Raw genomic sequence first — 112,720 nt, forward strand, 5'->3', positions numbered from 1 at the left:
CCGAATTGAACGGCGAAGTTAGCGATATGGTGGCATCGCCCCTCTGATTGGCGACAAAATGATTCCGACTAGCTTATCTGGGACACCCCTGCAGGCTGAGCTTGCGTTCTGAAATCCTGACCTCCGCTTCTGCGCCTTTGCGATTTTAAAGGGAATGCCTTCCCTGGGCCGCGCCGTGGTCTCGGCCGACCTCTTCTGTGGGGGAGACCCCCAACGCCCCCAAGAGTGAGAGTGCTGACCGGATTTGTCGTGACGGGTTGAGGGCTGGGAGAGAGGCTCCCGGCGCCCGTCGCGGAGAACCGCCATGTCCAGACACCACCGCCATGCTCGCGCCGGCGCCAACCGCGCAAGCCTTTATGAGGAAATCACCGGCAAGGTCATTGCCGAGCTCGAAGCCGGGCGCTTCCCGTGGGTGCAGCCCTGGGGAACGTCGGCAGGGCAAGCACCGGTCGGCCTGCCGAAGAATGCCGGCACCGGCCGTGCCTATAGCGGCATCAACATCCTCATCCTGTGGGGCTCGGTCGTCCAATATGGATTTCCCGGCCAAGGCTGGCTCACATTCCGTCAGGCCCTATCCCTTGGCGGCAATGTCCGCAAGGGCGAGCACGGCACGACCGTGGTCTACGCCGACCGCTTCGTCCCCGAGGACGAAGAGCAGCGTGCCCGCGACACCGGCGAGGAAACACATGCCATTCCATTCCTCAAGCGCTTCACCGTGTTCAACGTCGCGCAATGCGAAGGGCTTCCCCCGGACATCGCCGTCGAGGTGCCGCCGCCTCCGCCGGGCATGATCGAGCCTACCGTCGAGATGCTGATCAAGGCGACCGGTATTGACTTCCGCATCGGCGGCGACCGCGCCTTCTATGTGCCCGCCCACGATTACGTGCGGGTGCCGCCGCCCGCCGCCTATTTCGAGCCGATCAACTGGCATCGCACGGCGCTCCACGAACTCGGCCACGCCACCGGGCACGCCTCGCGGCTCGGCCGCGACCTCAGCGGCTCCTTCGGCACCAAGAAGTATGCCTTCGAGGAACTCGTCGCGGAGATGAACTCGGCCTTCTGCTGCGCCGCGCTCGGCATCGTGCCGACTGTGCGTCATGCCGACTACCTCGGCTCCTGGCTCGAAGTGCTGCGCGAGGACAACCGCGCAGTCGTGCGTGCCGCCTCGCAGGCCAGCAAGGCCGCCGACTGGCTCCTCGGTTTTCTGCCCGACGCCGGCCGCGCGGTTGACGGCGGCGAGAACGGCGAGCCTGAGATCGACAGGAGGGCGGCATGATCCTGCTGACCGACGAACAGCACGAACGCCTGCTGGCCAACGGCCGTGACCGCGGTGCCGACCACGTGCCTGTGGTCAAGTTCTTCAATCCACCGGGCGAGGGCGTCTGGCTCGCCACCGAGCTCGATGCCGACGGCGATACCCTGTTCGGTCTCGCCGATCTTGGCTATCCCGAGCTCGGCAGCTTCTCGCTCGAGGAACTGACGTCCGTTCACCTGCCCTTCGGCATGGGAATCGAACGTGACATCCTTTTTGCCACCCACCTGCCGCTATCGGTCTGGACCGAAGCCACCCGGCAGGCGGGCAGCACCCGTGCGGCAGAAGGCGTCGTCGCCTGGATAGCTCGCGACCGACGCGATGAAATCCTGACACCCCCGTCGTGGGCATTCTGAAACTCGCAAGACCGGCGATTCGGATTTCCGGGTTTCCGGCTTTGCGCTTCTTCGGAAAGCCGGCTTTGCGGCGCCGTCCTCAGAGTGAGAGGGCGGCGCTGCTCTTCGTGACGGGTTGGAGGTCGAGAGGAATTCCCGGCCGCCCGTCGCGGAGAAAAGACCATGGCGACCGCCAAGCAGAAGATCACCCTCCACACCTCGCGCGACCTCCCCTTCAACAAGCTGATCCTCAGCCAGGCCAATGTCCGGCGCATCAAGAACGGGCAGTCGATCGAGGACCTCGCCGCTTCCATTGCACGACGTGGACTCCTCCAGAGTCTCAACGTCCGGCCAGTGCTCGACGGCGAGCGCAACGAGACCGGCATGTTCGAGGTGCCGGCGGGCGGGCGTCGCTATCGCGCCCTCGAACTCCTGGTCAAGCAGAAGCGGATGGTCAAGACCGAAGCGGTGCCCTGCATCGTCTCGGACGCGAACAGTGCGGTGCCGATCGAGGAGGATTCTTTGGCCGAGAACTTCCACCGCGAAGATCTTCATCCTCTCGACATGTTCCGGGCGTTCCAGACCCTCCACGACCAGGGCGCCACACACGAGGAAATCGCAGCGCGCTTCTTCGTCTCGGCCACCTTCGTGCAGCAGCGCCTGCGCCTCGCTAAGGTTTCGTCGAAGCTGCTCGACATCTATGCGCAAGACGGCATGAAGCTCGACGAGCTTATGGCCTTCACCGTCACCGACGATCGACGTCTTGGGGAAATCGAGGAAGCGCTGGAGCGGATCGAGAACAGACCGATGATTTACGATCCGGCGGAGATCCCGCGCGCGGGCGTCTTCGTCAGCATCAACCGCGATGGCGACCTCGTCGTCGATCGCGGCTATGTCCGGTGCGCCTGGCGCCTCGAATTGACTGGCTTCACGGACACGATGCGCGAGCGACTCACCGCCTATGGGCTCTTCCACGAGATCATTTCGTGGAAGCTCAGGATGTTCGTGCCGACCGATACCGCTGGCATCGCGGTGCTCGATCGCGTGCTCGGGCGCTTCCCCATCGAACGCGTCAGCGAGCGGGAGACCGCATGATGACCCGCCGCGATACCGCCGAACTCGCCCACCGTCTCGGCGAACATGCCGAGGCTGTGTGCCGGCACTACCTCTCGAATGGGCGCCGCTCCGGCAATTACTGGCAGGTCGGCGACGTCCGCAATGCGCCGGGCCGCTCGATGTTCGTCCGGCTCAGGAACTCGCCGAAAGGACCGGCGGGGAAGTGGACCGACGCCGCCACCGGTGAGCACGGCGACCTGCTCGACGTCATCCGTGATGCGCTCGGTCTCATCGACTTCAAGGACGTCGCTGACGAGGCACGCAGCTTCTTGGCGATGCCAAGATCGGAACCAGAACCGCGTTCTTCATGCGGCAATACCAATCCTGTTCCAACGGGATCGCCAGAGGCCTCGCGGCGGCTCTTCACCATGTCGCAACTGATCACCGGCACGCTCGCTGAGGCGTATCTGCGCGGACGCGGCATTACGACTTTGCGCGGAACCGGATCGCTCCGGTTCCGTCCGCGCTGCTACTATCGACCCGAGGATCATGGCCCGACCGAGACCTGGCCGGCCATCATCGCCGCGGTCACCGATCTCGGCGGACGACAGACTGGCGCGCACCGCACCTGGCTCGATCCCGGCGGCAACGGCAAGGCGCCCATCGACACGCCGCGACGCGCGATGGGCGATCTCCTCGGTCAGGCCGTCCGGTTCGGCGTGCCGACCAGCGTGATGGCGGCGGGCGAGGGCATCGAGACGACGCTGTCGCTGAGATGCGCCTTGCCCGACATGGCTATGGCGGCGGCACTCTCGGCAGCCCACCTCGGGGCCATCCTGTTCCCGCCGACCTTGCGCCGGCTCTATGTCATCCGCGACAACGACCCCGCCGGCGACGGTGCCCACGACACCCTGGCAGGGCGGGCACGCGAGGCCGGGATCGAGGCAATCGCGCTGTCGCCGGCGTTGGAGGACTTCAACGACGACCTCCGCCATTTCGGTCTCGACGCACTCCGGGCAGTAATTGCAGACCAGCTCATGCATAGGGACCGCCTGCGCTATCTGAAAACGGGCGGCATGATCCGTAGGAGACGGGACGGGATTCGGTCCCGCCGGCGTCTTGATGACGGCCCGCCCGACAAGAGCCGCGACCCGGCCTTCGAGAGGGCGATCGGGCCCACAAACGGGCCGGCCAGGCAATGGCGGCGGCCGACTATTTTCCGGCGGCGCGCGACTGCCGGCGACTGCCAGCGGCCAGGAGCGACGCCTTTCCATCGCCAGACAAAATAGTCGGCCTCTGCCATCCTGCGCTGACGCTCCGCCCCTCCACTTCGCTCCGGGTGCCCGGCGCCCCGCCTGTGGGCTTTCGTCGCCATGAAGGCCGCGAGGGTCGCGGTCCAGGCGACGGGAGATCCCCATGAGCGAGCACGACGACACCGAGCCACACCACGCATCGTCCCCGACCGACCACGTTCTTACCGAACTCCAGCTCTATGGCTGGCGCCCCTTCACGGACGAGCCCGATCCGCGAACGCTGCCCGATGGCGATCATGTGGCCGGAGCGGTGGCCGACATCTTCGATACCCTGATCGCCACCCTGGCCGATACGCGCCTCGAACCCGATCTCGACGACCTGCTCTGGTCCGTTACCAATGTCTTCCATCGCGCGGTGCTGCGGATCGAGCGCCAACTGGACGACAACGAGCAGGCCCAGCGCCGCTTGCAGCGGGAACAGGACGGCACCGAGATCAAGGCGGTCGAGCTCGAGAACCTCACCGCCCAGGGCCAGACCATGCTCGAGCGGCGGGACGCCTTCGAACTCATGCGCGACCAGGCCGCCGATCAATACGAGCAGTACAGCGGTTCGGCCTGGCGGCCGCGCACCGGGTCAATGGTCAACCATCGGCATCTCAACGCCGCGCTGGTCGACAGCCGGGACTTCCTCGCGGCCCGACGCAAGGCCGACACCGAGGTCATGCTGCCAGCCGGTTCGAAGATCGCGCTGACCGGCGGCCTCGACTTCAATGATCATCAGCTGATCTGGGACGTGCTCGACAAAGTCCACGCCAAGCATCCGGACATGGTGCTGATCCACGGCAAGTCGCCGAAGGGCGCCGAGCTGATCGCCGCCAAATGGGCCAGCAATCGCAAGGTTCCCCAAATCGGCTTCGCGCCCGACTGGGAGAAGCACGGGCGCGCCGCACCGTTCAAGCGTAATGACGCGATGCTCGATGTCTTGCCGATCGGGGTCATCATCTTCCCAGGAACGGGCATCCAGGACAATTTCGCCGACAAAGCCAGGAAGCTCGGCATCAAAACGTACGACTTCCGTAAATGGGGCGGCGCGTGAGCGCCGCCTTTCAGCATCACAACCTACTTGCGCCTGGCGCTTGCTGCCATCGTTGCTCTCCGCTGGCCGCATTTTCACGCTTGCGGTCTCGCACTGCCATCATTCGCAGCCGCTACGGTGAGGTTTTGGCTCACGACACGCGCAGCAATCCTCCGCATCATCGTCGATTACAGCCGTCGCGGCCGCAATCTTCCTTTAATTCCAGATTCTCCTTCTCATGCACCCCGCCTGGCTGGAGCTTCTCGTTCTGCTTGTCTTCGTGACACCGTCGCATGTTGCCGGCTTTGATACCATGTTCGGCACCATGAGGCTGGTTAGGCCCGTCTTGAGGCCTTGCCGGAATCTTGTCATTGTCGGCGCGATTTGCAGCCGGCGTCACTGCGTCCATGCGCGTAATGGCACCGCCCGGACGCGCCGGCCACAACCATGCATGTCTCATGACCGTCCGCTGGCTGTCGGGACCGATGGCAGGCGGAATGCCGCATTCGCATCCTGATCACGGCGGTGGCGAGCGGCCGGGCGAGCAGCGAGTCGATCAACGCGGGCTGGCGTGATGCGAGCGCCGACACCCTGATCTGCTTCAGCACTAATCTCTACACGCGCCATGAAGCGACACGGGAGAGGGCGCCCTATCCCTGCTGAGCTGTCCGAGACCATTGGGCAAGCGCCTGGTTCAAATACGAGCATGGCACAACGAAAGCACGAGCAGGCCCTTGGCTGATCGAGATGGCCAGGCTCTCCTGAGGTCCTTTCCGGCTGGTCGATTGCTCCAATACGGCCTCTCTTTTGGCTTGATCTGGCCGAAGATCAGCTTCGCTTCGATCGCCTAAGGCGCAACAGCGCCGTCAAACTATCTTCCCCTTCCGGCCAGAGCCGGAGTTCCTCGCGAGACAAGATAGTTCCTCCTCTGCTGTCCAGGCCCCTTCGGGGTGCGCCCTCGATCGCCTTCGGCCTGCCGATCGCCATCGAGGCCGCAATGGCGCGGGCTCGATCCAGAACCAAGGAGAACCGTCATGGCCACCATCGGCAACTTCAAGCAGTCCGGCAACAACGAGTTCGCTGGCGAGATCGTCACTCTTTCGCTTCAGGCCCAGAACGTCCGCGTTGTTCCAGACAGCCGCGCCAGCGGCGAAAATGCCCCCAGCCACCGGGTTTTCGTGGGCCGAGTCGAGATCGGCGCCGCTTGGGCCAAGAAGTCCAACGAGGGTCGCAACTACCTGAGCCTCAAGCTCGACGATCCGAGCTTCAGCAACCCGATCTACGCCAATCTCGTAGAGGACGAAGAGGGCGAAGGGTTCAGCCTGATCTGGTCTCGCCCGACGCGCCGTAACGGCGACTGAGATATTCCTCTCATCGGCCCGCCCGGTGCGCCGGGCGGGCCTTCTCGTAAAACCCACACTGAGCGCTGCAAGTCGCCGACAGCGAACCCCGCATCCATGCGACGACGTCACCGTCCGCCATGATCTACCGGTAACCGCGATTGCGTTTAGTCCGCTCCAAGCGCAGGAAAGCGAGACCGGCTTGAGCGTCTCCGTCAAAGGTCTCGATCTTTTCGCGGCCCCTCGTTCCAATGCGGCCCCAGGCGCGCACCAACGACGTTCCTCCAAACAGGGTAGGCTGGAGCGCCAGGCTGTAGAAGCGTGCCATGTTCCGTTCGGGATCTACACGCCTTAGACAAATTGGTTTTGTTTTGCCAGCGACCATGCTCGTCATTGTCAGCTGGCGCCCGCCGATCGTCCAATTCATTGATTGAATCGACCGAGCCCCTGGGATTCAATTTATTGATGAAAGCCAGGCTGCAGGGAGTCCCAGCTTTAAGGACTATCAGGAATCTCACCTTCGCCCGAAAGCTCACTGACCAGGGACAGCAGGGAGGCGATAGCCTCGGGCCGCATCCTGGAAACAAGACGCATAAGGGCCATCCTGTTCGCGGCCTCATTGGACGACTTGCCGAACAGATGCGGCGCCGCCGCGTAAATCATCTCGATTGGAGCAAGACCGAAGATCTCACAAAGGTGAACCAGCCGCGTTACATTGAGCTTGGATTCGGATCGTTCATATCGTCCATAGACCTGGCCAGAGATGCCAAGCAGTTCAGCGAGCTGCTCACGATTCAAGCCCTTCTTGCGTCGTGTCGAAGCCAAAAACTCGCTCAACGCCTTGTCCATCTCGTCCAGCGAAACCACGCCGTTGAAACCAGGCTTACGCCACAGCGGGCGCTCAAAATCCGGCTCGCTCGTCTCGACCAGCCCACGCGCCGCGCGGTAGCTTTCGTTGGCCTTACCCGCCATAGAACACCATTTTGCCCCTTGCTGATCGTGACCCGACAATTTCGGTGACGATATACCCACGCTCACCATCCCAGCCTTATAACCTTATATGCAAAGTGATGCCAAGAATACCCCGCCGACGGCATTTGCCGGCATTTTCATAACCAATACGGTAACGCTGGGCCGACAAAACGATGGTCGCGGATCAGAACCCGTTGTCATCAAGAAATTTGCGGATTGCGGTCTCGACCAGAAACTGCATGGACGTCTCCGAGGCGAACGAGGCCAGCTTCAGTCTCTTCTTGGTCTCACGATCGAGATGGACGTTTACGAAGTTCTGAACTCCCTTCATCCGCTCTTGCTTGAGCCGGCGAAGCGCCTTCCGCGCATCGGTCCGCGTCTGCAGGGCGTCATCATCCGCCGCGGGGTTGGATTCTAAACGAACTGGCGCGTCCGGTCCGATATTTTCCAAAGACCGCATTGGCGCAGGTTGGGATTTCCGCGCCGCGGTCAGGAACTCGGCCGCTGCCAACTTTTCATCCCGCTTCAACGGACGAGCCCTCTTCGCCTGAGAGTAGGGAATCAATCTCTTCGACGAGTGCTAATGTTTCTCGTCGTGCTTTGGCGATTGCCGGCGTGACCGCCTGCATCTGCAATGTGCCAAGGCCGCTGTGGATGTCCTTGTAAACGTTGCGTTCATGCACTTCGGTCTTGAACAGGTAAGTCCCGGCGTGTTCGACGATGATTGGTCGAATTTTGCGGTAAAGTTCGGTGTGGCAGACCGGTAGAGTAATGCGTGTCTTCAGCACGCCGTGTCGGCATGCTGCTCCGTACGTCTTGTTGACGCGTCGAACGACCTCCAGGCATTCGATTGCGCCGACGACCTCCCGCTTCGACGGCTGCACTGGCGAGATCACCAGATCGGTGCGCGCGATCACGCCATCTATGATTGAAGTGTCCTCACCGGGCGTGTCGACAAGCACGTAGTCAAAAACGTTTGCCTTGCTCTCGAAGAAGGCCGCGATTGCCTTGCCTGTCTTCGGACCAAAAACGTCTAGGCCTTCGGCTTGATTGCCCTTGTCATGGCAATCGCTCCACCACTTCATAAGATTGCTGCGCGGGTCGATATCGAGCAAGCCGACGCTTCGGCCTCTCAGGGCATATTCGCCTGCTATGTTCATCAGCGCCGTGGTCTTTCCTGCGCCGCCCTTGCCGTTGATGGCGGCGATGACTGCCGGCATGGCCGTTACTCCTTTGTGTGTTTGTAGAGCCATGCAGATCTATGGCGCCACGATCGAACAGACGTGGAGAAATGTAATCATATTGGCTATGGAAATAAAGAGATAGCCGGCCATAAAGCGTATTCGCGTTACCAGATTGCTTGGCAGATTGCTTGGCAGGATACGGAAAAATGTGTTACATTTTTCCTGCAATCGAGGGACAAGCCCTCGATCCGCGGCCTGCGGCCGCAACCGCTATGATCAAGGATGCGTTTGTCGATGGCTCGCAGCCGCTCGGAAGTGTCGAAACGAAGGAATAAGGTGGCGCATTTCCGCTTGTCGCCAGCCGAGTTCGATGCGCTGGAGGCGGCCGCCGGCGCCGCCGGCTTGACCATTTCGGCCTTCATCCGGTCGCTTTCCCTAGAGGGCGCCGGCGTATGGCCGTTCCTCGGAGCGGAGGACCGCGCGGTGCTCGACCTGCTTGCCGACGGAATGCGTGCGATCGGTGCCAACCTCAATAAGATCGCACGGGCCATCAACACCGGCAGGGTGCCGGTTGAGGGAGAAGTCGCCGGCAGCATCAAAGACGCGCATATCATCGCGACGACGGTGGCATCTGAACTTGCAGCGATGACCAGGCGCTCGGCAGCAACCCGGCGTGAAGAGGATTCCTGATGGAGTTCTTCCCTGGCGCCTTCGAGCGCGAGTGGGAGCGCCGGCGCGCCATGCTGATGCATGAGATGCGGCTCGGCCAAGTCGAAAAGGTCGACTGGGATGAGCCGCGAAGGGGAGGGGCGGCGCGGCTTGCTGAAGAGGGTTTTCGTAAGTTCGCCCGCTCGCCCCGGCGGAATGGTGGCAGCCACTTGCGTTGGACGCATGGCGAGGCCGGCTCGAGCGGCCGCTCGATGCGGGCACGGTTTGCAGCGCTGGCACGCGGAAGCCAGCCGGCCGTGGTCAAGCTCGCCTCCTACGGCGGAGGCGCGCGAGCAGCGGCTATGATGAGCTACACGTCACGAGGCGGGGAACTCGCCGTCGAGAACGAGCGCGGCGAGCGCGTGCTCGGCAGGGATGCTGTCGCCAAACAGTGGGCGGAGTGGGATCATCTCTTCGACAATCGTGCCGCCAGCCGCGATGTCGCCGTATTCCATGTCTCGATCAATTCAGCCTCGCTGAGCAGCGACGTCGACCAGGACGACCAGCTGCGCGAGATCTTGCGATCCGGATTTGGCGATCGACAGTTCGTCTACACAGCTCGGAAACGGGATCCGGATGAGCTTTATGTGAGCGGTGTCGTCGTCCTGCGCGACGGGAGCGGTGAGCGGTTGACTGGCGACCGTAAGGCTGCGGAGATCGTTCAGCAGCGCTACGACGACACCGACGCCGGCCGAGACATCGAGGCACGGTTCCGGTTCCACGGCTACGGCAATGGTGTGGAATGGGGCACAGCCCGTATACGCCAGCTGGTCGCGAGAACCAATGGGGAGGTTCGCGATAACACCGGCCGATTGATCGGTGACGCCGCCCTAGCGGGCGATCTGGTGCAGAAGGAATGGCGCAAGGCACTGCACAGCCGCAAGGGCAGGGACGTCATGCACCTGATCAATTCGGCGCGGGCGGGCACGGATGCGTCGGCCTTCGAGGGAGCCGTTCGTGAGTTCCTGGGCGAGCAGTTTGCGGGGCATCGCTATGTGTTTGCGGTTCACGATCCGGCGCGCGATCCCAAGGAGATGGAGGAAGGCGGCAAGCGTCCACACATCCACGCCCATGCGATCGTGACCGTGCGCTCGGAAACCGGAGGGCGCATCGTCACGAGCCCGCAGTTGTTCCGGGAATGGCGCTCCGTGATGGCCGAGAAAGCCCGGGAGCAGGGCATCCACATGGAGCTCACCGACCGCCGCGAGTTTGCCGGCGCTCCGGCCTATACGCGCAACCAAGTGCGCCCTGTCAGCTATCGCGGCCGGACCGAGCACGAAGGCACGAGCCACGCCGCGCAGGCCCGTTATCGCGCAAAGCGGTCGAACCGGATCAACCTCGCAGCCTCGGACCGTAGCAGACAGTACGCGGCGAAAGCGGCCGAGATTTGGAACGAGATCGCCAATGAGGAGCGAGGTACGCGCGAAGGCGCCTTTGCGATGCAGCAAAGGGCACGCTTCGACGGCTTGGCTGAGAACAATCAAGCTGGTCGTGCTTTTGCGGCGAGGGACCGGGAAACGGTCAAGAACGCTATCGGCATGATGGAGTTGGTTGACTTCGTGAAAGGCGAGGATGGAAAAATGCGAGAGATGACGCGTCAAGAGTTCGAGGCCTATGAAAACCGTGTGGAAGCGGTTCTAGCGTCTTTGGGACGGACACTCCATGCAACTGATCGCGCCGAATTCGACAAGATTGCTGCGACGGTCCGCGAGGTGGTGGACATCCGCCGCGAGTTCCTCGAACTGTTGGAGAGGCAGGCTGGGTTCAGCTCCATCGAGACTATTCGCCGGGATCACACTGAAGAGATCCGCACGGGAGATGAGCGGCGACAGTTGCAGGATGCGGACTTCTCCCACATGGCGGAAGGTGACGTAGGTGCTGAAGGAAGCACAAAGGGCAACCGGGATCGGCGGCATATAGGCGGGGAGGGGCACACCGCCCAACAGGATCTGTTCGACAGTGCGGTTGCTCGCCATGGCGAGAGTGCGGTGCGTGAAGGTGGCGAGATCTTGGCCGAGTACGATGCTGCCTTCCAATCGCTCGATCGCGCCGCGACTAGATACTCGAGCGACTATTTTCGCGCCGACATATCTGATGATGAGCGCACAGCCGTTCGCGCTGACTATGCAGCGGCGTCGAATAGATACGACGCCGTACTCCAAAGCTACGCTCGCGAGGCCCTCGACGGGAACACGTATCTTTACGAGCAATCGAAGGGCGAGGAAAACCTGCTGATGGCGCTGAAGGAGGAGGCTACTCATCGAGCGGCTCGTCGGCGCATCGACATGTATGATCCGTCGAGGAACTCCGCTGTCAGGAACAATGACGAGCAGGCGGTTTGCGCTGGCGACGAGTTGTTCGCACGGATCGACAGCGCGAGGATGGAGGCCCATAGTCTTTATGAGCCGGAAACCAGGGATAGCCGTTCAGCGAGTTCGTCCGGTCGTGCCGAGACGGAAGCCGAGCAAGATGCACGGGTCGCGAGGCAGACCGAGGCTGAGAGCAGGCATAGGGATCTGCTACGAGAAGCGGCGAGAGCGGCGCTGGACGGCAACAACTATATCCGCGAGATGGCAACGATCAGACACGACCTGAACAACGAAATCCATCTGGAAAGCCGGCGCCGTGTGGAAGCGGAACAGTCGCGTGACGAAAACGTCGATGGTGTATCCGGACGGTTCGAACTTGGTGACCGTGGAGCACGGTCAAACGAGGAGGATAAGGCGGACGCTCCGCAGCAGCATGTACCACGTCTGCGGCGGATCGAGTTGGAGATCGAGAGACGCCAGGACCGTGGTCGCGACGATCGAGGGAGGTAGGACATGAACAACGACTAGCTCAACATCGAAGATACCAGCGGCGGCCCACCAATCCGACCGACGGACGTCTGCAACAATCGAGACAATGACAGGTGCTTTCTTCAGCGAGTTCGAAGAGTGCCGTCCACAGCTATGACGAGGGCTGTCAGCCTTGAGCGCCTGATTCAGACGGCGGCCGTCATCCGCTAGAGTCGCAAGCCTCCCATCGCGTCTTTCAATGTCTGGGAACCTAGAATGGAGACGGTACGGGAGTGCCGTTTTCTTGCAAATCTGGAAAATCTGGATATTATGGAGATCGATAGAGGAGAGCACTGCCATGCGGCAATTCACGACAGGCGATCTCAACAAGCAAGTTGGCGACGTCACCGACGCCGCTGCCCGCGAACCCGTCGTCCTCACCAAACACCGGAAACCCCGGTTCGTGCTGATGAGCTACGAGCACTACGAGCGGATGCGTGCTGGAGGGGACCCGCGTCGTGTCTATCGCGTTTCTGAGATGCCGGAGGAGCACCGCGATCTTTTCTTGGCGGAGATCGATCGGCTGGCGCGCGGCGAGGGTTACGACGATGAGCAATGATTTCCTGCCTGGTCAAGTCATCGACTACCCCTACCTCTGGGCCTGGCAGCACGAACGCGGCGAGACCGAAGGCCGGAAAGCCCGGCCCACTTGTGTCGTCGTGGTCGTCCGCAGTGCGAATGACGGTCTCAGCCATCTGGCGCTTCTGGCGATCACCACCCAGCCAGCGCAGGCCGATCGCGTCGCGGTGGAGGTTTCCGACATTGAATGCCGGCGAGCAGGACTGAGCGACATCAAGCGGTGCTGGATCGTCGTCGACGAATACAATTACGACATTGCCGAGCGCTCCTGGTATATCGAGCCTCACAGTAAAATCCTCGGCCGTTTCAGCAAGGCGTTCATGATGAAGGTTGCCGCAGCCTTCGTAGAAGCACGGGCATCCGGACGGCGTGTCAGCCGCCTGGATTGACATCCTGATAGCTACAGTCGCCTGCAGAACCTGGCCCGATCGTTTGGAACTCCTCGCTTCCCGACGTGGTGTGCCTGACGGGCACCTGCGGTTCGGGCGGCCGGGCGCGCAAAGTTAAAATGTCCCACTTCTGCAAAGTAGGAATGTCAGCGACCGCATTGCTAGCTGGGGACCGTGCGGCAATACCCCGATAGAGTTGTTCACGACGGATGGTGGCGCAGAACTGGCGAACAGCGGTCTGGAACGCCCGGGATCTTCTGGAGGCCCTTTTCCTGGTTCCACGCTACAGTCGTGCAGGTGGTGCCGGATCTATTTGTCATTCGCCGCTCAACAATCTTCGACAAAACTTCGATACGCCGGAACTCGCGTTCGCTCATCAGAACCAATCCCACCAGCTGTCTCCCTCAAAAACGGCGCCCGGGAGAATGGCATCCAGCAAAGGGGAAGCGACATTCGTACTTTGCAGAAGTGGGACATTTTAACTTTGCGCCTACACGCACGTGTCGCATAACAAACATTATGGAACAGGAAGAAGGCGATCAGAATCAATATGTTAGTTCGTCCAGCGACCGAGGCTCCCAAGCGCGCTCAAGGCGATTAACAGCATGCTCGAGACGGCGATCAGCACCGCGGCGGTGACTGCGATCGTCCGCTTGGGATGCCAGTCTCATACTTGCCGCCGAAGAATGGACAGGAACCAGCCGCGCTTGGAATCTTGCCCGCCGTGGCCGCAACTCGGAATTTCGGCGGCGGAAGCTCGTAGGCGAAACGGTTGGGTTCGAACTCCTTGCGCAGGCGTCGCACTTGTCTTGCGATAAATTTCTCAATTTTTACAAGCTTCACAATTATACCTGGTTCTCTCACTAACTGTTGCAAGTGGCTAACCGCCCTTGCGTCGGCAATACACTGTTTGGCCAGCTTCTTGGCGGCGATTTCGGCCGGATCGCAGCCGGGGCTTCCGCCTTGTGCTCGTAGATCCACCTCCGACGAAGTGCGCGGTCTTCTTTAGGAGGATTTCCGGGTCCTGAGGGCTAGCCGTTTCAGTGCCAGTTGGCTTCATGTCCACGTCAAAACCCACCCTGGAAGATCCCTTTTCAATACCGATTGCGCAAAGGATGCAGGGGTTCGTCCAAAATGCTGTTGGTTCAGAGGCCCATAGCTTCAGCCGCTTGGCTCAAAGGCTGGAACCTGCGTCAGGATGGAAAGTTCTTGAGGATGGCAAATCACCCGATCATCAGCGCACTCACCTCAATCGGCACGTTGACCTCTCGGCCCGCAGCATTCCTGGTCCTGCTGGCTTACGCGGCGCTTTGGTTGGTTTTCGACAGGGAGAGTTTGAATTGGCATGGAGCGGCTACCCTCTTCACCTGGGCTATGACGCTGTTCATTCAGCGGGCAGAGCATCGCGACACTCAGGCCATCCACGCCAAGTTGGACGAGATGCTGCGGTCCAATAGCTCGGCTTCAAACATCACTCGCATCGACGATGAAGAACCTGAGGAAATCGAAAAGCGTCGCAACCGTAAACAGCAGGGCGATTGAGATGTCCCATTGCAATGCGTGGCGCCACCCGCAGGCGCTCGAATGGTGAGTTCTGGTCGAAAGGGTGCGGAGGTTCGTCCCGCACAGTTTCGACGGGGCAGATCCGCAATTCGCAAGAAGCATGAACAGCTATTCCCAGGGGCAGATGTTCGACGCGAACGCCGTGCAAACGCTCGTCAATGGCGACGAGATTTTTCCGGCCATGCTGCAAAGCTCCGCCTTATGGATGCGTACCGATCATTTCAGCAAGGACTTATGTTTGTCGTCAGCCGGCGCCGTGTCTCGCCCCCGAGCCCTCCGCCGGTTAGGCCCGGCGTTTGCTGGCCTACCCCGTCAGCCTGCCGGGCCGCTCTCGTGTTAAAGGGCAGCAGATGGCTGCGGCGTCAGCCTGAAGCTTGGCCGCCTCGTATCGAGCAACCTTGACCTGCTCCGCCTCGGAACTAAGGCCTGTTCGATCCTGCGCTCCAGTTCGGCCTTGGCGGACGTGGAGCCGTCATGCATCCCGCCGTGCGGCAACCGGACAAACCGGAACCAACGCGGAAAATGACGGTTTCCTAATGGAAGGGATGGCAATAGAGGATGCGAGGAATGGTTGAACTTTTGAACTTGGAAATGGCGGCCGCCAGACAACGCGCCAAGCAAGCCGAACTCTCCCTCAAGCAGGCAAAGACTATGCTCGACGACAACCACGGGCTTGCGATCAGTCTTGCACTTTGCAGCCGCATACGAGCCGGGCAAGCGCGAGCGAAAGCAGCCAAGCGGCGGCTGCTGAAAATGGTGCCGCCCACAAGCGCGCATTGAGGAGCCGACACCATGACGATGCTGTTCGAACCGCTCGACTCGCACTACGAAGAGCGCGCCAATCTGCACCGGGCCGCGCGGCTTGAGCTGCTTCACGATAGGTTGGCGAAGCGGCTGGATCGGGTTGACCGCGCTGCCGAAGAGGTTGAGCAGGCGGTGGCCTTATTGGTTGATGTCACCCATGGATCGGCCGTTGAGGCTTTCCGAGGCGCCATTTTCTCCAGAAGCTTATCGACAGCTTTTTTTCAACTGGAAGCAGGCCAGACGCTCGGGCTCTGACTTGGGAGGGTGGGCCCGCCCCTGCGGCTTATGGCGATGGGGAAGCGTCTAGGGCGCAGCCCAGGAAAATACCGCTTTCGTGCAACCGCCGCACTTCCCGCCAAATGTCGCCTCCGAAAAGATCTAGAAACCGGCAGGCGTTAACGTGCGGGAGCTGGGCCAGGATGGTTCGCGCCTCAGCCAGATCTGCGTCATGCTTCAGTTTCCGGCGCTCGGCCTCTTCGTCCTTGGGGGGGTTCCGCAAGCCTCTGCTTTCGTCTCTCCAGAGCTCGCGCCTTTCGGCGAGCGGGCCTGAGTTCGTCCAGCGTCGGCTGCCACCACCCTTTCGATCGTTCCGTTGATCCGGCAGGGCGCCGGGCCGGCCACGTCTTGACCAGTTCAGTCAAAGTCGCCGGCCGCCATCTGGTCCAGACATGGTCGACGGCCGCTCCCGTCAATTGGGGGTAGAACTCTGCTAATTCCGAGACATCAGCGAGCTCGCCTGAAATCTCCGTGAAGACAATAATGCCGTACTGCGCCGTGGCCACAGGGCGGCCGAGCGGAGGAAGCTCTTCGGCTGGAACCGGATAGCGATGGCGCCTGCGTTCGGCATAGCGCAGCTTGGCAGCTTGGTGTTCAGCGGTGTGTCTGGTGGCTTCCCGTCGCCGTTTCCGCTCTTCCGGCTCGGCGCGTTCGGCAGCTCTTTCGATGCTTGGCCACCGGCGCAGCAGCTCCTCATAGGCGCGAAAAGGCACCCTCCAGGCCCGCAACTCGTCATCCCAACTCGCCCATGGAACGGCTCGCAGCTCCTCGAGAACGGTCCTGGAATAGGGCGTGCGGATGCGCAGGTCGTCCCCGACTTCCAGATACGGGCTCGACAGCGGATCGAAGGCAAAGGCATCCCGTCCCTTGCTGTCGTCATGAGCCGCGCGCGAAGCCACCTCTTGCGCCAGCCAGCGCTCGATCCGCCGCGCCGCTGTCTTTCCTGGCACGAACCAGCTCTTGCGCTCGTCGCTCCACCTGGCGCGTGGGAATGCCTGCTGGAACCGCTCAACCGCCGATCGATCGTACGGAAAGCGCGCTTCGGCACCAGGAGCCTTCTGCGGCGCGGTAAGGGCCTCGAATTTATCCATCGGATTGCGACCGGCAGCACTGCTGGCAAAGAACGCTGCACAAGCCGTTTGGGTTCAAGCCACACAGCGGCAGGGCCAACCGAATGCAGATGTCCGAAACCGCCCACGAGCCCAACCAGGGAAACCTTCCCGGCACTCGACGGTTAATCCGGATCCGGAGAGAATCGATTCATGCCGGAACGAGACGAAAAGGAACCTGGGGCCGACCGGCCTAAGAAACCCCGTTCGTGTCCGCTGAAAGGCGAAGAGGCGGAAGTGAACCATATTGTAGAAACGCAAAACATATCGCCGGCACAGGCGCGGGAGCTGGTGCGGCGCTATGGGAACGATTGGCGCAAGATCGAGGAAGCCGCCAAAATCTACAAGGAAGACAGCTAGGCATTGCAAAGGACCCGGAAGACAGTTCGAGATCGTCGGCTGAGATGACCGCATGGTCACAATCGCAACCTTCAACGTAAACGGCGTCAACGGGCGTTTGCCGGTCCTCCTCAAATGGCTGGACGAAACCAGATACGATATCGTCTGCCTGCAGGAGCTCAAGACGTCCGATGAGAGGTTCCCTATCGATGCCATCAGGGAGGTGGGTTACGGCGCCATCTGGCACGGTCAAAAGTCTTACAACGGGGTCGCAATTCTTGCCCGTAACACTCAGCCCCAAGAGCGCAGGCGCGGCTTGCCCGGCGATCCAGACGACACACACAGTCGCTATATAGAGGCCGAGGTCGATGGGCTGGTAATCGGCTGCATCTATCTGCCGAACGGGAACCCGGCCCCAGGCCCGAAATTCGATTACAAGCTCGCCTGGTTCCAGCGTTTGATCGGCTACGCCCGCACGATGCTCAAAGAAGAGACGGTCCTCTGCGGCGATTACAACGTGGTTCCTACGCCGATCGATGCGGTGGCTCCGGCAAGGTGGCTTGGCGATGCCGTGTATTTCCCGCAGAGCCGTCAGGCTTACGCCGATATGCTCAAGATGGGCTGGACGGATGCGGTTCGGCAAATTCACCCGGACAAGGGCGTCTACACTTACTGGAACTTCTCCTACCGAGGCGGTTACGACCGCAGCTCCGGTCTGCGGATGGATCATCTCCTGGTGAGTCCAGCGCTTTCAAACAGGCTTCAGAGCGCGGGCGTCGATGTTTCGGTGCGCGGTTGGGAAAAGCCAAGCGATCATGCCCCCGCCTGGATCGAATTGATTTAGCTCGAGAAGGGCTGATAGCGCTCTTAGTTGAAAGCACTGCTGCTCCGGACGGCCAGCACATACGTTGGTTAACCGGCGGCTCGTGCCGCCGATGTCGAAAGGCCGGTCGATGCCGACAAGCTCACGCTGAACGCGGCTAGAAGTCCCGCCTCATCAAACGAGAGGCTGACCCGACTCACCCTGGAGAACATGCCTTCTAGCAATTGCATGCCGAACCCCTTGCGTTTGACGGCCGCAACGACCGGTCCTCCGCTTTCACGCCATTCAAGCTCTAGCCGGCGATCTGGCCCTTGTTCGATGAGTCCCCAGGAAATGGAAACCGTGCCGGTTGCATTCGACAATGCACCGTACTTGATCGCATTTGTCGTGAGTTCATGGAAGGCGAGCGCAAACGACAGCGCGATATTGGGTTCCACCCAAACCTCGTCGCCGCTCAACTGAAAACGTTCCATCGGAGCGTGGGGCCTAATTGAAGCAGCTATCAGCTCTTCGAGATCGGCACCCCTCCAGTTCTCATGCGTGAGGACGTCATGAGCTTTGGCCAGGGAGACCAGTCGGCTGGACAGGGTCCGCCTAGCCTCGGCAAGGCTAGTGGAATTGCGGATCGTCTGGCTTGCGATTGATTGAACCACGGCAAGGGTATTCTTGACGCGATGGTTTAGCTCGTTGACCAGCAGCTTGCGCTGTTCTTCTGCGCGCTTGCGATCGGAGATGTCGAGGCTGATCTGGACAGCTCCTATGATGCCTCCCTCCGGATCACGGATTGGCCGCGCGCTTGACAACAAGTGGCGCCTCCCACCGGACGGGAGCGTGTAGGAAAACTCTTCATTGTCGGTGAGTTCGCCACGCATTGCCCGGCTCAACGGCCGGTCTTGTCGGCTCACCATACGGCCATCCTTCTCGGCCACCGTGTCTATCACCAGGTCCGGAGCGCCGAAGGCCTTGGGGGTATCCGTCGGTAAGCCCATCAGCTCTGCCGCGAAACGGTTGCGGATAACCTGCAGGGCTTTCGGATCATAGGTGAACCAAACCCCCGCCGGCACCGTCTCGAGCACGGTCTCCAACTCGAATTTGCGCTCCGCAATGGCTCGCTCGGCACTGACGAGCGCATTTGCGATCGTGTCGAATTCCATGACTGTAGTGGTCAGCGGCTCCACCTTGGCGCCTCTGCCGAGGGCGTCAGCTCTCGCGGCCAATTGGGCTGCAGCCCCCGTGAGGCGTTTTCCCACGACGTAGGCCAGGCAGCCGGAGATGAAAAGCGCCACAAGAGCAATTCCAACGATGGCTGCAAGAGAGCGCCAGAGAGGCGATTGGACCGCTGAAAGCGGAATATTGGCCATATAGAACCAGTCCGAATATTGGGAGCGGTAGTATCCTACCAGTTGCGTCAAGCCCTGGTCGTTGCGAAACGTGAAGGTGCCGGAGCGGCCCACAATCTTTTCCGGATACTCCGGGAGACCCGGCTTTCCGCTCATTTCTTCATGCGAGGTGGATCGCGCCACATAATTGCCGTCGCGGTCGCCGACCCCTACGGTCCAACCCTCGGGCACGGCCCGCATCATGACATCGCGAATACGCGAGGTGGGGATGGTAATCGAAAGAAGCAGGTCGTCGCGTGCTGGGATCCGCACTCGCTCACTGATGGCGAGACGATAATCTTTTCCATCGCTGCCGGCGAAAACATTGCTGACGACAAACCTGGCCGCTCCGAGCTGGCGGCGCTCCCATTCTGAAAGTGGCGCGACAGGCGGCAAGCTTGCGCCTTGCGGGGCGGTCGTATTCAGCAATTGACTGCGGCTGAAATCGCGAAGGAGAATGATGCGGTCCGAACCCTGTGCCCGGCTGAGCGCCTCGGTGCGAAATGCCTGCAGATCGCCAGTGGCAAGTGCAGTCGATTTCGACAGCCCGTCAACAATCGTCTGGAGATTGTTGAGCTCTCCCTCGACGATCAGCGACGCCTGCCGGGCTGTTTGCTGGGCGTCCTGCTCGAAGCGAGACCGCTCGTGCACTGCGTATTGAATGAGCAAATACGTCGCGAAGAGCCAGACGGGAACCACGGCCGCAGCTATCAGACCCCACAAATGCGAACGAGCCGATCGAAGAGGCAATCCTGGCACTCCCCCTCAGTTGGCAGCTACCATAATGCCAAGACCACGAGGAGCAAGCACCCCGTTCAATCGCCGCTCGTAGGCGGTAAACGAGCATGCGTACATCGCCCAAATTCGCCTACGCAATTGGCACGCCTGACCTTGCTGAGTGACCTACGCCGCCTTTCTCCCTGCCGCCCGGAAAGGGTGATCCATGGTGAATGCGTCCGGCCGAATGTTTCGCTCGACTTGCGCCCAGGTGACAGGGCGCGCGATGGGGAAGCCGGGCCGCGCCCGAGGCGAGTACGCGCCGACCGCCGTGTTGCCGCGGCCATTGCGCAGATAGTCAAGGAAGATACGACCTCGTCGGGCTCTTGGATCTGCCGACAGCAGGTAGCGATCGGGATCAGTGTCGACGAGGCACTGGGCAAGCGACTTGGCCAGCTGCCGGGCGCCATCGTGAGTGATCTTCACTGCCAGCGGCGCCATCAGATGGATGCCCTTGCCGCCCGTGACCTTCGGCCGGCTTTCCAGACCTGCCGCAGACATGATGTCGCGCAGCGCCAGCGCGGTTTCGGTTACTTCCGCCCATTCCACGCCCTCGCCCGGGTCGAGGTCGAGGACGAGCCGGTCAGCATGTTCGATGTCGTCGACCGTGGCGTTCCAGGGATGCAGCTCAACTGCATCCATTTCGACAAGCCCGAGCAAGCCGGCCAAATCGTCGACCCACACCCGGGTGCCCTCCCCGCCTTCCCGCTTCTTGATGCGCAGCTGATGCACCGCGGCCGGGATCTCGGGCAGCATCCCCTTATGATAGAAGGTTGTGCCGAAGGTATGGCGGACGATCTTCAGCGGCCGCCGGCCAAGATGCACCAGCGCCTGATCGGCAACATGCTGCCAGTAGCGAATAAGCTCATCTTTGGAAGGCGAGACCGCGTCGGGCAGGAGTTGCAGGATGTTTTCGCGCGGGACGCGGTGGTCCTTGCCTGACGCCCGTCGCTGCGAGGGCGCAGACGGTTTTGCCGGGATCGCCACCAGGTCCTCGCGCAGGCCCTTGAAAACGGCCTCGCGCAAGACGCCGCGATCGGTCACGCCGCTGAACTGCACCTCGGCCAGGACTTCCGGCCTTACCCACGTGGCTTTCGGCTTATCGACGTCAACCGACAATGGCGATTTGTCGATGACCAGCGGATCAAGCCGCTCGCGAACGCGCCGCGCCACCTCAAGCGTGTAACCGCTCTGAGCCTTCCCTGCATACAGCAGCCGATCATCCTCCCGCCTGCCGATGTAGAGCGATGCGATCCGGCGCGGCTCAGCGCCGAGCTTCTCGACGAAAGCCACGATCGGAAAGGTGTCGCTCTTGATGCATTTGACCTTTACCCAGCTCGTCTGCACGCCGGAGCGGTAGGGTGCGTCCGCCCGCTTCGAGACAATCCCCTCCAGGCCCATCCGGCAGGCATGGTCGAACATCTCCCTTCCGCTTACCTCCAGATGTTCGGCATAGGTCAACGTCGGCGCCTTGTCCTTCAGCAGCTTCTCCAGCGCTGCCTTCCGTTCGACCAGCGGCCGGTGCCGCAGATCGCGGCCGTTGAGGTACAGCAAATCGAAGGCATACAAGATCAGCCTCGCGGAGTTTGGCCTGCCCAACTCGCGCTCCAGCGCCTGGTAGTCAGGCAAGCCAGTGTCACCGAGAACGACAGCCTCGCCATCAATAATCGCAGATTTCACCGGCAAGCCTGCCGCCGCCTGGACGATCCTCCTGTAGCGATGCGACCAGTCATAGCCGCGGCGCGTGAAGGCTCTTGCCATTCCGTCTTCCACGATGAGCTGGGTCCGGTAGCCGTCGTATTTGATCTCGTGCAGCCAGTCGCCGTCTTCGGGGGCCTTCGCGACAAGCGTTGGCGATTGGAACTCGATGAAGGAAAGCCGGTCTTTGCCGCTGCTCATGCACGCGCGCCTCGAGGACCATGACTCAAGCCCTGGGGCTGCTGCCGGTTCCAGGAATTTTAGCGAAATTGTATATATGCAGAGCGCGGCGCTTTTTTCCATGTTGCTGCCACGGGCAATCGGTTTGGTTGCCCGATTGTCGCCTGTGCCGAGAGGTACCAGCTTTCAGGTGATTCATAACGCACAAAATAGCATACGCTCAGCGCAGCTTCTGGCTGTCGGTTCAGGATCAACCCTCTTTTCCCTGGTACCCTTCCCTGTCACTGCGACCGAAGATGCGGCGCGAAGCGGCCTCGCGTGATTGGGCCCCATTCGAGTTTCGGCGCTCCCAGCAACACGTCCCGCTGACGGTAGGTTCTCGTCTTGATCGGATTCCCGCCGCGTCAAACGACTGCGGACGGTCCAATCTTGCTTCGACGAACGCGTCGATTCGTCGAATATCCAAGGCGTATCCTGGTGTGAATTCCGGGCGTGTTGGTGAAAAGGCACGAAAGTATGGGACCGTTATTCCGATTCCCAAGAGCAATATCAGGCGATGATTCCAAGCCTAAACTGAGGAGGGGAATCACGGGCAGACTTCTCACCGTTTCGGCCTCTCGGCGCATAGAATTGTGTCTTGTCGTGGATGACCGGGAAGAAGAGGTCAGCGTTCGAGACTTCAGGCTCCGCCCATATACGAGACTTCAGGCTCCGCCCATATAAATGTCCATGATCTGACGGTCGTCGCGCACGTCTTGCGGGCTGCCCTCGAAGCGTTTCGAGCCGGCGGCCAAGATGTAGAGCTTGTCTGCGATCGGCATGGCTTCGCGGATGTTCTGCTCGACCATCAATATGCCGATGCCTTGTTTCGTCAGCGTCGTGATGCGCTCCAGCGTCTCGATCACCATGGCCGGCGACAGGCCGGCGGAAGGCTCATCGAGCAAGATAAAGCGTGGCTCCGAAACCAGCGCGCGGGCCAGCGACAGCATCGCCTGCTCGCCGCCCGACAACGCGCCGGCCGCCGTTTTGCGCCGCCTGGCCAGCGACGGATACTGGTCGATCAATGTCTCAATGCGCCTTTCCACCAGCCGCTTGTCGGCGATAGCGTAACCACCCATGCGCAGGTTCTCCATCACCGTCAGGCGCGGGAACACGCCACCGCCCTGCGGCATCAGCACCAGCCCCTGCCGTACCACCTCGTGCACTGGCAGATTGGACAGCACGGTTTCGCCAAGGCGGGCGGCACCATTCCACACCGGTAGCGCCCCGGCGATCGCCTTTAGCAAGGTGGATTTGCCGCAGCCGTTCGGCCCGAAGATGCAAGTGATCTTCCCGACCTCGGCCGTCAGCGAGATGCCATGGACGATCTCCTGCTTGCCGTAGCCGGTGACGATGTTCTCGGAGGCCAGCGTGCTCATTGCGGGCGCCCCAGGTAGGTCTGCATGACTTCAGAATTGCGCACGATGTCCTCGAAGGCGCCGCTTGTTACCACCCGTCCCGAATCCATGACGATGATTCGGTCACAGACGTTGCGCACCATCTCCATGTCATGTTCGATGACGAGGAAGGACACGCCCTGTTCGCGTAGCCGGGCAATCGCTTCCAGGATAATCTTGCGGATGTTGGGGTGGACTCCTGCCGTTACCTCGTCGAGCAGGATCAGCGATGCCTGCCGCATGACTGCGCGACCAAATTCCAGCAGCTTCTGCTGACCGCCGGACAGGTCCGAGGCGCGGTTGTCGGCGACATGCTCGAGCCTGAGGAGGGAAAGCGTCTCGGCCGCGCGCTCGTGGGCGCCCTGCCAGTGACCTTCCGCCGCCGCCGCAAGAAGGTTCTCGGTCACCGTCATATTGTCGAACAGGGCCGGGATCTGGAAGGTACGGGCGAGGCCGAGCCGGGCGATTCTGTGCGCGCTCATTCCGGCGACTGCACGGCCGTCGAAGCGGATCTCGCCCTTGTCCGGCATCACGGCTCCGGAGACGAGGCTGAACAGCGTCGATTTTCCGCAGCCGTTGGGGCCGATGAGTCCGGCGATCTCGCGCCGCCCGACTGCCAGTTCGACGCCGTTGGCGGCCTTGATGCCGCCGAAATGCTTGAAGAGCCCGCGCACGCTCAGGATCGGATCGGCTTCCGACTGTATCCCGCCGCTCATGAGTGCCCTCCCTCACCGCTGCCGACCAGCTTGTCCAGGGCCTTATCCAGCGTGTCGTTCTTGCGCCTTGCGAACAGGCCGGCGATGCCGTTGGGCAGAAATAGCACCACCAAGACGATAGCGGTGCCGAGGATGGCGATGTAGAAGGCGGTGTCGCCCCAATACATCCAAATGAGTCGGTTGACGACGAACAACGCGACGCCGCCGATGGCCGGTCCCCACAGCGTGCCCAGGCCGCCCAGCAGCACCATCACCACCATCTGGTCGGTGATGTCGCCGCCGAAAACGGACTTCGGATTGATGAAGGTGACCCAGTAAGCGAAGATGGCGCCGAAGACGGACGCCGTGACAGCGCTGAGCACGAAAGTCTGCAGCTTGACCAGGGCCGTATTGATGCCCATCGCCTCTGCCGCTGGCTCGTGGTCGCGTAGCGCCTTCACCTTCAGCCCGAAGCGGGAACGCTCGAAGAGCGCCCAGGTGAGGAAGTACGTCAGCGCGGCGGTACCGAACATGGCGAAATAGAAGAAGCGTTCGTTGAGATACGGCGGCAGTCCGATACCACCGATGCCGCCGGTGAAGTCCATCGCCGAAGCGAACTGGATCAGCACCTCGGCAAAGGCCCAGGTGGCGATGGCGAAGTAGGCGCCGCGCAGCCTCAGCGTCGGTGCGCCGATGATGAGCGCGAACACTGCGGTCACCACCATGCCGGCGGGAATCGTGGCCGGGAAAGGCAAGCCGAACGGATCGCCCATCAGGAACGCGGTCACATAGGCGCCGAGGCCGAAAAAGGCTGACTGGCCGAAATTGATGTAGCCGGCATATCCGCCCAGCATGTTCCACGAGCAAGCGAGCCCCGCCCACATCAGCGCGCCTGTGGCGATGCGCAGCCAGTAATTGTTCACCGTCCAGGGCAGGACGCCTAGCATGACGATGATGACGGCGAGGAGAACGAGGCCTAGCCATCGCGGCTTGGTCGGTAGCAGCGCCATATCAGAGCCCCCGCCGCAGGATCCCACGCGGGGATACCAAAAGCACTAAAAACAGCGTGGTGAAGATCGCCAGCAGCGAATAGCTGGCACCGACATAGGTCGAGACGAAAGCTTCGATGACCCCTAGCAGAAGCGCCGCCACCAGCGCTCCCTCGACAGAACCCAGACCGGCAAGCACGGCTACGAAGAAGGCAAACAGTGTGTAGCGCAGGCCGACCTCCGGATTGACCGAATAGATCGCCGCCATCAGGACACCGGCCATTGCGGTGATGCCGGCATAGAGGCCATAGACATTGGCGCTCAGCCGTCCGATGTTGACCCCCATCAGCGCGGCATTGTGCCGGTTCTCGGCAGTCGCGCGGATCGCCAGTCCGTAGCGGGTGCGATAGAGAAACAGGAAGAGCCCGCCGGCGATCGCCGCGGCGAACACTGCTGCCACAACCCGGATCAATGGAACCGTGACCGGGCCGATCGCCAGGCTTTCGCCGCTCAGCGTGGTTGTGACGTTGCGGGTGTTGAAGCCCCACACGGTCAGCATGCCGCCGCGCAGTAGCGTGAACAAGCCGAAGCTGAGCGCCAGCGCCATCAACTCCGGCCGCGCCGTGCGGCTGTTACGAACATTATAAAGCACCGGGCCGATCAGATAGCCGAGAGCGCCGAAAAGGACGAAAGCCAGCGGGATCGCGAGGAAGCCATCGAGCCCGAGCCAGGCGGTGATATAGTAGCCGAGGTAGCCGCCCAATACGACCCAGCCGCCGACCGCGAAGTCGATGACGTGCAACACCCCGAAGGCGAGCTGGAAGGCGATGGTAAAGGTGGCGATGACGCCGCCGATCAGGAGGCCATTCAGCAAGGTCTGGAGAAAAAGATCCAAAGCGGCATCCGTTTTTCGTCAGGGAACGGGAAGGTGGATATTCTGGCAAGCCCGGATGGGCAAAGCGAACGGTCCATCGTTTTAAAGCTATGCGCAACCGGTGCCGCGCCCATCGGCAGATGCGGGCGGCGAAACCGTCCGCATCTGCCCGGCACGCCTATTTCCAGGCCGGCAGTGGGTAGATGTAGTCGGCTGCCGCAGCCTCCTTCGGCCCGACCGCGACGGTCTTGCCGCCCTGGATCTGGACCAGGACCGGCACGGGCTGGATGTTGTCGTGGTAATGCGGGCCGTCCTTCTCGAACTTGATCGGCCCGTAGAAGGTCTGGATATCGGTTTCGGCGATGGCATCCTTCAACGCCACCCGGTCCTCCGGCGTCAGCGCCGGCTTCTTGCCCAAGCGCTTCAGCGCATCGCCCAGCACCAGACCGCTAGCCGCGCAGGCGGCGGCCGTATAGTCCGGCTCGCCTCCCAGTTTCTTCTGCGCCATCTGGGAGAAATCTTTGGCCGTGCCGAATACGTCGTCCTTGTAGGACACGGTAGGCAGCCATACCACCACGCCCGTCGTGCCGTCGGCATCGGGGCCGAGCGCCTGGGCGAAGGCGGGATTGGTAATCCCGTAGTGCATGATCAGCGCCTTCGGCCGGTAGTTCAGCGACTTCGAGGTCTTGACCACATTGATCAGTACCTCCTCATGGCCACCGACCGCGATGATGTCGGGATTGAGCGCGGCGATCTTCGAGATGACCGGCGTGAGGTCCCCTTCCGGCGGCACCAGCTCGTAGGTGACTAGGTCGAGGCCGGCGTCCTTGGCGCCGTCGCGAAAACCTTCGCCCGTCTCCTTCGAGAACGGCTCGTTGACGCTGATCACAGCCACGGTCTTCGCGGCCGGTTTGGACAGCTTCGCCAGCACGCCGAGCGACAGGCCCGAAGTTGTATCGACCGCCGGGATAATGCCGAAATTGAACTCAGGCTTCGCCTTCCAGACATTGGGCGATTCGGCCGAACCAGAGATCATCGGCACCTGGTACTTCTGGCAGATCGGCTGTACGGCAATGGTCGAGCCGCTGGTGTAGGGACCGAACAGCACGTCGACCCCGTTTTGCACGATCAGCCGCTCGGCGGCGTCTGCACCGGTCGCCGGGCTGCTCTGGTCGTCGCCGTAGAACATCTCGACCTTGAAGCGGTCACCAGCTACCTCTACGCCGCCCTTGGCGTTGATCGCATCCGCCCAAAGGTCATAGCCCTGTTTGGTCAGGTTGCCGCCAAGAATGTTCTCGCCCGAGAGCGAGGTGATCACGCCCGCCTTGAAGGTCGCGGCTTGGGCGCGCGCCGTTCGCACGAACGGCATGCCCAGCGCACCGGCGCTGATGGCCATGGCGCTGCCGCCAAGGAACCGACGGCGCGAAAAAGAACGGTCGATTGGAGCCATTTTGCAAATCCTCCCTTGCTTTTCATGGCGGTGAAGCCGTTTCCGGTTACTTTCCCACCGATACTCCGATTGGAAACCGGTGGAATTCGTTTACTTCGTCATGGGCAGCCCGTTCGCTCAGTGTCGAAGCCGGTTCAAATCAACACGACTCTCCTCACCGGCCAATCGCGTGAGCAGCTTGAATCACACTCCCTTCGTGCGGACGACATCGATTTGACGTACACGGACTCCAGCCCGATAGGCCGGTCGTGCAAGACCTACCTCGATCGCCGGTTCGCCAAATCCATATATAGCTCCCGACTTGGCAGTTCCCATGTCTGAGCCGTCGCCTGGACAATTTTCTCCCCTTTGCAGTTTTTTTGTCATGCGACGGAATTTTTGGGCCATTTTGCTCGGGAATTTTGTCTCGATCCCGATTGCCGGGTCTGGTCATTGTCGTCACCAGTTGGTCGCGATGTATTTGGGTTGGAGATATTCAAGCAGGCCGTGATGCCCTCCTTCCCGGCCGAGCCCGCTTTGCTTCATCCCTCCGAACGGCGCTGCCGGGTCCGAGACAACGCCACGATTGATGCCGACCATCCCACTTTCGATGCGTTCGGCGACGCTCAGGGCGCGCCTGAGGTCACCACTGTAGACGTAGGATATGAGGCCATACTCGGTGTCGTTCGCTAGCCGTACAGCCTCGTCTTCCGTATCGAAGGGCGAGACCGCTGCGACCGGCCCAAAGATCTCTTCCTTCGCGATATCCGAATGGGGTGCTACGTCGGCTAGGACTGTCGGCGGATAGAAGAAGCCCTCGCCGGACACTGGTGCACCGCCCGTTTCGATACGCGCCCCACGGGCAACGGCATCCTTCAATAAGCGATCGACTTTCTCCACCGCGGTCGCTGTAATAAGCGGCCCGAGCTGGGTCGTCGCTTGAAGACCCGGCCCCACCGAAAGCGACGACATTTCCTCGGTAAGCCGGCGGACAAAAGCGTCGTAGATGCCGCGCTGGACATAGAAGCGATTCGCCGCAGTGCAGGCTTCTCCGCCGTTGCGCATCTTGGCGACCATGGCGCCAGCGACGGCATCCTCAAGATCCGCATCATCGAACACGATGAAAGGAGCGTTGCCACCGAGTTCCATCGAACAACTGATGACCCGGTTGGCGGCCTCGCGCAGCAGGATGCGACCAACGGCGGTCGACCCCGTGAATGACAGTTTGCGCACCCGACTGTCGTGCAGCATCGCGCTCACCACAGGCCCTGCGACCGTGGTCGTCACGATGTTAACGACACCTTCGGGCAGACCAGCTTCCATGAGGATCGCGCCGATCGCCAACGCGGTCAGCGGGGTCTCGGCCGCCGGCTTCAGTACGCACGTGCAACCCGCCGCGAGCGCCGGGGCGATCTTGCGGGTCGCCATGGCAGCGGGGAAATTCCAGGGCGTGACGAGAACGGCAATGCCAATCGGCTGGTATTGAACCAGGATTCGATTTGCACCGCCCGGTGCATGGCCTATGTCGCCGAGAGTACGCACCCCTTCCTCAGCGTACCAACGGAAAAACTCTGCGGCATAGATTACCTCGCCGCGAGCGTCCGGGAGCGCCTTGCCGTTCTCCAGAGATATCAGTTGCGCGAGCCATTCGGCATGATCGAGCATGAGCTGATGGCAGCGCATCAGGATGTCCGATCGCCGGCGTGAGGGTGTTTGCCTCCACATCGTCGCAGAGGCCTCCGCAGCATCGATCGCCCGGATTCCGTCGGTGACTGCACCGTCTGCGACAGATGCAATCGTGCGCCCATTGGAAGGATCCGCGACATCAAACCGATTGCCGCCGGTTGCACTTATCCATTTGCCGCCCACCAGCAGCTCTACAGGAGCTCCAGCAATGATAGCCCCAGCATCCGCGCGAAAAGGTTCGATATCCCTTGCTGGCTGAGTCACACTCGTCCTCTTGCGGCTTTAGAAAACCCGTGCAACCAATCTGTGAATTGCTGGGACCAATATGAAATTGGTATTGAAACCGGTGTCAAGATAGATCAAATTGGTTGCGGAAAAAATTTGCCGATTCGTTCTGGAGTGGGCCCCTATGACGGTCGTTCTGAGGGATTTCATCGAGGCGGAAGGATTGCAGCCAGGCGACCGGCTGCCACCTGAGCGCGACCTAGCGGTCAAGCTCGGTTTGCCGCGCACGGCCCTGCGGCGCATGCTGGCCGAGATGGAGCAAGAGGGGCGCCTGCTTCGTCATGTGGGGCGTGGCACTTTCGTCGCCGAGCGCGGCGCTACCGCAAGCGCTCCGTACCGCGCACAGAATGCCTCCCGGAAGGAACTGTGGACTTATCCCGCTGAGGTCTTCGAAGCACGATTAATCATCGAGCCGAAGGTGGCCGCGCTCGCGGCGTTGCGAGCGACGCCCTACGAAACCGAAGAGATGCAGAAGGTCATCCAGCATAGCAGTACGGCCGCGACTCTTGTGGAGTTCGAGCGCTGGGACGCCGCGTTCCATCAATTGGTAGTGGCGGCGGCCCGCAACGGATTGCTGGCCTCGCTCTACGAAGGTATTCACGCGCTTCGGGCGGGGCGGCTTTGGGGACGCATGAAAGAGCAGTCTCTGACGAAAGAGCGTATGCAGGAGTATACGGCTCATCATCGCGCGATCTTGCAGGCGATCATTGACCGGGATGGTGGGCAGGCCGAACAAAGAATGCATAACCATATCTTGACCGCGAGAGCCAACATTCTCGGATCAGAGACAATGTCCTAAGAAGGTATCGCCAACAATACTATCAGACTGCCGTACACCTCCGAGCGGGATGGCGGCCTTCGAACTCTGCTCGCTTGTCGCTCTATTCAAGGCGAGGCACCTGAGCTGTTTAACAGGACGGACGGGGTGCGCGCGGATTGCCCCCGAAAGCGCTGGTAAAATGAGTGTCAGGCGGATGAGATCGAAGGTCCCGGCGATTGCACCGCGGGCCTACGCGTAAGGAAGAGCAAGGTCATGACCTCTTTGCTTCGGGCTGCCGGCGGCGCATGGCGCGCTTGTCCCGCCATTCGTAAAGGGAATAGACAAGCGGGATGAACCACGGCTTGCCGCGGTAAAATGGTACGGCCTTCGGCGCGGGGTCGAAATCGAAGGCGGATTGCGCCTTTTCGGCTTCGCTGAGGATCTTGAAGGCGGCCTTCTTGCCCAGCCAGCGGGCCCAGACCACTCCGGAACCGCAGAACCCCGTGGCGTAAACCGTATTGCCCGAGGTGAAAATCCGCGGCACCATGTCGCGATGCATAGCGACCTGGCCAAACCAACTATGCGTCAGGCCAACGCCCTCCAGCTCGGGGAAAATGCGGCCAAGTTCGCTGCGCAAATGGTTGGTCGGCGCCAGAGCGTCACCCGCTGTGGTACCGTCCCTGCCGCCGAAGAGGATGCGCGATCCGTCCGCCGAAGGGCGATAGTAATAGCTGAGCTGGCGCATGTCGCCATACATCATGCGCTTCGGCATCAACCGGTCCATCGCGCCTTCTGCCAATGGCTCGGTAGCGATGATGCGGCTGCGCACCGGCACAATACGGCGGCGCAGCCAAGGATCGAAGCCGTCCGTATAGGCATCCGTGCAGATCAGCACCTTCCTGGCGAAAACGTCACCGCGCGACGTTCTCACACGGAGCCCGCCGGCCTCGGCGATCGTTCCCGTAACGGCTGTGTTCTCATGGATCATCGCCCCGGTTGCCGTTGCCACCCGTAGAATACCAGCAAGCAGCTTGGCCGGATGCAGGCCACCGGTATCCATCCGCACGAATCCGCCCGTGTAGAAATCCGTCCCGATAAAGGTCGGTACGTCCAACCGGGCGACCGGATGAGCCTCGATGCCCAAGAAGCGCCGCAGTAGATCGGCGGAGCGGCTGAGTTCGTCGCATTCATGCGCGTTGATCGCGCCGACGAAGAGGCCGGAGAGATGGAAGTCACAGTCCACCTTCTCCTCCTTCAGAAAGGCCCATAGGTCTTCCCGCGCGGCCTTTCCCTCCATCAGGATCTCGGTGGCGCGAGCCTCGCCGAATCTTGTGATCAACTCCTTGCGCCCGGGTCGAATGCTTCCGCTCGCCATGCCGCCGTTACGACTGGAAGCCGCCTGCCCCAACGACTGGCGGTCGAAAAGCTGGACACTGCGACCGGCACGAGCAAGCTCGATGGCCGCCGAAAGGCCTGCATAGCCTCCCCCGACGATCGCCACGTCGCATTTGGAGCCGACAGGGCGGACTGGAAGGGGGGAGAAGGTGCAATCGTCCCACCAATAGGGCGTGGATTTGAAGGGGCCAGCGGAATCGGCGGTCATGGGAACATACCAGCTTTTGGTCGGATAAGCGCGAGCAAGCACAACCGGTCAATCACGTGAGACCCAGAGCTTGCGCGTGGTTTCGATGGCGCGCCATACGCCGGTGAAGCCCGGATGCATGACGAAGGCGTCGCCAGCCGCGATGCGGCGCGGCTCGCAGCCATCCTCAATGAGTTCGGAGACACCTGAAAGGATGTAGCAGAACTCGAAAGTCTCGCCCTTAATCGAACGATAGGCGCCGGGCGTGACCTCCCAGACCCCTGCCTTCACCGCGCCGTCTGCGGTCTGAGCGATGTCCCAGCTCAGAAAACGTGGATCGCCCTCCACAAGGCGGTCCGGCAGAGGCTGCCCTTCGCGTGGGCGCGGAAGAACATTCTGGTCGATGAACGTCAACTTGGACATGGGGACGGAACCTTTCTGCGCGTTAAACGCCGTTCGAACCAAAGTTGCCGTTCCAGAAGCTTCAAGGCGGTCAGTCCGACGACATTGAGGGTGAGATAGAAGACGGAAGTGATGATGAAGATGTCCATAATGGCGAAGGTTTCGCTCATCAGGCGTTTGGCCCAACCGGTGATTTCGAGCACAGCGATGGTTGAGGCGAGGCTCGATTCCTTGACGATGATGGCAACCTCACTGCTGTAGGATGGCAGCGCTTGTCGCAAGGCCAACGGGAACTTGATCCGGCGCAAGACAATCCACGGCGACATGCCGCAGGCTTGCGCCGCCTCGATTAGCCCGCGCGGCAGCGACAGGAAGGCGGTGCGAAAGATTTCGGCTGTGTAGGCGCCGGTGTTCAACAAGACCGCGAGAATGGCTGCGTGCAAGCCGTCGCCGATAAGCCACCAAATCACCGGGTTGGCGCGAAGGAACCCGACCTGCCCCAATCCGTAGTAGATCACGAATATCTGCACCAGCATGGGCGTGCCGCGAAAGACAGCGCAATAGGCGTCGGCCGCCTTGCAAACCAAGCGATTGCGAGAAGTGCGGGCGAGCGCCACCAGGATGCCGAAGGGCAGTCCTAAGCCCACGCCGAACACCGAGATCAGGAGCGTGGTCTTTGCCCCGGTGAGAAGGAACGGGATCGCATAGGCGACAATGGTGAAATCCATTCTAACCTCCGCTGAAGCCGCGGTTGATATGGCGCTCAGCCGAGCCGAACAGGGTCTGGCTGACCGCTGTCATGGCGAAGAACAGAGAAGCCGCGATGCAGTAGAAGAGAAGTGGCGAGCGCGTGGTGCCGGCCGCGATCGCCGCCATGCGCATCAGTTCCTGCATGCCGACGATGGAAACGAGCGAAGTATCCTTGATCGTCATCTGCCAGACATTGTTGACCCCGCCGAGAGCAAGTCTCAACGCGAGTGGCAACGTGATTCTGAAAAAGGCGACCCGTGTCGGTAGCGCCAGAGATTTCGCGGCTTCAAGAAGGCCTTTGGGAACGGCTTCCAAAGCGCCGCGCATCACCTCGACTGAATAGGCGCAGGAAATCGTCGCGATGGCGAGGATGCCGATGATGGAAGGATAGGCACTTTCAGCCATGTCCCGGTAGCCGAAGGCGACGGCGACCTTCTGCACCCAGTCGACGGAGCCGAAGAACAGGAGATAGATCACAAGAAGGCCCGGCACGCCTCGGACGACGATGCTGTAAACGTCGATCACCTGGGACAGCACCGGGACTCGCTGCCAGCGGGCGATGGCAAACGGGACGGCTGCGATCAACCCGATCACCATGCCGACCAGACCGATGCAGATCGTGACGAAGGCGCCGCGCAGCAAAGCGAGCCCCCAGCCCTGCTCCACAATCAGCGACCAGAAAGTTTCAAACATGGACGACACCGTCAGGCCGTCGCGGACTGCGACGGCCGGTTGTTGCGAGAGGATCACTTCTTGCAGGGAATGGTGTAGTCGTCCTTGAACCACTTGAGGGAAGACTCCTTGATCTTACCTCCGTTGATCATGTTGCAGAGCGCGACATCTATCTTGGCCTTGAGTTCGGCATTGCCCTTGCGCATGCCGACGCCCATGCCGTGGCCGAGGGTTTCAGGATCGTTCATCGCCATAATCTTCACGTCGATCTTCGTGAAATTGGCACCGTCCGGCGTAGCGAGGAAATCCATCCAAGTAGGGGAGTCGCCGAAAGCAGCATCCAGGCGGCCAGCCGCAAGGTCAGAGGTCTGCTGCGTGGTGGCATCGTAAGTCTTGAGATCGGCGCTGGTCGCCCGCTTGCCGATGAATTTGGCATAGGTCGTGCCTGTCACGACGCCGACGCTCTTTCCGGCGAGCGCCGTTTCGATCTCCTCGAGGCTCTTGAGCCCAGCAAGCGATGAGTCTTTGGGGACCACGAAATAAAGCGGCGTGGTGGCGTACGGGATGGAGTAGTCGATCTTCTTCTGGCGCTCGGCAGTGATGCCAAGGCCGGAAATGATCACGTCGAAGCGGTCGCTATCGATGGAAGGAACCAGCGAACTGAAAGCCTGCACCACGAATTTGCACTTCATTTTGAGTTCGGCGCAGATACCATTGGCGACGTCGGCGTCGAAGCCAGTGACGTTCCCGTTTGCGTCGGCCATGCTGAACAGCGGCGCGTCCCCTTCCGTGCCGACGCGTAGGACGCCTTCCTCGGCGCGCGCGGCACCGGCTGCGGCGGCGAGCATGAAGCCCGATACGAAAATCGAACGAAACGTTTGAACTGAAAGCATGAGTGTTACCCCTTTTTCTTTGTTCTAGTGAAGATAACCGCGTTCACGCGGCGGCTGGCATGACACTGGAGAGAAACCGTTTCACCGCCTCCGAGGCGGGGTTGCGAAACAACTCTTCCGGCGCATCGTCCTGCTCAAGGATACCTTTGCGCAGGAATATCATTCGGTTCGACACATCGCGCGCAAACCGCATTTCATGGGTGACGAGAAGGATGGTCGCACCTCCCTCGGCAAGCGTGCGGATCACCTTCAGCACCTCGCCTACGAGTTCCGGATCGAGCGCCGATGTGGGCTCGTCAAAAAGCATGATCTTTGGTCGCATCGCCAGCACCCGCGCGATCGCCACGCGCTGCTGTTGACCGCCCGAAAGCTGACTGGGATAGCGATCGCGGAACTCGGCCATTCCCACCTTGGAAAGCGCCGAATGCGCCATATCCTCGGCCTCCCGCCTTCCTTTCCCGAGCACGTAGACGAGCGCCTCCGTCACGTTGCCAATCACAGTGCGGTGCGGCCAGAGATTGAAGTTCTGGAACACCATGCCAGTCCGCTGGCGAAAGAGTCGGATCTTCGCGCCGTTGGTGATCTCGCTCTTGCCCCGTCGATTGGAGGTGATGGAGATCGCGTCGCCCGTCACCACGATCCTCCCTGAGGTCGGCGTCTCCAGAAAATTTATGCAGCGCAACAACGTGCTCTTCCCCGAGCCGGACGCGCCGACAAGGGAAACGACCTCCCCCTGCGCCATCTGGAAAGTGACGTCGTTGAGGATCCTGACTGCGCCGAAAGCCTTGCTGAGTTCATGGACCTCTAGAACCGGGGCCATGTCATGGCGCCTTCGGTCCCATTCAGCTTGCATCTTCTCAACACCGGGCCGGGCCCAGCTGTCCGACGTTTGCGCGAGTTCGTTAATTGCTGCTTGGCGAATGTGACCATCGCTCCCGCTGCCGTCGGTGACGGCGCCGGTTCGATATTCCTTGCTGTCAGTTACACTCATCAGCTCGCTGCCTCCAGCACTACGCGCAACCAATCTCTGGTTTTCTAGAACCAATTTGAAATTGGTATCGCAACCGGTGTCAAGACAGATCAAATTGGTTGCGGAAAAATCTGCTTACTCCTGCGTTCGGAGGTGGGTGTATGACGGTTGTTTTGAGCCAGGCGACCGGCTTCCTCCTGAGCGCGATCTGGCGGTCGAACTCGGTTTGCCCCAGCACCGGCCGGCGGCGCATGCTCGCCGACACGGAGCAAGAGAGGCGCCTGCTTCGTCATGCGGGGCCTGGCACTGTCGTCGCCGAGTGCGGCGCAACCTCAGGCCCTCCGTATCTGAAGGAAATGTGAACCTATCCTGCTCAGGTCTTCGAAGGGCGATTGATAATCGAGCCGAAGGTGGCCGCGCTGCGAAAGTCCGCTTTGTGATGCACAAGCGGATTTCAACGGACGACATTAGGGGTGCCTCGCAGACGATCTTGCGGCACCTCAAGACCGTCATATCCCGCACAATGGCGACCCTTCAGTGGAACCGAAGGCCGCACCATTCAGCCAGGCGCCACAATCAAGCAGACGGACGCCGTAACCAGGAGAGCTGCGGACATCGTCAGCGAGCTTCCCGACGTCAGGCATGTCTATTCATCGGTCAGTTCGGCATCCTCGAATGAGAGCCCCCAGACCACCACCACGACCGATGTCGCAGCCGCCACGCTTGTCGTCGTGCTGACGCCCATCGAAGAGCGTAACTACAAGCAGTCAAAAATCGAGAACACCCTCCGGCAGGCCCTGTCATCTCTTCCGGGCGTCCGGGTTGCAGTCGACAGCGGCCGCAATGGAACGAAACTCGATATTACGCTGGCCAGCGATGATCCCGACACGCTCGCGGGAGCAGGCGCCGCAATGGAAGAGCAACTGCGCACCCTTAGCGGCATCGGAGCGGTGACCTCGACAGCTTCGAGACAGGCTCCGGAGCTTCAGATCACCCCTGACTTATGTCGAACCGGCAAGTTGCAGTTCGGTGGTCAAACTCTAAGAAATCATTCGCTCAAACTCCAGAGCAAACACAGGCTCTTTCTGTTGGGGGGATCGGTAGTAGCGGACCTCCGCTACCACAGATCCCCCCAGTTTTGCCTGTGGGTTCGACCAGAACGGCGCTCCGGGTCGACCTCCCCTATGATCTACTGCGTGAGAACGTATTGCGGTTCGAATGCGAAGGCCTGGGATGCGACGGGTGCCGTTACAGGCTCGCGTGCTCCTGCCCGATTACAGATCCCCCGATCCCTCCCGACTTCTGTCGCAAGCGCCGCTGGTGGCGCGGAGACAGAAAGTTCCAAAAGGCCGCGGCCGAAACGAACTTCCCCTTTTTGATTCGGCCACAACGGCACGGCCATGTTCCGCGCAGGTCATTCGGCCGTTGAATGCAAACCAAGGGCCGTGGATGGCTCGGGATTGAATCTCCGGCCCGACGCCAGTGGTCGCGCCGCAACGATACTAATCAAGACCAAAAGGAAGGCTGGAGAAGGCAGACTGGCACACCGGCATCCCCGGTTATCCCAAACAGGACCCTTTATCAAACTTTTTCACTATCCGTACCCCGCCGAAGCACCATTATCCGGCTATCAAGAATATAATTGAAGTTTAATTACTATTTTATCGAGGTTATTTTAGGTCAATCTTATAAACATAATTCTTAAGAATTGTTATCTAGTTGACATATCCATCCTGATGATCGTAGATTTCAGGCATTCGGTCTCTTTCCGCTCTGCAAACACGTCTTCGACTTGGCTAAGTAGACTTGGCGCGCCGCAACGGTTGGTGCCAATGGCTGGTATTTATAAAAATTCTATGTGACGGGCAAATGGCGACTCAAGTAGATCTGCTCGTATGGAATATTCAGAATTTTGGCCAGCTTAAGAGCGGCTTGAAAGACTCTAAGTGCAACCTAACACAGGCTATTGCGCAGGTAATTAGCGCTTCCGAGCCGGATATATTCTGCCTTGTTGAATTGAATACTACCAGCGAATCCAGGGCCTACAAAATCTGTGACGCGTTGATGGAAGCCTTGGCCGCCGAGAAATCTGCATTCGACATCTGCCTGCTCTCGCCAAATACCGGGAAGGAATTCTACGCTTTCTTCGTCAGGGACACGACATTCGTCGTGCCGCTGGAGATGTCTGGCCCCGCCGTTGGCGGCTCGGTGTCGATGGAGATCGGCGGCCCGGGCGGCGTGGCAATTACTGCAGCCGAATTCTCTCCGGCGCCGACACCAATGAACGGCATCGTCCTGAATGCCTTCCCCCTTATCTACCCGGACAAGCCAGCGGCCAGCCCAACGACCTGGCCTGGAACCCGCGGCAGCGCGCTGGGCATGTTCTACGTGCCTGGGGCCGACCCGGGCAATGAATTGCTGCCGATCATGTTGGTGCACCTGGCAGCGAAGAGATCTGCAGCCCTCAAGCAATTGGAGACCATTGAAGATTTCAGCCTGTTCTACTCCTTGAGGCCACATGGCGCCGGCGGTCTCTCCATGATGGTGCAACTGCCCGGGCAGCCAGCGCCCGTCGCGACCCAGATCTATCAGGCGGTGATTGCCGGCGATTTCAATCTCGACGCCAAGAAGAACGCTGGCGATTATGACTGGGTCACCACCGCGGGGGCATCTGGTGGCCTAGGCGCACAGTTGCTCTTTGATGAGCCCACCCATTTGATGACTTTCCCGAGGTTTGCGCGATCCACTCGCAGGGATAGACGTGATCTAGCGATAAACGCCTATGACAATGTCATCTTGCAGACCAGTCCGGCAGCGCCTGCCCCAGCTCAAGGGCAGAACCAGCAGGTCGACAACATACTGAACAGGGTTAGGAAAAGACAATTTCAGTACGGCAATGCCGTTGATTACTACGATAAACTCGACAGGCGTGGATTTGCGTCGTTCTGGGATAAGAAACGAAAGAGGGTATTTACTTCAAAAGAGTATCGGGTTTTCACGAAGAACTTCGCTGTTCAATTGGGCCGCGGCGATCAAAGCACTTTTGTGACTCCTGAAGCAGGTTTGGTCGGCGCCAGGTTGATCAGCGACCACGAGCCGATCTTCGTCGAGCTACACCTCTAGCGGAGAATCGCGGTGGGCATCACATTCGATCAGCTGGTCGGATTGCTAACCCCGGATGCGGCACAAACGATCGCCGTGGCAGGATCGGCATTGGGGACGGCCCCCGTCACCTCCCTGTTCCAATCCTGCTTGACCGGCGGAACCCTGACGCTATCCGACGCGGTCATGACGTCCGACGCGACGGCGCAGACAGTGACGGTCAGCGGCACCGTTGCGACGGGAACATTCCTCAACGCCGCCACGGCGACGGTCACGGACGGTGTCTTCGCCCTCGACGAGGATGGAAGCGTCTCAGTCACGCTCCCGATCGCGGTCACCGATGCGGCCTGGGGCTTGCCGTCGGCATTTCCCACGCTGGACGGGCTGATATTCGACAGCATCGCCTGGGCCGGGCCGATCTTCACCCTCACGGTGCCGGCCGATCCCACGCTGCCGGCGGATTTCCGGCCGACGCTCGGCTTGGGCGACGACCTGCCCGCTGTTGCCGGCGCCATCGTGCCCGGACTCATCCTCTCCAGCGGCGTCGCGATGCCGGGATCGGGAGTGCTCGGGACAATCGCCACTCTCCTCGGCCTGTCTTCCGGCAGTTTTTGTGGCCCACTCGATCTGCTGTTGCTGCCCTACGGCTCGGCCGATACGCCGGCCCCCTTCCCCCAGGGGGAGCTGACCACCACCACCGACGCCCAACCGATTACGGTTTCGGGGTATGACCTGACCTTTTCGCTGTCGTTCGCCAGTGTGTTCGTGGAAGTTGGCGACGAGAAATCGCCGCTCTCCGAAATCGGTGTGTACTGTCTCGGGGCTGTGGTGCTGGGCGCCCAGTTCACGCCTTCGGGAACCGGCATCCAGGCATTTCAGATCACCACGGCCGTCATCAGCGGCAACAGCACCAGCCTGGTATTTCGGGCTACCGGCCTGCCGACCCAGACATGCAACGCGGACGATCTCTCCGGGATACTCGCCGGCACCTCGGTCACTTCGACGCTGTCGCCCGGTTCCGGTTTCGACGTCACCGACGGCCTGACCATCGAAGACGTCGTGCTGATCCTGGATATCAGCCAGCCGATCCCCGCCTTTTCCTCGATCTCGGTGACGGTCTCGCTGGGAAGCGGGCAGAGCTGGACGGCCTTCGGCATGCTGACCTTCGAAAGCATTGAGATCGAGGTCGGCGTCACCGACATGGGCGACGGTTTCACGCCCGACGGCGAGGCAAGCTGCACCGCCTATCTCACCGATAACCCCGATATCGCCCTCTCGGCCTTCGTCACCTTTCCCGATCTCAGATTCGGCGTCGCGCTGGAGATAACCGAGACGACGCAGTCGCTGGACCTGACATCGACGGTCACCGGCCTGATCGGCGACCACTCGACCAGCACGGAGGACGGCGGGAGCGGCCTCACCAGCTTCACCGCCCTCGCGTTCGAGATGACGGGCAACGTCACGCGGAACCAGTATGCCTTTGCCGCGGATATCAAGGAGAGTTGGACGCTGGTTGGTTCGCTCGTGCTCGAGCAGATCTCGCTGAGCCTGGCGTATGATGGCTCGTCCGGCACGGTCACGGGCGGCATCGCGGCCGTCCTGTCGCTACCGAAGATGGAGGTGCTGGTCTCTGCCAACTACGATCCTTCCGGCTGGACTTTCGCCGGCTCCGGCTTGTCCAATCCCGACCAACCGCTGACCCTCAGCGACCTGCTCGACTACGTTCTTGGCCTCTTCGACCTCCCCCCGCTGACGGGCCTGCCGGAGGTGGATATCGATGAGGTCAGCGTCGAATACAGATTTCCGGCCGGGGCGCTGTCGGTCACAGCCACCGTCTCTTTCCCGTCCGCCACGGTCAACCTGGCGGCGCTGCCGCTGGTCGGAGACCTGGTCGGGCCGGACTTCCAGCTCTCGCTGCAATCCGTAACCTTCACCGCGGACACCGCCCCGCAAACCGGCACCACTCCGGCGACGAGCAACTGCTCGCTGTCGCTGGTCGTCGGGCTGGGCACCAGCGAAACCCAGATCATCACCATCCCGCTTTCCGGCACGCAGCAGCAGCCCGCCGGGACGGCCTTGCTGGTCGGCGAAGCGACCGGCGGGACGGCGCCGCCCAACGGGACCTGGATCGATGTCGAGCGGTCTTTCGGCTCCGTGCTGGTCCAGAAGATCGGTTTCGGTCTGGGCAGCCAGGGCTTGTCGGTGCAGATGGATGCCAGCCTGACGCTGTCCGGGCTCGACATCGCAGTCCAGGGCCTCGGTGTCGCCATCCCGCTGGCGACGCCGATCGAGCCGACCTTCGTAATCGACGGGCTGGCAGTCTCCTATGCCTCGCCGGCGGTGACGATCAGCGGCAGCTTGCTCAAGACCGACACCGACGACGTCGACACCTTCGCCGGCAGCCTGATCGTCAAGGCCGAAAGCCTCTCGCTCTCGGCCTTCGGTTCCTATACGGCGTCCAGCCCGCCCTCGATGTTCGCCTATCTGGTGCTCAATGAGCCGCTCGGCGGCCCGCCGATCTTCTTCGTCACCGGGCTGGCGGCCGGGTTCGGCGTCAATACCCGGCTGGTGCCGCCACCCATCACCGGCGTTGCCACCTTCCCGCTGGTCGCGGGCGCGGCCAGCACCAGCGAGTTCGGACCGCAGCCGTCGCTCGCCACCGTCGCGCAGAAAATGTCCACGGCGATCGTCGCGTCGACCGGCGAATATTGGATCGCCGCCGGCGTCGCCTTCACCTCCTACGAGCTGGTGCAATCCTTCGCGCTGGTCACGGTCGAATTCGGAACCGAGTTCCAGGTGGCGCTCCTCGGCGAATCGACGCTGGCGGTGCCGCAGGACAGCAAACCCTATGTGTTCGCCCAGATGGTGCTGGAAGCCCTCTACACTCCGTCGCAGGGGGTGTTCTCGGTGGCCGCGCAGCTCAACTCCGCCTCCTATGTGCTCGATCCGAACTGCCATCTGACCGGAGGCTTCGCCTTCTATATCTGGTTCGATCCCAGCCCCTATGCCGGCGACTTCGTGATCACGCTGGGCGGCTACAACCCGAGCTTCAAGAAGCCCGACCACTATCCGACGGTGCCCAGGCTCGGCATCAACTGGCAGGTGACGACCGCGCTCTCGATCCAGGGTGGCGAATACATGGCGCTGACGCCGGCCATGATCATGGTCGGCGGCTATCTCAACGCGGTGTGGCACTCCGACTCGATCAAGGCGTGGTTCAGCCTTTACGCCGATTTCCTGATCCAATGGGCGCCGCTCGCCTATCAGATCGATGCCGGCGTCGACTTCGGGGTCCAGGCGACGATCAATCTCGACATTACCACCGTCACCATCAACATTTCCGTCGGGGCCGACCTCATGATTGTCGGCCCGCCCTTCTCGGGCTATGCCGACATCCATCTGAGCGTCCTGTCCTTCCGCATCACCTTCGGCGAGACGCCGCCGCCACCATCCTTGGACTGGTCGCAGTTCAAGACCCAGTTCCTGCCGTCTGCGTCCGCCCAGCAGAGCCCGATTGCGGCCGATGCCGCCGATACCGCGCCGGTGGTCACGCTCGCCATCCAGTCTGGACTGCTGATCGACCTGACCAATGCGACCGACGGCAACGGCAATGCCTTCCCCGTCGACTACGTCGTCGATCCCCACCTCCTGAGGTTTGGCCTCAAGACGATGATCCCGATCGACACGCTGACCTACAATGGAACGGCGGTGACCGGTGATTGGAACACCGACATCGCCATCGGCCCGCTCGGCCTCACCTCCTTCGACAATGCGCTCGATGTCGTAGTCGAATACGAGGAGGCCGACTATACGGCGGCTAGCCTGGACACCAGCGGCACGGGCGGGGCGGCCGCGGCGCTGTGGGGTCCAGCGAGCAACGGCCAGACTCTGAACGGAGACGCGCTGGTCGCCGACAGCCTGCAGGCGGTCGGGATCGTCCCCAGCCTGGTTCCGCCGGGCACGGTCCAGGCGATCGAGATCGCCACCCTGCTCGATACGGTCGAGGCCACTTACGGCCTTGACTGGAGCGCAGACAACGCCCCGACGAGCGACCCGTTCAAGGGCGAGGACTCTCTGACTGCGCTTGCCGACACCATCGCCGATCCCGGCGTCGTGGCAGCCAGGATGGCCATCGTTTCCGGCTTGCTGTTTGCCGACGTGGAGATCGCCAGCCCGATCGACGTCTCGCCGCTGACCGCGTCCGCCACACTGGGCTATATCACGCCGATCGCGCTCAGCCTGCTCGGCGCGGCCGCGCCGGCGGCCCAGCCCGCCGTTTGATCCTGAGGGGAGCCGGCATGAACAACAACACCGTCCGCTTCGCTGATACCACGGCGGCCAATGACATCATCTTCGTCGAACATTACCAGCCGCAGTGGCAAAGCGGCGACTATACCGTGACGGCGACCCAAAACGTGGGATCGACGGACTGCCAAAGCTTCAGCGACAGCTTTTCCGCCACGCTGACCTTCTCAGTGCTCGGCCCGCGCTTCTCGCTGCCGCCGGACCGCATCCACACCCAATTTCCGCCGCCGGGCGACAACGGCGAATATTCCAACGTGCTGCCGCACCTGGTGCTGACCGACAGGACCCTGCCCTGGCAGCGCTCGCCGGGCGATGCGCCGAGCGGTTTCCAGACGCCATCGATCCCGACGGATACGGCGGTCTATCCCTGGCTGGCGCTGCTGGTCTTCGACCAGAGCGACCCGGCGCCGACGGTCGCCGCCGGGACGATTGCCGACCTGCTGCCGGATGGATTGCCGAGCGGCACCGTTTCATATCCGGACCTCGAGGATAGTCTGGAATACGGGGAATGCACGAGCCAGAATGGCAGTGCGGTCTATCTCCCCTGCCAGTATATCGACGTGCCGGGCCCGCTGTTTTCCGCGATCACGCCATCCTATTGCGATCTCTACTGGCTGGCGCATGCTCGCAAAGTTGAGCCCAAGCGGGCGGCCCTGAAGGCGACCAAGCGCGGCAGAGCGGCTCAGACCGAGCTGTCGGTCGTGGTGGCCAATCGACTCCCCACGCCGGGCAGCACAGCGCTGTGCTGCCTGGTCCCGTTGGAAGGGTTGGGGCCGCTTCTGCCGCCCGCTGCGCAGAACGCCGACACGACCGTCCGCCTGGCGGTGCTCTCGTCCTGGAGCTTCGGCTGCGCGGATAACAGCGAGACCTTTGGCGACTATTTCGCTGCGCTCAATCAAGACCCGGCGACGCTGCAACGACCGTGCCCTGACACCGTCCAGTCGATCGACGTCCAGCAGGCGCTGGCGATGGGCTATACCGCCTTCAACCATCTGACCCGGCAGGGCGGCAGCACCGTGAGCTGGTATCGCGGGCCGCTGCTGCCGTACTGGAACCAGCCGGTCCTGGCGCCGCCGTTCGGGGCCGCCGACGCCCTTATGCGCTACGATCCGCAGACGGGGATGTTCGACACCAGCTACGCTGCCGCCTGGCAGCTGGGGCAGCTCCTGGCGCTGGCGGACAAGAACTTCGCGACCACGCTCTACAACTGGAAGATCGGCCAGCAGCAGGGCGCCGTGGCCGACCTGGAGACGCGGATCCTGGCGGAACAGGTCGGGAGCGATCTCGCCACGCTGACCACACCGGATGCCAGCATCGCGGAGCAGGTCATCAAGACCGTGATCAAGCCGCTCCTCACCAATCTCCTGGAGAAGGCAGCTCGCCCATGACACGCCTGACCGCCGCCGCCGATTACGGTGCACGCATGAGGGAAGCGCTAGCGCAGCCGCCGGTCGTCTTCGACGACGACCCGGCAACGATCGCCATCACCGATTGGCTATCGCGGCTGATGCTGTTCGAAGGCGTGCCGCTTGGCTACCTTGTGCCGGACCCCGGCATGCTGCCGCTGGAATCCATCCGCTTCTTCGCTGTGGACGACAACTGGGTCACGGCGCTGGTCGACGGCGCCTTCAGCATCGGACAGGCCGCGGTCGGCATTTCCGCTGGCGATGCCGCCGCCCCGCAGGCCCGCTTCAAGGCACGCGCCGTCGGTCGGATGAGCCGCCAGCGGGCGCTCAAGCTCGGGATGACCGCCGGCAGCGAGCCGATCGAGGGCTTCGAGGGGGTGATGTCCGGCTTCGTGCTCCGGTCGGCGCTGGTCGATGTCTGGCCCGGCGTGGAGGTCAATGGCTTTGCCGACGCCGCGGGGACCGAGCACGTCCCACTCGTGCGCTTCGACATCCTGGCTTCCGGACTGGCGCTCGGCCTGTTCGCCGGGCTGGTGCAACGGGTGACGTTCGCCGAACCGGCGGAAACGCTGCATTTCGGCATCGACCTGCAATCTTCCCAGAAAAGCCTGCGCTATATCGACACCGAGGGCGACAACAAGCCCGGCGATCCGGTGCTCGACAGTGATCAACAGCCGGTCACGATCACCGTGCCGTTCCGGTCCGGCAGCAGCACGGTGGTCGACATCGCGACGCTGGCCCAGACCATCCAGACCGGACTCGCGGCGAACTCGGCCATTTCCGATGGCTCTCCCTACACCGCGGCGCAGTTTGCGATGGAACTGGTCGAAGGCGTCCAAGAGGTCGTCTTCGACGCCACCGCCGCCGCATCGGCGGTGGTAAGTCCGCCAGCGAAAGAAGGCCCGGCGGCGAAAGAAGGCCGATCCCGATGACCTCCATTCCCACCCCGACGCCCCTGGTGGTGCCGATCCGGCTCGACGCAATGATGGTCGGCGCCAATGACGGCTCCTTCACCCAATTCGCGCCGGCCTACGCCAATTTCACCGAGATGGCGACCCGCAGCTCGAACACGGCCAACATCGGCAACGATCTGCTGAACCAGCCGTTTCAGGGGCAAGGCCCCCTGTCCCAGGGCATCCATCTGCACTGGAGCCTGCCGCGCGCGCTGCGGATCGCGGATTATGCCGATGGCAACGGCCCGCTGCAGCTTCCACCGGCGCCCAACCGCTGGCTGGTAACCCGCACGATCATCGCGGCGGCCACGTCCGAGGCGCCGACCGTGACGCAGACCGGGTGGGTCGTGGAGAGCGACTATGTCGATTCGACCGGCGCCTATAGCCAAACGGCGATTCCCTACGGCACCGATCCGAGCCAGCCCTATACCTATCTCGGCCGGGTCTATCCGTTGGCGGACTGGACCGGCGACTCCAGCTCCGGAACCTACCTGTCGACGCCGCTGACCGCGGTCGGCTTCGGCATTCCCGATTTCGCCGGCTGCTATCGCAATTGCGGCAATGTCTTCGGAATGCTCGATGACACGCTGAACGACGACAGCTTCGACGCTTCGACCATGGTGCTGCTCTATTCCGTGACCGGCTGGTACAGCGATACCTCGAACGATCCGCTGGCCGGCGCCGATCCGGACGCGGTCGCGGCCGCCTTCGGCTGGACCTACTCGGATACCCACTATGTTCCGTCGCGGACTCTCTGCCACGGTCTCGTCTACCAGTTGCCCTGGGACAGCGGCAGCGCGTTCCTGTCTGACCAGACCGGTCCGTTGTCGACCGGCGTGGCGTTCGGCAACACGCCTTCGGAAGCCTTTGCCGCTTATGCCAGCGCGGTCGAGAGCGACAACCTCCCGCAGGTCGAGCAGATACTCGACGCGCTGCAACTGGGCGTGCTGCCGCAGCTGGGGCAGCCGAGCGGGCTCTTGCGCCTGGAAGAGGCGATCTACAACGCCGCTTACACCGCCTTCTCGAACGGCCATAGCTGGCGACTGCGCGCCACCGGCACCAAGGGCGACTTCCCGCAACCGTCCGACAGCCTCGCTGCGTCGATGAACCAGCTCATGACATCGCAGGATGAGCTCAACGCACTGCAGGCGGATATGATCACCCTGCAGGCCCGAATCTTCAACGATTGGTACCACTACATCATCGCCCGTTACGCTGCCGATCCGCCCGCGTCGCCCAGCGAAACCGACATGACGAATTATATCCAAAGCGAGATCGGCGCCCTGTCGCATTTGCAGCAGGACGCAGAGAAACTGCAGACCAGCATTGCCAACCAGATGAGCGAGATCATCGCCGGACTGCCGGGCAATCTCAGCCTGGAGGTCACGGCGGCCGAGCGGTTCTACGGCGCCCCCGATCCGGTGGTCCTGCTGACCGGCGACGGCGTGCCGACCGTGCTCCCCGAGGACGCCAAAGAGATCGGCTGCGTCTTCCTGGCCCCGTCGCCGCCGTCCCTCACCCTCGCCGCCGGGCTGGTCAGCGGGTCGGCGCTGACCACCGTCTCAGCCGACCTTTTGCCGGCGCCGACCCTACCCACCGGCCTGCCTGACCAAGCGGCAGCCTGCCTGACGGCCGCGGCGGAACTGGTCCAGTCGGACCTGCTGATCGTGCCGGCCGCCAGCAACGTCGTGACGCTGGCTGCAGCCAGCCAGGGCGGGACGGCCAATCCCGCGGTTCTGGACTTCGCCACCACCAATACTGACATCGGGCAGGCGCAGACCGACTGGCTGTCCGGCCAGGCGTTCAGCGGTATCGACTTCAGCAGCGCGCCCATCGCTCAGGCGGATATCGCCTGCCTGTCCTGGCAGCTTCCCTGGCGGCCGATCGCCCTGTCCTGGAGCGCCAACTACTATCCGCTGCTGCCGCTGGCGGGATTGAGCGATACCTACGCGGCCGATGCAGTCACCAGCCAGTTCGATTTCGATCCGTCGGTTTCGCTGAACCTTTTTCCCATCGATCCCGACTTTGATTCCTTCGTCGAGCTTTCCGGCACCGCGCTATTGAGCACGGATGCCAGCACGAGCATGCAGGCGCAGATCGCCGCCTACCTGACCCAGCATGACGATCCGGAACTCCGGCAGATCCTGACCGATCTCGGCAGCACGCCGCTGCTGTCGCAGGCGTTCAGCGGGCTCAACACCGGCCTGTTGGGGCGCGTGCAGACGCTGCAGCTCCTGATCGCCGATCCCAGCGCGGTTGATGAGTTCTCGGGCGACTTCACCGACGTGGACGTCAGGAACGCTGTCGGCGGGGAGAACCGCTTCGCGCCGAGCCTGGCCGGCGGCGCTACGGACGATCCGGTCTACAACCCCCTGCGGGGCGGCCAGCTCGTTCCGCAGAAACTGATGTTCATCGACTCGTTCGGCCGGTCCCGCGCCATCCAGATAGGCACCGCCGCAATCGCCTACACCTTGCGTGACGTTTCGGTGGAACAAGGGTTCGTGCTGCCGCTACGCTTCACGCAGGCGACGCAGCTCACGGCCGACTGGCTGGCGGCCGCCAATCCCAGCCTGCGCGACTGCGGGCTTGCGGCCACCAATCCGATCTGCGGCTGGGTGGTTCCCAACACGCTGGATTCCAGCCTCATGTACTACGACGCGAACGGCTCGGCGATCGGCAGCCACATTGTGAGCGCCGGCACCCTGATCTGGCAGTCCGCCCCCAATGCCGGGCCGCCGGGCCAGAGCTTCGAAGAATCCTTCGTCGGCCGCAACGCCGTACTGACGGCATTCGCCTCGGCCATCGAGATGGACGGGGCGACGTATGCCGGCTCGTTGCTGCTGACGATCGAGCGAACCCAGGCCTTCGTCCTGCCCGACGGCCACCAGCTCAGCCGGCAGACGGCGATGCTGATGGGAACGCCGTTGGCTCTGGTGCAAGCCAAGCTCGATCTCGCCATGGCCGGGCTGCCGGTTCCCGACCAGAGCTACGCTGCCCTGGCCCAGGATATCGACAACAACACCGACGTGCTGGACCGCACCCTGCACGGGCTGGACGACATCGAGATTCCGGTGGTGCTGGGCAACCAGCTGGACCTCGACGACGGGCTGATGGGGTTCTTCCTGGCCGGCGACGACGGCGATGCCGATTTCTCGCTCTGCTACGCCGCGCAGGCGGACGGCAGCAGCGACAACGTCGTCGTGCCGGCGGCCGACGGCTTGACGCTGACCCTGAACGCCGACCAGCCGACCCTGGTGGCGATGCTGATCGATCCGCGCAGCAGCGTCCATCTCAACACCGGCCTGCTTCCAGTCCGCGAACTGACGCTGGCCGCCGAAACCTACAACGCCGCACTCAGCCGGATGTCGTTCAGCTTCCTGACGGCGCCGGTGCTGGCGCCAGCCGGCAGCTTCGCCATCCCGACCCCGCGCGAGGGCGGCGGCACCTGGGGGTGGATCACCTACCAGAACGGGGACTGGCTGCAGCAATCCATTCAGCCGCCCCTCAACACCGCGTCCCTGCAGCGGTCGCAGAACATGCAGGAAGGGTGGCTTCAGCTCACCCAATTGCTGGAGAACGACTGATGCCCAAGGCTCGCAACTCCCTCAAGATCAAGGGTGAGATCGTCGCCAGCCTGTCCAACGCCGCGGCGGAGGGCACCTGTGCTATCCCGCTCGGGTTGCCGACGAGCCTGACGCTTCTCCTTGCCAACCAGACCGACCAGTCCTTCGTGCTGGTGCCGCGCAACGGGGCGGCGCCGACGCTCCGGCTGGACTTCACCGAGCTCTCGCCCGCCGTCGCGCCGGATCCGGCGCAGGTCAGCTGTCCGTGGTTCACCGCCACGGCCCCGCGCCCCGGGATCATCGAGCTGGCGCTGGCGGCCGAGCAGTATGATTGGCTGCGCCTTCAATACCTGGCTGTCCGGCTGAACGACCTCGTGCTGACTGGCGGTGCCGGCTTGGGTCTGCTGGAGGTGACGCTCGAGCGCTTCCACCCGCACCTGACCTGGCAACGATCGCTTCCGCTGATGAAGCTGGAGACGCCGGCGGCCGGACAATTGACAAGCGGCGCCAGGGGGGCGGGTCCCGCCGCCTATCGCCACCAGACCACCGGCGGCAGCCTGCAGATCGAGGTCAGGCCGTCGGCTGCGCGGCCGGATCTTGCGGCTGCGCCGGCTGGCCAGCCCGAGATCGTTGTGGGCATCACCACCGCGAACAGCGGCAAGCTGCAGGCGCTCACGTCCTCGAAGCTTGGCGGAAAGGCACAGGTGACGGCCCACGGCTGGACCGCTGAGCGTATCGAGGGAAGCAGCACGCCGTTTTGGAGGCTGGTCCCCAAGTCCCAAGACGGTCCTTGGCTGGGCCGCCCCGGGCCACGCAGCGCCGTAATCGAGATTGGCAACCTGTTCACCGACCAGTCCCGGAGGGGGCATCTCGCACTCTATTCGGCCAATATTCCAGATCGGGCCGACGGATATCAGACGGTCTTGATCGATGCGGCGTCCGGGCAACCGACGATTTCCTCCTTCACCATCTCGCCGTCCGACGGCTTCGGCGTCATCGATACTCCGCAGACAGCCTATCTGAGCTGGGCAACCAGCAATGCCGCCTACGTTGTGCTGTCGGGCGTCGGGGTGGTTCCCACGGGGACGTCCAACTTCCAGGTGACGGTCGAGAAGAGCACGACCTTCATTCTGACGGCGTTCGACTCGACGTTGCAGCTGCCGCAGTCCTTGTCGGTTACCGCAACGATATCGCCCGATCCAGAAAGCCTGCTGGTGACCGCCGGCACGATGATCAACTGGGGCGGGCCGCTGTCGGCGCTGCCGGCGAACTGGCTGCTGTGTGACGGAAGCGCCTACGACATCGACGACTATCCGAACCTCTATGCCGCCATTGGCACCCAGTATGGCGGCGACGGCCAGACAACCTTCAACGTGCCCGACCTCACCAACGCTTTCGTGGTCGGTGCCGGATCGCAGTCGGCTGAACCGCCGCAGACCGGCGGCGGGCCGGACACCCATACGCATGACGTCGGTCTGCCGACGCAGACCGTCGCCCCCACGGTGACAACGGACCCCGGGCACGACCACGTCGTGCCGAACGCCTGGTATGCCCGCAGCCTGAGCAGCACCGACCACGAATATTGCCAAAGCGTCTGCGCCCCGTCCTTCAGCCAGGGTTCCAGCTCTAACCCCACGACCGTGCAGTCGGGTGGCGCACACACCCACCAGATCCCCGTCAGCTTCCCCGACCAGTCCAGCGGCACCAACTCGGTCGGATCGACGCCGGATGTGGGCGTCAGGCCGCCCTGGTACTCGCTCTGCTGTCTGATCAAGACATGAGCCTCCGACCCGACCGATCGCAATGAGGATGACCATGCCTGCGGATACCGCCAACGACTCGTCCCTGATCACGCAGTTCACTTGCGTGGCCAACTGCAACCCGACCGATCTGGTGACACCGGCCGAGGTTACCCTGCAATGGCAGACGGCGGCAGGCTGCACGGCGGCGCTGCTGTCCGGCGTCGGGGTGGTCCCGCTGACCTCGACCGGGACCATCGTCACCGTCACAGAGACCACCGTGTTCGAGCTCACCGTCTTCGCCTCGGCGACGAACCAGGTCGAGACGGCGACCACCACGATCACGGTGACGCCCGACTCGACCACGCGGATGGTTCCGGCGGGCACCATCGTCGCCTGGGCAGGCAATGCCGACGCGCTGCCCGCCGGCTGGCTGCCTTGCGACGGCACCGTCTATCAATCCAGCAACTACCCCGCCCTGGCGAAGGTGCTGGGCTCAAGCTACGGCGGCACCGGAACGACGACGTTCGGCGTCCCGAACCTGGTCGGCAGTTTCGTCATGGGTGCGACAGGGCAATCGACCGAGGCCGCGCAGACCTGCGGTCCGGCCGATACCCACACACACCCGATTCCGGCATTCAGCGGCGATTTCCAGACCGACACCAGCGCCCCCCATACGCATGAGTTGCCGAATACATGGTATCAGGCGGCCTACAGCTCGGGAAAATACACCTCTATCGGCGTTCAGAGCTTCAGCGTGGCCGGGTCGCCGACGCAGAACGACAATCCGGCCGGGCACTCTCACTCGGTCAACCTGTCATTTGATGCCTTCACCAGCGACGGCACGAGCGACGGCATCCAGCCGCCCTGGTTTGCGCTTTGCTACATCATCAAGACCTGAGGAAGCCGACCATGGCCGCCAGCCAAAGCAGCGTCTCGTTCTCAATCGTCAATCCAAAAAACTCCAACACGGTCTATGTCGGGCAGGACAACACGGTGACCGTCCAGGCCGTCAACCAGACCGGTGCGACGATCACGCTGCCGGGCGGCACCCCCGCCGACCCGGTCACCGGCAGCGGTTTCACGCTGCTTCTCTTCTTCAACGCTCTGTTCGCCAACGAGGAGTCGGCGCCGTGCGGAGATCTGTCGGTTACGGCTACGGGATGGACCGCGAAGTTTTTCGCCGACGCCCCTTACCCGGGATGGGCGATTTCACCCAACGACAACACGGATTGGGACGCGGGCGCTTCGCTGAACGTCACCGTGGCCGGGCTCACCCCGACCACGGCCGTCAGTCTCTGCCAGGTCGCCATCGACATCTACAACCTGCCGGGAGCGGAGAATTTCTCCGTGACCTGCCCAGTCAATGTCGCGAATCCTGCAGGCGGATTGAATATCACCGACGCCGTAGGGATTAGCCTTTCGCTGCCGGGCACGACCAACGACGCGACGATCGGCATCAGCCGCGATCCGCAATACCCCATCCAGAACAGCCTGGAGCTGATACTGTCGAACAAGACCCAACAGCCTCTGGTGCCGGACGGCGTCGACTGGGGAGTTGATCCGCCCAGCGTCAACATCACCTTCGTCTATGGATCGGCCCCGCCGGGCTATTTCGCCCTGACGACTCCGGACGACGGCAGCCAAATCTCGGTTGGGCTGGGGACGGGAAACACGCTGTGGACCGCAACGCAGCTTGCCGGGTCGGCAGGGCCGGTCTGGTCCCTGCAACCCATCGCGGGAACCAACAACCAGATCCTGGGCACCGGCGTCCAAGCGGTGGCTACGTTCGAGCTCACCAACATCGTCACCGAGTTCGCCGCGACCCCAACGCTCGCATATATCCAGTTCGTCAATATTCCCGGCTATGCCGACGGGAGTACGACGCTCGTGCTCGACAAGGTCTATGAGACCATGACGATCAGCGGCCCACTGGCGCTGAGCACCGACACGGTGACCGTATCGGCCGATAGCGGACCGCAGACGGTGAGCTTGAACTGGACCGTCGAGAACGCCACGATGGTAGAGGTTTCCGGACTGGGCATGGTGCCCCCCAGCGGGCAGAACGTGCAGGTGCCGGTATGGCGGACCACCAGCTTCGTGCTGACGGCCTATGATACGTATCTGAACGCGATCGCCACCAGCCAAGCCACGGTGACGGCTCAGGCGCCGCAGTCGGCATCGGCGCTGCTGGGCCAGTTGTTGCCGTTGGGCGCCGTGGTGCCGTGGTCCGGTTCGCTCGACAGCGTGCCGGCCGGCTATGCCGTCTGCGATGGCAGCAGCCTGTCTGTCGCCGACAATCCGCAGTTATATTTCGTCATCGGGAAGACATTCGGCGGCGATGGCATCACCACCTTTTGTCTGCCCGACCTGCAGGATCGATTCGTCATCGGGACGGCTTCCGGTTCCGTGGCGGTCGGGGACACTGGCAGCCCGACGCACACTCATACGATGTCGCAAATGCCATCGGCCGCGGCGAACACAACGTCAGACGGCGCGCATACTCACGGGGTGCCCTCCGATTGGTACGCTGTCATGTGCACCACCGGCAGCTATCGCGCGTCGATCGATACCGGCGGCACCCTCGGCGACCCGAACATGCCCGAACCGAACAACATCTTCCAGTCGAACGGCACCCACTCCCATGGGGTGACCCTCGACTACTCGCAAGCGGCTGTCACGGCGCCCCAGAGCGGCGGGATGCGGCCGACGTGGTTCAGCCTGTGCTACATCATGCGCACCGGTGTCTGAACCGATGATCTGGTCGGCATCCCTGGAGGGCGCTTTGACTGAACTTCTGGTCGCCGTCTTCGGTTCCGGCACCCGCATCGCGCATCGGCAGCCGCTCAGCCGGCGGGCTGCCTGTGTCAGCCGCCTATTTCTGGGTAGGCCTTCCGGCAATCCGGGATCGGTGATCATCAAGCATGTTCCGGCGGAGAGATTCGTGCCCGGTGCAGTGCCCGACGCTCCCGAATTCCGCGAGGAACAGGTCGTTCACCGCTTCCTCGCCGGCATCGGCGCCGAGTCGGGGCTGAAGCCGGCGCTGCTGGGCTTCGATCCGGCCGGATTGCTGCTGCTCGAGGATCTGGGCCCGATCGGAAATCCAGTGGCGCGCAGTTTCGCCGAGCTGGTCCCGCGCCTTGCCCGTGCCATGGCGCGCCTGCACGGCCGCACCCTCGACCAGGAAACGACGTATCTGGAGCTGCGGCGGCAAGCCGGGCTCGGCCCGGTTGCGACGGACGGGCGCTATCACGGAGTGATGCGGGAAGCTGAACGGGCCGCCGACGGCCGTGCCGGGCTGGCCTCGATGGTTTCCCCCTGGGAAACGCCGGCAGTCCGGCGGACGCTGGAGCGGGAGTTCGACGCCGTGGTGGCGCTGGTCGAGAATTATCCGGGCCGTCGGGCCCTGATCCACGACGATCTCGGCAATGCGCGGCAGACCTTTGAGATCGGCACGGAGACCTATCTTCTGGATTTCGAATACAGCCATTATGCGCCGCCGTTCTACGAATTGACCAAGACGCTGTTGGGCAAGTTCGAAACCAATACCGAAACCGGCGAATATCTGTTGGCGTCTCCGAAGATGCCCCTGGCCCTTGCGGAACAGCACCGCGTCCTGATGAATCGCGATTATGGGCTGCGATTGGCCGACGAAGAATGGGAAGAGACGCTGGCCGCCTGTCTGATCTATGCCGCGCTGACGCTGCTCGGCAATCTGGCGGCGACCGGGCATCGGCGAACGCTGCGCGGTTCCGTCCAGGACGACATCAACCGGATTCTGGACCGGCTGACCCTGGTCCTGCGGCCATTCCGGCCTTTCGCCGTCATCCGCTCGATCGTCACTCGCTACCGTGCGGCGCCAGCCGCGCCAAACGCCCGCAAGCTTTCCTCAGCCGACGCAGTTTCGACATAGGTGAGGTCGTTCATCCGTGACATGGCCATCAAGACTGGCCGACGTGACATCCTGGCAGGAGACCACCGGTGCCTCGATCTTTGCGGAAATTCTGTCCGTCGGGATGACCCGCCAAAAATTTTGGCGTCTTGTAAAAATGCAATATCAAGGTGGTGAGGCCCACGCTATTCGAGAAGGGTGTTCAGGACGGGGCGCCGGGCCGTACCAGCCTGTGATTTGAGGAGTCGGAAAGGTTATGGATATTGTAACGCTGGGCCATTTCACGGGGTGCGTCGGCAGCGCGTTCGATATCGACCTTGGCGAGAGTTCGGTATCTTTGACACTGTCGGATGCACGCCCCCTGCCGGAAAACGGCTTTCCCGGAATGCGGCGATCGCCCTTTTCGCTGATGTTCCGAAGCGGCTCGCAGATCGTGCTGCCGCAAAAGCTCTACAAGTTGAAGAATGCGACGCTGGGCAAATTGGAGATATTTCTTGTCCCAGTTGCCAGGGACAAAGAGGGGATCGTTTATCAGGCGATCTTCAACTGAGGAGCAGGTCTTGCCGATCGCGGCAGAAAAATCAGCGCGTCGACCACCGCATCTGAATATGGGTATCGCTGGCTTCGGCTTCGCGAAAATGAAGACGGCGATAAAGCGCCTGCGCACGAATGTTGCGCCGCTCCACATGCAGCATTATGCCGGACGCCGAACAGGCTTTCGCCTGGCGCTGAATGGCTTTCAGCGTGGCCACTCCCTTGCCGCGATTGCGCCATTGCGGCAACAAGCCAATATCGATGACATGCCAGCGCTCCATGCTGGAATCGACGTAGAGCCGTCCTATCGGCTCGCTTCCGTCCAGCAGTATCAGGAAATCGGCGCTTGAGAATGTCGCCACATAGTGGCGGTGCTGCAGGTCGAATTGCTGATCGATAAACGCCCACTTCAGCTCCTGCGGCCAAGGCACCGGCTCCATTTCCTCCATGCGGAAGGACCAGTAGAGACGACGCAGGAAGGGAATGTCCTCGAGCGTGGCGCCCCGGGATGAGCCGCGCGGTAGAGCGAGGCGGGAGTTCTCCCCAGATGGAAATTCCGGCAGTTGTCCTGCCTCGATAAGCGCCATCACCCGAAGGACGGAAAGACACCCTGAAGCGCAACGCAGTAGTTCAGAGCAAGGTAGGGCTGTCGGTTCTCATGCGGCTGGCTGCCCCCGGTAAAGCCGATCATGTTGGCCGGGAATTGTGCGTTCGGCTGCGCGCCTGCAACGAACGCACTGGTGTCCGTTGGCGACGTCAATGAATTGCCGGCAGAGGGCGAGGCGGCTTTCTTGGCCACATCCGGCTGGTTGTATATTGTGAACTGGTGCATGTGCGCCGGCATTTCGGCCAGCGTCAGCGTCTCACCGTTTTCGCCGAACGTCTCGCCGATGGTGCGGGGCGTGAGACCCGGACCCTGGCCCTGGCTGCAGCCGGCGCGACCGGCAAAATTGGGCAGCTGAAAATTGGTCGTGCCATTGCCGCCGTAATTTACGCCCAACAGCGCGAACAGCGCCGAATATTGCTGGATCGGAACAAGCGATCCGCTGCAGAACGCCCATCCCCGGGGCGCAAAGTTGAAACCGAAAACCTGTATCTCACCGAGGAATGGCGTGGTCATTGGGATGTTCCTGCGATCTTGATGGCGAACCGGTTCCGTTAAACAACTCCGAGCGCGTGGCTTCAGCCTTGCGATGGGAAGATTCCGGCCCAGGCAATGCAGAACTGCACCGTCAAGGTCGGCATCGTGTTGTCGTGAGGCGAATTCCCGCCGATGGGCTGCGTCGATTGTGGAGCGGTGGTGAAAGCTGTCGCGCCGGTAATATCGGTCACGTACATCGTGTCGCTTGCAATCGCACCGAGTTCGACCGTCGCATTGACCGATTTGGCACCGGCGCTTGATGGAGTCGCGGTCATCGAGTGATTGTGCTGCGGCATCTGCGCGGGCAGCAGAGTGACCGACTCGCTTCCTGCCATCTGGCCTATGACGTAGCGCGAAAGGCCGGATCCCGCCCCCTGATGGACCGGCACGCGCCCCGAAAGCTGTGGCGTGGCGAAAGTCACTTGGCCGTCGCCGCCGTAAGTGGTGCCGATCAGCGTAAACAACGCCTCATACTGGGAGATGGCATATAGCGATCCGTCGCAAGGCAGCCAACCGACCGGCAGGCGCGGAAAACCGAACATGCGGATTTCTCCGACATAAGGCTCACTCATCGATGGATCTCCGTGCAGGTTTGGTGCTGGCTGGCGTTTGTCACGAGCGTGACGGGTATATCCCGCTCATCGCGATATTGTAGTTGATGGTCTGGTAGGGCTGTATGTTCGGGTGCGGCTGGTTGCCACCGACATAGGTCACGGTCGCAGCCGCCAAGGTGACCACGCGGCCATTCGGTGCGGCATAGATGGCATTTGCGGTTGCGCCATAAAGCGCATTGTTTGGACTGCGCCCTGCGCCCGCTCCAGTGGTTGCGTTGCCCACATGGTTGTGCGACGGCAGTTGCTGGGGCAGCAGCGTGATATTTTCAACGCCGCCTGTCTCCCCCAACTCATAGGGTGACGGCTGCCAGGCCGGATCGACCGATGCGCCAAAGCCAACCGGCGTGCGGCTCTGCAGGTTGGGCAAGGCGAAGTTCGTGGTGCCATTGCCGCCATAGGTCGTGCCAAGAAGCGAAAACAGCGCCTGGTTCTGGGCGATCGCCAGGAGCGATCCGCTGCAAAAGGCGAAGCCCTTTGGCGGGAACGCGAAACCCGTCATCATGATCTGCCCGAGGAAAACTTCGGCCATTAGCTCCCCCTAATATATTCAACAGTTATCCTTAAATTCAACATTGCTCATAATTCATGGATTCTGCAAGAGTGTTTTTCTACCCAAGATGGACATGATGAAGACTTCGTGATTTACTTGATCCACGAATCCTGCAGGGAACGCAGGAAGGCATTGCGTAGGCAGCTAAACATTTGATCGGGCGGAATTCTTCGCTTCGGTACTAAAACGTACCAAATCGATAGCGCGGGGGCATGCATTGCAGTGGAATTCGAAGTATCGCGTCGTGCGTTCCGCTACGCTGGCGAGCAGGTTCGTGCTTTGGCTTGGCATGCTGGCGTTGGTCGGCCTTGCCGCTTTGGCGCCATCCGAGACCCAGGCTGCGACATCGGTGGGCTGCCCCACCCCGATCTCGATAACCGTGGCATCTGGCGGCTCTTATCAGATCGACGCGTCGTCTTGCGATCCTTTCGGAACGAACCCGCAAAGCGACGTGGTGCAACCGGCACACGGCCATGTCACAATCGACAATGCGGCTGCCGGGCTGCTGACCTACGTCAACAACGGCGACGGCGCCACAACGGACAGCTTCACTTTTGAAGATGCCTCCGCGGGTGTCGTCACCGTCAATGTGACCATCACTCCGGCCACCTCGCCCATCACCGTCAGCCCCGCAACCCTGCCGACGCCGGCGATCGGCGTTTTCTACGACCAGACATTATCCTCTACCGGCGGCGTGGCGCCCTATACCTATTCCCCAGGCGGCGGCAGCTTGCCCCCGGGGCTTAGCCTTGCGTCAGACGGCAGGATCTCCGGTACACCGACAGGTTCGGGACCCTACAATTACACCGTGCATGTGACGGATTCGACGTCCGGAACGCAACTGACGGCCGACAAAAGCTACAGCTTTACTGTCCCCGGACCGACATTGGTTGTTTCGCCAACCAACCCGCCCGACGGCGCCGTGGGCTTTGCGTACAATCAACAATTCAGCACGAACGGCGGCACCGCGCCTTATACTTACAGTCTCGAGAGCGGCAGCCTGCCGGGCGGACTGACACTGTCCTCCAGCGGCCTCCTTGCAGGAACGCCGACTGTCCAAGGAACGTTCACCTTCACCATCAGGTCTCAGGACAGCACGACGATCTCGACCGGCGGAGTCTGGTTCGTCACCCAGAGCGTGACCGTCGTCATCGATGCCGCGCCGGCCGTCGTCGTCGCCCCCACCACCCTGCCCGGCAGCGCGGCTGTCGGATCGGCCTACGCCACGACCATCACCGCCAGCGGCGGCACGTCCCCCTACACATTCACCGTTAGCGCGGGCTCGCTTCCCGCCGGGCTGACGCTGTCTTCGAGTGGCACGCTTTCCGGCACGCCGACAGCAGGTGGAACGTTCAACTTCACGGTCATGGCCACGGATGCCAGCGGCGCGCCCGGGCCATTCAACGGCACCCAAGCCTACTCACTGACGGTCGCCGCTCCGACCATCACGCTGCCGGCCACGACGTTGACGGACGCCACGATGGGCCAGGCTTATTCGGCGTCCCTCAATCCAGCCATCGGAGGCACCGCGCCTTACACATATGCTGTTACAGGCGGGGCACTTCCGACGGGTGTGACGCTGTCGTCGGCGGGCACATTGTCAGGCACACCCAGCGCCGCCGGCAATTTCAATTTCACGGTGACGGCAACTGACAGCAGCGGCGGCACCGGACCGTACACGGCCAATCAGTCCTATTCGCTCGCAGTCACGAACATCCCGCCGACTGCCAACGCAGTGTCGGCCACGGTTGCCTATAGCAGCGGCACCAATCCGATCACGCTCAACGTCACAGGGGGAACACCGAACTCTGTCGCCGTCGCGACCCAGGCGACCAATGGCACCGCCACGGCCGGTGGCCTGTCGATAACCTATCAGCCCAACGCCGGCTTCCACGGCGCGGACTCTTTCACTTACACAGCGACCAATTCGGCAGGCACTTCCGCTCCAGCGACAGTCACCGTCACGGTCAGCGATCCGACGATTACCGTCGCTGCATCCGCGTCCTTGACCGCGCAGGTTGGCGTCGCCTACACGCAAACCTTCACAGCATCGGGCGGCGCGGCGCCATATACGCTGGGGGTAACCGGCTTGCCGGCGGGACTTTCCGTCACCGGCACAACGTCCAATAGCGTAACCGTTTCGGGAACGCCAACCACGGCGGGCAGCTTTACCCTTACAGTCTCTGGCGCCGACAGCAGCAACGGCCCGGTCGCGATATCGCAGAACTTCACGCTTTCCGTCGGCGCACCGGGACTTGCCATGACTCCGCCGGCGGGGACGCTCGTCGTGCCCTACGGCGCGACGTTCAGCCAGCAGTTCTCCGCATCCGGCGGCACGGCGCCTTATGCCTATATCGTTTCGGCAGGCACGCTTCCCCCCGGCCTGTCGTTTGACGCAAACGGACTGCTTTCGGGAACCGCCACCACGCCCGGATCCTATAGTTTCACCGTGAAGGCAACGGATAGCAGCACCGGTACCGGCGCGCCGTTCTCGCTCTCCGTCAGCTACACGGCGCAGGTCGCGACGGCCACCATAGTCGTCGACCCGGCAACGCTGCCGAACGCGACGGCAGCTACAGCCTATTCGAACACAATCACCGCATCCGGAGGCATTGCGCCTTATACCTACGCGACGACGGCTGGCGCGCTGCCAGCCGGGATCTCGTTGACCACCGCCGGAGAACTCACAGGTACACCCACGCAGTCCGGCAATTTTTCGTTCACGGTCGCAGCTACCGACGCTCACGGCCAGACCGGATCGCGCATATACAACCTGACGGTTGGCCTGCCGAGCCTGACCGTGGCGCCCAGCAGCCTTCCGGGAGGCACCGCCGGAACCGCATACAACCAACCCCTGACGGCAAGCGGCGGCAACGCGCCGTATAGTTTTGCGGTTACGGCAGGTGCGTTGCCGGCCGGGCTGACGCTCTCTTCGGGGGGAACGTTGTCGGGCACGCCGACCGCAAGCGGCACCTTCAACTTCACGGTCGCCGCGACGGACAGCACCGGCGGCACGCCGGCGACCGGGTCCGTCGCATACTCGCTGACGATCGCGGCCCCGACCATCACGCTGGCCCCGGCCACCCTGCCGGCCGCCCAGTACGGCGTCGTATACAGTCAGACGATCACCGCCAGCGGCGGCACCAGCCCTTACAGCTTTGCGCTGACAGGCGGTGCGCTGCCGCCTGGAATAGCGCTGTCGTCCACAGGCACGATCTCGGGCGCCCCCACCGTTGTCGGCTCGTTCCCCATCACCGTGACGGCGACCGACAATTTCGGTTTCACCGGCACGACGAACTACACGCTGGTGATCGGAAGCAACCCGCCGGTCGCCAACCCGGATACGGTCGAGACGCTTGACGGACAGGCGGTGACGATCAACGTCACGGACAACGACACCGGCGATATCACCTCCATAGCGGTCTCAACCGCACCGGCACACGGCAACGCGACGGTCAGCGGCACCGCCATCTCCTACACGCCGGCGGCTTCCTTCGTCGGATCGGATACTCTGCAATACACGGAGACCGGACCGGGCGGAACCTCGACGCCGGCCACGGTCACGATCAACGTCAGGCCGCATCCGGTTCCGGTAGCGCAGCACGTAACGACGGTATCTGGCAAGCCCGTGGTGGTCGACCTGACCAAGGACGCCAGCGGCGGTCCGTTCACGAGCGCCAGCCTGGTTTCAGTGCCGCCGCCTTCATCCGGCACGACGTCGCTCAACGGGTACCAGATGACCTTCACCCCGACGGCAACGTTCCACGGCACCGCCACGGTGACCTTCACCTTGAGCAACGCCTATGCGACATCGGCGGTGACAGCGATCACGATCGAGGTCGTGGAGCGTCCTGACCCGACGCTCGACAGCGAGGTGATGGGCATACTCAACGCCCAGACCGCGGCGACGCGCCGCTTCGCCAGCTCGCAGATCGGCAATTTCCAGCAGCGTCTGGAAGGCCTGCACGATAGCGACGATGGCCAGGGACCCACCGACAGCCTGGCCTTCGTCCAAGGGATCGTGCTTTCCTTCGACAGCACTTGCGGCGAGAGCGATCTGGTTCCGCAAGGCGAATCCTGCGGGCGCAATCAGGCGACTGACCAGAACTGGCCCTTCAAATCCTACCTGGACGACAACACGACCGCAGGCACGCCCGGCAGCTTCGGCTCCGGCAGCTTCGGCCACAGCAAGGTGACGATCTGGACGGGCGGTTCGATCAACATCGGCGACCGCGACGGCGCCGATGGCTTCAAATTCCAGACCACCGGTCTCAGTGCCGGCGTCGACTATCGCTTCACCCGTGATCTCGCCCTGGGCGTCGGCGTCGGCTATGGCCGCGACGACAGCGACATCGGCGACAATGGCAGCCGCAGCACCGGCAAGAGCTATACCGCCGGCCTCTATGCCAGCTATCATCCGGGCCAGACCTTCTTCATCGACGGGCTGGCTGGCTACCAGTGGCTGTCGTTCGATTCGCAGCGCTACCTGACATCAGGCGGCGGCTTCGTCACTGGCGAGCGGGACGGCGGCCAATGGTTCGCCTCGGTATCGGCGGGCGGCAAGTATCGAGTTGAAAACTGGCTGATTTCGCCTTACGCGCGTCTCGACGTGGCGCGCGCGACTCTCGATGCCTTTACCGAAGACGGCGATCCAGCCTCGGCCTTGCATTATGGCGAGCAGGATATCAGCACCACGACCGGCAACCTCGGACTCACCCTCAACTACAAATACCCGGTCAGTTTCGGGGTGGTTTCGCCGCAGCTCAGACTGGAGTATCAGCACGACTTCCAGGGCGACAGCGAGATCACCATGAACTACGCCGATATGTTCGGCGGGCCCTTCTATCGCACCTCCATTGACGGGATGGGACGGGACCGCTTCATGCTCGGCCTCGGCGTCAATGTGCAAACGACGCAGGATTTTGCCCTGCGTCTGGAATACCGCGGCCTGTTCGGCAGCGATGGCGATAGCGACAACGGTTTCCTGGTCAACCTGGGCAAGAAGTTCTGATCTTCGGCTTGCCCCGCAACAGGTCGCGCCCTGTTTTCGTCCGCTTGGCACAGCGTGGCGATGGGAGCCGAAGCCAATATTTGCTGCCGATCGCAGGCAGTGGTCGCGATGGTCCCGCGAGCCGGCCGCCGCCTTTAAACTTGTTACAAATAGAACGAAGTTGAAAATTATATGATGATCAGCTCATATAAACTGGCAAGCAAGATTCAGATGAAGGTTTCGGTGAAGTAAAATTTTCGAATCTACAGTCTCCAGTGCTAGACAGACCTCCAGATCGCGGGCAATATGTTTTAAGCGGCAACTAGAGACAATTGAGGAGGCCCCCATGTTGCGTGGAGGATCGGTGGCGTGCGCTCGGTTTTTCGCGGGTGTCTTCGTCGGCAGCCTGGGGCCAATCGCGGTGCTGCCCGCGGCGGCCGAGATCATCAATCCACCAATGCTGCAGGACGAGCGCGCGCCAATCGCCAAGCCGATGCTGAAAGAGCTGGCGCCGGCCGCGCCGTTGCCCGGCAACACAGCGCCGGTGCGCGGCGACCGCCTGCTCAATCTCAAGATCGACTATATCGATAACCAGATCTACAATCCGTCCACCGGCGGATACGACAAGGTCCATCTGCGCGGCTACACCGGCAAGGGCGTCGACCCCAATGCGCCTTATGTCTCGCCCACGATCGAGGCAATTCCCGGCGATACCGTGCGCATCACCCTCGACAACCAGTTGCCGGCGGGACCGCAGCCCGGCGACCCAGGATGCATGCCTGGCGCTCAAATGCCCGACATCCCGCATTGCTTCAACGGCACCAACCTCCATACGCATGGGCTATGGGTAAGTCCGTCGGGCAACAGCGACAACGTGCTGTTGTCGATCAATCCGCAGACGAAGTTCACTTACGAATACAACATCCCGTCGGATCATCCCTCTGGCACCTTCTGGTACCACACGCATCGCCATGGCTCGACCGCGCTGCAGGTGTCGAGCGGCATGGCGGGCGCGCTGATCATTCGCGGCAACCGTCCCCCAACGCCCTCCGCGCATGGCGACATCGATACGTTGATCCCGACCTCGGCGATCCCCGAGCGCGTGCTGGTGATGCAGCAGATCCAGTATGCCTGCCGCGCGCCGGCAGCCAAGCCGGGTGAGCTCGGCCCGATCAAGCAGGACATCAACGGACGCTATATCTGCGATCCGGGCGATGTCGGCGGCATTGAGGGTTACGACCAGTTCGGCCCCGGCACATGGCCGGCATCGGGACGATATACATCGCTCAATGGCAAGGTGTTCAATCCAAACGATCCGATGAAGGCGACGCAGGGCCAGATCGAGCGCTGGCGCATGATCCATGCCGGCGTGCGCGACACGATCAGCATGCAGTTCTTCAAGGTGCTCGACGGCAAGCTGAAGCCAGGCGCGAAGACGCTGCTCAGGGCCGACGCCACCGCGGCCTTCATCAAGGATACATGCGATACCACGCCCGTGCCCTACATGCTGGTCGCGGCCGACGGCCTGACGATGGCCTCGGGGCAGATGACCAAGCTTGCAACCTTCCAGCCCGGCTATCGCTTCGATGCGCTGGTCGCGTTCCCGCAAGCCGGACGCTACTGCGTGATTGATTCCTCGGCGCCGAAGTCGGGCGTGGTCAATGGACTGGACGTTGGCCCACAGTTGCTTGGCCTGGTCGACGTCACGCCCGGAACACCGGTCGACAACGTCGAAAGCTACATTAACCACAAGCTGGTCGCGCTGGCAGAGACCAACATGCCGGCGGATGTCAAAGCGACGGTGGTGGCCGACCTCAAGGCGGGGACGAAATTGACGAGCTTCACGCCGCATCCCGACGTTACCGACGACGAGGTAAAGGGCAACGGCACGCAGGAGCTGACCTTCTTCATCGACACGACGGGGCCGGACGTAAAGTTCGAAGTCGGCAACACGCTCGATACCGCCAGCGTAAAGCCTTACGACCCTACCCGCATCGATCGCGCGTTGCCGCTTGGCAAGGCGCAGGAATGGACGCTGCAGTCGCATTTCGTGAGCCATCCGTTCCACATCCACGTCAATCCGTTCCAGATCGTCTCGATCGTCGATCCCAACGGCAAGGACGTCAGCGCCCCGGGCGCGATCGACGATGCCGGCGGCGCGCCATACGATCCGCAATATCCCGGGCTGAAGGGCGTCTGGAAGGATACGCTGTGGATCAAGAGCCTGATTCCGCAATCGCTGCCGGCAGGCTTCTCCGGCATCTACACGATCACGCTGCGCACCCGCTACGAGCGCTACATCGGCGAATATGTGCTCCACTGCCACATCCTCGACCACGAGGATCAGGGCATGATGCAGAACGTTGCCGTGGTGCTGCCTGACCAGGTGAGTGCTCCCTCGCAAGGCAGCGCAATGCTGATGCAGATGGATGCGCAGATGGAGATGGGTGGTCACGATGGCCACAAATGAAGCGAGGCAGCCAGAGTCCGCCAGGCCATTCACCTGGAGTGACGTGGAAGCGATCCTCGCCGCCGCCGGCGGCGCCGAGGGACCCGGCAGACTGACCGGGCTAACTCTGCCGGAGTTTCTTTCGCTCCAGTTGCACGGCATGCCGCTGGTCGCACCACTCACCACCACCTGCTGCGGCAAGAGCGATGCCAAGGGGCGCGGCGCGCGTTCGGCGCTGATCCGCGGCTTGCGCGGCCTGCCGCCGTTCGACGGCAGGCAGTTCCCCCGCCTGCCCTGGGGCGGTTCGCCGGTCGCCGACGAGGATATCGACCGGATCGAAACCTGGATCGAAGAAGGCTGTCCCGGGGAACTGCTCGACTCGGTTGCACTCGCCGGTGAGGTGAGCGTGGCAAGCGAGGCTCGCGTCGAGGTGAAGGGGCTTGCCGGCCCTGTTTTCGGCCCGGCGTCCGATCCGGCGGCGTGGCGCTACGCCAAGGGTGAATTGCGGCAGCGAATGGATGTCGATGTGCTGAGCGAGCCGCAAAAGGAGCGGCTGCGCTTCGCATTTCGCGAGCTCTACAGGCTCAACAAATGGGTTGGCGACAAGCGCTCCTATAACAATCTGGCCTTGATCCACCAGAACCACTGCCAGCATGGCTGGGAACGGTTCCTGCCGTGGCATCGCGTCTATCTTTATGAGTTCGAACAGGCCTTGCAGGATTTCTGCCCGGATGTGACCATGCCGTGGTGGGACTTTCCCGCGCCCCGCTACAAGCCGGAAGATCCGGCCAACGGCGCAATACTTCCAGATGCGTTCAAGGGCTTCCTCACCGAGGCGTCGGCGCGTTTCCTGCGTGACCAGGGCTTCCCGGCCAAGATCGACACGCTGGTCGGCCAGCTGTGGGCCAATCCGACGCAGATCTACGACGCGGTCAGTAATGCCTGCGGCAAGGAATATGTGGAAGGCGAGAACCGCAAACGACTGATCGACGCGCTGCTCGAGGCCAATTCGCTGTGGTATCCGCTGCGCTATTCCGGCCAGTTCGGTAAAGGCACGATCAACACCGTCATCCACTACCATTACCCAGCGCAGGAGGACATCGACGAGATACTGTCGTTGCGAACCTTCCGCGATTTCGGCGGCGGCAGCCTCTATGTCGACAGCTTCGGCTTCCTCGACCAGAACCCGCACAACACCATGCATATCTGGACCGGGGGCATGAACCCGGCGTTCAACACCGACGCTCCCGCCGACCGCAACAGCGCGGTGCGCGTTGCCGGGCGCAAGTTCCACCAGCGCGACGATCTCTACTCCGAGCCGCAGTTCGGCGACATGTTCTCGAATCTGACCGCCTCTTACGATCCGATCTTCTGGCCGGTGCACGCAAATATCGACCGGCTCTGGTGGCGCTGGCAGCAGGATCATCCGGACGGCCTGCCGGCCGATCTCGATTCCGCGCTGACGCCGTGGAGCTACGCCGTGCGCGATACGCTCGACATGAACCGCTTCGGCTACGAATATGTTCGCGGCGGATGCCTGATGCCGGTCGGATTGACCAATCCGGTCGGACGTTTCGTCTCGGCGCCGATTGCCGTGCCTGACAAAACAAAGAGCTTCCGCTCGGCCGAGGTGCGGCTGCACCGCGTGCCGCAGCTGCCGCGCTCATGCTTCATCCGCGTGTTCCTCAACACGCCCCATGCCGATGCCGGCACGCCGCTCAACTTGCCGGGCTATGCCGGCTACGCCGCGGTCTTCGGGCACGGCGAATGTTATGGCGGGCCTGGCCATTGCGATATCCCGCCAGCGGAGAATCGCAAGTTCGACCTGCGCGAGCGCAGCATGAACACACCGCGCAACCACCGCATCGATGTCACGCGCGCAGCCCGCCGACTGATCGCCGCCGGCGCCACCAGCCTCACGGTGAGTCTCGTCGTGATCGGCGCCTCCTATGAGGAAGACCGCGAGCTGCTGCGCCTCGATGGCGTCTCGCTCAATTTTCTCGACTAAACGAAAGACGCGGCCGGCGTCGACGCGGGGGGAAACAAATGGCCGACCCAACTGTCTATCGCATCCATCCGGCCGTCGGCATCGCCAGGCTTGGCGACAGCCCCGAAGGCTTCTGCATCTCGCCGGAAAAGCCGGCGCAGTTGCCGATCGAATGCGACGCCAACGGCAACGCCGCCAAGGGCGATGCGCCGATAAAACACTTCAAGGACGACAAGGGCCGTATCAAGCGCCAGGCTGCGCGCTTCCAGATCTTCGCCTATGACGAGGCCAATCCGCAGGGCGTTCCGCTCAAGATCGGCGACCATGTCGAGGGTGGCGGCAATCGTGGCAAGCTGGTCGACATCCAGTGGCGCGTCCAGCTCGCCAACAAGAAGGCGGCATGGTTCACTTTCGATGGGTTGCGCGGCGAGGCCGGCTATCCCGCCGGCACGCCGCTGCGCAACGCCGGCATCACCGATCCGGTCGAACGGCAGAAGCTGATCATCGACGCCGGACCGCAGGCGGTGGATTGCACGGCGCGGCGCAAGGCGAGCTTCGGCCGGGACAGCAACCCAGCCTATGCCGTCACCTTCCCGCCGACCGGAATGGCGCCGCACGACATCGACACGCTCGGCGACATGATGACGGACGACAGCGGAAGGCTGCTGGTGCTTGGCGGGCACGGCAACAGCGGCTCGTTCCTCAGCGGCTTCGGCCATCCGCGCATCGAGACCTACGCCAACAGCGACGGCTGGTTCGACGACATCTCGGACGGGCCGGTGATGGCGCGGCTGGTGATGATGGAGGAGCGCGTCCAGGCGCTGCGCTACATCGACGTCGAATATCCGGCCTGGGTGCTGGTCGGCTATCCGCGTTATCCCCCGGAAGTGCTCGACATGATCACGCTGGAAGACGTGGTCGAAGACATGTCGATCCGCGAATTCGCCTATCGCACCGACATGTACGGCACAGCCGGGACGTTCAATGCGCCGCAGAAGATCGATCCCACCGACACGGCGGCCCTGCTTCACTGGAAGGCCGGGCCTGTGGAATGGAACGCTGCCTATCGTCCCTGGTTCTGGCGCGACATCTGGCCGATCATTTTCCGCGCCGACGAATTCTCCTATTTCGCCAACATCCTTCAGCAATCGAACTTTCCGCACAACCAGACGAGCCGGGGCACGTTTGACCCCTACCGCCTGTGCATCCCGCCACGCATCGCGCCGCGCGCGCTGGCGCAGAAGGAAGGTCGCGTCAAGGAGGATCATGTCGGCGGACGCCTGTTGGAGGCAGCGGTGGAGCCGAGCCTGATGCTGCTCGATGCCACGCAGGCGCCCGGCGCGGCGAGCGACGCCTTGGTCGCCGATGTAGCCGCGACGCTCAAGGCGGCGGCAGCGGCGTTCACCGCCGCGGTCTGCCCGCCTGACGATGGTGAGACGCCTCGCGCCTATGCCGCGCGCTGGCAAAAGGTTTGCGGTGATAACGACACAGTGGCCGAAACTGCCTATGCCGAAGCACGCGACGCTTTCGATGCGGCGGTCACCGGCGTGATCGAGCGCATCGCCGCTGCCGCGGCGCCGCCCAAGAAGCGAATGCTGACGCTCGCCCGGTCGTCCTCACGGCAGGAACCGACTGAACCGGACCGCACCAACGATCCGGACGAGCCGATCGCGGCAGCGCTGCGCCGGCTGGCGTTCGAGTACCGCTCCGGCCAGTTGCTGGACCGCGCACTTTCCGCCGCAGCCAAGGAGGCCACCACCGATCCCGGCCGCCCGGCGCGGCAGTATCTGTTCGACCTGCTGCGCAAGCCTGGCGAGGAGAACCTGTTCCAGCTCGACGCCAACCCGGCGACGCGCACCTATCACCTGCCGCTGATGCCGCTGTTGGCCGGCGACAATCCGATCACCAACAAGACGGTGAGCAAGTTCCTGCGGTTGACCGACACGCAGCTTTTCCTGCTGCGGCAATGGGCGGCCGGCCTCTTCATCGACGAGGTCGATGCCGGCTTCGCTCCCGCGATCGATCCATGGCAACCCTACAAGGACTGGAACGTGCCGGGCGGCCGCGGCCTCGACCAGGGCGTGCTGTCGAACGGGCTTGGCGGCGCTTTCTGCCCGGGCGGCGAGGTGACATGGATCATCCGCAATCCGGCAATCTGGCGCGAGCCTTACCGGATCAAGGCAGACCCCGAATGGTACAGCTTCGCGCTGACCGCGGCGCAGGAGAACGCCAATCGATGGGGCGCAGGCGTCAGCGAGGAAGGCTACATCGCCTATGCCTCGGATCCGCTGTCGCTGGGAAGCGACTTCGACGTCGGGCTGCAGCCCGGAGACCTGACGAAGCTCAGCGGACTACCTTGGCAGGCCGATTTCAACGAATGTTCCACCCAGACGATCGACGTCACCTATGAGGAATGGAATGTCCTTTATCCGGACAGCGTCGGCAATACGTTGCTGGAGCGCGAGCGGCGCGTTTGGGAGACGTTGTGGTGGCCGGCACACCGGCCGATGCAGGTCTATTACCCGGTAGACAAGGACTTCCAGTTCCGCAACTGGGCGCGCGGCATCCCGCAGACGCTCGCCGGCGACCTCAAGATGGTGACCGAATGGTCGAAACTCGGCTTTATCGTGCGCAATCCAGCGGGCGACCTCGACCAGCCCTCGCCCAGCATAAAATACATCTGCGTCGAAGATTCGGGAGAGTGACCGTGACCAATCCCTTTGTCGGCAACTGGACCTATCGCAGCTTTCTCAACGATCCCGATGTTAGCAAGGCGGCCAATGACCTTTTGTTCGGCGAAGGTACGCTGGCCATTGCGGAGCAATCCGTGACCGAGCTTTCGGGCACCATCGGCGGTCCGGGATGGTCGCTCGATCTGCGTGGCAGCTTCGGCTACGGCTCGCCGATGCAGGTCCGCTTCCAGGGCAAGGGCGTGGTCGGCGGCGAGGAATGGATCTACGACTATATCGGCTGGCTCGTGCCTGTATGGCCAAACAGCACCGACCGGCTGGAAGTGCCCGCGATCGTCGGCTCGGTGGTGCGCACCATCCCGCATTCGGGCGACGGCGGCAGCACCAATCCGGCCGGGGTGGTGGCATCCTTCTATGCCGTCCGAGCAGACTGATTTTGCTGTCATCGGCGGGGGACCGGCGGGCGCGGCCGCGACGCTGACATTGCGCCGCCACGCGCCACAAAGGCATGTCGTGCTCCTGGAGGCGGGACGACATGACCGACCGAAACCGGGCGAGGTCTTGCCGGCGGTGGCGCAAGGGCTGCTGCGCCAGCTCGGAGTCTGGACATCGTTCGTCGCAGAGGCTTTCGTGGAGAGCCGTGCGGTCGTTTCGGCATGGAGTGGCGAAACACCCGACGAGCGGCATAGCATGTTCTCCGCCCAGGGTGCCGGCGGCCAGCTCGACCGGGCGCGGTTCGACCGGTTGCTGGTGCAGTCGGCGGATGCCGCGGGAGCAGAGGTGCGTTTTGCAAGCCCGGTGTGCTCGGCGGTTCGCGAAGGCTATGGGTGGCGCCTCAAGCTGCCCGATGGGGATATTGTCGCCGACGCCGTGATCTGGGCGACTGGTCGTAGTTGGAAACTGGCGCGATCCTTTGGCGCCAAGCTTCGGGCACACAGCCACCTTGCGGCCTATACCCGCTTCTTCGACCGCGCGCCGGGTGATTGCCAAATAGTCATCGAGGCGCGTCCCGAGGGCTGGTGGTACAGCGCCGATTTGCCTGATCAATGCCGGGTGGTGGCATGCCTGACCGACCCGGATCTGGGAAGCGAAATGCGCGATCCGAAATCCTGGTACCGCGCGTTGGCGGCGACACAGCTTATCGCCCCGCTTTTGTCTTCCGGCGCGCGTGAAACCGCGGCGTTGGTCAAGTCGGCGGGAACCGTAACGATCGATCCGGCCGCGGGTGAGCGTTGGGTCGCGGCGGGCGACAGCTTGTTCGCAGCCGATCCGTTGTCGTCGCGCGGGATCATTCATGCGCTACGCTCAGGGATCCTCGCGGCCTATGCCGCGTCGGACATGCTGGATGGGCGCGGCGAACTGGCACGCAAACGCTATGCGATGATCGCCAGGCAGGGTTTTGCCGACTACGTCCCGGCGCTTGCTGCCCACTACGCCGCCGCCGCGCGATGGGACACCGCTTTCTGGCAGCGGCGCGGCCGTCATTTCCAAAACCCTGCGGCGGCCGCTACCCAAGGTTAAGCCCGTGCGAATTGCGAGCCAAGAGGAGCGATGACTTGAAACTTGGCATTCCAGTCTATGAAGGCGTCAACCTGCTCGATGTTGTCGGTCCGCTCGAGATGTTCACCTGGGTCGACAAGGAAAAGGGATTGGAGACGTTTATCCTGTCGATCGATGGCGCTCCGGTCACCAGTTTGAACGGAGTGCGCTTCGAAGCGCAAGCCAGCTTCGACGCAACGCCGACATTGGACGTCATGTGGGTCCCCGGCGGTGATCCGCCAGCGCTCGGAAGGATCATGAGTGACCCGGCATCACCCTATCTCGCTTACCTGCGACAGATCGCAAACGATGCGAAATGGGTTTGTTCGGTCTGCGAGGGGGCGCTCCTGCTGGCTCGAGCTGGGCTGCTCGACGGCCACAAAGCGACGACGCACTGGGCGTTCGTCGACTGCCTGCGCCGTTTTCCGGCAATCGAAGTAGCCAGGGGTTACCCGCGTTTTGTCGAGTCGGGCAACCGGCTGACGGGCGGCGGCATATCTTCGGGACTCGATGAAGCGCTGCACCTTATTTCCCGGCTTTTTGGCGACCAGACCGCCGTCGAGGTTCAGATAACGACCCAGTATTTCCCTGTGCCGCCGATTGCAGGAAAGATTCCATCTGAGTTGCCAACATGCATGGTTCAATGGTGAGTATCGCAACGCCAAATCTCCATCCGCGTGCGGTTCGATCCCGCCAGCCGAACGACGCTCAATGACATAGCCAGCCTGCGCGTCGCCAGCAGCCGCGGCAGCGTCGACCTCGTTTCGGTCACCATCCGTATCGGCGGCAGCCCATCCAAGATCAGCCGCGTCGACCGGTCGCGCAACGTCACGCTGTCGGTCGAACTCAATGGCCGCATTCTCGGTGATGTCTATCGCGAGGCGCAGGCACTGCCTTGCCCGCCCGCAGCGCTGCCAGAGCCATGCTAGTTCGGCGTGGCCAACAGCCGTGCGGCTGACTGCAGGTCTGCTGTCTCCAAACCCTCCCCGAATCGCGCGAAAATTGGCTGGAGGAGTGCTTGGGCGGCGTCGTGTCGTCCGCGTGCAGCCAACAGGAAAGCGAGGTCGATAGCGGACCGCAACTCCCATGCGCGAGCCCCCTGACGATCGCTGAGCTCTAACGACCGCCGAAAACAAAGCTCCGCTTCTTCGTCGGTGCCGGCTTGCGGGGCTGCGAGAACAAGGTTGCCCTTCACGCGCAGAAGCTCTGCCATGTAGCAAAGATCGCCACTTGTCTCGACCTGCTGGATCGTCTCCTCGATTAGCGAAAGCGCTTCGGCGGACCTACCGGTCGCGGCGAGGCCCTGAACGAAGGAAATGTTGAGCGGCGTGGTCAGTAGTTCGTAAGGGGCGGCATGAAGCTCGGCCAGACAGGATCGAAGGCTTTCGACACCGCTGCTTGCGTTGCCTCGACGAATGGCGAGTTCCCCTTTGAAGCCGCGCCCTAGCGCGAGATAGGGTCCAAGGGAATGAAATTCGGCACGCGAGAAAAGACGATCGATGTGTTCCTCTGCGCGCGCCAGGTCTCCGACCCAGAGGAACACCGAAATCGCCCAGACGAGTGCGATGGAGAGCGTCAGGGGATGGTTCAGGACTTCCGCATCCTCGACCGTCAGCAGCGCGCGCTCCACGGCCCGATCCGGATAACCTTGCAGCCAGAGCGTCCTTGCCAGAATTGCGCCGGCCAGAATTCTGCCGTCGAAGCCGAGATAGTTCGTCGTGGTCCGGTCGGAACGCGGCCCCGCATCGCAGCGCCGCTTCCAGCGCGGTCTGGGCGCGGCCCAGCTCTCCGCTGAGGTGAAGAGAAATCCCCATCAAGGAATGCGCCAATGTGGTGGAGACAGAATCCTCGAGCGTTGCAGCGATGACGGTACAGCGCTCCGCATAGCGCAGCGCGACCCTGAACTCTCCCCTGCGCAGGTGGAACATCTGCAGCGGGCCTAGAATCTGAAGCTGATCGAGCGCGTTGCCACGCCGGTCGGCAATGGCAAGGCTTCTGTTCAAAGCCACGCGCGCCGCATCTTTTCCACCATGGGTGAACATCAGGGAAACCCCGAGGGCGCCCTGAAGGAGCATCTCCTCCGATCCGCCGCCAGTAGCGTCGTCGAGGGCAAGGACTGCCCGCGCCGCCCAACGATGACATTCGGTGAGCAATGACATCGACAGCAAAACAGGGGCCGCCGCAGCGGCCAGACGGACGCCGACTTCAATGTTCCCGCCGGGTCCGAAGCACCAATCCAGAGCCGCTCGCACATTGGCCAGGCCCGCGAGTTGAAGCGACCGTTGCGAGGCGCTCGACAAGGTAGGCCACTCGGCTCCTGTCTGCTCCAGCCAACGCAGGTAATGGGTCGCGTGACGTGCGGCCAGGCTCGCGAGCTCGGCATCGTCGACGTCGAGCTGAAGGGCGTAAGCCCGTGTCGTGTCGAGCAGTCGATAACGCATCGTTGCTCCGGCGGGTCTTGCCGCCACCATCGACTTGGCAACGAGACTGTCGATTGCCCCAAACACGAGTGTGTCGTCGACCGTTGCGCTCGTTACGACTTCGAGCGCGGCGTCGATCGAAAAGTGACCAACGCCCGGCGGCCCAGGCGGCGGCACCAATCCGGAACAGCTATTCGCTGCCGGCTGGTCGGCCTCGAGGCAGGCACCCTCCTGTCGAAGGAGAAGCCATGTCGCAAAGATGGCTTATCACTGGAAGTTCGCGCGGCATCGGCCGTGCCCTTGGCGGAAGCGTCCTCGCCGCCGGTCATCGTCCGGTCGCACGTGAGCCCACGCAATTGCGCGGGCTGACCATCTCAGCGGACTTCCCGCAACAAGGCCGGCCCGCCGCAGGTTCAGCCAAGTAACACTAAAATATCTCCGTTTTTAGCCTTTCTCCCAGCAATGAGACCGCACCGACCAAATCATCGAAAGGATATGAGATGAAAAAACTACTGGCAGGATTGACAATCGCCATCGCTGTGTCCGGCAACGCTTACGCGCAGTCCGGAAAGCCTGCCCCCGTTAAGCCCACTATCGTACTGGTTCATGGCGCGTTCGCCGACGCATCGAGCTGGAACGGCGTCGTCAAAATTCTCGAGAAAGACGGCTATTCGGTTGTGGCCGCCGCCAATCCCTTGCGGGGTGTCGCCAATGACGCGCAATACGTTGCCGATATCGTCTCCGGCATCGCGTCGCCTGTCGTCCTGGCTGGGCATTCCTATGGCGGCTCGGTCATCAGCGAAGCCGCCGAAGGCCACGCCAATGTCAAGGCGCTGGTCTATGTTGCTGCGTTTGCCCCGGACGTCGGCGAGACGGCCGCCGGCCTTGCGAGCAAGTTTCCGGGCAGCACGCTTGCGCCCACTCTTGCTCCGCCGGTTCCGCTTTCAGGCGGCGGGAAGGATCTTTACATCTTGCAGGAGAAGTTCCACGACCAGTTCGCGGCGGACGTTTCCGTCGCCGAGGCCAAGCTGATGGCCGCAGGGCAGCGACCCATCACAGAAGCGGCGCTGAACGAGGCCCAGGCCGCGGCGGCGTGGAAGAAGATTCCGAACTGGTTCATCTATGGTGGCGGCGACAAGAACATCCCACCGGAAGCTTCGGCCTTCATGGCCGCACGAGCTCACTCGCGGGATATCGTCGTGGTCAAGGGCGCTTCGCATGTGGTGATGGTGTCGAACCCTGAGCCAGTCGCGCGGCTGATCGAGAAGGCGGCCAAGGAGGCATCGCGATGAAGGCAGCCGTGATGACCCGGCAGGGCGGGCCGGAGGTGATGGAATTTGCCGAGCGGCCGAGCCAGGTCTCGCTCTACAACGTTGTGACGTAAAGCAGCCCCGAGGTTGGGATCCGGGATCCCCTCCACACATTGGTCCGAGAATTCCAAGAACGCAGTAGCGAGCCCTGTGGATAGTAACCGGTCATTGACCATCGCAGCGGCCTCAGATTGAACGAACCTCCGCGCCAGCGTCACGTATCAGCGTTGCCTGAAATGGCAACGCCCCCGCCGAGGGCCGGCGGCCGAAGCTTTCAGTTGTTCCCCAACATCGGTCGCCGGTTCTTCCCTGCCCCTTTCATGAGCTTCGTTCTGCCATATATCGCCGGCATCGGTGCCCTGATGGGTCGATGCACGGCACGCTCGCCCCTCGCCGACAATTTCATGCTTGGCGCAGTAATCGTTGAAAACTCTCCCAAGAGTTTCCAACTCGGCGGAATCCGCCACTCCGTATGGCAACAGCTTGCCTCCTTGTAGGGGCGAAAGCATGATGACCGCTCCCAAGCGTCAGTGTGCCTCTACTCGGTACGGACGACCTAAAAGCGATACAACCCAGAAAAAGTCAGAAACGAGTCAATTGGGCGCGACTGAAGTCCTACGATAGCCCGCCGCTTCGATCAGGAAAGCAAGAGTCCGGCCAGCAGCACGGTTAGGGCAAGTGAAGCGGGCACCGCGAGAAGCCAACGAGCTTCCAGGACACTGTTCCGATGGTCTTGCATATCCTTCGCTCCTACCCGACTTAGGCGGCTCCAGCGCATACCTCTCCGCCAAGCGCTGGAGCCTCTGCTTGCGCTCAACCGCCGTTAGCGGGAGCTGCCGGCATTCGGTCAACGGAGCCTCTATTCATTCGTTCCGAGTACAGGCACGCAGTCGACCGCCAGGTGCGACTGAAGTCTTGTCACCGCGCGCATAGGTCCACACCGTGAAACATGTAGCCCGCTATCGCATTGGCTTCCGGACTGGCGATTTGTGAGTCCCTTTATCGTCAGTCATAGTTGCCAGACTTAACACCCGCTGCCTCCAGCGATGCAGCGGGTTTTTTCGGCTTTTGTTTCGGGATTCGAGAAGTAGGTCCTGCTGGTGCGAGCTTCGACGCCCTTCGCCTGAGCGTATGCCTTGGTGGTGCACTTTTAGGTTGGACTCGCGAGGATGTTCAATGATCTGACGCCTGGGAATGAACGCCAACAGCGAACGTACGAGGCTCGGGCTTGATACGCCTCTCAAAAAAATAAGCCCGCGGGCATCAACGCCCGGCAGAGATGTTGGCTAGTCTGGCGATCTAGGCATTTCTGCTGCCGGCAATGTCCTAGCGCGCCAACTCCCGGCTCCGCCTTATGGATGCATGCCGATCATCTCGGACAAACGTATATTTGTCGGCGCCGTATCTCGCCCCAGAGCCCCGCTGGACTCCGCCAGCCCGCCGGGCCGCTCCCGAGCTCCGGACAGCGGCGCGATCGCTACCCCTTTTGGGGAACTACTTTCTTTGCATGCAGCAATTAAGTAATTTCCAGGAAGGAGCCCACGGGGGCTCGAAGTCTGGCGATCCCAACTAGTGCTGGCGAGGAACAATCTCTCTACCTTCGGCGTGGCGGCCTGTCTGGTGATAGCAGGGCGATGTGCCTACGCGCTCACGATTTCCCAACCTGCGCCATCACCGGCGCAGACGCCGGTTGCTCGTTGCGAGTTCTTTCTTTTGATGTTGAAGTCGCACGAGCGCGCATCGACTTACAAAGCCCTCAGCGCGATCGAACAGGTCGATCCTCCGAAGGTAACGATAAAGTTCGAGATGCGGAACAAGGCCCACGCTCCTAGCCGATCGACCGGGTCCTGCGAATTCGATCGAGATCGGCGCCATATCACCTCCTTTACCTTGGACGGGCGGCGCAGCCAGATCGACTAAAACTTTGCGGCGCGTTGAGTGCCTATGGGCAAGGCGTCCACCCCTTCCGCCTTTCCGGCGTCACTGCATGGTTTAGTGAACTGGAGATTGCGATCGTCTCGGCCGGCGGCTCTGCACTCATGGCAGAAGATAACCTTCACCAGATCCCAGTGCAGACACCCATGGTCTGGCCCGAGCCGCTCGACCAGTGCGGCGACGTCCAGCACCGCCGTCCGCCTGCAGGTGAGACATGTCACTGAAAGTCCCGCGCCAGCCTCAAGCTTCTTGCCGAGCGTATTTTCCGTGAATGGAAACTTCATCGTCATGGCGATCCTCGTAATCGGGTCGCCGCACCGGGGGGGTTATATATTCCTAATCGCCGATCGCTCGCCAAGGGCTTACGTGATCGCACCATAGCCGTTTGAAGTAGATTAGCCGATTTGCATATGCGGCGATCCTGATGGACCGTCAGGCCGGCGCTCGCCCTCAGGCATTCTCCCCAACGAGAGCGCCGGCCACTTGGTACGGCTGTCATTCTAGGAAATAAGCCTCCTGAAGCAGAGCATCCCAATCGGTTCCAATCTGCTTGATCAGGTCTTCGGCTTGCTCGTGGGTAATGCCTGTCTCTCTCTCACCAAACGACCTGCCAGCAGATCAAGCGCGACCTCTGCCGTCTTGTCGCTTTCATCGCCTTCTGCCCGGCTGCCTTCGCGGTGCTGCATCGCGTCGAAGATCACCTCAAAGACACTGTCGACCTCCTCATTGATCTCGTCCCGGTCGATGCCTTCGCGTTTCGCAGCCCTCAGCACCTGCCCGACCAGATCGCAAATGGCGGGCGGATCATCCGTCACCGCGTTCGGCAGATGCTCTGCCATCCATCGATCGAGGAAGTTGATGCCGCGTGTGCTCATCGAGCCTTAAGCGCGCCTGAGGAAACTAAGTTCCCGGCTTGCTGAGCGCTGCTTCGTCGAATTCAGCCTCGAGCTGGTCACTTACGGGTTTGCTCGTTCCCGCGCCGGCCAAGGGCACGCCGTCGAAGCCTTGAAGCCAAGCCTCCGCATGCTCGTTCCAATATTCCGGCACGGCGCGCTCCTTGCCATCCTTGCGCGCCTGGGCGCCGTACATCCACGCGTAGCCGATGCGCTCCTGGTCCTTCTTCGCGACCGCCATTCATTCCTCCTGAAATCCTGCAGCGAAGCACGGCGTAAGTCTTCCTCGCCTCGCAAGTGCTTCACTCGACCGATCAGCCCGGCATTACCCATTGCGTCGCCGGGCGCTTCACTCCTTTTGGCGCCGGCCCAGCGTTCTTGGGCACGCTGCCAGAGCCGTTCACGCATCTCGCGATTGAGCGTGATGAAAGCCGAGCCAACATAACCCCCCTGTCGCGTTCGGCCATGAGGGCAAAGGCTGGTTTCGCGGGTTCGTGCTCGACACCAGCAGTTCGTACTGGTCGATCTCGTAGCACTTTGTCTTGAGCCAATTCGTTGACGAGCCGGAGCGATACTTGCTGTCTTTCCGTTTGGAGACGACGCCCTCAAGCCTGGCCTGCTCCATAAGGTGGAAGACCGCCGAGCCGGTGCCTGGCAGAACTTCACTGAATTGACCGCCGGCTGGGATCAGCGGGATTTCGCGGCGATCCTCGAAGTTGGCTGCGCTCTCTGAACGTGACTCGGAACATCTACGCTCATCACAGTCGTCTATGGAACAGGCCATCCGCACGCAGCCCCATCGGCCGTCGGCCTCTGCGGTTCCAAACCTGGCCCATATCGCCACGGACCTACACGCTCAGACGCGTTATTATGCTTCGGCAGTAATGCTCAAGTTCCTGCTCGGGAAGATCAACCCGAGCTCATGTTCGCTTGAAAGAGCTGACCAACCAATTCCATGCGAATCCTCACATACTCTGCGACTTTCATATGCTGGGCTGCGCCGCCGGCCCTGCCGGCCTCCCGTCGAAAGATGACATCGACCTTTCTTTCAACTCGCGGAACTGGCGCGACGCCGCGGCGAGCCTGTCGTCCCATCCCGGATCCGGCACCTGGCCTTCGATCGCCTTGAAATAGACCTGCATCAGCGAGGCGATGGCGAAGGGCTCGACGAAGGCAGACTTCAGTGCCCAGGCAAAGACGATCGCCAGCACGAAGCCCCAGCCGCTTAACTGGCCCGGCATGAGGTAGACGATCGCGCCAGCCGGCGCCAGCATGAGCAGGAAGATGACGAAGGTGACGCCCCACAGAATCAGCGCCAGCCACACCGCGTTCGTGACCATCTTCGTGCCATTCTGGGCATAGAGCACGACGCCCTGCCGGGCGGTTTCGGAGGGCGAGGATGAGTCGATGCGGATATTGTAGCCCAGGATGATTTCGTCGACATAGGTTAGCGAGATGCGGATCACCGTATTGACGAAGCGCATCAGCCCGTCCAGACCCGGAATGGGCAGCAAGGCGGTGATGCCGCCGAGCAGACTGGTGACGGCGCGGATCGCTCCCTTCACCAATTGGTCAACGACGAAGAGGATGTTGGCCTCGGCAAAGCGCTGCTTTACGACCTCTTTTGCATAAGCGATCTGACTCTGCCCGCCGGGCACGTTGCGACCGTCGATCAGATGGACCATGACGGCGACATGCCCCGCCTTCAGCACGTAGAGGATATATTCGCGGATCCAGTAGAGCGCGATGGAAACCAGCGCGAAGCCGGCAATGCCGCCGTAGAAGGCCGTGCCTTCCGGCCCGCCGTCGGCAAAGATGTGGCCGACACCCCAGCCGATGCCGGCGCCTGTGCCCGTCGCCGTGATATAGGCCAGTGTCATGGCGAAATAGACGATCGTCCGGAAAAGAATGAACGGCCAAGTCCTGAGCATGATCGCCACGGATCTGGCGACCGAGAAATCCCACATCATTCCACCCTCCGCCAAAGAGACAAACCAACCGGATCGCCAGCGGCGACTTGTGGCACCGGAGCGCTGAATGGCCGCTCCGAAGCGCCCGCTTCCGCGGCGGTGGCGACAGCGATACCAAGCAGCGCCGGCGGGAGAGACGGAGCAATTTTCCAGAGTGACATTGGAATTCTCCATCAGTTCAGGGTCGACCAGGGGTTGCCGAGACTGCGGCGGCCAGTCCCCACCCGAGCGTTCGACGGCATTAGAAGCCTGGGGGGATCCCTCCTTGGGCTCTCTCGGGGGCGCAGGTGACGTGGCCCGCTGGAAACAGCTTTTGCAATGAAGACCGAATCGACGCCTCTGCCTCAGGTGGAGTGCTGTCGCTGGAACAAACGTAGGGGCCTCCTTCACCTGGCTTGCAGCAAACGTTTCGGGAAGCTGCGGGCACAGGGCCTGCGCCATCTTGGTCGGCCTGAGCGGGAAATCCTTCCTTCGGTTCGCAGAACGCGCCATACTTGTTTTTCTCCTTGAGCACCACATAGCCAGGGGGGCACGAGCGCTCACCCTGACTTTCGACGTCGACGTCTTTTTTCTTCTTCTTGTTTTTATGACCTCCCTGCACGTCGCAGGGCATGCCGAATCTGGTCAGGCCCGCGGCGCCGCCTGGACGACAGGGGGGCTCGCCCACGGTACCGTCGCCCTCGTTACCGCCCTGCTGCCCGGCGGTTCGCCTGTGCTTCTTGACGGTGCCGCAGATCAACTGGCCGTCGTCGAACGTGCAGCCAAAGGCGGCGGCTCGAACCACCGGGGTGCTATAGGGCCGCTCGGCCGCGACCGCGGCGGCGGTGGTAACGACGGCGATACCAAGCAGGATCGTCAGGAGCGACAGAGCGATTTTCAAAGTTGACATTTTGAAGTCTCCGTCACGGGAAGCATTCGTTGGGGGAAGACGCCCAGTTGTTAATCGCCGAACTCCTCAGGCCCGGCGGACACATGCACGTCCCCCCGTGCGTGGCAATGGTGATATCGCCAGCAAACACCAGGCCCTTAGCGACGCATGTTCGGTTAGCGGCGGCTGCACCGGACAACTGCTCTGCGCCCGGTCTCGACGTTGGGTGCGACAGTCTCCGCGCGAGCACGCAGGAGCGATAGTACCGGCCGGCAACGTAGCCAGGCGGGCAATTCCACGCCACCTGGATCGCCCGAACGGTGCCCGCCGCCGTCGATCCGGCCGTCGCCAGTCCCGGCAACGAGGCGGCAGCGACCATCGCCTGGTCGTCATTGCGGCTCCCGTCGTAACCGCGGGCCAAGACAGGTGAGTTCGCGAGCGGACCGATGCAGAGCATGACCGCGATTGTCTGGAGTGTTTTCATGACTTCCCGCCTCTTTTTGCAGTGGCTACTGTCGTGTTCCGTTCCAGCTGCCCTCGACGGCGTCGGGGTTGCTGCCGAAACTGTAGCTGCCGTCGAAGGACTGGGCATCGTCGGCGAGCATGAACTTGCCGCTCCCTTTGGTGCCGTCGCGCTGCACCCAGGCGAAGCGCAAGATGTTGCCATTCACCTCGCCGATGATCTTGCCGGCGCTTCCGTCGGAGCCTTGGTAGTTGCCGGAGACGCTGTTGCCCTTCTGCTTGAGCGAGAGGCTGTAGGCGACGTTGTCGGCATTGGCGGACCAGCGTCCGGAAAAGCCGCCCGTGGCGGGCGCCGCTGCCTGGTGCTTTCCCTTCGACTTCGCGAACCCGGCCGCCCCTCCGGGCGGCGTGCCGACATCACCGCCGCCGAACGCAAGGAATTGGGAGGATACGCAACCGTGCACCGGCGCGCTGATTTGGCACCAGCCGCCGGCGCCGCCACCTCCGCCGCCTTGCTGCGTCTTCGGCTTGGCGAAGCCGGCAGCCCCGCTCATTGCACCGCATGGGCCGATCACCGACACCGTGCCGCCTTCCGGCACCGTGCCGACCACCTGGCCGCCCGGGCCGCTGCGCACGTTCAGCTTATCCAGCCCCGGCTGGTTGATCACCACCGTTGCCATTGCATTGCCGCCGCCGCAGGTGCTATCCGCCTGCTGCATCGGCGGTATGCCACCCATATCCGCCGGTGTTTGAGGCGTGTCACCTCCCCCGGCATCATCGGCGTTGGCCGGCCCCGGCGACAGCGGAGTGCCGTCCACGACCTGCACGTTGTTGATCGCGTTGACCATGACAAATGCGGTCATCGGTATTGCCGTCACCTGAAAAGTGCCGCCCCGCACCGCTTGCAGCAGCTGCTGCCCGTTGGGCTTGTTCGGATTGAACGCCAACCAGTGCTGCTCGTTCGGCGCAAAGAGCCGATCCGCCCAAGCACATTGGCCAGGCCCCGGCGGCGCGGTGTTGGCCGGTTGCGATGCGTGGTTGAAGGCGACGAAGACACCCGTCTCGTCCTTCAATGTCACCTGCATTCCGCCGCCGCCCTGGCACGACAGCACCCCGCCCGGCGTCGGACCGCCGCCGCCGGGCCGCCCCTGCGTGTCATCTTGATCGGCTTCTCCGGCACGTCTGGCGGCGGTGCGGCCGCCACCTTCATCGGGTTGTCGGCGCAGAGCAGGCCGATATTGTCGATGAGGCTTCCCGCGCGACCGTAGATGCCGGTCCCGATCTCGTCCTTCTTGCAGAGGATCTTCACGGGATCGTTTATGGCTTCTCCCCCGGCCTGCATGGTCGTCCAGGTGTTGGTGCCGTCGGTCATGGAGGTGCAGCGCAGGATGAAGCTGTTGACGATGTTGTTGTGGTCCTTCCACACCCTCATGCCGGTCACGAGCGCATTCTTCGGGCAGAACCGGCCAGTGCTGCCAAACGGGTCACCGCCACTGCCACCCCCGTGGAAATGGGCGTCGCCTATGACGTCGGTGACGGTCCCGTTCTTGTTGAGCGTCCCGCAGTCGATCATGACCGTGTCGAGGGCTTTGCCGGCCCGCAGGAAGACCCCGGCCAGCGCCTTGGGCGAGCAGGTTCCATGAAACGGGGAGCCGCCCTGGCCGCCGAAGGAGCCGGCTTCGCGCTCGGCAAAAGCGCTCGGCGCCAGGAGCGGCGCGGCAAGAAGGCAGAGGGCAACCAGCAAGCGACACCGAGCGGTCGAACGGTGAGACATGATGTGACCTCCTTGATGTTGCTGCTGCGTCGCGTCCAACGGAAGCGTCAGGTCCCCGCGATCATTAACGCGTCCCATTCCAGGAGCCCTCCACGGCATCGGGGTTGTTGCCGAAATTGTAGCTGCCCGCGAACGACTGGCCGTCAGCGGCGAGCGTGAACTTGCCGCTGCCTCGGGTGCCGTCCTTCTGGACCCAGGAGAAGCGCAGCACGTTGCCGCTCACCTTGCCGGTGATTTGCCCGGCGCTGCCGTCATCGCCCTGATAGCGGCCGGAGACGCCGTTGCCGTTCTGCTGCAGCGAGAGGTCGTAGGCGACATTGTCGGCATTGGCGCTCCAGCTTCCGCCGAAGCCGGCCGCTGCAGACGCCGATATCTGCTTTTCTTTCGGCTTGGCGAACCCCGCCGCGCTCTTGGCGAACCCGGCTGCCCCGCCGCCGAACTTCAGGAACCGGGAAGAGACGCAGCCGGACACCGGTGCGCTGATCCGGCACCAGCCGCCATCGCCGCCGCTTTGCTTGCTTGCGATGATGCCTGCAGCGCCGCCGGTCCCCCCGCACGGACCGGTCACCGACACAGCCTGGCCTTCCGGAACCGTGCCGGTCACCTGGCCATCGGGACCATTGCGGACATTGAGCCTGTCCAGCCCCGGTTGGTTGATCACCACCGTCGCCGTCCCCCCGCCGCAGGAGTTATCGGCCCGATCACCACCGCCACTTGCGTTGCCGGTACCGCTGCCACAAACGGCCAGCGCATCGGATCGCGCCTTGGCTTCCATGTCCAGAAGCCGCATGTCGTCTTTGTGACTCATGCACCACTTGATGTAATCCTCCCCGCTCGAAGCCCATTGTGCGCCGGTGCCACCACAGCCACGACTGCCGTTTTCCTTAACGGCCTTAACGGCTGCCATCGCATAACGAACGCAAATTGTCGCCCATGGGGTTTCACCAGTCGAGCACGCCCCCCGATCGCCGGCCCGGCAGGTATGCTTTATGGGCTTCGTCGGCGGCGATCCCGTCGTGACACAAGATGTGCCTGACCAATTCGCCGAAACAACATCGTCAGATTTTCTTCGTGCCCTGACTCTGAAACAGTATTTGGTGTTCGGGTCTACTTCTTTGATGGTGAAGCCGACTATGTTGATTGGGCTGGTCGGCACCTGGTTGGGCGTCGTGTGGTATTCGAAGAAGGAAGGGTTCCAATTGGCTCCAACCTCCCGAGGTAATCCCGATATCGGTGGCGCATACTTGTTACCATTCTTGGTCATCTCAACTTCGAAGCCGACCAATTCGGGACGAATTCCGCCGATTGTAAAGACGGTTCCCGCCGTATTTTTCCATATCACCGTAACGCCAAGCCCCAACCCTCCATATATTTGCGGATCTGTCGGCGTTCCCGGACGGTCGCGAGCGGACGCTGAGGTGGCGATTACCGCGCATGACATGACCGTAAGGCCGACTACCAATGTCCGCAGAACTGACATGAGGGGCATTATGCACTCCAAGACCGGTTGAATTGGTGTGTTGATATCCGCAGCTGAAATCCAGTCATGTGTCTGGGGCTCCCACTCGTCACCTGGTCCCCAGATCGAGTCACCTTTCCAACACGCACTGAGCTGGAAGAGGCTCGACGGTCATCGCTCCGTCAGGCGCCCGGCTTTCGCCCTCGTACCTGAGCCTGAGATCCACAAAGCCGTCCTCGCCGCTCGAATCGCCCTTGTCGGCGAGCAACCCGATTCTCAGTCCCGCTACGACTTCGGCGCCCCCCGGCGCCGGGGCGAGCTTCTGCAGGCACGCGTCGCGCGCGTTGAGGAACGCGTCCTTGTCGTCCGGCTTCGACGCCGGATCGCGGGTTTGCTCGATGCATGCTTCAAGATCGGTGAGAGTTGGCAGCTTGACGCGAACCTTGGCGGTGCCGTCCAGAGCCTCGCCGGCCTCACCCTGGATTGACGTAGAGGAGTGCTTAACAGCGATCGAAAAGTCGCCGAAAGGTCCGGTGACCGTAACCGGGCCGGCGTCGCCGCCTGGATAGGCAAACGTCATCGGCAGACTCCACTTAGGGTTCATCACATCGGCGCGCCCACATGTGAGCTTGAGGGCGGCGGCCTGCGTGCCGTCCGGCAGCAGGAGAGCGCCAAACATTGCCAATGGCGGCAGGAATCGACTGATGGTGTAACCTGTCACGATCGTGCGCTCCCTTGCCTATTGCCGCGTCCCATTCCAGGAGCCCTCCGCGGCATCGGGGTTGTTGCCGAAGTTGTAGCTGCCCGCGAACGACTGGCCGTCAGCGGCGAGCGTGAACTTGCCGCTGCCTCGGGTGCCGTCCTTCTGGACCCAGGAGAAGCGCAGCACGTTGCCGCTTACTTTGCCGGTGATTTGCCCGGCGCTGCCGTCATCGCCCTGATAGCGGCCGGAGACGCCGTTGCCGTTCTGCTGCAGCGAGAGGTCGTAGGCGACATTGTCGGCATTGGCGCTCCAGCTTCCGCCGAAGCCGGCAGCTGCAGACACCGATGTCTGCTTTCCCTTCGACTTGGCGAACCCCGCCGCGCTCTTGGCGAACCCGGCTGCCCCGCCGCCGAACTTCAGAAATCGGGCAGAGACGCAGCCGGACACCGGTGCGCTGATCCGGCACCAGCCGCCATCGCCACCCCTTTGCTTTTTTGCCATGATGCCTGCAGCGCCGCCGTTCTCGCCGCATGGACCGGTCACCGACACAGCCTGGCCTTCCGGGACCATGCTCGTCACCTGGCCATCGGGACCATTGCGCACGTTGAGCTTGTCCAGTCCCGGCTGGTTGATCACCACCGTTGCCGTCCCCCCGCTGCAGGAACCGGTGCCGGTGCCAACACTACCCGAGCCGGACGACAGCGGCGTGCCTCCCTCGGAGCCACGTCCGGCGGCCGTGCAGTCATTCAATCGCTGCTTGAACTTGGCCTCTTCGGAATCGGCGACACCGTCACCGGAATGCGCCACGCATCGCTGCACCCAATAGTCGTGAGGATTATTCCAGGGAGCGATCTGGACGAATTTACAGCCAAGACCCCGCGCCTCACCGGCGATGGCGGTCATGCGATCGCCATAGGCGACACACGCGTTGCTCCTACCGGTGTGCTTGACGGGCTTCTCCGGCGCCGGAGGTGGTGCCGAGGCTGTTCCCGCCTTCACACCCGAGACGCAACAGCCGTTCGGCGTTGGCAGTGGCACAGCCGATTTCAGCCAACATATTGCTTTCGGACCCTGAATGCCCGCCTTGACGTAAGTCCAAGCCTTGCAGTTCGCGTCGGATTCGCACGCCGACTTGCAGGGTCCGAAGCCTGCGATTGTGGCCTCCAAATCGAACCGGTCGTAATCGTGACCCGGTCGATCGACGCCCGTTTCGGCGGTCGAGTCGCCCCCGCTTCTGCCGGTGCTGGCAGAATGGAGGGGCGGGAATCGCCGCGTGACCTGCCGCCAATTCCCGCAACTCGACGACAGTCCATATTTGCCGCCGTAGCAACCCTGTGCCGAATAGGTCACCGTGCCATCCGGCTGAACCGCCAGCCTTAGAACTGAACCAGTTTTCCATTCCGTCTGGGATTGTCCGGGCACGATTACGTTAAAGACGTCAGTATTTCCATCCGGCCATAGGGTGATCTCGAGGATGCGGGAGTTCCCGTTGAACGTCAGGCGCTCGTCCACACAGACGCCTGAGAATGTCGTGCAGTCGCTGGCATGCGCCGGGCGTGTCTGGGGAAGAGACATCAGCGTCAACATCGCGAGAAGCCCGCAGAAGCGGCGCGCCGTTCGCTCGAAAGACATGGCTTAGCTCCTCCGGGCACCTGTTGAAGCTGCGTCCGACGAAAACATCAGATGCCGGCGATCATTGCCGCGTCCCGCTCCAGCTGCCCTCGACAGCATCGGGGTTGTTGGAGAAGTTGTAGGTGCCGTCGAAGGACTGGCCGTCGCCGGCGAGCACAAACTTGCCGCTCCCACGAGTGCCGTCCTTCTGGACCCATGAGAAGCGCAGGATCTTGCCGCTCATCTTGCCGCTGATATTTCCGGCGCTGCCGTCGGCGCCCTGATAATTGCCGGAGACGCTGTTTCCCTTCTGCTTGAGCGAGAGGCTGTAGACAACGTTATCGGCATTGGCGCTCCAGCTTCCACCGAAGCTCGCCGTCGCCGACGCGGACACCTGCGGCTTGCTCTTCGATTTCGCAAAGCCGGCCGCACCTCCGGACAAGCCGGTGTCGCCACCGAATGCGAGGAACTGGGACGACACGCAACCGTGCACCGGCGCGCTGATCTGGCACCAACCACCGCCGCCGCCGCCTTGCTGCGTCTTCGGTTTCGCGAAGCCCGCCGCCCCGCTGATCGCACCGCACGGGCCGATCACCGAAACTGTATCGCCTTCCGCCACCGTGCCGACCACCTGGCCGCCGGGACCGTTGCGCACGTTGAGCTTGTCGAGGCCCGGCTGGTTGATCGCCACCGTTGCCATTGCATTGCCATCGCCGCAGATGCCATCCGCCTGCTGCATCGGCGGCATGCCACCCATATCCGCTGGTGTTTGAGGTATGCCGCCTCCCTCGGCGTCATCGCCGCGGGCCGGCCTGAGCGTCTTGTGCTTGTTGCCTGCACTTGTGCCTGCCGCTGGCACGAGGTCGACATTCGAAGCAGCTAAAGTCGGAAAGTCCAAGATAAGCAGCGTAGCTATGCCCAGCAGAAGGAGTCGGAACCCACCGGCCCCGGTCCGGCATTCTTTGGTAGCCATTTGACGGTCCTCCTCGCCTACTGCCACGTGCCTTGTCCTGCCTAACCGGCGTTGCCCGAGTTGGCCGGAGCGCCGCCGCTTCCGCCAGAAGCACCACCGCCCGGGTCGTACCGCTGTAGTTCGACGCGGCGGTTTTTGGCGCGTCCTTCTTCGGTGTCATTGGATGCGACTGGTTGCGTCATGCCGGCGCCATCAGAGGCGAGGCGATCGGCGGCGATGCCATATTGGGAAACGAGCGCGGCAACGACGCTGGCGGCGCGGCGGCGGGACAGGTCAAGATTGTAGTCCGCGCCGCCCTGGTTATCGGTGTGGCCGACAATGTTGAGCTTGAGGTCGGGCTCCGACGTCAGCAGCTGCGCGATCTGGTCGAGCGTCGGCTTGGACTCAGGCTTGATGATGTCCTTGTCGAAGTCGAACAATATCCCATAGACCGCAATTTTTCCGACGTCGGAAAGCGCCGAGCCGATCTCCTTCGCGGTGACCACTCGGATCTTGCCGGTCTCCATCGCCTTCGTCTCGACGACCCTGACGACGGCAACGTTGCCGCTGCCGCTTTCGCCGAGATAGACAGCTGCGTAGACCGCGCCCTCCGGGCGCTCGAGCCGTGCGAGAAGGTAGCGCCCGCCTTCCTGGAACCAGTTGTGCACATAGTCGTCCGAAAGCTTCGGCAGGCTGAGCGGATCGCCGACGGCTTGGCCAAGCAGATATCCACCCTCGGGCTGGCCTGATTCGAAGCAGGAGCCATTCTTGGTGGCGCAGGTGAAGACCTCCGAGAAGCCCTTCGCCTTTAGACCTTCCTCGTAGTTGCGGAGAACCTCGAGCGTCGAATGGCCTTGCGGCAGCGCGTAGTAGATGAGCGCGCTGCGGCCCTCGACCGTCTTGAAGCCAGTGCCGCCATTGGTGCTTGTCGGCGAGAAAGGTCCTTCGACGAGGTTCGCCTCGTCATATTCGCTGACGGCGTAGCCGACGATCTCGGCGCCCTCGTAGCGCCCTACCAGAGGGTGATCGGAACTGCCCTCGACATCCGCCGCCCGGACAGGCAGCGCCATGCCTAGTCCACCAACGATCAGCAGCACGGCGATGGCGCCGATCCTATTCGTGCTGGCCATGGTTCTCATCCTCTCACACCTCGAGCCGATGGATTGGTGGACTGCTGCGCCAACAAGACCGGCGACCGGACCGCCAACGCGACGCGCAGCAGAGACATTGGCCGAAAGCAGCTGTAGCGCGCTCCCATTGCTTAGGGCCGCAACAGCGTCTGGGGGAAATTGAATGATTGTATGCCGGATATTGGCGCCATGAATTTGGGCGCATTCGATCTAAACTGCTGCGCGTTTCGGCGCGATGACAAGGCGGGGATCGCCTAATCGCACATGCTGGCGGGTTTGGTTTACTTTTGGGGGTCACGAGGATGGCCATTGGCTCATCGCCAAGCACGACAGTGCGGTCCCGCGTCAGCAGGCTCTCTACAGATTGTGAACCGCGGACAATGCTTGCCAGCATCTCCATGCCCCTTGCCGACGGGCCATGCTTGGCAGACGAATTGCGGCGTCGCTTTCGTCTGCGGGACAGCATCAGGCACCGCAGAAGAAATTGCCGTGAAAACCATGGGTCGCCTATCATCATATGATGATAGAGAGAGCGATGGTGCGCGTTCGAAGGGTTGGCCCCTGGGAGCCTCGGTCAGCGCGGCAGCGGGTGTGCCGACTTCATGAGGGCAACCAGCTGGCTTTGCTGGTTTGTTCCGGTCTTGCGGAAAATACGATTGAGGTAAGTGCGCACAGTGGAGAATTGCAGGCCAGCTTCAGCTGCCGCCGCCTTGAGGCTATGTCCCTTGGCCAACGCGGTCACAAGATTTACCTCGGCAGGTGTGAGATCGAAGAGGCCCGTCAAGATGGTCGGGGACGGTACCAGAGCGCTTGCCGAGATCGCCGTCGCGACGACGATCAGATCACCTCCTTCGAAAAGGTCATGCGCGCTCCGTTTGAGCGGAAGGACGTGGACCACCGCCGGCGGGGTGCCGCGCACTGGGATGGATCGCGGGGGCAGTCCGCCACGCACGGCCTGCAGCGCGGCCTGGAACAGGCGGTTGCTCTCAGAGTTGGCGACGGCGACGCCGCCGAATGCCGTCGGCAGGAACAGCGACTTCTCGCGATCGAACAGGCCGTTGGTCACCCGGACACGGCCGTTGGCGGCGAGAACGGCGGCCGGAAGCCCGATCTTGGCCAAGGCATCGACGGCGCCGCGCGCCTGCACGAGGCCAAGCCGCGCGGCCGCGAGCGTGGCGCGCGCCATGTCGGGCCGCATCCGATCAAGAACTTCAAGTTGCCGCTCGTCGTAGCCCCCTTCGTCCAGCCCGCGCTGGAAAACAAACATTGCGAGCTCACCGCTGGGCATGGGGATGGCTGCGCAGGCATTCACGCCCAGGCCACGTGCGCGCAACCGGACGCGTATCGGGTCGTCCCGTACCTCGTCGGCCGTCATGAATCTGTCTACATCCACGAAGCTGGAGGGCCGGACGGTGCCCATACGCGCTGCCGCAGTGGACAAGCGCAGGCTTTCGTCCTGCAGGAACTCGCTCATCAAATCCTGCAGCCATGCGACGGCCTTTCCGCGAACCGGCGCGCTATCCGCGAAAACGAAGAGCGCACCGCCTTTCGATGCCGACGCATTGGTGATCTGCTCGAGAACAGCGGGCCATTTTTCCGCTATGAACGCGGCTTCATAAAGCGCATCGACAATTTCTGTGAGCATTTGCACTCATCTTGTGCAGCCTGTTTTTTGTGCTGCGAACGGGTACGCTAACAAATTCGATGCCACTGTGCCATGCATCCGCGGCCTAGGGACAAAGTGCCTGAAAATTTTCGAAGACGTCCCCGAATCAGGATTGGGACTAAAGGACGGGCTTGCACATCTGTTCCGCGCCAAGGCGTGCGGTTGTCGTTCATGACCGCCGGCGGACGCGCCGTGAGCGCCCGCCCGTCCCATCTTTGGGAGGGATCAATAGCTTATTGCGTATTACTGTAGAATTTCACCGATAAAGGTCTGAGGACCATAAAGGACACCCAGAAGCGTGCTGAGGCCTTCAAGGCAATGGCCAGCAAAAGCGGGATCAAGGTTCACACTCTGTTGTGGACACACCGCTAACTGGATGTCGTGGCAATTGCCGAAGCCGAGGACGACATTGCTGCGACCACCCTATCCCTATCAATCGCATCAATGGGCAACATCAGAACTGAGACGCTGAGGGCGTTCGATACGACAGATATGACCAAGATATTGGCGAATTGGTCTGACGGCCATGTTGCCAGCGTGCGCGGGTGATTGAAGCTGGCGCCGGGCTTTGTGCTCGGCGCCTTTCAGCCTATGTCTCATCCTGCCAGATCACACGCTTCTCCCACCGAATCTGCACCAGGCGCCGGAAGCGGATCGTGTGGGCCTGCTCCCCGGTCGGGTGGAATAGCTGCGCGCTCATCCACTCCCGGCTCTTGCACTGTTGGCAGCGGACCTTGTCCCTAACCTCATCGATGGTGACGTTGCCGATCACCTCCCGCAGCTCGATCGGCTTGTAGTAGCGCGTGATATTGCAGCGCGCGCAGCGGAGGCCCGCCACCTGCCCCGCGTCATGGGCATGCGTCAGGGTCCAGGCGGCGCCTCTCGGCCACTTCTCCAGTTGCTCGGGCATGCATTCGAATTGAGAACATATTCCTGTCCGGTCAAGGGGCCGCTTGACTCTTTTGTTCTCATTTCGTTCACTGTTGCCCATGAGCGACGAAATCAGACTGCCCAAGTCCGAGTACGCCACGCTGGCGGGCGTGCAGCACCACTTTTGCGAGCACGACGGCTGCAGCAAGGATGCCGGCTGGGGCTTCGCCAAGCCGAAGCAGGCGCCTCTGCTTCGAGCACCGCTGAGAAGGTGAGCAATTCCTGTAGGAGCGACCGATGTCCCGTCATCAATTCGTGCATGAACTGGAGAGTGCCGCCGACCATATCGCAGACACTTCGCGGGCCGATTTGCAAGTGCTGCTGCGCAGGGCCGCGCTGCTGCTCAGAAACGTCGGCGGGCTCAGCCTCGATCCGAACACCGACGAGGTGCTGAACGGCCTGGCCGCCGAGATGGACAAGACCAAGCTCGATCTCGTGGAAACGATCGTTGGCGAGTGGCTGGTAGCCAACGCCTATCTGCCGGTGCCGCACCAGTTGGACGCAGAAAGCGCGGTGGACGGCAACGCATGATCAACGCACCAAGGCACGACGGCGAATACGCCGACCGCGAGGTTGACTGCCAAGAAGCGATGGAGCCAGGTTTTCAGGCGATCGTCGATTGCATGCTGGAGGCGGGTTGGACGCGCGGCGAGGTGGTGCGTGCCCTGCGGCGCCTGATCGCCGCGGACAACATGACCCAGAAGGAAAAAGCTAGGGTCGAGGCAGAACTGGCCATCGCGCGGGCGATGATGCGAGCGGGAAAGGCAGTCTTATCTGCTTCGCCAGTTACGCCGATTTGCGCCCAGCCTTTGCTTTGGGCTGGCGTTTGATGCCTTCCTTTTCCAGGCTCTTTCGAAGCACGGAAGCGAGATTGACGACGTTCTCTTTTGGCTGAGGCGCGGGCTTTGGCGGCTTCTTGCCCTTGCGCTTGGCATCGATCATGGCAATGAGCGCGTCTTCGTAGGTGTCCTCGAATTTCGACGGATCGAACTTGGTCACTTTCTTATCGATCAGCAGTTCGGCGATCTCCAAGAGATCCTTGTCGTATTTCGGCCTTTTTAGGTCATCGAATACGCTGCTTTCGGAGACCATCTCGTTGTGGGTGCGCAGCTCAGTCAGTAGCATGCCTTTGCCGAAGGGCTGGATAACGACTTCCCGGCCGCGCTGATAGAGGACGACGCACGATCTCGCCGCGACCCGCTGTTTTGCCATCGCCTCGCGCAGCACCGTGAAGGCTTCCAACGCCGCGCCATCGGCAGGAATCACATAATAGGGCTTTTCGAGGTAGCGCGTGTCGATGTCCTCAATGGCGACGAACTCGCTTACTTCAAGCGTGTGTTGTGAGGTCAGCTTCAGCTTTTTGATCTCGTCGGGCTCGATTTCGATGAAATCGCCCTTGTCCGCCTGGTACCCTTTGATCTGGTCTTCCGACGGAACGACGTCGCCGGTCTCTTCATCGACGTAGGCGCTCTTGACGGGCAGCCCGTTCTCTCGATTGAGGATCTTGAAGTGGACTTTTCCGGCCTCGCTGGTCGCCCCGACGAGCTTGACGCCGCAAGAAACCGAACCGACCTTAAGGAAACCCTTCCAGACTGCGCGTGGGGCCGCCATGTGCCATTCCCGTCATCGTTCTGATCACCAGGAACATCTGGCGCCGACCGTGGTTCCCGACTGCTAGTTTTCTTCCCGGAAATCCTTACGCTTAGGGGCCACCATTGGACCGTTCAAGCGGCAGGAGGCCCTTGATATCATCGCAATGCTTAGGGGGTCACGGCACCCTGGTTAGAACGTTTGAGTTCAACCCCGTCCCTTACGAAAGTGTGCGCTCACTGATCGTTGGCTGGCGGGATCTGACCGGTTCGCCGCCCCGTGGTAGCCCGAGGTGCATCTGGTTCCGGCTTCTGTTCGAGGCGTCCCCTTTGACCAATCTCTTCAGCGAGCGCCAATGCCTCAGCGGCATTCTTCGTTGCGAGGACGGGTTGCCAATACCAAGTTTCGAATGCACTGACGACGTACATCATGACAAAGCCCCCCGGCTTCGGTCTGTTGATCGCTGAACAATACTTCGGCGGTACGCCCAGAAAAATGACGCAACAGTCTGCTTGCGATGCGACCCAAGTCTGATGGTGCCGGGTCATTCTGTAGACAACGGTCAATATTTGCCTCATGCTGTTGCTAGAGGGGCGGGGCTTGGACAGATCACGGCACGACAATCGGTCTGAACAGTGGCGCAAGCGCACCGGCGCAAAGCGGTCGCGGGCTTTGCATTGGGCGAGCGTTCCGCGGCGACTGATCTTCGTGACTGTCGCCACGGCCGGCGTGCTGGCCGCTCAAACAGCCATGCAGCACAGCGACAGCCTGCCCGAGCTCAACCTGTCGAATCTGATCGGACCGAAGCCGCAGCCGATCACCGGGATCGCGTCCGTCATCGACGGCGACACGATCGAGATCCACGGGCAGCGCATCCGTTTCAACGGCATCGACGCGCCGGAGAGCAAGCAATATTGCGACGACGCCAAGGGCTTCGAATATCCCTGCGGCCGGCACTCGGCGGAGGCGCTTGAGGGGTTTCTGGCCGCCTCGAGGCCGGTGCAGTGCACGTTCGTGACCTGGGATCGCTATCACCGGTTCGTCGGCGACTGCCGGCGCGCCGACGGTGCCAGCGTGGCGGAATGGATGGTCGATCACGGCCAAGCGCTGGACTGGCCCCGCTACAGCCACGGCGCCTATGCGGCGCAGCAGGCGAAAGCGCAGGCGGCGCAGGTTGGCATGTGGGTTGGGAGGTTCGAGGCGCCATGGGACTGGCGCGCATCGCCTCCCGACGGCGCGGCACCGTCGAGCCAACCGCTTGGCATCATGAGCCGCAAGCTGATCGCGCAGAGTGGCTATTTGTGCGAGCCGCGGCGGACATGCAAGCAGATCAGTTCCTGCGATGAGGCCCAATGGTATCTGCAGAATTGCTCATGGGGCGGTAAGCTGGATCGGGACGGCGACGGCGTGGCGTGCGAGACGCTATGCTGAAAGTATCAGGAGCCTTTCATCGGAAAAATGGTAGCCAGCTCAGGATCGTTATCACGGCACCTCTGTCTAGCTTGAGCGGCGGCAAGGGTTGAGCATGGTGCTCGGCGCGAGCGATCTGCCGGCGAACAGCGCGCTGTCGTCATTCTCCCAGCGATTAGGCCGCCGGGAGAATGACGGTCGAATCCGAGGTGATCGCGGCGCGGAGAACGGGTTCGGGAAGGTAGCGAGCGTCACTGAGATAGCGCCAGGTCGCCCCGCGCCACTGCTTGCGCCTCGCCCGCCCTTGCCGGCCGCACCGCGCAAGCGCGAGGTAACAAGCTTCAACCCCTTCGGTCCTCTCGCTCGGCCGCGATCATACGCACGAAATCGATATCCATTTTCGCCCACGGCCTCAGTCGGGCGACCTTGGCGACCACCCTTGGCCCAGTGGAAGAATTCACCCGCACGGTCGCGCGCGGACCGCGCGGTGTTGTGCCTCGCAATGGGCGCTGCGTAGACGATGCAGCGGCAGACAGTCACCGGGTGATACCCCAGGACTTCTTGAGGAAATGGCGTGCGGCGGCCGAAATTCCTGCATGACGGCCGGCCGGAGTCACGCGCTCGATCGAGTGACCAGCCACTTGACGCGACTGCAAACGGGGGCATGCTCGGCGGGCGTGGCCCGCTTCCCGACCCGACGGAGTCACATCATGCGGTGGTCCTACCCGATCCTCCGTGTCGGCGGCACCGAGATCCGCATCCACCTGACCTTCCTGCTACTGCTCGCCTGGATCGGCATCGCCTTCGTCGTGGCGCTCTCCGCCCGGTGCCGCTAAGCGCCTGCGGCGTGCCCCGATGGAGGACTACAGATCCAAAACACGTCGCGTGAACCCGTCCAGGCTCGGTTCGCCCAATTCGCTACAGGCGACCGAGGAAAACCAGGATAATGATGATCAGCAACACCAACCCCAAGCCACCGCCCCCATAGTACCCGGTGCCGTAAAAGGGACTGCCACCGAGGCCACTGAAGCCGCCAATCAATAGAAGAATCAGTATAACTATCAAAATTGCGCCGAGACTCATGGGATTTTTCTTTCTCTGTTTGCGCGCTCGTGCATCCTGAGCGCACTGCTCCACTGTTGATCAGAATATTAACTCGGAAATGGCCCTTCTGTTCCGACAAACCCAGCCGGGACGCAGCGCTTAGACCGCCCGCAGACAGCGGATCCCCGCACCTCGTCGTCCGCTCGAGGGCACCAGTAGCCAACGCGAACGCGCGCACGATCCAAAGGGAGCGGCGACGAACATGGCGTAGGAGATCACGTCAGTCAGTCCGAACGGAAAAGCAACGTGCAAAAAGACCATAGCCGTCAGAAGAACGAAATAAAACCGGGAGGATTTGAGAGAAAAATCAGCGATGAAGCACTGACGTGTCCAGACGTTTCGCAATGAGCCCGCCCGGCAGGCGGAATCTCGACTCTTGCATCAAGTCCAGCTTGACAGGATCGTCTCCATTTCCACCGTTTCGACCTGCTGTGCAAACCGCTGGTGATAGACCGTCAGTAGTGCATCATGGGTGGCGTCGGACGAGCTACACAGCGCGTCGGTTACCAGCACCACACGGAAACCGAAGTCGATGGCTCCTAACACGGTGGCGAGCACACATACGTCGGTCTCGCCGCCGGTGATCACCAACGTGTCAGTTTTCCTCTCCGTCAGTAGACTCGTGAGCTTGCCCTCGAACCAAGGCGAGTAGATGTGCTTGTCGATAATGGCTGCGGGTGGACAGTGCCGCGCCAGCGACGGCAGAAGATCGGCCATTTCGAAGCCAATCTCCGTCAGGGTCATTGACGCCCACCGTTGATAGTAGTGCTTCCAGGTGCCGATGCCTTGGCCCGGTTTGCTAGCTGGGAGGAAACGGGTAAATACGGTCTGGGCGGCGCGTCGTTCGACAAGACTTTCGATCCGCGGCAAGACACGGGTGATCCAAGGCGTCGCCCACGGCGATGGTTCGGCAAAGAGGCGCTGCATGTCGACGCAAAGATGCACGCACCTGTCACCCAACGGACCATAGGCCAGTCCCGGCGCAGACATCAGGACGTCATTGATGCGCTCTTGTTCTCGCCGCCTTTTTTGCCGACGCCGAGCGTTCAGCGGCCGAGCGATTGGCTGAGGCAGCACCACCCTTCCTTCCGCCCTTATGGGCGGCTGGATTTCCGGTGTGCTTGCCGCTGCCGGAGCCGCCTTCCTTCTTGCCGCCGCCATCGTCCTTGTTGACGGTCGCCCAAGCGCGCCGCTCAGCCTCCTTTTCCGAAATGCCGCGCTTCTCGTAGCCTTCGGCGATATGGTCGGCCTTGCGTTCCTGCTTGTCGGTGTATTTCGACTTGTCTCCGCGTGGCATGCGTGCCTCCTATTTGTTTCGTTTCGTTTTCAGCGCATCTCCGAGATCGCGTTTGTCGGGATCCTTGAGGTTTTCGCCGGCGGCATCGCGATCTTCGTCCGGATCGTCTTTGGCAGGCAGATAGCCCGGAGGCCGGTTTTCCGGTGGGCCCTCCCAGCGCGGTTTCTGTTCGGTGGTGCCTGGAGCACCGTGGCGCGGCGTAGTCATATTGACCTCCTAATCGCGGTGTTCCGGCATGTTCTTGAGTTGATCCTTCGTCCATGACGTCACGGCGTGCACGTCACCATCTTCGTCGCGCATGAAGTCGAGCTGGTTTGCGGCAACGGCAACAGGCTTGGCGCCGATGCCGAGGAAGCCGCCGACATCGATGACGACTTGGCTACCGTGGACATGATCGACAGAACCGATCTTCTCGTCCTCGGGTCCGTAGATGGTTGCGCCTTCGAGGATGTCCGGGGTGAGTTCGGCGTTTGTTAGCCTTACGTGATTTGTGTGGTCCATGGCTCGCATCTCCGCTGGATGAGATTCAAATAACCGGCGGAGGGAAGAACAGTTCCACCCTGCGAAGGGACGACAGGAACCCATTGCGTGGCGGGCAACGATTGACCGGCTGCGCATCTCAGCGACCGGTGCTATCGCGCGAGTCTGCTACAGGCTTGCTATCGGTGAACCGCATTCTCGCGGCCAGCAGGCCCTCGAGAGTGGCCGGCACTGCTAATTTTGCCGGTATGCACGGCCTGTTCCGAAGCAATGCTTGGCTCGGACAAGCCCGTGCGAGAGCCGCGAGTTTTGTCTAGGGTTGTCTTCCCTAACTCACAATCCCTGGAAGACCTTCTGGGCGGTCCCGAAGCCGCGACGACTTTTCTATGCCGTGATCAAGGCACAGGCCCATGCAGATTTTATGTCAAGAACCGCGGTTGTGGCGATTGCCGTTGTTCGCGCGTTGATCTTCGCATCAGTGAGTTTACGCCGCATCGATTTGAAACCCGCCTATTTGAACAGACGGTTCAACCGCCCTTGGTCGTAATCCTCGTCGCGCCCGACAACGCCGATCTGTCGTTTCCAGCGACAATCCATCAGTGCATGAGCACATATCTTAGCCAAACAAGAAATCTGCGCCCGTTGAGGCTCCGGCGGACCGTCGCGGCGGCAGATTTGCCTTCTGTCAGGGTACCAGCATGGCAACTACAGACTATGTCATGCAGTTGCCAGTCGCTGAGTTCGAAGAAGCGCTTGGCTTCTCCATAAGTGTCATTTTTGAGACCTGCAGCACGCAGCAAAGGATCTTCGAATGCAACGGTAATGGGGGAACCATCTGCCCGTGCCAGCCCGCGGGCCGCCGCAGGCAAGTATTCGGTGCCGATCAGCATTCCGAGGCTTCGCACGGGATGTTTATCAAGAAGATCTGCCCAGCGCTCAATCCGTTGCGTTCTGGTCATCGTTGACGTTGGCCCTAGCGAGTTAACGTCGGCAATTGCTTGCAGCTCATTTAGCGTTTGATGTCTCATGGTTGACTCCTATTGATAGGCCGCGCGTCAATCCGAGGATTGCCCGACAGCATCGACGGCCTCGATTTAGCCCATTGGTAAGTTCGGAGACTGCTGTGCCTCACTGATGCGATTGCTCGGGCTGGCTTGACTCGATGTCGAACGCGCTGGCACTGGACACGGTCTTCACGGACGTCGCCGTGTCGAGCTTGGCGCTGTTTGCAAAAGGCGCCACCGCCGCCGATTGCGCAAGGGCCGAAGGTCCGCCGACCAGCATGGTCGCAGCGGTGGAGAGAGAAGCTTTCTCATGGGATTCTCCGAAGTTTAAAGGTGCCCTCGGATGTTCCAACGCGGAAAACGGAGGGAGGTTGCTTGTGCGCCAGGCAACCGCGGTATGCCTCGTCACGAGCGAAAAGGACCAACCTGCTGTGCGGAACCCGAGACGGTCAAGCATCGTCCGGGAGACCGCCGCAGCGCAAGCTTTCTAGAAGAGCATCGTAACCGCGTGGTCCCAACCCTTGCGGCAACGAAGGATGCAGTGAGCGGGAGCGACCCCCACGTTGCATTCGCGGAGTAGTATAACAACCCCTTTTTGAGACGTAGATTGCGGGGCCGACAAGTTGGATGAAGGATAGTTTGGGGCAACTCTCAGTGAACCAAGAAGGCGATATGCGCGAGCGAGAACTCAGTTGGCGCCGTTTCAAACTATCCATTGGAGCGCGAGGCCAACCACAGACAAGACCATCGTGCTGGTAGCGAGCCAACCGAGAGCCCGCAGCCAACCCTGCACAGGAAACTCGCCCATGACTTCGGAGCGCCCCGTCATTTGCATCATGACGACCATCACCGGAACCGCGCAAATGCCGTTGGTGACAGCACTCCAATAGAGTGCCCTGATTGGATCGATCGACATGAAGATGATAGCCATTCCGAGCATCGCCGCGGCAGCCAATGTCGTATAAAACGCCATCGCCTCCTTGGGCTGTCGCTCCAGCCCCACCGGCCAACGGCACGCTTCACCCACGGCGAATGCAGCCGAACCTGCGAGAATCGGCACCGCAAGTAGTCCGGTGCCGATGATGCCGGTCGCGAAGACCATAAGCGCGAACTTACCTGCAACTGGCTCCAGGGCTTTGGCAGCGTCAGTCGAGGAATTGATCTCAGTCACTCCCGCCTTGTGCAAGGTGGCGGCCGTTGTAACGATGATCGCAATAGCTATCAGGTTCGAAAATGCCATCCCGACCAAGGTGTCTGCGCGAATACGCTGGAAGGCGCCAGATGCTTGCCATGGCGCCCATTTCAACGGCTTGGCTTTCGGGTCCACCTTCTCCTCTTCCACCTCTTGCGAGGACTGCCAGAAGAACAGATAGGGGGAAATCGTAGTGCCCAGAACAGCAAGAACCGTTGTGAAAAAAGACCCGTTCCATTCTACGTGCGGGATGAAAATGCCTTTGAGCGCTTCTCCCCAGGGGATATGTGCCATGAACGCAGCCACAACGTAAGCGAAGAGGCTGAGCGTCGTCCATTTCAGAACCGTGACATACCGGCTGTAGTCGACAAAGACGATCGCAGCAATAGATGCCAAGCCGAACCCAACCACGTAGAGCGAACCGGGGCCACCCACCAGCAATCGGAGCGCCTCAGCCATCGCGCTGAGGTCCGCGCCAATATTGATAACATTGGCGCCGAACAACAAGGCGACCACAAAATACATCAGTTCTGCGGGATAGTGTCGAGAGAGGTTTCCAGAGATACCTCGGCCTGTCGTCCGACCAATCCGCGCCGCTATCTCCTGGATCCCAGCCATGAGCGGAAAGGTGAAAATCATTGTCCAGCCAATATTGAAGCCAAGCTGAGCACCCGCTTGGCTGTAGGTGCCGATACCCGAAGGATCGTCGTCTGCAGCGCCCGTAATAACGCCGGGCCCAATTGTGCGCAGAAATCGCTGAAATGGCCCTCTTGCCAGCCCAATTGTCTGTTTCTCGCGGACTTCGGCGCCGATGTCGCCCATCGCATTACTCCAAGAACTCAGTCTCCATGCAATGACCGCGCATCAAACAAAACCTGACATGGTGCTAGTAGTTCCAGATCGATCCTGGTGGCGCTCGGCGATAGCTAAAGCGGATGGCCGGGGTGACGCCGCCATTGCCGGCGTCGAGGTCGATAACGGCGCTCGGGTCGCGTTGCGAGATGGAATGCGCAATATCGCCGCCTGTCGCGACATGGCGGGTAAAGTCCAACTGCATGCCGCCGGGCGTGTCACAGATCGAAAAGCCAGACTACTCCCGCATCGGAGAGTCGATCCGCTGCAGCGGAAGCACAGCGGGGCCATTCAGAACAGCCCCATCCGGGCCGAAATGGATCCATGGCAAGAGCAGTCCCAGCACTGCTCTGCCGAGTTCCAGGCGACTTCGCACCCAGCGTCGGGCAAGCGCGCTCTAAATAGGCGGATCGCCAACCCCCCGCTGTCCTTCCTGACGAGGGACGCTGGCTGATCGGGGATACCAAATCGGCAGCGGTTGAAGGCAGCTGGTTCCTGGAATATTTTCGACAAATAGATCTCGATCTGGGGCGGCGCCCTAATCGGAAGGGAACAACATGTCGGCCTCCTTAGCCGCGGCCCGGAAAGCTTTTCGTATGATCTGCGGGTCGATCGGATCGCCCTCCAAGGCAGACTGGCAAAGGATCATCGCCTTGTGCCAACTAGGACCACGTTTTGACCATTTGCGGAGCTGCTCGGCGGCCTTTTGAACGTGATCAACCCCATAGCGTAAGCCCAGTCGGTCGGTCCTCACATAGACCGGAGAAGAGAAAGACCGCATTGCCAACTCGCGAATTCAAGGCAACGAAAACAATCCGCCGGCCACTGCCGGCGGAAGTGAGGTCTGGAGTAGCCAGCGTGGACTGCCAGAGATCAATGATCGACTGCAGACTTTGTTGCAGCGCTTTCGAACAGGCTGGCGCCTGGCCAATCCGACGTGACCAGAAGAGGGTTGGCGGAGCGCTTGTTGGTTTCCCTCACATCGACAGGATCACCGCGAACTGGTTCTTCACGCGGTGGTTGACCTCGCGCATCAGGAGCCGGATGCGGCGCTCGCTCTCCTTGGCGGCGGTGATGTCGCGGGAGATCGTAGACGCGCCGACTATCTCGCCGGAAAGGTTCCTGATCGGCGAGACCGTGACCGAAACAGCAATCAGTGAGCTGTCCTTGCGCCTGCGCAGCGTCTCGAAGCTCGCCACGCCCTCACCCCTGAAAGCTTACAGCTAGCGCGACTGGGAATCGCGGCAAGCGCCTAAGCCTCGGAACGGTCGGGATTTTCGGCCTTATCCCATTCGGCACCCAGCACACCGAACTCCTGCGACTTCATGCCGGTCTCGGCGGTCAGGAAACCCTCCGCCGCGAGCCCCCGGCGCAGAAGTTCGCGCACTGCGGCGGAACGGCTCGGCATGCGTTTTTCGAAGCGCCAGTTCTCGACTGCCGCCAGTTCCTCTTCAGTCAACATGATCTGCAGCCTCTGCGGCCGCTCCAATTCAGCCATCCCAGCCTCCCTAAGCGGACCATAATGCCACGAATGAGTATCTTACTTATTTTTAGTGCAAGTAGGGCTCGGCTCAAATGAGGTCAAGATGATGCCAAACGCCAAAGGCGAGCGATCCTAATGGTACTAGCCATATAGCGAAACCACATTTGTGGTACTATGCTAACTTATTGATTTATCTACAGATTTTTGCATTTTTTGATTGCCAATGGTGTGACGTTGGCGCATTATGCCGGCAGAGAGATAAACCGTCCGCGAAAGGAGGGTTTTCCGATGCCACGAGGATTTTCCGACCGGTTGCGCACCGACGCCCATTGCAAGGTCCAGCACGCCTTGTGGGAAAACGGCGTTGTCGACATCATCAGGCTGTCGGAAGAGATTAGGCTCAAGAATCTCGACGAGAACGTAGCACGCGAAGACATCGAGAGCCTGGTGATGCAGATGGCTCAGGTCTATGGCGCAGCCGTTGAGTTCGACGATGAGGCGCTGACCGCGCTCGACCTGCCCGATGCCTGTCCGGCCGACAACCGCGACGATTTGGAAAAGGCGCTAAACGAGCAGAGGCTGCCGCACCTTCAGGTGCTCCATTTGGATTCGAAAGACGGAGCGACGGACTCCAGCCCGGCGAGCGGCACCACGCTGCGATCTTCGCCGCTTGGCAAAGCATGATCTTGGCCGATCTCTCAATAGATGCCCACCCCGGCGGGGGTCACCGGGGCGGGCTCGACCGGGCTCTGGATACCCGATCCACAGCACGCCTTGCGCGGAGGTGCGGGACTGCGCGCCGTGCTGCAACAGAAATATCAGTAGCGTCTAAATGTTCCCTCGCCTTGTCAGGAACTCCGAAGCAGCGCCGCCGTTAGTCCGTATGCAAACGAAGGAGATCCGCACCATGGATTGGAACCGTGTCGAAGGAAACTGGAAGCAGGTCAGGGGCAAGGTCAAGGAACAATGGGGCAAGCTCACCGACGACGACCTCGACCGCATCGCCGGCAAGCGCGACCAACTCGAAGGCAAGATTCAGGAACGCTATGGCATCGAGAAGGACCGCGTCCGCCGCGACATCGATGAGTGGTACGCCCGCCAAGGTTGGTAGCGCTTCACGCACTATCCGCGGTCGTCCGGGGTGATGCCGTTGTGCGGGCAAGTAAGCCGCCTCGGAGGTCGCGCCGCGGGCGGCGTTTCTATGGGGGACGAGGTAAGAACATGCCTGTAGGAACCGTGGTCATGCATGGCAAATGCGCCTCGCACGCGCTCAATAGCCATCAACAGCTATCGATCTCTGCGGGCAGGCGCGCGGGTGGTTCGTGCCCAGGGACAAACTGTATGAGTTTGAGGACGTCCCGCAGAGACCTTTGCCGTGTTGCGATCGGCCCAAGGGCCGCTACTTCAACAGTCACATCCGCAACCGGGTGCCGGTATCGCCGAAGAATGATGGCGAGCGTCTATGTCTAACCGATCGTGCACGGGCCTGTCGTGCCACATCACTTGCCTGAGATCCCGCATATCGACCGGCTGCCCACAGATCGGACACAGGTAAAAATAATCGGCTTCGTTCTCAAAGCGGGCCGCCATTGCGCCTGCCGGTATCATTGGGCCTAGATCAGAACGCTTTGTCACCGTGCGCCCAGCGCCTTGGCTTCGCGCTCTAGTACTTCCCGGTCGTCGTCCCTGTTGGCGAGAAGGCCCACCCACGAAAAGCGCTGATTTCGACATGGCTTGCAGGGATCGCTTGCCAGGCGAGGCAGGGGGCTCAACGCCACTCCGACGGGCCACCTGAGCGTCCTGATGGGACTTCGGTCTACTCCGACTTGGACCGTGGGCCCAGGCGCGGAACACAAGCCAATCACTGCCGTTGGTCGAAAGCGACGCCGGCAAAAGAACGGCGGTCCATCAACCAGGCAACCACAAGGAAATCTACCATGATCCCGAAGATATTGGTGACCGCGGCGACCGCCGCGCTTCTGTCGACTGCGCTCTGCACCGCCGGCGCCTACGCTGAAGACAAGACCAAGCCGGCTTCCCAAGCCGCGGTCGTCGCGCCCGTGACCGATGGAAGCCTCGTGTCCAAGATTATGGGCGCGACGGTCTATGACAGCACGGCCGATGACGCGACGAAGATCGGCAAGGTCAACGACATCGTCCTCGACAAGGGCGGCAAAGCTAAATTGATCGTCATCGGTGTCGGCGGGGTCCTCGGCGTCGGCGAGAAGAATGTGGCCTACGATTTCAACAAGATCGAATGGGTCGACAAGAAGGGCGAGCGCTGGCTGGTCGCGAAGACGACGAAGGAAGAGCTTCAGGCTCAGCCCAACTTCGACATCAAGGCCTATGAGACGGCCTCGGCATCCAACAACACCCAGCCCGCCGCCAGCACGGCCAACCAAACGGCCCCGGCCAAGACGGACCAGACCGCGACGGCCTCTATCGACAAGTCGACGCTGACCGCGATGCCGTCCGACAAGATCAGCGCGGCAAATCTAATCGGCACCAATGTCTATGGCGCGGACGATGCGAAGGTCGGCGAAATCGGCGATGTCATCCTGACCGGCGACAAGAAGGTCGATGCCATCATCGTGGACGTCGGCGGCTTTCTCGGCATTGGCGAAAAGAAGGTCGCCGTCGGCATGGAGAACCTCAAGTTCATGACCGACAAGAACGGCAACCGGTATCTCTACACGAATTTCACCAAGGATCAGTTGGAGGCACAAACGGCCTACGACAAGGGCACCTACGCTCAGAACCGCGACAAGCAGCGCATCATTGTCAAGCAGTGAGGTCGAAATGCGTCCGCGCCGGCTGCGACCCGGGCGTTGCTCAACAGGGAGAGAGACCATGAACAATCTTATCTGGCTCGTAGGAGCAATAGTCATCATAATAGCTATACTGAGCTTCCTCGGCCTCCGGTGATCTCTCTGGAAGCCCGAGCAATTTACGAGACTCCGGATTGACTGATGGCCAGGCGGGTTCGCGGCTCGCCAGCAGCGGCAGTTTGCCGCCGATCTTGCGCGGTTGATATTGACGTGCCGGCCATGCGGTTTCACGCCGACGACACCAACCTTACCGGCGCGTTGGAAAGTGAGGTCACAACGGCGCCGCCGTTCAGGCCAAGCTCGACGAGCTGATCCATTCGGGCCATGCCGAGAACGACTTCATCGGTATCGAACTGAAGGCGAGGTCGACGAACTCCGCGCTCGCTGCGTCAAAGCCAAGGAAAGGCGGATGGCCGACGCCTAGGCTTGCCACCCACGCATCGTGTTGCCGGTAACTCGAGCCGCCGCGCGCTTCGCCGTTCTACGATATAGGCTCGGAAGCTTTTGCGCCCGTCACCGCGGCGACGCGGGCTTCGATGTTCTTCAATTCCTAGCTTATCGTCTTGGCGATTTATCCTCGAGGCCGACGACCTCTTCGCTAGGACATCGAGCGCGACGGTGATCTCGTTGAGGTTTGCCTGCGTGGCGGTTTCACCTGCGTCTGGTGAGCGCCAGTGAGCGGAGGCGCCGCCACCTCGACCACTGGCACGTCCTGCCGCTGGCTCCCTCTTCCTACGAAATCCAAAAGCGCCAGGAGGATCGACAGAAACGCCAGTTCGAGCGCTGGCTCGACAAGGTGAGCGGTTCGGTTTTCAATCAAACCAAACCGCTCAGGGGCGGCAAGATTACGGGTGAGGCTGTCAGCCGCGAACGAAGAGTGCCTCGTCTTCATCACGTTGCTTGCCACCAAGTGCTGCCGCGACACTGGCGATGAAAGCGCCCACAATCATCGACAGGGCGCCGACCAGCGCGAAAGTAGCGCTTGCCTTCCTGGCGGTGTCCGCAGCCGCCTTCGCCTTGTTCTTGGCATCATCTATGCCTGCAATGACCGTGTCGACGCGCTTGGCGGCATCGGCCTGCGAAAGCCCGGTGCGGGAGGCGACCAGCTTCGCAAGGTAGGCCTTGTCATCGGCCGACACTTCGCCCTTGGCGGCGCTTACCACCAGGATGCGTGTTGCCTGTGCCGTTGCGCCGGCATCGTTCTGCCCGGCCGGCGCGACGGCACCGGTGTCCGCGGGACGGAACAGCATATCGACGAAATAGCCCAGGCTGTTGTTGTCGGTGGCTCCGGCCGCATTTGTGGCCGCCGACGAAGCGCCCGCCGCCGCGCCAGCCGCGACATTGGACGCAGCCTGCACGCCAGCGCCAACCGTTGCGGACAAAGCAGAACCAAGAACGCCAGCGACGAGCAACGTTGCCAGAGCCCAGGCAAGGAAGCCGTGTGCCGTATCTCGGAAGTAGACTTCGTCGTCATGAATGCCGACCCACTTCGTCCGTAGCCGACCGGTCAGATAGCCGCCCAGGCCGGCAGAGAGCCATTGCACGATCACCAGCCACACCGCTGCCGAAACCGCGAAAGTGGTGGCCGATGCGCTTGCCCCGGTCCAGGGTGAAACCATGGTCAGCCCAAGCCCCGAGCCGATCAGCATCAGCACCACCGTCAGCGTCGACGCCGCGAAGGCGCCGGCGATGATCGGGCCCCAGTTCACGGCGGATGACGAAGATTCCCTCTGAGCGGAAACTTCAACGTCAGTAACTGCGGAATTCATCTGACGCTCCTACCGTGCGAACAGCATGAGCAGGATGATAATCGGAATTGGAACTCCGAGCAGCCAAAGCAATATACCGCGTCCCATAGAGACCTCCTATATTCTTGAGACGAAATACCAATTCCGCGAACGGGCTTTCGTTCCAAAGGTTTAGTGGGCAAACTAAGAATAAGACGGACCGGCTGCAGGTTTCCGATCTGACGCGCGCAAACAACCGTCGCTGCGCTCTCGGCCCGAGCGCGCTGCAGATGCGGAGTCCTCAAGTCGGCGCCGCTGCAGAGCCAAACTTCAAAGCCGTGTATTAGTTCCACCTGAAGTACGGCGGACTTGCGTTCACCGCCCCGGGGCAACTCAACCCCTCCGCCGCCAAACCTGCGAGACCAGCAGTGTGATCAGACTGCTGAAGACGATCCAACCGCGAACCTCGCTGTCGGAGACCGCGGACCGCGAGCCGAGCGTGGACCCGCGCTGAACCTGCTGGGCTGATCGATTCCGAGACGGCGCCACTAGCGGCGCGAGGTCCTGCCGGCTGCCGCTCCGTACCGAATAAGCTCGGGTGATCTCGGCGCCGAAGAAAAAAATCTGGGCCGAGTAGTAGACCCAGACCAGCACCACCATCAGCGCACCGGCAGCGCCATAGGAGGTGGCGATGGCGCTGGTGCCGATATACCAGCCGATGAGCGATTTGCCGATCGTGAACAGCAGCGCGGTGACGACCGAGCCAACCGCGACGTCGCGCCATTTGAGCCTGCGGTCCGGCAGGACCTTGTAGATCGCAGCGAAGAGCAGCGCGATCAGCACGAAGGAGACAATGGTGTTGACGGCACTGACGATCAGCTCGCCGAACGGTAGGCGTTCGTTGATATACTCGCTCAACGCCGAGATCGCGGTGCTTGCGGCGAGCGACACCAGAAGCATGAAACCAAGAGCCGCCACCAGGCCGAGGCTCGCCGCCCTCGCCCGCACCAGGCGCGAAAGCGAAACGCCATCGGGTTTGACCTTCCAGATTTGGTTCAGCGACTGCTGCATCTCGCCGAAGACGCCCGAGGCGGTGACAAGCAGCGCGATCAACCCGACGATGGTGGCAAGCGTGCTGGACCCGCGATGCGAGGCGGTCTCGATCGTCGCCTTGAGGAGATCGGCGCTCTGCGGCCCCATCACGCCCGAGAACTCGGCCGAGAGCGCGAGCTGGGCGGCGTCGTTGCCGATGACGATACCCGCGATCGCCACGACGATCAGAAGGATCGGCGCCAGCGAGGTCGTGGCATAGAAGGCCATCGCCGCGCCATGGCTCAGGGCGTTGTCGTTGAGGTACCCGGCAACGCTCTCCTTCAGCAGAACCCAGGCTTCCTGGAACCAGTGTCGCAAATCTCTCACCGTCGGCCTATTCACGCCGCTGGCTATTTCGGGCGCGGATCCTCGAGCCCGATTCCGGTGGTCTGAAATGATCCGGCCCGGCGTTTTTCGATGGCCTCGGCAAGCGCCAGCGCGGCGTTGCGAACCTCCGCCTGCACGGCGTGGTCGGCGTCGAGTTCGTCGTGGCTCGTCGCATAGGGTTTCAAGTAGCCGATATAGCGGTCAAGCTCGGCCGCCTCCCCGACCGGATCGAGCTTCATCGAGCGCAGCCAGTCGGCGAGACTGTGACCCACCTCCCCGGCACCTTCGGTGTCGCCGTGTACGATGACGGAGAACAGTCGACCGGCGAGATGGCGCGGATAGTCCCAGCCGGCAAGCTCGACCTTCTTGGCGAGTGCCGCGTCCTTGCCTTGCGTCTGTGATGGATCGGGATTGCCGCCATCTGCACAGACCAGGCGGTCCATCATCAGCTTCACCGGTGAGGACGTCTGATACCAGTTCACTGGCGTAACGATCATCACGCCATGCGCCTCGACCCAAAGCGGGTAGATCTCGTTCATCCAGTCGTTGACCTGGCCGAGCGAATGGTTGGGATAGCAGGAGCACGGCCAGTGGCAGAGCGCGGCCGCGGTCGAGAAGCACGCCTTGCAGGGAAAAATCCTGCGACCGTATTCGGAGGCGAGCCGCGCAAGGTCGAGAATCTGGATCGAGAAGCCCCGCCTGGCTGCAAGGGCGGTGCGGGCCAACTCGACGAGGCGAAAGCTTTTCGACATTTCGCCGGGACAGGTGTGTTCGCTGCGCGAGGAGCCGTTGATCAGAAGAATGCGAGATGGCGCGGCCTTGTCTTCATAGCGGCGTTTCGCGGCCTCGACCGCCTCATGCGCGGCGATCCATTCGACCGAGAGGTCGTAGTCGGGATTGTGAAAACCCTGCCCTGCCTTTCTGGTGATCGGGCTCTTGCGTCCTTCGGTGTAAGCCTGCCACGCAATCTCGGCGAGCCTGCCAATGGCATCCGCCTCCGGCCGGAACGCCGGATCGTAAAATTGCCTGCGATAGCGTTCCTTGAATTCGCTTTCGCTGAGACGCGGGCTCGGCATGCCTTTGCGCGGCTCAGGACCTGCCTTGCTGAAATCTGCCCTCTTTGCCATGCGCGCCTCGCCCGAATTGGAGCGGGCCGGGTGGGACAAGAGCTCGACTGCCTTTTTCGTTGGCCAGGGTATGAAGCCGGAAAAACCACCCTGTTCTCTTTGCCACCAGGTCCGGCTGACGCGGCCCGCCGAAGTCAATTCGGCAAGAGCCTGATGGTTCCGCGCTTCAGGACCGCGGAGATCGGGCAATACGGCAGGCATGTCGATGCCGCGTCCAGGCAGCAAAAAACCGCCCCGGATGGGAGAGACCGGGGCGGCAATTGTGGGAGGTAGTTCGGGTGTCCGGGACTACCGGACGGTAACTCGCCTGGCCTTGAAAAGTTTCAAGCCACGCCCGACCAAGCGTCTATTTTGATGTCTGCGGTGGCAACTCGCCGGGTTTGATTACATCTGACTGTTGTCGCCCGGCGGAACGGTGGCGTTCTTGTCGCCGGTGGGGGGCGGTTTCAGCAGACCGGTGGAAAAGGTTGGCTTTTGTCGGGTCGGTCACCATGGCGCATACGGGCGCGCGCTACATCAAAGTTAAATGCGGGCGGTCGTTGTAGCTGCTATTCGATCGCTGTTTTGGGGGCTCTGTAGGAGGAGAGTCCATGGACGTTCGAAATCTGATCGGCAAGCTGTCGGCGGCATTTGTGCGTCAGCGTACCGCCGCGCCGACCGCCCGGCCTCGCCCGCCGACGTGCGGCTGAGGTACGTCCGCGTCCGCCCCATCCTCCGGCGCCGGCCATCCGGTCAGCGAGCAACATGTAGCTCGCGCTTGCATTCGCCCCGGTCGATCGGATGCAACCGGCCGACGGCATCTTCGTTTATGGCGATCTCAGTTCTGGTGATGGCAACATGAAATCCTCTCGGACGAACAACCCCGTTTTCATCCTGGCGGCGGCGGTGATGACCGCGGCGCCTTTCATCGGTCTAGCCTGGCGCGTTCATGAATGGCTTGGATGGTGACGGGCAATGAGTCGGTTCCTGCCGCTCACCATCCGCTTCGTCAACGGCGGCTCGATGGTGGTTTCATCGATCGCCGATGCAAGGAAGGCGCTAGATGGAACTTGGAAAAACAAGGAGGCGCCAGACTATCTTGCGGCGGCGCGGCTGGTGGATGACGCCATTGCGGGCATTTGCCGGCCGGCTGTTGCATTCGCCGCCTTCAAGAAGGCAGCCGCCCAGCAAGGTCTCCTGAGGTCGGCTGACCCGAGCGCCGCGCTCTCCATGTTCGACCAGATTTCGTCGCGCGACCGCAAGAAGCCGCCAGGCTGAAGCGCCCTCACCTGGGCTCATTGCTCATGCTGAGATAGGTCGGGTCGAATTCGGCGATCTCGACGAGACGATTCCAATCGAGGATCGTGATCATGTGGTTCACCCAGTTGATCACGTTCATGCGCCGCAGTGTGCCGATGACCCTGTTCATGTGCACGACCGAGAGGCCGAGCACATCGGCGAGTTCAGCCTGCGACAGCGGCAGATGGAAGCTCATGCTGCGGGTCTTCTTCACCACCTGAAGCCTGACGAACAACTCGCAGATGAGGTGCGCCAGATGCGAGGTCTTGGAGCGACGCCCCATGGCCACGATCCATTCGCGGTGAATGGCGCCATCGACAAGCGTGTCCAGCCACAACAGCCTGGTCAGATGCGGCGCCTGCTCGGTTATGGCGCGAAGGCTGCTGTGCTCCGCCGCGACGACATGGCAGGGCGAGAGCGCGATGATACCATGGTCCATGGTCTTCAGAAGAAAGGCGTGGAGGTCGACGAAATCGCCTGCCACCTGCAGTGAGGTGAACTGCCGCCCGCCATCCTCGAGCACCTTGTAGCGCGCGGCGAGCCCGTCGACGATCAACGTGCTGGTGATTGGCCTCGATCCCTCCGAGACAATATCCTCGCCAGTGACGAAATACTTCTCGATCGACATGGCGCTGGCGAGCAGCGCCTTCTCCGCGTCCGAGAGGGCGTCGTGCTGCGCAAGGTTGAGATGAAGCGATTCCAGCATTCGGATTTTCCGTCCTTCATTAGCAAAACCTAACGTCGGAGACCGGGGCTGGTTGCAGGCGGCCGGCGCCGACGGGCAGTCGGCGGCAAGCTTATTCCCCTTTGGAACCATGATTGCGGCAGCGAATTGAACGTCGAAATGCCGAGGATGTTCTTGCGAATGAAACGATTCTACTTCGACCTGTACAACACCGAACACTGCCAGATGGATAGCGAGGGACAACTTCTTCCCGACCGCGAGCGCGCGGGCCTGGAAGCGCTGCGGATTCTGCAGGATGTCGCCCGCGACGAGATGCTGGGCGGGGATCGTCTCAAGATCACCGTCAAAGTGCGGAACGAAAAGAGGGACTAGATATTCGAGGCGTCCCTCACCCTCGACTCCGCCTGGACATGAGGGGAGCGCCCGGCATGATGTTTGAGAATTTCCGGACCGAAGAGATCGATACGGGCGAGGGACGGATATCCATCCGCCGTGCCGGGAGCGGCCCGGGGCTGCTCCTGCTGCATGGCTTTCCGGAAATGCATCTGATGTGGCGCGACGTGGCGCAGATGCTGGCGGACGACTTCACCGTCGTCTGCGCCGACCTGCGCGGCTACGGGAAAAGCTCCTGTCCGCCGTCCAGCCCGGATCATGCGCCCTACGCAAAGCGCGCCATGGCTGCCGACCTTGCGGCGCTGATGACGAAGCTCGGCTTTTTCCGGTTCATGGTTGCCGGGCACGATCGTGGTGGCCGCGTTGCCTATCGGCTGGCGCTCGACCATCCCGACCGCGTCGAGAAACTTGCCGTGCTCGACATCATCGCCACCGCCGATGCCTGGGACCGAACCGATGCCAGGCTGGCGCTGGGCTACTGGCCATGGTCGCTGCTGGCGCAGCCCAAGCCGCTGCCGGAGGCGATCATGGCGGCGGCCGCGGAGGCGATCGTCGACAATGCGCTGGAAAGCTGGGGCTCCTCGCCTGCCGCCTTTCCCGCCGAGGTCCGGCAGGCTTATGCCGATGCCTTGCGCGATCCGGCTCATGCGCACGCCATCTGCGAGGAATATCGTGCGGCAGCGACGCTCGACCGCGAGCATGACAATGCGGACCGGGCAGCGGGCCGGCGCATTGCCTGCCCGGTGCTGGCGCTATGGAGCGGGCATGGCGCGCTGGCCGAATGGTACGCGCAAGAAGGCGGGCCGCTGGCGCTGTGGCAGGAGTGGGCCGGCAATGTCAGCGGCGGAGCGATGCACGGCGGACATTTCTTTCCGGAGGAATTTCCAGGCGAAACGGCAGCGGCGCTGCATGATTTTCTCATGTCTCGGGGGGCCATCAGCGGCTGATGTGGACACTTCCGCTCGCAGCCGGAACCGCCCTCGACCGGCAGCTACAGCCGGTGCCACATTTTTTTTCGCCGGGACCATTGTGATGAAACATTCTGGCTCCCCTTACCGTTCGAAGTCCAAGGAGGACCGTTATGATCAGGCATAGCGGCGAAGCACGCCCGAAGAAGAAAAAGGTCGAAATCGCGGTGCTGGTCTCCCAATTGGCACAGGCGACCGGTATCTCCAACGCGGAAGCGCGGAAACTGGTCAAGCTGGTCGGCACCGATTGGCCCTCGTTGCTGCGACGTGCCGGCTTCCTGAAAGCCCGGTAGGCTACCCCCGCCGAGTCGCTCTGGTGACCCGGTTGACGGACGGCCGGCCGTTATAAGCCGTAGCCAGGTGAGATAGATCGCCGGCGCAACGATCAGGCAGAGCGCCATCACGATCACCACGGCATTGCTAAGGCGCTCGGTGGGCCTGGCAATGTCGGCGACGTCGTCATCGTCAATGATGAATCCGAGGATCGGTATACCGGCCAGCGCGTAGAGATGGGTTGTCGTTTGCGGGATGGCTTTCAGCCTCTCGCAGCAACGCCGCTTCCTATTCGGATGGTTCTTGGGTTCTGACGGTAATGGATGCCCGTCGTTTGCGCGGAAACGGCGGGCACCCAAAATGTCGCCGACGGAGGGGGAATCCCATCGGCGATCGCCAACTCCAGGCATCTGCTTTGGTTGCCGAGGACGGGCCAATGCGCTCCACGATGGGACTTCAGTCGAGCGTCTTTGCGACCGTCGGCCGAATAACGAGGCCGGGTTGATCGGCCATCCGGAACCTGGAGCCTGAGCGCGCTTTTCCTTCAGGCGAACCAGCGAAACAAGGGTACGCCTCCGGCGAAGGCCGCCTTGCGCGAGCATGGCACGGTAGCGAGGCTGCGCTCTTAAGGTCGTCCTTACGAGCGTGGTTAGCAGCACAGC

At 62.0% G+C, this 112,720-nt stretch carries 103 protein-coding genes and 5 pseudogenes (1 of these 108 cut by a window edge); 53 read left to right on the forward strand and 55 right to left on the reverse strand.

Annotated features, from left to right (window positions below):
• The 7 genes and pseudogenes from ABID26_RS27480 to ABID26_RS27510 all read left to right on the forward strand — a co-directional run.
• Positions 1 to 47: the 3' end of a hypothetical protein gene (locus ABID26_RS27480; protein WP_292342224.1), read on the forward strand. Its footprint begins 169 nt before the window's first position; only the last 47 of its 216 coding nucleotides appear in the window; the start codon falls outside the window, past its left edge; the stop codon is at positions 45 to 47.
• 257 nt (positions 48 to 304) lie between these two features.
• On the forward strand, positions 305 to 1,276 hold the full coding sequence (locus ABID26_RS27485; RefSeq protein ID WP_354417125.1) for an ArdC family protein: 972 nt from the start codon (positions 305 to 307) through the stop codon (positions 1,274 to 1,276).
• Positions 1,273 to 1,668, forward strand: coding sequence for a DUF2958 domain-containing protein (locus ABID26_RS27490; protein WP_126098575.1), 396 nt, complete (start codon positions 1,273 to 1,275; stop codon positions 1,666 to 1,668). The genes ABID26_RS27485 and ABID26_RS27490 overlap by 4 nt, the downstream gene beginning before the upstream one ends.
• Before the next feature lie 162 nt (positions 1,669 to 1,830).
• Positions 1,831 to 2,448, forward strand: a pseudogene (locus ABID26_RS27495) (ParB/RepB/Spo0J family partition protein); the annotation flags it as partial.
• 293 nt (positions 2,449 to 2,741) lie between these two features.
• Positions 2,742 to 3,767 (forward strand): annotated as a pseudogene (locus ABID26_RS27500) (DUF7146 domain-containing protein); the annotation flags it as partial.
• 352 nt (positions 3,768 to 4,119) lie between these two features.
• The gene (locus tag ABID26_RS27505) at positions 4,120 to 5,052 is read left to right on the forward strand and encodes a DUF2493 domain-containing protein (RefSeq protein WP_126098574.1); all 933 of its coding nucleotides are present in this window, start codon (positions 4,120 to 4,122) and stop codon (positions 5,050 to 5,052) included.
• Between the two features lie 1,013 nt (positions 5,053 to 6,065).
• Positions 6,066 to 6,392 carry a DUF736 domain-containing protein gene (locus tag ABID26_RS27510; protein ID WP_126098572.1) on the forward strand — a complete coding sequence of 109 codons (327 nt, stop codon included), beginning with the start codon at positions 6,066 to 6,068 and terminating at the stop codon, positions 6,390 to 6,392.
• Between the two features lie 124 nt (positions 6,393 to 6,516).
• On the opposite strand, the gene ABID26_RS27515 is transcribed toward ABID26_RS27510, so the two are convergent.
• From ABID26_RS27515 to ABID26_RS27530, 4 genes are all read right to left on the reverse strand, one after another.
• Positions 6,517 to 6,798: a WGR domain-containing protein gene (locus ABID26_RS27515; protein ID WP_354417126.1), complete on the reverse strand. Its 282-nt coding sequence runs from the start codon at positions 6,796 to 6,798 to the stop codon at positions 6,517 to 6,519.
• Between the two features lie 68 nt (positions 6,799 to 6,866).
• Positions 6,867 to 7,343, reverse strand: a complete 477-nt coding sequence (locus ABID26_RS27520; RefSeq protein WP_189521483.1) for a helix-turn-helix transcriptional regulator — start codon at positions 7,341 to 7,343, stop codon at positions 6,867 to 6,869.
• Between the two features lie 184 nt (positions 7,344 to 7,527).
• Entirely contained in the window at positions 7,528 to 7,854 is a 327-nt protein-coding gene (locus ABID26_RS27525; RefSeq protein ID WP_126098570.1) for a hypothetical protein, read from the reverse strand.
• Between the two features lie 4 nt (positions 7,855 to 7,858).
• Positions 7,859 to 8,563, reverse strand: coding sequence for a ParA family protein (locus tag ABID26_RS27530; RefSeq protein ID WP_126098569.1), 705 nt, complete (start codon positions 8,561 to 8,563; stop codon positions 7,859 to 7,861).
• A 258-nt stretch (positions 8,564 to 8,821) separates the two neighbouring features.
• Here ABID26_RS27530 and ABID26_RS27535 point away from each other — a divergent pair, with 258 nt between their 5' ends.
• The 7 genes from ABID26_RS27535 to ABID26_RS27565 all read left to right on the forward strand — a co-directional run bounded on the left by ABID26_RS27535 (position 8,822) and on the right by ABID26_RS27565 (position 15,662).
• Entirely contained in the window at positions 8,822 to 9,217 is a 396-nt protein-coding gene (locus tag ABID26_RS27535; RefSeq protein WP_126098568.1) for a plasmid mobilization protein, read from the forward strand.
• A complete protein-coding gene (locus ABID26_RS27540) occupies positions 9,217 to 12,054 on the forward strand; it encodes a relaxase/mobilization nuclease domain-containing protein (RefSeq protein ID WP_354417127.1) in 2,838 nt (945 codons plus the stop codon). Before ABID26_RS27535 ends, ABID26_RS27540 begins: the two co-directional genes overlap by 1 nt.
• 316 nt (positions 12,055 to 12,370) lie before the next feature.
• Positions 12,371 to 12,631: a type II toxin-antitoxin system prevent-host-death family antitoxin gene (locus ABID26_RS27545; protein ID WP_126098567.1), complete on the forward strand. Its 261-nt coding sequence runs from the start codon at positions 12,371 to 12,373 to the stop codon at positions 12,629 to 12,631.
• A complete protein-coding gene (locus ABID26_RS27550) occupies positions 12,621 to 13,040 on the forward strand; it encodes a hypothetical protein (RefSeq protein WP_292300319.1) in 420 nt (139 codons plus the stop codon). The genes ABID26_RS27545 and ABID26_RS27550 overlap by 11 nt, the downstream gene beginning before the upstream one ends.
• 1,134 nt (positions 13,041 to 14,174) lie before the next feature.
• Complete coding sequence (locus ABID26_RS27555) at positions 14,175 to 14,582, forward strand: low affinity iron permease family protein (protein WP_348628144.1); 408 nt, start codon at positions 14,175 to 14,177, stop codon at positions 14,580 to 14,582.
• A gap of 588 nt (positions 14,583 to 15,170) precedes the next feature.
• On the forward strand, positions 15,171 to 15,383 hold the full coding sequence (locus ABID26_RS27560) for a hypothetical protein (protein WP_126098566.1): 213 nt from the start codon (positions 15,171 to 15,173) through the stop codon (positions 15,381 to 15,383).
• Between the two features lie 12 nt (positions 15,384 to 15,395).
• Entirely contained in the window at positions 15,396 to 15,662 is a 267-nt protein-coding gene (locus ABID26_RS27565; protein WP_126098565.1) for a hypothetical protein, read from the forward strand.
• A gap of 191 nt (positions 15,663 to 15,853) precedes the next feature.
• Here ABID26_RS27565 and ABID26_RS27570 read toward each other — a convergent pair whose 3' ends face one another.
• Positions 15,854 to 16,774, reverse strand: coding sequence for a hypothetical protein (locus tag ABID26_RS27570; RefSeq protein ID WP_354417129.1), 921 nt, complete (start codon positions 16,772 to 16,774; stop codon positions 15,854 to 15,856).
• 171 nt (positions 16,775 to 16,945) lie between these two features.
• Between ABID26_RS27570 and ABID26_RS27575 the strand changes: the two genes are divergently transcribed.
• Entirely contained in the window at positions 16,946 to 17,152 is a 207-nt protein-coding gene (locus ABID26_RS27575; protein WP_126098564.1) for a hypothetical protein, read from the forward strand.
• A 52-nt stretch (positions 17,153 to 17,204) separates the two neighbouring features.
• Positions 17,205 to 17,975, forward strand: a complete 771-nt coding sequence (gene xth / locus ABID26_RS27580) for an exodeoxyribonuclease III (RefSeq protein ID WP_126098563.1) — start codon at positions 17,205 to 17,207, stop codon at positions 17,973 to 17,975.
• Positions 17,976 to 18,043: 68 nt separating this feature from the next.
• Here xth and ABID26_RS27585 read toward each other — a convergent pair whose 3' ends face one another.
• The 8 genes from ABID26_RS27585 to ABID26_RS27620 all read right to left on the reverse strand — a co-directional run bounded on the left by ABID26_RS27585 (position 18,044) and on the right by ABID26_RS27620 (position 29,340).
• The gene (locus ABID26_RS27585) at positions 18,044 to 20,032 is read right to left on the reverse strand and encodes a sensor histidine kinase (protein WP_354417132.1); all 1,989 of its coding nucleotides are present in this window, start codon (positions 20,030 to 20,032) and stop codon (positions 18,044 to 18,046) included.
• Positions 20,033 to 20,236: 204 nt separating this feature from the next.
• Positions 20,237 to 22,009, reverse strand: a complete 1,773-nt coding sequence (ligD, locus tag ABID26_RS27590; RefSeq protein WP_354417172.1) for a DNA ligase D — start codon at positions 22,007 to 22,009, stop codon at positions 20,237 to 20,239.
• A gap of 683 nt (positions 22,010 to 22,692) precedes the next feature.
• The gene (locus ABID26_RS27595) at positions 22,693 to 23,406 is read right to left on the reverse strand and encodes an ABC transporter ATP-binding protein (protein WP_126098561.1); all 714 of its coding nucleotides are present in this window, start codon (positions 23,404 to 23,406) and stop codon (positions 22,693 to 22,695) included.
• Complete coding sequence (locus ABID26_RS27600; RefSeq protein ID WP_126098560.1) at positions 23,403 to 24,140, reverse strand: ABC transporter ATP-binding protein; 738 nt, start codon at positions 24,138 to 24,140, stop codon at positions 23,403 to 23,405. Before ABID26_RS27600 ends, ABID26_RS27595 begins: the two co-directional genes overlap by 4 nt.
• Positions 24,137 to 25,129: a branched-chain amino acid ABC transporter permease gene (locus ABID26_RS27605; protein WP_354417134.1), complete on the reverse strand. Its 993-nt coding sequence runs from the start codon at positions 25,127 to 25,129 to the stop codon at positions 24,137 to 24,139. The genes ABID26_RS27600 and ABID26_RS27605 overlap by 4 nt, the downstream gene beginning before the upstream one ends.
• Before the next feature lies 1 nt (position 25,130).
• The gene (locus ABID26_RS27610) at positions 25,131 to 26,003 is read right to left on the reverse strand and encodes a branched-chain amino acid ABC transporter permease (protein WP_126098558.1); all 873 of its coding nucleotides are present in this window, start codon (positions 26,001 to 26,003) and stop codon (positions 25,131 to 25,133) included.
• Positions 26,004 to 26,160: 157 nt separating this feature from the next.
• Positions 26,161 to 27,432: an ABC transporter substrate-binding protein gene (locus tag ABID26_RS27615; protein ID WP_126098557.1), complete on the reverse strand. Its 1,272-nt coding sequence runs from the start codon at positions 27,430 to 27,432 to the stop codon at positions 26,161 to 26,163.
• 438 nt (positions 27,433 to 27,870) lie between these two features.
• On the reverse strand, positions 27,871 to 29,340 hold the full coding sequence (locus ABID26_RS27620; RefSeq protein WP_189521545.1) for an NAD-dependent succinate-semialdehyde dehydrogenase: 1,470 nt from the start codon (positions 29,338 to 29,340) through the stop codon (positions 27,871 to 27,873).
• Positions 29,341 to 29,506: 166 nt separating this feature from the next.
• Here ABID26_RS27620 and ABID26_RS27625 point away from each other — a divergent pair, with 166 nt between their 5' ends.
• Positions 29,507 to 30,181, forward strand: a complete 675-nt coding sequence (locus ABID26_RS27625) for a FadR/GntR family transcriptional regulator (RefSeq protein WP_126098555.1) — start codon at positions 29,507 to 29,509, stop codon at positions 30,179 to 30,181.
• Between the two features lie 232 nt (positions 30,182 to 30,413).
• Here ABID26_RS27625 and ABID26_RS27630 read toward each other — a convergent pair whose 3' ends face one another.
• From ABID26_RS27630 to ABID26_RS27655, 6 genes are all read right to left on the reverse strand, one after another.
• Positions 30,414 to 31,643 (reverse strand): NAD(P)/FAD-dependent oxidoreductase, encoded by a 1,230-nt coding sequence (locus tag ABID26_RS27630; RefSeq protein ID WP_245460246.1) that lies wholly within the window; start codon positions 31,641 to 31,643, stop codon positions 30,414 to 30,416.
• A 150-nt stretch (positions 31,644 to 31,793) separates the two neighbouring features.
• Positions 31,794 to 32,147, reverse strand: coding sequence for a cupin domain-containing protein (locus ABID26_RS27635; RefSeq protein WP_126098553.1), 354 nt, complete (start codon positions 32,145 to 32,147; stop codon positions 31,794 to 31,796).
• Entirely contained in the window at positions 32,135 to 32,854 is a 720-nt protein-coding gene (locus ABID26_RS27640) for an ABC transporter permease (protein ID WP_126098552.1), read from the reverse strand. Before ABID26_RS27640 ends, ABID26_RS27635 begins: the two co-directional genes overlap by 13 nt.
• 1 nt (position 32,855) lies before the next feature.
• The gene (locus ABID26_RS27645; protein ID WP_354417174.1) at positions 32,856 to 33,569 is read right to left on the reverse strand and encodes an ABC transporter permease; all 714 of its coding nucleotides are present in this window, start codon (positions 33,567 to 33,569) and stop codon (positions 32,856 to 32,858) included.
• 53 nt (positions 33,570 to 33,622) lie between these two features.
• Complete coding sequence (locus tag ABID26_RS27650; RefSeq protein WP_292300306.1) at positions 33,623 to 34,396, reverse strand: transporter substrate-binding domain-containing protein; 774 nt, start codon at positions 34,394 to 34,396, stop codon at positions 33,623 to 33,625.
• Positions 34,397 to 34,484: 88 nt separating this feature from the next.
• Positions 34,485 to 35,261 carry an amino acid ABC transporter ATP-binding protein gene (locus tag ABID26_RS27655; protein ID WP_126102591.1) on the reverse strand — a complete coding sequence of 259 codons (777 nt, stop codon included), beginning with the start codon at positions 35,259 to 35,261 and terminating at the stop codon, positions 34,485 to 34,487.
• A 704-nt stretch (positions 35,262 to 35,965) separates the two neighbouring features.
• Between ABID26_RS27655 and ABID26_RS27660 the strand changes: the two are divergent.
• The 11 genes and pseudogenes from ABID26_RS27660 to ABID26_RS27710 all read left to right on the forward strand — a co-directional run.
• Positions 35,966 to 36,433, forward strand: a pseudogene (locus tag ABID26_RS27660) (efflux RND transporter permease subunit); the annotation flags it as partial.
• A 784-nt stretch (positions 36,434 to 37,217) separates the two neighbouring features.
• On the forward strand, positions 37,218 to 38,534 hold the full coding sequence (locus tag ABID26_RS27665) for an exonuclease/endonuclease/phosphatase family protein (protein ID WP_126098549.1): 1,317 nt from the start codon (positions 37,218 to 37,220) through the stop codon (positions 38,532 to 38,534).
• 12 nt (positions 38,535 to 38,546) lie between these two features.
• Entirely contained in the window at positions 38,547 to 42,794 is a 4,248-nt protein-coding gene (locus tag ABID26_RS27670) for a DUF6603 domain-containing protein (RefSeq protein WP_354417137.1), read from the forward strand.
• A gap of 17 nt (positions 42,795 to 42,811) precedes the next feature.
• Positions 42,812 to 44,206: a hypothetical protein gene (locus ABID26_RS27675; RefSeq protein WP_354417139.1), complete on the forward strand. Its 1,395-nt coding sequence runs from the start codon at positions 42,812 to 42,814 to the stop codon at positions 44,204 to 44,206.
• Positions 44,203 to 45,156 carry a hypothetical protein gene (locus ABID26_RS27680; RefSeq protein WP_292344295.1) on the forward strand — a complete coding sequence of 318 codons (954 nt, stop codon included), beginning with the start codon at positions 44,203 to 44,205 and terminating at the stop codon, positions 45,154 to 45,156. The genes ABID26_RS27675 and ABID26_RS27680 overlap by 4 nt, the downstream gene beginning before the upstream one ends.
• Entirely contained in the window at positions 45,153 to 48,761 is a 3,609-nt protein-coding gene (locus tag ABID26_RS27685) for a hypothetical protein (RefSeq protein ID WP_354417141.1), read from the forward strand. Before ABID26_RS27680 ends, ABID26_RS27685 begins: the two co-directional genes overlap by 4 nt.
• On the forward strand, positions 48,761 to 50,521 hold the full coding sequence (locus ABID26_RS27690; protein ID WP_292344296.1) for a tail fiber protein: 1,761 nt from the start codon (positions 48,761 to 48,763) through the stop codon (positions 50,519 to 50,521). The genes ABID26_RS27685 and ABID26_RS27690 overlap by 1 nt, the downstream gene beginning before the upstream one ends.
• Before the next feature lie 34 nt (positions 50,522 to 50,555).
• Positions 50,556 to 51,380 carry a tail fiber protein gene (locus tag ABID26_RS27695; protein WP_292303272.1) on the forward strand — a complete coding sequence of 275 codons (825 nt, stop codon included), beginning with the start codon at positions 50,556 to 50,558 and terminating at the stop codon, positions 51,378 to 51,380.
• A gap of 11 nt (positions 51,381 to 51,391) precedes the next feature.
• The gene (locus ABID26_RS27700) at positions 51,392 to 53,230 is read left to right on the forward strand and encodes a phage tail protein (protein WP_354417143.1); all 1,839 of its coding nucleotides are present in this window, start codon (positions 51,392 to 51,394) and stop codon (positions 53,228 to 53,230) included.
• Between the two features lie 34 nt (positions 53,231 to 53,264).
• The gene (locus tag ABID26_RS27705) at positions 53,265 to 54,392 is read left to right on the forward strand and encodes an aminoglycoside phosphotransferase/kinase family protein (protein WP_292303270.1); all 1,128 of its coding nucleotides are present in this window, start codon (positions 53,265 to 53,267) and stop codon (positions 54,390 to 54,392) included.
• A 235-nt stretch (positions 54,393 to 54,627) separates the two neighbouring features.
• Positions 54,628 to 54,921: a DUF6916 family protein gene (locus ABID26_RS27710; RefSeq protein WP_292303269.1), complete on the forward strand. Its 294-nt coding sequence runs from the start codon at positions 54,628 to 54,630 to the stop codon at positions 54,919 to 54,921.
• Positions 54,922 to 54,952: 31 nt separating this feature from the next.
• Here the strand turns inward: ABID26_RS27710 and ABID26_RS27715 are convergent, their stop codons facing one another.
• The 4 genes from ABID26_RS27715 to ABID26_RS27730 form a co-directional block, all read right to left on the reverse strand.
• Positions 54,953 to 55,492, reverse strand: coding sequence for a GNAT family N-acetyltransferase (locus ABID26_RS27715; RefSeq protein WP_292367230.1), 540 nt, complete (start codon positions 55,490 to 55,492; stop codon positions 54,953 to 54,955).
• Positions 55,492 to 56,025, reverse strand: coding sequence for a phage tail protein (locus ABID26_RS27720; protein WP_292367229.1), 534 nt, complete (start codon positions 56,023 to 56,025; stop codon positions 55,492 to 55,494). The genes ABID26_RS27715 and ABID26_RS27720 overlap by 1 nt, the downstream gene beginning before the upstream one ends.
• Positions 56,026 to 56,087: 62 nt before the next feature.
• Positions 56,088 to 56,618: a phage tail protein gene (locus ABID26_RS27725; RefSeq protein ID WP_126098538.1), complete on the reverse strand. Its 531-nt coding sequence runs from the start codon at positions 56,616 to 56,618 to the stop codon at positions 56,088 to 56,090.
• A gap of 40 nt (positions 56,619 to 56,658) precedes the next feature.
• Positions 56,659 to 57,189, reverse strand: a complete 531-nt coding sequence (locus tag ABID26_RS27730; protein WP_292303267.1) for a phage tail protein — start codon at positions 57,187 to 57,189, stop codon at positions 56,659 to 56,661.
• 238 nt (positions 57,190 to 57,427) lie between these two features.
• On the opposite strand from ABID26_RS27730, the gene ABID26_RS27735 reads away from it, so the two are divergent.
• The 8 genes and pseudogenes from ABID26_RS27735 to ABID26_RS27770 form a co-directional block, all read left to right on the forward strand.
• Positions 57,428 to 62,221 carry a putative Ig domain-containing protein gene (locus ABID26_RS27735; protein WP_354417146.1) on the forward strand — a complete coding sequence of 1,598 codons (4,794 nt, stop codon included), beginning with the start codon at positions 57,428 to 57,430 and terminating at the stop codon, positions 62,219 to 62,221.
• A 325-nt stretch (positions 62,222 to 62,546) separates the two neighbouring features.
• Positions 62,547 to 64,670, forward strand: a complete 2,124-nt coding sequence (locus tag ABID26_RS27740) for a multicopper oxidase family protein (protein ID WP_292367227.1) — start codon at positions 62,547 to 62,549, stop codon at positions 64,668 to 64,670.
• Complete coding sequence (locus ABID26_RS27745; protein WP_292367226.1) at positions 64,657 to 66,657, forward strand: tyrosinase family protein; 2,001 nt, start codon at positions 64,657 to 64,659, stop codon at positions 66,655 to 66,657. The genes ABID26_RS27740 and ABID26_RS27745 overlap by 14 nt, the downstream gene beginning before the upstream one ends.
• Positions 66,658 to 66,695: 38 nt before the next feature.
• Positions 66,696 to 69,341 (forward strand): LodA/GoxA family CTQ-dependent oxidase, encoded by a 2,646-nt coding sequence (locus ABID26_RS27750; RefSeq protein ID WP_354417148.1) that lies wholly within the window; start codon positions 66,696 to 66,698, stop codon positions 69,339 to 69,341.
• Between the two features lie 2 nt (positions 69,342 to 69,343).
• Positions 69,344 to 69,760 (forward strand): hypothetical protein, encoded by a 417-nt coding sequence (locus ABID26_RS27755; protein WP_292340605.1) that lies wholly within the window; start codon positions 69,344 to 69,346, stop codon positions 69,758 to 69,760.
• Positions 69,741 to 70,847, forward strand: a complete 1,107-nt coding sequence (locus ABID26_RS27760) for an NAD(P)/FAD-dependent oxidoreductase (protein WP_292367224.1) — start codon at positions 69,741 to 69,743, stop codon at positions 70,845 to 70,847. The genes ABID26_RS27755 and ABID26_RS27760 overlap by 20 nt, the downstream gene beginning before the upstream one ends.
• A gap of 35 nt (positions 70,848 to 70,882) precedes the next feature.
• Positions 70,883 to 71,515: a DJ-1/PfpI family protein gene (locus tag ABID26_RS27765; protein WP_292367223.1), complete on the forward strand. Its 633-nt coding sequence runs from the start codon at positions 70,883 to 70,885 to the stop codon at positions 71,513 to 71,515.
• 6 nt (positions 71,516 to 71,521) lie between these two features.
• Positions 71,522 to 71,761: pseudogene (locus tag ABID26_RS27770) on the forward strand (hypothetical protein); the annotation flags it as partial.
• A 29-nt stretch (positions 71,762 to 71,790) separates the two neighbouring features.
• Here the strand turns inward: ABID26_RS27770 and ABID26_RS27775 are convergent.
• Positions 71,791 to 72,495: a tetratricopeptide repeat protein gene (locus ABID26_RS27775; RefSeq protein WP_292367222.1), complete on the reverse strand. Its 705-nt coding sequence runs from the start codon at positions 72,493 to 72,495 to the stop codon at positions 71,791 to 71,793.
• A gap of 1,038 nt (positions 72,496 to 73,533) precedes the next feature.
• On the opposite strand from ABID26_RS27775, the pseudogene ABID26_RS27780 reads away from it, so the two are divergent.
• Together ABID26_RS27780 and ABID26_RS27785 are read left to right on the forward strand one after the other, a co-directional pair.
• Positions 73,534 to 73,653 (forward strand): annotated as a pseudogene (locus tag ABID26_RS27780) (short-chain dehydrogenase/reductase); the annotation flags it as partial.
• Between the two features lie 132 nt (positions 73,654 to 73,785).
• The gene (locus tag ABID26_RS27785; protein WP_292304344.1) at positions 73,786 to 74,577 is read left to right on the forward strand and encodes an alpha/beta fold hydrolase; all 792 of its coding nucleotides are present in this window, start codon (positions 73,786 to 73,788) and stop codon (positions 74,575 to 74,577) included.
• 1,934 nt (positions 74,578 to 76,511) lie between these two features.
• On the opposite strand, the gene ABID26_RS27790 is transcribed toward ABID26_RS27785, so the two are convergent.
• The 3 genes from ABID26_RS27790 to ABID26_RS27800 all read right to left on the reverse strand — a co-directional run bounded on the left by ABID26_RS27790 (position 76,512) and on the right by ABID26_RS27800 (position 77,664).
• On the reverse strand, positions 76,512 to 76,820 hold the full coding sequence (locus ABID26_RS27790; RefSeq protein ID WP_292367221.1) for a hypothetical protein: 309 nt from the start codon (positions 76,818 to 76,820) through the stop codon (positions 76,512 to 76,514).
• 264 nt (positions 76,821 to 77,084) lie between these two features.
• On the reverse strand, positions 77,085 to 77,405 hold the full coding sequence (locus tag ABID26_RS27795) for a DUF768 domain-containing protein (RefSeq protein WP_292340609.1): 321 nt from the start codon (positions 77,403 to 77,405) through the stop codon (positions 77,085 to 77,087).
• A 25-nt stretch (positions 77,406 to 77,430) separates the two neighbouring features.
• The gene (locus ABID26_RS27800) at positions 77,431 to 77,664 is read right to left on the reverse strand and encodes a hypothetical protein (protein ID WP_292304350.1); all 234 of its coding nucleotides are present in this window, start codon (positions 77,662 to 77,664) and stop codon (positions 77,431 to 77,433) included.
• 494 nt (positions 77,665 to 78,158) lie between these two features.
• Here ABID26_RS27800 and ABID26_RS27805 point away from each other — a divergent pair, with 494 nt between their 5' ends.
• Positions 78,159 to 78,308, forward strand: coding sequence for a hypothetical protein (locus ABID26_RS27805; protein WP_354417152.1), 150 nt, complete (start codon positions 78,159 to 78,161; stop codon positions 78,306 to 78,308).
• A 98-nt stretch (positions 78,309 to 78,406) separates the two neighbouring features.
• Here ABID26_RS27805 and ABID26_RS27810 read toward each other — a convergent pair whose 3' ends face one another.
• From ABID26_RS27810 to ABID26_RS27855, 10 genes are all read right to left on the reverse strand, one after another.
• On the reverse strand, positions 78,407 to 79,390 hold the full coding sequence (locus ABID26_RS27810; RefSeq protein ID WP_292367312.1) for a hypothetical protein: 984 nt from the start codon (positions 79,388 to 79,390) through the stop codon (positions 78,407 to 78,409).
• Positions 79,391 to 79,634: 244 nt separating this feature from the next.
• The gene (locus tag ABID26_RS27815; protein WP_292344302.1) at positions 79,635 to 80,282 is read right to left on the reverse strand and encodes a hypothetical protein; all 648 of its coding nucleotides are present in this window, start codon (positions 80,280 to 80,282) and stop codon (positions 79,635 to 79,637) included.
• A 488-nt stretch (positions 80,283 to 80,770) separates the two neighbouring features.
• Positions 80,771 to 81,796 (reverse strand): SH3 domain-containing protein, encoded by a 1,026-nt coding sequence (locus ABID26_RS27820; protein WP_354417154.1) that lies wholly within the window; start codon positions 81,794 to 81,796, stop codon positions 80,771 to 80,773.
• Positions 81,797 to 81,798: 2 nt separating this feature from the next.
• On the reverse strand, positions 81,799 to 82,497 hold the full coding sequence (locus tag ABID26_RS27825) for a jacalin-like lectin (protein ID WP_354417155.1): 699 nt from the start codon (positions 82,495 to 82,497) through the stop codon (positions 81,799 to 81,801).
• A 64-nt stretch (positions 82,498 to 82,561) separates the two neighbouring features.
• Positions 82,562 to 83,986 (reverse strand): fibronectin type III domain-containing protein, encoded by a 1,425-nt coding sequence (locus ABID26_RS27830; RefSeq protein ID WP_292367219.1) that lies wholly within the window; start codon positions 83,984 to 83,986, stop codon positions 82,562 to 82,564.
• Positions 83,987 to 84,086: 100 nt separating this feature from the next.
• Positions 84,087 to 84,677 carry a hypothetical protein gene (locus ABID26_RS27835; RefSeq protein WP_292340613.1) on the reverse strand — a complete coding sequence of 197 codons (591 nt, stop codon included), beginning with the start codon at positions 84,675 to 84,677 and terminating at the stop codon, positions 84,087 to 84,089.
• 18 nt (positions 84,678 to 84,695) lie between these two features.
• Positions 84,696 to 86,291 carry a PAN domain-containing protein gene (locus tag ABID26_RS27840; protein ID WP_354417157.1) on the reverse strand — a complete coding sequence of 532 codons (1,596 nt, stop codon included), beginning with the start codon at positions 86,289 to 86,291 and terminating at the stop codon, positions 84,696 to 84,698.
• Between the two features lie 61 nt (positions 86,292 to 86,352).
• The gene (locus ABID26_RS27845) at positions 86,353 to 87,270 is read right to left on the reverse strand and encodes an SH3 domain-containing protein (protein WP_292344306.1); all 918 of its coding nucleotides are present in this window, start codon (positions 87,268 to 87,270) and stop codon (positions 86,353 to 86,355) included.
• A 14-nt stretch (positions 87,271 to 87,284) separates the two neighbouring features.
• The gene (locus ABID26_RS27850) at positions 87,285 to 88,352 is read right to left on the reverse strand and encodes an OmpA family protein (protein ID WP_292302736.1); all 1,068 of its coding nucleotides are present in this window, start codon (positions 88,350 to 88,352) and stop codon (positions 87,285 to 87,287) included.
• Between the two features lie 574 nt (positions 88,353 to 88,926).
• Positions 88,927 to 89,997, reverse strand: a complete 1,071-nt coding sequence (locus ABID26_RS27855; protein WP_126098517.1) for a helix-turn-helix transcriptional regulator — start codon at positions 89,995 to 89,997, stop codon at positions 88,927 to 88,929.
• A 402-nt stretch (positions 89,998 to 90,399) separates the two neighbouring features.
• Here ABID26_RS27855 and ABID26_RS27860 point away from each other — a divergent pair, with 402 nt between their 5' ends.
• Entirely contained in the window at positions 90,400 to 90,567 is a 168-nt protein-coding gene (locus ABID26_RS27860; protein ID WP_292302737.1) for a GYD domain-containing protein, read from the forward strand.
• A 40-nt stretch (positions 90,568 to 90,607) separates the two neighbouring features.
• On the opposite strand, the gene ABID26_RS27865 is transcribed toward ABID26_RS27860, so the two are convergent.
• The gene (locus ABID26_RS27865) at positions 90,608 to 90,928 is read right to left on the reverse strand and encodes a hypothetical protein (RefSeq protein ID WP_292340617.1); all 321 of its coding nucleotides are present in this window, start codon (positions 90,926 to 90,928) and stop codon (positions 90,608 to 90,610) included.
• 79 nt (positions 90,929 to 91,007) lie between these two features.
• Here ABID26_RS27865 and ABID26_RS27870 point away from each other — a divergent pair, with 79 nt between their 5' ends.
• From ABID26_RS27870 to ABID26_RS27880, 3 genes are read left to right on the forward strand one after another with little or no spacing between them, the layout of a single operon-like run.
• A complete protein-coding gene (locus ABID26_RS27870; protein ID WP_292302739.1) occupies positions 91,008 to 91,163 on the forward strand; it encodes a hypothetical protein in 156 nt (51 codons plus the stop codon).
• 22 nt (positions 91,164 to 91,185) lie between these two features.
• Positions 91,186 to 91,479, forward strand: coding sequence for a hypothetical protein (locus ABID26_RS27875; RefSeq protein ID WP_126098514.1), 294 nt, complete (start codon positions 91,186 to 91,188; stop codon positions 91,477 to 91,479).
• Complete coding sequence (locus ABID26_RS27880; RefSeq protein ID WP_292367217.1) at positions 91,476 to 91,778, forward strand: hypothetical protein; 303 nt, start codon at positions 91,476 to 91,478, stop codon at positions 91,776 to 91,778. Before ABID26_RS27875 ends, ABID26_RS27880 begins: the two co-directional genes overlap by 4 nt.
• Here the strand turns inward: ABID26_RS27880 and ku are convergent.
• A complete protein-coding gene (ku, locus tag ABID26_RS27885; RefSeq protein ID WP_292340619.1) occupies positions 91,735 to 92,559 on the reverse strand; it encodes a non-homologous end joining protein Ku in 825 nt (274 codons plus the stop codon). The two genes, ABID26_RS27880 and ku, sit on opposite strands and share 44 nt — an antisense overlap.
• A 555-nt stretch (positions 92,560 to 93,114) precedes the next feature.
• Between ku and ABID26_RS27890 the strand changes: the two genes are divergently transcribed.
• Both ABID26_RS27890 and ABID26_RS27895 read left to right on the forward strand, forming a co-directional pair.
• Complete coding sequence (locus ABID26_RS27890) at positions 93,115 to 93,969, forward strand: thermonuclease family protein (RefSeq protein WP_292302742.1); 855 nt, start codon at positions 93,115 to 93,117, stop codon at positions 93,967 to 93,969.
• 689 nt (positions 93,970 to 94,658) lie between these two features.
• Entirely contained in the window at positions 94,659 to 94,784 is a 126-nt protein-coding gene (locus ABID26_RS27895; protein WP_292302743.1) for a hypothetical protein, read from the forward strand.
• 82 nt (positions 94,785 to 94,866) lie between these two features.
• Here ABID26_RS27895 and ABID26_RS27900 read toward each other — a convergent pair whose 3' ends face one another.
• From ABID26_RS27900 to ABID26_RS27955, 12 genes are all read right to left on the reverse strand, one after another.
• Complete coding sequence (locus tag ABID26_RS27900) at positions 94,867 to 95,031, reverse strand: DUF3309 family protein (protein ID WP_082044297.1); 165 nt, start codon at positions 95,029 to 95,031, stop codon at positions 94,867 to 94,869.
• Between the two features lie 402 nt (positions 95,032 to 95,433).
• The gene (locus ABID26_RS27905) at positions 95,434 to 96,042 is read right to left on the reverse strand and encodes a cysteine hydrolase family protein (RefSeq protein WP_292340620.1); all 609 of its coding nucleotides are present in this window, start codon (positions 96,040 to 96,042) and stop codon (positions 95,434 to 95,436) included.
• Between the two features lie 7 nt (positions 96,043 to 96,049).
• Positions 96,050 to 96,349, reverse strand: a complete 300-nt coding sequence (locus ABID26_RS27910; protein ID WP_292302745.1) for a plasmid stabilization protein — start codon at positions 96,347 to 96,349, stop codon at positions 96,050 to 96,052.
• Between the two features lie 9 nt (positions 96,350 to 96,358).
• On the reverse strand, positions 96,359 to 96,556 hold the full coding sequence (locus tag ABID26_RS27915; RefSeq protein WP_126090111.1) for a hypothetical protein: 198 nt from the start codon (positions 96,554 to 96,556) through the stop codon (positions 96,359 to 96,361).
• Positions 96,557 to 96,565: 9 nt separating this feature from the next.
• Positions 96,566 to 96,850 carry a PRC-barrel domain containing protein gene (locus tag ABID26_RS27920; RefSeq protein WP_126098508.1) on the reverse strand — a complete coding sequence of 95 codons (285 nt, stop codon included), beginning with the start codon at positions 96,848 to 96,850 and terminating at the stop codon, positions 96,566 to 96,568.
• Between the two features lie 575 nt (positions 96,851 to 97,425).
• Positions 97,426 to 97,857: a hypothetical protein gene (locus ABID26_RS27925; RefSeq protein ID WP_292302746.1), complete on the reverse strand. Its 432-nt coding sequence runs from the start codon at positions 97,855 to 97,857 to the stop codon at positions 97,426 to 97,428.
• Positions 97,858 to 97,957: 100 nt separating this feature from the next.
• Positions 97,958 to 98,290, reverse strand: coding sequence for a hypothetical protein (locus ABID26_RS27930; protein ID WP_292302747.1), 333 nt, complete (start codon positions 98,288 to 98,290; stop codon positions 97,958 to 97,960).
• Positions 98,291 to 98,536: 246 nt separating this feature from the next.
• A complete protein-coding gene (locus ABID26_RS27935) occupies positions 98,537 to 99,847 on the reverse strand; it encodes an NRAMP family divalent metal transporter (RefSeq protein ID WP_292367215.1) in 1,311 nt (436 codons plus the stop codon).
• 64 nt (positions 99,848 to 99,911) lie between these two features.
• Positions 99,912 to 100,082: a hypothetical protein gene (locus tag ABID26_RS27940; RefSeq protein WP_189521476.1), complete on the reverse strand. Its 171-nt coding sequence runs from the start codon at positions 100,080 to 100,082 to the stop codon at positions 99,912 to 99,914.
• A gap of 333 nt (positions 100,083 to 100,415) precedes the next feature.
• On the reverse strand, positions 100,416 to 100,658 hold the full coding sequence (locus ABID26_RS27945) for a DUF982 domain-containing protein (RefSeq protein WP_126098505.1): 243 nt from the start codon (positions 100,656 to 100,658) through the stop codon (positions 100,416 to 100,418).
• A 196-nt stretch (positions 100,659 to 100,854) separates the two neighbouring features.
• Positions 100,855 to 101,076 carry a PAS domain S-box protein gene (locus ABID26_RS27950; RefSeq protein WP_245460241.1) on the reverse strand — a complete coding sequence of 74 codons (222 nt, stop codon included), beginning with the start codon at positions 101,074 to 101,076 and terminating at the stop codon, positions 100,855 to 100,857.
• A 53-nt stretch (positions 101,077 to 101,129) separates the two neighbouring features.
• Positions 101,130 to 101,375, reverse strand: coding sequence for a hypothetical protein (locus ABID26_RS27955; protein WP_126098504.1), 246 nt, complete (start codon positions 101,373 to 101,375; stop codon positions 101,130 to 101,132).
• Positions 101,376 to 101,672: 297 nt separating this feature from the next.
• Between ABID26_RS27955 and ABID26_RS27960 the strand changes: the two genes are divergently transcribed.
• The 3 genes from ABID26_RS27960 (at position 101,673) to ABID26_RS27970 (ending at position 104,152) form a co-directional block, all read left to right on the forward strand.
• Positions 101,673 to 102,044, forward strand: a complete 372-nt coding sequence (locus ABID26_RS27960) for a hypothetical protein (protein WP_126098503.1) — start codon at positions 101,673 to 101,675, stop codon at positions 102,042 to 102,044.
• A gap of 223 nt (positions 102,045 to 102,267) precedes the next feature.
• Positions 102,268 to 102,471, forward strand: a complete 204-nt coding sequence (locus ABID26_RS27965) for a CsbD family protein (protein ID WP_126098502.1) — start codon at positions 102,268 to 102,270, stop codon at positions 102,469 to 102,471.
• A gap of 826 nt (positions 102,472 to 103,297) precedes the next feature.
• The gene (locus ABID26_RS27970; protein ID WP_126098501.1) at positions 103,298 to 104,152 is read left to right on the forward strand and encodes a PRC-barrel domain-containing protein; all 855 of its coding nucleotides are present in this window, start codon (positions 103,298 to 103,300) and stop codon (positions 104,150 to 104,152) included.
• Between the two features lie 896 nt (positions 104,153 to 105,048).
• On the opposite strand, the gene ABID26_RS27975 is transcribed toward ABID26_RS27970, so the two are convergent.
• The 3 genes from ABID26_RS27975 to ABID26_RS27985 all read right to left on the reverse strand — a co-directional run bounded on the left by ABID26_RS27975 (position 105,049) and on the right by ABID26_RS27985 (position 108,461).
• On the reverse strand, positions 105,049 to 105,957 hold the full coding sequence (locus ABID26_RS27975) for a hypothetical protein (RefSeq protein WP_354417165.1): 909 nt from the start codon (positions 105,955 to 105,957) through the stop codon (positions 105,049 to 105,051).
• A gap of 351 nt (positions 105,958 to 106,308) precedes the next feature.
• Positions 106,309 to 107,334 (reverse strand): YihY/virulence factor BrkB family protein, encoded by a 1,026-nt coding sequence (locus tag ABID26_RS27980; protein ID WP_435528614.1) that lies wholly within the window; start codon positions 107,332 to 107,334, stop codon positions 106,309 to 106,311.
• Positions 107,335 to 107,357: 23 nt separating this feature from the next.
• Positions 107,358 to 108,461 (reverse strand): flavodoxin family protein, encoded by a 1,104-nt coding sequence (locus tag ABID26_RS27985; protein ID WP_354417166.1) that lies wholly within the window; start codon positions 108,459 to 108,461, stop codon positions 107,358 to 107,360.
• A 780-nt stretch (positions 108,462 to 109,241) separates the two neighbouring features.
• Between ABID26_RS27985 and ABID26_RS27990 the strand changes: the two genes are divergently transcribed.
• Together ABID26_RS27990 and ABID26_RS27995 are read left to right on the forward strand one after the other, a co-directional pair.
• Entirely contained in the window at positions 109,242 to 109,409 is a 168-nt protein-coding gene (locus tag ABID26_RS27990) for a hypothetical protein (RefSeq protein WP_292340623.1), read from the forward strand.
• Positions 109,410 to 109,415: 6 nt separating this feature from the next.
• Positions 109,416 to 109,718: a DUF982 domain-containing protein gene (locus ABID26_RS27995; RefSeq protein ID WP_292340624.1), complete on the forward strand. Its 303-nt coding sequence runs from the start codon at positions 109,416 to 109,418 to the stop codon at positions 109,716 to 109,718.
• A gap of 7 nt (positions 109,719 to 109,725) precedes the next feature.
• Here ABID26_RS27995 and ABID26_RS28000 read toward each other — a convergent pair whose 3' ends face one another.
• On the reverse strand, positions 109,726 to 110,445 hold the full coding sequence (locus ABID26_RS28000; RefSeq protein WP_354417168.1) for a Crp/Fnr family transcriptional regulator: 720 nt from the start codon (positions 110,443 to 110,445) through the stop codon (positions 109,726 to 109,728).
• Positions 110,446 to 110,604: 159 nt separating this feature from the next.
• Here ABID26_RS28000 and ABID26_RS28005 point away from each other — a divergent pair, with 159 nt between their 5' ends.
• From ABID26_RS28005 to ABID26_RS28015, 3 genes are all read left to right on the forward strand, one after another.
• Positions 110,605 to 110,796: a DUF6894 family protein gene (locus ABID26_RS28005; RefSeq protein WP_126098496.1), complete on the forward strand. Its 192-nt coding sequence runs from the start codon at positions 110,605 to 110,607 to the stop codon at positions 110,794 to 110,796.
• A gap of 56 nt (positions 110,797 to 110,852) precedes the next feature.
• Positions 110,853 to 111,764: an alpha/beta fold hydrolase gene (locus ABID26_RS28010; protein WP_435528615.1), complete on the forward strand. Its 912-nt coding sequence runs from the start codon at positions 110,853 to 110,855 to the stop codon at positions 111,762 to 111,764.
• Positions 111,765 to 111,898: 134 nt separating this feature from the next.
• Entirely contained in the window at positions 111,899 to 112,078 is a 180-nt protein-coding gene (locus ABID26_RS28015; protein WP_126098494.1) for a hypothetical protein, read from the forward strand.
• Positions 112,079 to 112,720 lie beyond the last annotated feature (642 nt).

The organism is Mesorhizobium shonense, from assembly GCF_040545255.1.
Classification (GTDB): domain Bacteria; phylum Pseudomonadota; class Alphaproteobacteria; order Rhizobiales; family Rhizobiaceae; genus Mesorhizobium; species Mesorhizobium shonense.

Excerpts from the sequence above, each read along its gene's own strand:
- ABID26_RS27550 (WP_292300319.1), top strand. The coding sequence starts at position 12,621 with ATGAGCAATGATTTCCTGCCTGGTCAAGTCATCGACTACCCCTACCTC.
- ABID26_RS28005 (WP_126098496.1), top strand. The coding sequence starts at position 110,605 with ATGAAACGATTCTACTTCGACCTGTACAACACCGAACACTGCCAGATG.
- ABID26_RS27875 (WP_126098514.1), top strand. The coding sequence starts at position 91,186 with ATGTCCCGTCATCAATTCGTGCATGAACTGGAGAGTGCCGCCGACCAT.
- ABID26_RS27520 (WP_189521483.1), bottom strand. The coding sequence starts at position 7,343 with ATGGCGGGTAAGGCCAACGAAAGCTACCGCGCGGCGCGTGGGCTGGTC.
- ABID26_RS27675 (WP_354417139.1), top strand. The coding sequence starts at position 42,812 with ATGAACAACAACACCGTCCGCTTCGCTGATACCACGGCGGCCAATGAC.
- ku (WP_292340619.1), bottom strand. The coding sequence starts at position 92,559 with ATGGCGGCCCCACGCGCAGTCTGGAAGGGTTTCCTTAAGGTCGGTTCG.
- ABID26_RS27815 (WP_292344302.1), bottom strand. The coding sequence starts at position 80,282 with ATGTCAACTTTGAAAATCGCTCTGTCGCTCCTGACGATCCTGCTTGGT.
- ABID26_RS27840 (WP_354417157.1), bottom strand. The coding sequence starts at position 86,291 with ATGTCTTTCGAGCGAACGGCGCGCCGCTTCTGCGGGCTTCTCGCGATG.
- ABID26_RS27970 (WP_126098501.1), top strand. The coding sequence starts at position 103,298 with ATGATCCCGAAGATATTGGTGACCGCGGCGACCGCCGCGCTTCTGTCG.
- ABID26_RS27680 (WP_292344295.1), top strand. The coding sequence starts at position 44,203 with ATGACACGCCTGACCGCCGCCGCCGATTACGGTGCACGCATGAGGGAA.
- ABID26_RS27900 (WP_082044297.1), bottom strand. The coding sequence starts at position 95,031 with ATGAGTCTCGGCGCAATTTTGATAGTTATACTGATTCTTCTATTGATT.
- ABID26_RS27785 (WP_292304344.1), top strand. The coding sequence starts at position 73,786 with ATGAAAAAACTACTGGCAGGATTGACAATCGCCATCGCTGTGTCCGGC.
- ABID26_RS27690 (WP_292344296.1), top strand. The coding sequence starts at position 48,761 with ATGCCCAAGGCTCGCAACTCCCTCAAGATCAAGGGTGAGATCGTCGCC.
- ABID26_RS28015 (WP_126098494.1), top strand. The coding sequence starts at position 111,899 with ATGATCAGGCATAGCGGCGAAGCACGCCCGAAGAAGAAAAAGGTCGAA.
- ABID26_RS27505 (WP_126098574.1), top strand. The coding sequence starts at position 4,120 with ATGAGCGAGCACGACGACACCGAGCCACACCACGCATCGTCCCCGACC.
- ABID26_RS27975 (WP_354417165.1), bottom strand. The coding sequence starts at position 105,957 with ATGAATTCCGCAGTTACTGACGTTGAAGTTTCCGCTCAGAGGGAATCT.
- ABID26_RS27485 (WP_354417125.1), top strand. The coding sequence starts at position 305 with ATGTCCAGACACCACCGCCATGCTCGCGCCGGCGCCAACCGCGCAAGC.
- ABID26_RS27600 (WP_126098560.1), bottom strand. The coding sequence starts at position 24,140 with ATGAGCGGCGGGATACAGTCGGAAGCCGATCCGATCCTGAGCGTGCGC.
- ABID26_RS27930 (WP_292302747.1), bottom strand. The coding sequence starts at position 98,290 with ATGCTTGACCGTCTCGGGTTCCGCACAGCAGGTTGGTCCTTTTCGCTC.
- ABID26_RS27570 (WP_354417129.1), bottom strand. The coding sequence starts at position 16,774 with ATGGATAAATTCGAGGCCCTTACCGCGCCGCAGAAGGCTCCTGGTGCC.
- ABID26_RS27595 (WP_126098561.1), bottom strand. The coding sequence starts at position 23,406 with ATGAGCACGCTGGCCTCCGAGAACATCGTCACCGGCTACGGCAAGCAG.
- ABID26_RS27745 (WP_292367226.1), top strand. The coding sequence starts at position 64,657 with ATGGCCACAAATGAAGCGAGGCAGCCAGAGTCCGCCAGGCCATTCACC.
- ABID26_RS27985 (WP_354417166.1), bottom strand. The coding sequence starts at position 108,461 with ATGGCAAAGAGGGCAGATTTCAGCAAGGCAGGTCCTGAGCCGCGCAAA.
- ABID26_RS27730 (WP_292303267.1), bottom strand. The coding sequence starts at position 57,189 with ATGGCCGAAGTTTTCCTCGGGCAGATCATGATGACGGGTTTCGCGTTC.
- ABID26_RS27565 (WP_126098565.1), top strand. The coding sequence starts at position 15,396 with ATGACGATGCTGTTCGAACCGCTCGACTCGCACTACGAAGAGCGCGCC.
- ABID26_RS27830 (WP_292367219.1), bottom strand. The coding sequence starts at position 83,986 with ATGCCCCTCATGTCAGTTCTGCGGACATTGGTAGTCGGCCTTACGGTC.
- ABID26_RS27965 (WP_126098502.1), top strand. The coding sequence starts at position 102,268 with ATGGATTGGAACCGTGTCGAAGGAAACTGGAAGCAGGTCAGGGGCAAG.
- ABID26_RS27850 (WP_292302736.1), bottom strand. The coding sequence starts at position 88,352 with ATGGCCAGCACGAATAGGATCGGCGCCATCGCCGTGCTGCTGATCGTT.
- ABID26_RS27685 (WP_354417141.1), top strand. The coding sequence starts at position 45,153 with ATGACCTCCATTCCCACCCCGACGCCCCTGGTGGTGCCGATCCGGCTC.
- ABID26_RS27945 (WP_126098505.1), bottom strand. The coding sequence starts at position 100,658 with ATGCGGTCTTTCTCTTCTCCGGTCTATGTGAGGACCGACCGACTGGGC.
- ABID26_RS27530 (WP_126098569.1), bottom strand. The coding sequence starts at position 8,563 with ATGCCGGCAGTCATCGCCGCCATCAACGGCAAGGGCGGCGCAGGAAAG.
- ABID26_RS27865 (WP_292340617.1), bottom strand. The coding sequence starts at position 90,928 with ATGCCCGAGCAACTGGAGAAGTGGCCGAGAGGCGCCGCCTGGACCCTG.
- ABID26_RS27545 (WP_126098567.1), top strand. The coding sequence starts at position 12,371 with ATGCGGCAATTCACGACAGGCGATCTCAACAAGCAAGTTGGCGACGTC.
- ABID26_RS27940 (WP_189521476.1), bottom strand. The coding sequence starts at position 100,082 with ATGCAGTTGGACTTTACCCGCCATGTCGCGACAGGCGGCGATATTGCG.
- ligD (WP_354417172.1), bottom strand. The coding sequence starts at position 22,009 with ATGAGCAGCGGCAAAGACCGGCTTTCCTTCATCGAGTTCCAATCGCCA.
- ABID26_RS27915 (WP_126090111.1), bottom strand. The coding sequence starts at position 96,556 with ATGACTACGCCGCGCCACGGTGCTCCAGGCACCACCGAACAGAAACCG.
- ABID26_RS27740 (WP_292367227.1), top strand. The coding sequence starts at position 62,547 with ATGTTGCGTGGAGGATCGGTGGCGTGCGCTCGGTTTTTCGCGGGTGTC.
- ABID26_RS27510 (WP_126098572.1), top strand. The coding sequence starts at position 6,066 with ATGGCCACCATCGGCAACTTCAAGCAGTCCGGCAACAACGAGTTCGCT.
- ABID26_RS27760 (WP_292367224.1), top strand. The coding sequence starts at position 69,741 with ATGCCGTCCGAGCAGACTGATTTTGCTGTCATCGGCGGGGGACCGGCG.
- ABID26_RS27625 (WP_126098555.1), top strand. The coding sequence starts at position 29,507 with ATGACGGTCGTTCTGAGGGATTTCATCGAGGCGGAAGGATTGCAGCCA.
- ABID26_RS27655 (WP_126102591.1), bottom strand. The coding sequence starts at position 35,261 with ATGGCCCCGGTTCTAGAGGTCCATGAACTCAGCAAGGCTTTCGGCGCA.
- ABID26_RS27920 (WP_126098508.1), bottom strand. The coding sequence starts at position 96,850 with ATGGACCACACAAATCACGTAAGGCTAACAAACGCCGAACTCACCCCG.
- ABID26_RS27535 (WP_126098568.1), top strand. The coding sequence starts at position 8,822 with ATGGCTCGCAGCCGCTCGGAAGTGTCGAAACGAAGGAATAAGGTGGCG.
- ABID26_RS27855 (WP_126098517.1), bottom strand. The coding sequence starts at position 89,997 with ATGCTCACAGAAATTGTCGATGCGCTTTATGAAGCCGCGTTCATAGCG.
- ABID26_RS27650 (WP_292300306.1), bottom strand. The coding sequence starts at position 34,396 with ATGCTCGCCGCCGCAGCCGGTGCCGCGCGCGCCGAGGAAGGCGTCCTA.
- ABID26_RS27925 (WP_292302746.1), bottom strand. The coding sequence starts at position 97,857 with ATGAGACATCAAACGCTAAATGAGCTGCAAGCAATTGCCGACGTTAAC.
- ABID26_RS28010 (WP_435528615.1), top strand. The coding sequence starts at position 110,853 with ATGATGTTTGAGAATTTCCGGACCGAAGAGATCGATACGGGCGAGGGA.
- ABID26_RS27905 (WP_292340620.1), bottom strand. The coding sequence starts at position 96,042 with ATGTCTGCGCCGGGACTGGCCTATGGTCCGTTGGGTGACAGGTGCGTG.
- ABID26_RS27825 (WP_354417155.1), bottom strand. The coding sequence starts at position 82,497 with ATGTCTCACCGTTCGACCGCTCGGTGTCGCTTGCTGGTTGCCCTCTGC.
- ABID26_RS27810 (WP_292367312.1), bottom strand. The coding sequence starts at position 79,390 with ATGTGGGATTTCTCGGTCGCCAGATCCGTGGCGATCATGCTCAGGACT.
- ABID26_RS27725 (WP_126098538.1), bottom strand. The coding sequence starts at position 56,618 with ATGAGTGAGCCTTATGTCGGAGAAATCCGCATGTTCGGTTTTCCGCGC.
- ABID26_RS27895 (WP_292302743.1), top strand. The coding sequence starts at position 94,659 with ATGCGGTGGTCCTACCCGATCCTCCGTGTCGGCGGCACCGAGATCCGC.
- ABID26_RS27890 (WP_292302742.1), top strand. The coding sequence starts at position 93,115 with ATGCTGTTGCTAGAGGGGCGGGGCTTGGACAGATCACGGCACGACAAT.
- xth (WP_126098563.1), top strand. The coding sequence starts at position 17,205 with ATGGTCACAATCGCAACCTTCAACGTAAACGGCGTCAACGGGCGTTTG.
- ABID26_RS27800 (WP_292304350.1), bottom strand. The coding sequence starts at position 77,664 with ATGGCGGTCGCGAAGAAGGACCAGGAGCGCATCGGCTACGCGTGGATG.
- ABID26_RS27540 (WP_354417127.1), top strand. The coding sequence starts at position 9,217 with ATGGAGTTCTTCCCTGGCGCCTTCGAGCGCGAGTGGGAGCGCCGGCGC.
- ABID26_RS27555 (WP_348628144.1), top strand. The coding sequence starts at position 14,175 with ATGCTGTTGGTTCAGAGGCCCATAGCTTCAGCCGCTTGGCTCAAAGGC.
- ABID26_RS27700 (WP_354417143.1), top strand. The coding sequence starts at position 51,392 with ATGGCCGCCAGCCAAAGCAGCGTCTCGTTCTCAATCGTCAATCCAAAA.
- ABID26_RS27560 (WP_126098566.1), top strand. The coding sequence starts at position 15,171 with ATGGTTGAACTTTTGAACTTGGAAATGGCGGCCGCCAGACAACGCGCC.
- ABID26_RS27880 (WP_292367217.1), top strand. The coding sequence starts at position 91,476 with ATGATCAACGCACCAAGGCACGACGGCGAATACGCCGACCGCGAGGTT.
- ABID26_RS27955 (WP_126098504.1), bottom strand. The coding sequence starts at position 101,375 with ATGGCTGAATTGGAGCGGCCGCAGAGGCTGCAGATCATGTTGACTGAA.
- ABID26_RS27575 (WP_126098564.1), top strand. The coding sequence starts at position 16,946 with ATGCCGGAACGAGACGAAAAGGAACCTGGGGCCGACCGGCCTAAGAAA.
- ABID26_RS27790 (WP_292367221.1), bottom strand. The coding sequence starts at position 76,820 with ATGACGATGAAGTTTCCATTCACGGAAAATACGCTCGGCAAGAAGCTT.
- ABID26_RS27635 (WP_126098553.1), bottom strand. The coding sequence starts at position 32,147 with ATGTCCAAGTTGACGTTCATCGACCAGAATGTTCTTCCGCGCCCACGC.
- ABID26_RS27695 (WP_292303272.1), top strand. The coding sequence starts at position 50,556 with ATGCCTGCGGATACCGCCAACGACTCGTCCCTGATCACGCAGTTCACT.
- ABID26_RS27935 (WP_292367215.1), bottom strand. The coding sequence starts at position 99,847 with ATGGGCGACATCGGCGCCGAAGTCCGCGAGAAACAGACAATTGGGCTG.
- ABID26_RS27910 (WP_292302745.1), bottom strand. The coding sequence starts at position 96,349 with ATGCCACGCGGAGACAAGTCGAAATACACCGACAAGCAGGAACGCAAG.
- ABID26_RS27750 (WP_354417148.1), top strand. The coding sequence starts at position 66,696 with ATGGCCGACCCAACTGTCTATCGCATCCATCCGGCCGTCGGCATCGCC.
- ABID26_RS27710 (WP_292303269.1), top strand. The coding sequence starts at position 54,628 with ATGGATATTGTAACGCTGGGCCATTTCACGGGGTGCGTCGGCAGCGCG.
- ABID26_RS28000 (WP_354417168.1), bottom strand. The coding sequence starts at position 110,445 with ATGCTGGAATCGCTTCATCTCAACCTTGCGCAGCACGACGCCCTCTCG.
- ABID26_RS27515 (WP_354417126.1), bottom strand. The coding sequence starts at position 6,798 with ATGAATTGGACGATCGGCGGGCGCCAGCTGACAATGACGAGCATGGTC.
- ABID26_RS27795 (WP_292340609.1), bottom strand. The coding sequence starts at position 77,405 with ATGAGCACACGCGGCATCAACTTCCTCGATCGATGGATGGCAGAGCAT.
- ABID26_RS27720 (WP_292367229.1), bottom strand. The coding sequence starts at position 56,025 with ATGACCACGCCATTCCTCGGTGAGATACAGGTTTTCGGTTTCAACTTT.
- ABID26_RS27615 (WP_126098557.1), bottom strand. The coding sequence starts at position 27,432 with ATGGCTCCAATCGACCGTTCTTTTTCGCGCCGTCGGTTCCTTGGCGGC.
- ABID26_RS27605 (WP_354417134.1), bottom strand. The coding sequence starts at position 25,129 with ATGGCGCTGCTACCGACCAAGCCGCGATGGCTAGGCCTCGTTCTCCTC.
- ABID26_RS27995 (WP_292340624.1), top strand. The coding sequence starts at position 109,416 with ATGAGTCGGTTCCTGCCGCTCACCATCCGCTTCGTCAACGGCGGCTCG.
- ABID26_RS27715 (WP_292367230.1), bottom strand. The coding sequence starts at position 55,492 with ATGGCGCTTATCGAGGCAGGACAACTGCCGGAATTTCCATCTGGGGAG.
- ABID26_RS27640 (WP_126098552.1), bottom strand. The coding sequence starts at position 32,854 with ATGGATTTCACCATTGTCGCCTATGCGATCCCGTTCCTTCTCACCGGG.
- ABID26_RS27870 (WP_292302739.1), top strand. The coding sequence starts at position 91,008 with ATGAGCGACGAAATCAGACTGCCCAAGTCCGAGTACGCCACGCTGGCG.
- ABID26_RS27490 (WP_126098575.1), top strand. The coding sequence starts at position 1,273 with ATGATCCTGCTGACCGACGAACAGCACGAACGCCTGCTGGCCAACGGC.
- ABID26_RS27645 (WP_354417174.1), bottom strand. The coding sequence starts at position 33,569 with ATGTTTGAAACTTTCTGGTCGCTGATTGTGGAGCAGGGCTGGGGGCTC.
- ABID26_RS27990 (WP_292340623.1), top strand. The coding sequence starts at position 109,242 with ATGCAACCGGCCGACGGCATCTTCGTTTATGGCGATCTCAGTTCTGGT.